General features: G+C 70.2%; 103 protein-coding genes, 1 tRNA gene and 1 pseudogene (2 of these 105 only partly in view). 50 read left to right on the top strand and 55 right to left on the bottom strand.

Features of this window, described 5'->3' with window-relative positions; genetic code table 11:
• The 4 genes from ASF65_RS17675 to ASF65_RS22170 form a co-directional block, all read right to left on the bottom strand.
• Positions 1-392: the 5' portion of a murein L,D-transpeptidase family protein gene (locus ASF65_RS17675; RefSeq protein WP_156369372.1), read on the bottom strand. 643 nt of this gene lie to the left of the window's left edge; the window shows 392 of its 1,035 coding nt (coding positions 1-392); the start codon lies at positions 390-392; its stop codon lies off the left edge, out of view.
• Between the two features lie 270 nt (positions 393-662).
• Positions 663-1,622 carry an acetyl-CoA carboxylase carboxyltransferase subunit alpha gene (locus ASF65_RS17670; RefSeq protein WP_055892106.1) on the bottom strand — a complete coding sequence of 320 codons (960 nt, stop codon included), beginning with the start codon at positions 1,620-1,622 and terminating at the stop codon, positions 663-665.
• Between the two features lie 162 nt (positions 1,623-1,784).
• The gene (locus tag ASF65_RS17665; RefSeq protein WP_280137647.1) at positions 1,785-2,723 is read right to left on the bottom strand and encodes a site-specific tyrosine recombinase XerD; all 939 of its coding nucleotides are present in this window, start codon (positions 2,721-2,723) and stop codon (positions 1,785-1,787) included.
• Entirely contained in the window at positions 2,720-2,902 is a 183-nt protein-coding gene (locus tag ASF65_RS22170; RefSeq protein WP_055892104.1) for a hypothetical protein, read from the bottom strand. The genes ASF65_RS17665 and ASF65_RS22170 overlap by 4 nt, the downstream gene beginning before the upstream one ends.
• A 203-nt stretch (positions 2,903-3,105) precedes the next feature.
• Here ASF65_RS22170 and ASF65_RS17655 point away from each other — a divergent pair, with 203 nt between their 5' ends.
• A complete protein-coding gene (locus tag ASF65_RS17655; protein ID WP_055892100.1) occupies positions 3,106-3,684 on the top strand; it encodes a shikimate kinase in 579 nt (192 codons plus the stop codon).
• 3 nt (positions 3,685-3,687) lie between these two features.
• Positions 3,688-4,812 (top strand): 3-dehydroquinate synthase, encoded by a 1,125-nt coding sequence (gene aroB / locus ASF65_RS17650; RefSeq protein WP_055892098.1) that lies wholly within the window; start codon positions 3,688-3,690, stop codon positions 4,810-4,812.
• 7 nt (positions 4,813-4,819) lie between these two features.
• On the opposite strand, the gene ASF65_RS17645 is transcribed toward aroB, so the two are convergent.
• The gene (locus ASF65_RS17645; protein WP_055892094.1) at positions 4,820-5,524 is read right to left on the bottom strand and encodes a YoaK family protein; all 705 of its coding nucleotides are present in this window, start codon (positions 5,522-5,524) and stop codon (positions 4,820-4,822) included.
• A gap of 5 nt (positions 5,525-5,529) precedes the next feature.
• On the bottom strand, positions 5,530-5,832 hold the full coding sequence (locus ASF65_RS17640) for a BolA family protein (RefSeq protein ID WP_055892346.1): 303 nt from the start codon (positions 5,830-5,832) through the stop codon (positions 5,530-5,532).
• Positions 5,833-5,967: 135 nt separating this feature from the next.
• Here ASF65_RS17640 and ASF65_RS17635 point away from each other — a divergent pair, with 135 nt between their 5' ends.
• From ASF65_RS17635 to ASF65_RS17620, 4 genes are all read left to right on the top strand, one after another.
• Positions 5,968-6,600 (top strand): DnaJ domain-containing protein, encoded by a 633-nt coding sequence (locus ASF65_RS17635; RefSeq protein ID WP_055892091.1) that lies wholly within the window; start codon positions 5,968-5,970, stop codon positions 6,598-6,600.
• Positions 6,601-6,695: 95 nt separating this feature from the next.
• Positions 6,696-7,682 carry a cobaltochelatase subunit CobS gene (gene cobS / locus ASF65_RS17630; protein ID WP_055892343.1) on the top strand — a complete coding sequence of 329 codons (987 nt, stop codon included), beginning with the start codon at positions 6,696-6,698 and terminating at the stop codon, positions 7,680-7,682.
• 5 nt (positions 7,683-7,687) lie between these two features.
• Positions 7,688-9,595, top strand: coding sequence for a cobaltochelatase subunit CobT (cobT, locus tag ASF65_RS17625; RefSeq protein WP_055892088.1), 1,908 nt, complete (start codon positions 7,688-7,690; stop codon positions 9,593-9,595).
• A 2-nt stretch (positions 9,596-9,597) separates the two neighbouring features.
• The gene (locus ASF65_RS17620) at positions 9,598-10,629 is read left to right on the top strand and encodes an esterase-like activity of phytase family protein (protein ID WP_244486810.1); all 1,032 of its coding nucleotides are present in this window, start codon (positions 9,598-9,600) and stop codon (positions 10,627-10,629) included.
• Positions 10,630-10,639: 10 nt separating this feature from the next.
• On the opposite strand, the gene ASF65_RS17615 is transcribed toward ASF65_RS17620, so the two are convergent.
• From ASF65_RS17615 to rpmB, 3 genes are all read right to left on the bottom strand, one after another.
• Positions 10,640-11,293, bottom strand: coding sequence for a queuosine precursor transporter (locus ASF65_RS17615; RefSeq protein WP_156369379.1), 654 nt, complete (start codon positions 11,291-11,293; stop codon positions 10,640-10,642).
• 94 nt (positions 11,294-11,387) lie between these two features.
• The gene (locus ASF65_RS17610) at positions 11,388-11,753 is read right to left on the bottom strand and encodes a hypothetical protein (protein ID WP_156369371.1); all 366 of its coding nucleotides are present in this window, start codon (positions 11,751-11,753) and stop codon (positions 11,388-11,390) included.
• 47 nt (positions 11,754-11,800) lie between these two features.
• Positions 11,801-12,100: a 50S ribosomal protein L28 gene (gene rpmB, locus ASF65_RS17605; protein ID WP_055892333.1), complete on the bottom strand. Its 300-nt coding sequence runs from the start codon at positions 12,098-12,100 to the stop codon at positions 11,801-11,803.
• A gap of 233 nt (positions 12,101-12,333) precedes the next feature.
• On the opposite strand from rpmB, the gene ASF65_RS17600 reads away from it, so the two are divergent.
• Positions 12,334-13,113, top strand: coding sequence for a DUF3108 domain-containing protein (locus ASF65_RS17600; RefSeq protein ID WP_055892083.1), 780 nt, complete (start codon positions 12,334-12,336; stop codon positions 13,111-13,113).
• Between the two features lie 3 nt (positions 13,114-13,116).
• Here the strand turns inward: ASF65_RS17600 and ASF65_RS17595 are convergent, their stop codons facing one another.
• Positions 13,117-13,419 carry a YggT family protein gene (locus ASF65_RS17595; RefSeq protein ID WP_055892080.1) on the bottom strand — a complete coding sequence of 101 codons (303 nt, stop codon included), beginning with the start codon at positions 13,417-13,419 and terminating at the stop codon, positions 13,117-13,119.
• A 188-nt stretch (positions 13,420-13,607) separates the two neighbouring features.
• Here ASF65_RS17595 and ASF65_RS17590 point away from each other — a divergent pair.
• Together ASF65_RS17590 and ASF65_RS17585 are read left to right on the top strand one after the other, a co-directional pair.
• Positions 13,608-13,683 (top strand) — tRNA-Ala (locus ASF65_RS17590).
• Between the two features lie 61 nt (positions 13,684-13,744).
• A complete protein-coding gene (locus ASF65_RS17585; protein ID WP_055892076.1) occupies positions 13,745-15,013 on the top strand; it encodes an MFS transporter in 1,269 nt (422 codons plus the stop codon).
• A gap of 3 nt (positions 15,014-15,016) precedes the next feature.
• Here ASF65_RS17585 and ASF65_RS17580 read toward each other — a convergent pair whose 3' ends face one another.
• From ASF65_RS17580 to hemC, 8 genes are all read right to left on the bottom strand, one after another.
• Positions 15,017-15,469: a hypothetical protein gene (locus ASF65_RS17580; protein ID WP_055892073.1), complete on the bottom strand. Its 453-nt coding sequence runs from the start codon at positions 15,467-15,469 to the stop codon at positions 15,017-15,019.
• A gap of 85 nt (positions 15,470-15,554) precedes the next feature.
• On the bottom strand, positions 15,555-17,003 hold the full coding sequence (sthA, locus tag ASF65_RS17575) for a Si-specific NAD(P)(+) transhydrogenase (RefSeq protein ID WP_055892070.1): 1,449 nt from the start codon (positions 17,001-17,003) through the stop codon (positions 15,555-15,557).
• Between the two features lie 103 nt (positions 17,004-17,106).
• Entirely contained in the window at positions 17,107-17,859 is a 753-nt protein-coding gene (locus ASF65_RS17570; protein ID WP_156369370.1) for a glutamine amidotransferase, read from the bottom strand.
• Positions 17,856-18,332 carry a TerB family tellurite resistance protein gene (locus tag ASF65_RS17565; RefSeq protein ID WP_055892067.1) on the bottom strand — a complete coding sequence of 159 codons (477 nt, stop codon included), beginning with the start codon at positions 18,330-18,332 and terminating at the stop codon, positions 17,856-17,858. The genes ASF65_RS17570 and ASF65_RS17565 overlap by 4 nt, the downstream gene beginning before the upstream one ends.
• Before the next feature lie 39 nt (positions 18,333-18,371).
• A complete protein-coding gene (locus ASF65_RS17560; RefSeq protein ID WP_082505806.1) occupies positions 18,372-19,787 on the bottom strand; it encodes a heme biosynthesis HemY N-terminal domain-containing protein in 1,416 nt (471 codons plus the stop codon).
• 1 nt (position 19,788) lies between these two features.
• Positions 19,789-21,453: a hypothetical protein gene (locus ASF65_RS17555; protein WP_156369369.1), complete on the bottom strand. Its 1,665-nt coding sequence runs from the start codon at positions 21,451-21,453 to the stop codon at positions 19,789-19,791.
• A gap of 196 nt (positions 21,454-21,649) precedes the next feature.
• Positions 21,650-22,336, bottom strand: a complete 687-nt coding sequence (locus tag ASF65_RS17550) for a uroporphyrinogen-III synthase (protein WP_055892061.1) — start codon at positions 22,334-22,336, stop codon at positions 21,650-21,652.
• A gap of 6 nt (positions 22,337-22,342) precedes the next feature.
• Positions 22,343-23,275: a hydroxymethylbilane synthase gene (gene hemC, locus ASF65_RS17545; protein WP_055892057.1), complete on the bottom strand. Its 933-nt coding sequence runs from the start codon at positions 23,273-23,275 to the stop codon at positions 22,343-22,345.
• Positions 23,276-23,425: 150 nt separating this feature from the next.
• Between hemC and tsaD the strand changes: the two genes are divergently transcribed.
• The 5 genes from tsaD (at position 23,426) to ASF65_RS17520 (ending at position 26,562) form a co-directional block, all read left to right on the top strand.
• Positions 23,426-24,535, top strand: a complete 1,110-nt coding sequence (tsaD, locus tag ASF65_RS17540) for a tRNA (adenosine(37)-N6)-threonylcarbamoyltransferase complex transferase subunit TsaD (protein WP_055892054.1) — start codon at positions 23,426-23,428, stop codon at positions 24,533-24,535.
• Positions 24,532-25,500 carry an NAD(P)H-dependent glycerol-3-phosphate dehydrogenase gene (locus ASF65_RS17535; protein WP_055892051.1) on the top strand — a complete coding sequence of 323 codons (969 nt, stop codon included), beginning with the start codon at positions 24,532-24,534 and terminating at the stop codon, positions 25,498-25,500. Before tsaD ends, ASF65_RS17535 begins: the two co-directional genes overlap by 4 nt.
• Positions 25,501-25,564: 64 nt before the next feature.
• Positions 25,565-25,855, top strand: coding sequence for a YciI family protein (locus ASF65_RS17530; protein WP_055892048.1), 291 nt, complete (start codon positions 25,565-25,567; stop codon positions 25,853-25,855).
• Positions 25,855-26,292: an EVE domain-containing protein gene (locus ASF65_RS17525; RefSeq protein ID WP_055892045.1), complete on the top strand. Its 438-nt coding sequence runs from the start codon at positions 25,855-25,857 to the stop codon at positions 26,290-26,292. The genes ASF65_RS17530 and ASF65_RS17525 overlap by 1 nt, the downstream gene beginning before the upstream one ends.
• Positions 26,293-26,337: 45 nt before the next feature.
• The gene (locus ASF65_RS17520; RefSeq protein ID WP_055892043.1) at positions 26,338-26,562 is read left to right on the top strand and encodes a DUF3072 domain-containing protein; all 225 of its coding nucleotides are present in this window, start codon (positions 26,338-26,340) and stop codon (positions 26,560-26,562) included.
• 84 nt (positions 26,563-26,646) lie between these two features.
• Here ASF65_RS17520 and ASF65_RS21715 read toward each other — a convergent pair whose 3' ends face one another.
• Positions 26,647-26,790, bottom strand: coding sequence for a hypothetical protein (locus ASF65_RS21715; RefSeq protein WP_162239506.1), 144 nt, complete (start codon positions 26,788-26,790; stop codon positions 26,647-26,649).
• 18 nt (positions 26,791-26,808) lie between these two features.
• On the opposite strand from ASF65_RS21715, the gene ASF65_RS17515 reads away from it, so the two are divergent.
• The 5 genes from ASF65_RS17515 (at position 26,809) to ASF65_RS17495 (ending at position 32,214) form a co-directional block, all read left to right on the top strand.
• Positions 26,809-27,468, top strand: a complete 660-nt coding sequence (locus ASF65_RS17515; protein WP_055892040.1) for a methyltransferase — start codon at positions 26,809-26,811, stop codon at positions 27,466-27,468.
• A 56-nt stretch (positions 27,469-27,524) separates the two neighbouring features.
• The gene (locus ASF65_RS17510) at positions 27,525-28,352 is read left to right on the top strand and encodes a TIM barrel protein (protein ID WP_055892036.1); all 828 of its coding nucleotides are present in this window, start codon (positions 27,525-27,527) and stop codon (positions 28,350-28,352) included.
• A gap of 28 nt (positions 28,353-28,380) precedes the next feature.
• On the top strand, positions 28,381-29,436 hold the full coding sequence (locus tag ASF65_RS17505) for an ABC transporter ATP-binding protein (protein ID WP_055892033.1): 1,056 nt from the start codon (positions 28,381-28,383) through the stop codon (positions 29,434-29,436).
• Positions 29,437-29,519: 83 nt separating this feature from the next.
• Positions 29,520-30,512 (top strand): ABC transporter substrate-binding protein, encoded by a 993-nt coding sequence (locus ASF65_RS17500; RefSeq protein ID WP_055892031.1) that lies wholly within the window; start codon positions 29,520-29,522, stop codon positions 30,510-30,512.
• Entirely contained in the window at positions 30,505-32,214 is a 1,710-nt protein-coding gene (locus ASF65_RS17495) for an ABC transporter permease subunit (RefSeq protein ID WP_055892028.1), read from the top strand. The genes ASF65_RS17500 and ASF65_RS17495 overlap by 8 nt, the downstream gene beginning before the upstream one ends.
• Positions 32,215-32,245: 31 nt before the next feature.
• Here the strand turns inward: ASF65_RS17495 and ASF65_RS17490 are convergent, their stop codons facing one another.
• A complete protein-coding gene (locus ASF65_RS17490; RefSeq protein WP_055892025.1) occupies positions 32,246-34,579 on the bottom strand; it encodes an FdhF/YdeP family oxidoreductase in 2,334 nt (777 codons plus the stop codon).
• A gap of 86 nt (positions 34,580-34,665) precedes the next feature.
• A complete protein-coding gene (locus ASF65_RS17485) occupies positions 34,666-35,181 on the bottom strand; it encodes a L,D-transpeptidase family protein (protein WP_244486809.1) in 516 nt (171 codons plus the stop codon).
• A gap of 124 nt (positions 35,182-35,305) precedes the next feature.
• Between ASF65_RS17485 and ASF65_RS17480 the strand changes: the two genes are divergently transcribed.
• Positions 35,306-35,989 carry a response regulator transcription factor gene (locus ASF65_RS17480; protein WP_055892020.1) on the top strand — a complete coding sequence of 228 codons (684 nt, stop codon included), beginning with the start codon at positions 35,306-35,308 and terminating at the stop codon, positions 35,987-35,989.
• A 106-nt stretch (positions 35,990-36,095) separates the two neighbouring features.
• Positions 36,096-36,665, top strand: a complete 570-nt coding sequence (locus ASF65_RS17475; protein WP_244486805.1) for a cyclic nucleotide-binding domain-containing protein — start codon at positions 36,096-36,098, stop codon at positions 36,663-36,665.
• 31 nt (positions 36,666-36,696) lie between these two features.
• Here the strand turns inward: ASF65_RS17475 and ASF65_RS17470 are convergent, their stop codons facing one another.
• From ASF65_RS17470 to ASF65_RS17440, 7 genes are all read right to left on the bottom strand, one after another.
• Entirely contained in the window at positions 36,697-38,310 is a 1,614-nt protein-coding gene (locus tag ASF65_RS17470) for an FGGY-family carbohydrate kinase (RefSeq protein ID WP_055892018.1), read from the bottom strand.
• A 16-nt stretch (positions 38,311-38,326) separates the two neighbouring features.
• Entirely contained in the window at positions 38,327-39,055 is a 729-nt protein-coding gene (locus ASF65_RS17465; protein WP_055892015.1) for an SDR family oxidoreductase, read from the bottom strand.
• 70 nt (positions 39,056-39,125) lie between these two features.
• On the bottom strand, positions 39,126-40,379 hold the full coding sequence (locus ASF65_RS17460) for an ABC transporter permease (protein WP_055892012.1): 1,254 nt from the start codon (positions 40,377-40,379) through the stop codon (positions 39,126-39,128).
• The gene (locus tag ASF65_RS17455; RefSeq protein ID WP_055892008.1) at positions 40,376-41,200 is read right to left on the bottom strand and encodes an ATP-binding cassette domain-containing protein; all 825 of its coding nucleotides are present in this window, start codon (positions 41,198-41,200) and stop codon (positions 40,376-40,378) included. Before ASF65_RS17455 ends, ASF65_RS17460 begins: the two co-directional genes overlap by 4 nt.
• Before the next feature lie 73 nt (positions 41,201-41,273).
• Positions 41,274-42,323, bottom strand: a complete 1,050-nt coding sequence (locus tag ASF65_RS17450; protein WP_055892005.1) for a sugar ABC transporter substrate-binding protein — start codon at positions 42,321-42,323, stop codon at positions 41,274-41,276.
• A 121-nt stretch (positions 42,324-42,444) separates the two neighbouring features.
• A complete protein-coding gene (locus ASF65_RS17445) occupies positions 42,445-43,329 on the bottom strand; it encodes an AraC family transcriptional regulator (protein WP_055892002.1) in 885 nt (294 codons plus the stop codon).
• 249 nt (positions 43,330-43,578) lie between these two features.
• Complete coding sequence (locus tag ASF65_RS17440) at positions 43,579-45,762, bottom strand: TonB-dependent siderophore receptor (RefSeq protein ID WP_055892000.1); 2,184 nt, start codon at positions 45,760-45,762, stop codon at positions 43,579-43,581.
• 559 nt (positions 45,763-46,321) lie between these two features.
• On the opposite strand from ASF65_RS17440, the gene ASF65_RS17435 reads away from it, so the two are divergent.
• On the top strand, positions 46,322-48,241 hold the full coding sequence (locus tag ASF65_RS17435) for a methyl-accepting chemotaxis protein (RefSeq protein WP_055891998.1): 1,920 nt from the start codon (positions 46,322-46,324) through the stop codon (positions 48,239-48,241).
• A gap of 44 nt (positions 48,242-48,285) precedes the next feature.
• On the opposite strand, the gene ASF65_RS17430 is transcribed toward ASF65_RS17435, so the two are convergent.
• On the bottom strand, positions 48,286-49,089 hold the full coding sequence (locus ASF65_RS17430) for an exodeoxyribonuclease III (RefSeq protein WP_055891995.1): 804 nt from the start codon (positions 49,087-49,089) through the stop codon (positions 48,286-48,288).
• 150 nt (positions 49,090-49,239) lie between these two features.
• Between ASF65_RS17430 and ASF65_RS17425 the strand changes: the two genes are divergently transcribed.
• A complete protein-coding gene (locus ASF65_RS17425) occupies positions 49,240-50,118 on the top strand; it encodes an alpha/beta hydrolase (protein ID WP_055891993.1) in 879 nt (292 codons plus the stop codon).
• A 7-nt stretch (positions 50,119-50,125) separates the two neighbouring features.
• Here ASF65_RS17425 and ASF65_RS17420 read toward each other — a convergent pair whose 3' ends face one another.
• From ASF65_RS17420 to ASF65_RS17405, 4 genes are all read right to left on the bottom strand, one after another.
• Positions 50,126-50,386: a hypothetical protein gene (locus ASF65_RS17420; protein ID WP_055891989.1), complete on the bottom strand. Its 261-nt coding sequence runs from the start codon at positions 50,384-50,386 to the stop codon at positions 50,126-50,128.
• A 76-nt stretch (positions 50,387-50,462) separates the two neighbouring features.
• On the bottom strand, positions 50,463-51,098 hold the full coding sequence (locus tag ASF65_RS17415; protein WP_055891987.1) for an outer-membrane lipoprotein carrier protein LolA: 636 nt from the start codon (positions 51,096-51,098) through the stop codon (positions 50,463-50,465).
• A gap of 154 nt (positions 51,099-51,252) precedes the next feature.
• Entirely contained in the window at positions 51,253-51,882 is a 630-nt protein-coding gene (locus ASF65_RS17410) for a hypothetical protein (RefSeq protein WP_156369368.1), read from the bottom strand.
• 10 nt (positions 51,883-51,892) lie between these two features.
• Positions 51,893-55,054: a DNA translocase FtsK gene (locus tag ASF65_RS17405; RefSeq protein ID WP_055891982.1), complete on the bottom strand. Its 3,162-nt coding sequence runs from the start codon at positions 55,052-55,054 to the stop codon at positions 51,893-51,895.
• A gap of 271 nt (positions 55,055-55,325) precedes the next feature.
• On the opposite strand from ASF65_RS17405, the gene ASF65_RS17400 reads away from it, so the two are divergent.
• Entirely contained in the window at positions 55,326-55,637 is a 312-nt protein-coding gene (locus tag ASF65_RS17400; RefSeq protein ID WP_082505803.1) for a GNAT family N-acetyltransferase, read from the top strand.
• Between the two features lie 7 nt (positions 55,638-55,644).
• Here the strand turns inward: ASF65_RS17400 and ASF65_RS17395 are convergent, their stop codons facing one another.
• Complete coding sequence (locus ASF65_RS17395; protein WP_055891979.1) at positions 55,645-56,895, bottom strand: D-amino acid dehydrogenase; 1,251 nt, start codon at positions 56,893-56,895, stop codon at positions 55,645-55,647.
• The gene (gene alr, locus ASF65_RS17390; protein WP_055892324.1) at positions 56,892-58,031 is read right to left on the bottom strand and encodes an alanine racemase; all 1,140 of its coding nucleotides are present in this window, start codon (positions 58,029-58,031) and stop codon (positions 56,892-56,894) included. The genes ASF65_RS17395 and alr overlap by 4 nt, the downstream gene beginning before the upstream one ends.
• Positions 58,032-58,172: 141 nt before the next feature.
• Between alr and ASF65_RS17385 the strand changes: the two genes are divergently transcribed.
• Positions 58,173-58,625 (top strand): Lrp/AsnC family transcriptional regulator, encoded by a 453-nt coding sequence (locus ASF65_RS17385; protein WP_055891976.1) that lies wholly within the window; start codon positions 58,173-58,175, stop codon positions 58,623-58,625.
• 109 nt (positions 58,626-58,734) lie between these two features.
• A complete protein-coding gene (gene treS / locus ASF65_RS17380) occupies positions 58,735-60,801 on the top strand; it encodes a maltose alpha-D-glucosyltransferase (RefSeq protein WP_055891973.1) in 2,067 nt (688 codons plus the stop codon).
• A gap of 35 nt (positions 60,802-60,836) precedes the next feature.
• Here the strand turns inward: treS and ASF65_RS17375 are convergent, their stop codons facing one another.
• The 4 genes and pseudogenes from ASF65_RS17375 to mdoH all read right to left on the bottom strand — a co-directional run.
• Positions 60,837-62,018: a histidine kinase dimerization/phosphoacceptor domain -containing protein gene (locus ASF65_RS17375; RefSeq protein ID WP_055891970.1), complete on the bottom strand. Its 1,182-nt coding sequence runs from the start codon at positions 62,016-62,018 to the stop codon at positions 60,837-60,839.
• A gap of 139 nt (positions 62,019-62,157) precedes the next feature.
• Positions 62,158-63,186, bottom strand: a complete 1,029-nt coding sequence (locus ASF65_RS17370) for an aldo/keto reductase (protein WP_055891967.1) — start codon at positions 63,184-63,186, stop codon at positions 62,158-62,160.
• A gap of 43 nt (positions 63,187-63,229) precedes the next feature.
• Positions 63,230-64,063 (bottom strand): bifunctional allantoicase/(S)-ureidoglycine aminohydrolase, encoded by an 834-nt coding sequence (locus tag ASF65_RS17365; RefSeq protein WP_055891963.1) that lies wholly within the window; start codon positions 64,061-64,063, stop codon positions 63,230-63,232.
• Between the two features lie 13 nt (positions 64,064-64,076).
• Positions 64,077-65,894, bottom strand: a pseudogene (gene mdoH, locus ASF65_RS17360) (glucans biosynthesis glucosyltransferase MdoH); the annotation flags it as partial.
• Positions 65,895-66,109: 215 nt separating this feature from the next.
• Here mdoH and ASF65_RS22310 point away from each other — a divergent pair.
• The 7 genes from ASF65_RS22310 to ASF65_RS17335 all read left to right on the top strand — a co-directional run bounded on the left by ASF65_RS22310 (position 66,110) and on the right by ASF65_RS17335 (position 71,036).
• Positions 66,110-66,232: a hypothetical protein gene (locus ASF65_RS22310; RefSeq protein ID WP_280137646.1), complete on the top strand. Its 123-nt coding sequence runs from the start codon at positions 66,110-66,112 to the stop codon at positions 66,230-66,232.
• Positions 66,229-66,993, top strand: coding sequence for an ABC transporter ATP-binding protein (locus ASF65_RS17355; RefSeq protein ID WP_055892321.1), 765 nt, complete (start codon positions 66,229-66,231; stop codon positions 66,991-66,993). The genes ASF65_RS22310 and ASF65_RS17355 overlap by 4 nt, the downstream gene beginning before the upstream one ends.
• Positions 66,990-67,862 carry a metal ABC transporter permease gene (locus ASF65_RS17350; protein ID WP_055891957.1) on the top strand — a complete coding sequence of 291 codons (873 nt, stop codon included), beginning with the start codon at positions 66,990-66,992 and terminating at the stop codon, positions 67,860-67,862. Before ASF65_RS17355 ends, ASF65_RS17350 begins: the two co-directional genes overlap by 4 nt.
• Before the next feature lie 24 nt (positions 67,863-67,886).
• Positions 67,887-68,834, top strand: a complete 948-nt coding sequence (locus ASF65_RS17345) for a metal ABC transporter substrate-binding protein (RefSeq protein WP_055891954.1) — start codon at positions 67,887-67,889, stop codon at positions 68,832-68,834.
• Positions 68,835-68,931: 97 nt separating this feature from the next.
• Positions 68,932-69,357, top strand: coding sequence for a Fur family transcriptional regulator (locus ASF65_RS17340; protein ID WP_055891952.1), 426 nt, complete (start codon positions 68,932-68,934; stop codon positions 69,355-69,357).
• A 62-nt stretch (positions 69,358-69,419) separates the two neighbouring features.
• The gene (locus ASF65_RS21540; protein ID WP_156369367.1) at positions 69,420-69,584 is read left to right on the top strand and encodes a hypothetical protein; all 165 of its coding nucleotides are present in this window, start codon (positions 69,420-69,422) and stop codon (positions 69,582-69,584) included.
• Between the two features lie 93 nt (positions 69,585-69,677).
• A complete protein-coding gene (locus tag ASF65_RS17335) occupies positions 69,678-71,036 on the top strand; it encodes an esterase-like activity of phytase family protein (RefSeq protein WP_055891949.1) in 1,359 nt (452 codons plus the stop codon).
• A 99-nt stretch (positions 71,037-71,135) separates the two neighbouring features.
• On the opposite strand, the gene ASF65_RS17330 is transcribed toward ASF65_RS17335, so the two are convergent.
• On the bottom strand, positions 71,136-73,646 hold the full coding sequence (locus ASF65_RS17330; RefSeq protein ID WP_055891946.1) for a flagellin: 2,511 nt from the start codon (positions 73,644-73,646) through the stop codon (positions 71,136-71,138).
• A gap of 421 nt (positions 73,647-74,067) precedes the next feature.
• On the opposite strand from ASF65_RS17330, the gene ASF65_RS17325 reads away from it, so the two are divergent.
• Together ASF65_RS17325 and ASF65_RS17320 are read left to right on the top strand one after the other, a co-directional pair.
• Positions 74,068-75,249 (top strand): fumarylacetoacetate hydrolase family protein, encoded by a 1,182-nt coding sequence (locus ASF65_RS17325; RefSeq protein WP_055891940.1) that lies wholly within the window; start codon positions 74,068-74,070, stop codon positions 75,247-75,249.
• Positions 75,250-75,360: 111 nt separating this feature from the next.
• On the top strand, positions 75,361-77,979 hold the full coding sequence (locus ASF65_RS17320; RefSeq protein WP_055891938.1) for a response regulator: 2,619 nt from the start codon (positions 75,361-75,363) through the stop codon (positions 77,977-77,979).
• 39 nt (positions 77,980-78,018) lie between these two features.
• On the opposite strand, the gene ASF65_RS17315 is transcribed toward ASF65_RS17320, so the two are convergent.
• Positions 78,019-78,795, bottom strand: a complete 777-nt coding sequence (locus tag ASF65_RS17315; protein WP_055891935.1) for a hypothetical protein — start codon at positions 78,793-78,795, stop codon at positions 78,019-78,021.
• 236 nt (positions 78,796-79,031) lie between these two features.
• Here ASF65_RS17315 and argB point away from each other — a divergent pair, with 236 nt between their 5' ends.
• The 3 genes from argB to ASF65_RS17300 all read left to right on the top strand — a co-directional run bounded on the left by argB (position 79,032) and on the right by ASF65_RS17300 (position 81,968).
• Positions 79,032-79,916, top strand: coding sequence for an acetylglutamate kinase (argB, locus tag ASF65_RS17310; protein ID WP_055891933.1), 885 nt, complete (start codon positions 79,032-79,034; stop codon positions 79,914-79,916).
• Between the two features lie 109 nt (positions 79,917-80,025).
• Positions 80,026-81,186: a porin gene (locus ASF65_RS17305; RefSeq protein ID WP_055891931.1), complete on the top strand. Its 1,161-nt coding sequence runs from the start codon at positions 80,026-80,028 to the stop codon at positions 81,184-81,186.
• 50 nt (positions 81,187-81,236) lie between these two features.
• Positions 81,237-81,968 (top strand): pyrimidine 5'-nucleotidase, encoded by a 732-nt coding sequence (locus tag ASF65_RS17300; protein WP_055891929.1) that lies wholly within the window; start codon positions 81,237-81,239, stop codon positions 81,966-81,968.
• A gap of 79 nt (positions 81,969-82,047) precedes the next feature.
• Here the strand turns inward: ASF65_RS17300 and ASF65_RS17295 are convergent, their stop codons facing one another.
• The 3 genes from ASF65_RS17295 to ASF65_RS17285 all read right to left on the bottom strand — a co-directional run bounded on the left by ASF65_RS17295 (position 82,048) and on the right by ASF65_RS17285 (position 84,340).
• On the bottom strand, positions 82,048-82,968 hold the full coding sequence (locus tag ASF65_RS17295; protein ID WP_055891926.1) for a BON domain-containing protein: 921 nt from the start codon (positions 82,966-82,968) through the stop codon (positions 82,048-82,050).
• 119 nt (positions 82,969-83,087) lie between these two features.
• Entirely contained in the window at positions 83,088-83,396 is a 309-nt protein-coding gene (locus ASF65_RS17290) for a hypothetical protein (protein ID WP_055891923.1), read from the bottom strand.
• Between the two features lie 68 nt (positions 83,397-83,464).
• Positions 83,465-84,340 (bottom strand): LOG family protein, encoded by an 876-nt coding sequence (locus tag ASF65_RS17285; RefSeq protein WP_055891920.1) that lies wholly within the window; start codon positions 84,338-84,340, stop codon positions 83,465-83,467.
• 158 nt (positions 84,341-84,498) lie between these two features.
• Between ASF65_RS17285 and dapD the strand changes: the two genes are divergently transcribed.
• Positions 84,499-85,353 (top strand): 2,3,4,5-tetrahydropyridine-2,6-dicarboxylate N-succinyltransferase, encoded by an 855-nt coding sequence (gene dapD / locus ASF65_RS17280; RefSeq protein WP_055891918.1) that lies wholly within the window; start codon positions 84,499-84,501, stop codon positions 85,351-85,353.
• An 83-nt stretch (positions 85,354-85,436) separates the two neighbouring features.
• Here the strand turns inward: dapD and ASF65_RS17275 are convergent, their stop codons facing one another.
• Positions 85,437-86,756, bottom strand: a complete 1,320-nt coding sequence (locus tag ASF65_RS17275; protein ID WP_055891915.1) for a transglycosylase SLT domain-containing protein — start codon at positions 86,754-86,756, stop codon at positions 85,437-85,439.
• Positions 86,757-87,117: 361 nt separating this feature from the next.
• On the opposite strand from ASF65_RS17275, the gene dapE reads away from it, so the two are divergent.
• A complete protein-coding gene (gene dapE, locus ASF65_RS17270; RefSeq protein ID WP_055891912.1) occupies positions 87,118-88,287 on the top strand; it encodes a succinyl-diaminopimelate desuccinylase in 1,170 nt (389 codons plus the stop codon).
• Complete coding sequence (locus tag ASF65_RS17265; RefSeq protein ID WP_244486804.1) at positions 88,259-88,876, top strand: hypothetical protein; 618 nt, start codon at positions 88,259-88,261, stop codon at positions 88,874-88,876. Before dapE ends, ASF65_RS17265 begins: the two co-directional genes overlap by 29 nt.
• On the opposite strand, the gene truA is transcribed toward ASF65_RS17265, so the two are convergent.
• From truA to def, 3 genes are read right to left on the bottom strand one after another with little or no spacing between them, the layout of a single operon-like run.
• Entirely contained in the window at positions 88,823-89,668 is an 846-nt protein-coding gene (gene truA / locus ASF65_RS17260; RefSeq protein WP_055891909.1) for a tRNA pseudouridine(38-40) synthase TruA, read from the bottom strand. The two genes, ASF65_RS17265 and truA, sit on opposite strands and share 54 nt — an antisense overlap.
• 4 nt (positions 89,669-89,672) lie before the next feature.
• Positions 89,673-90,617, bottom strand: a complete 945-nt coding sequence (gene fmt / locus ASF65_RS17255; protein ID WP_055891906.1) for a methionyl-tRNA formyltransferase — start codon at positions 90,615-90,617, stop codon at positions 89,673-89,675.
• A 7-nt stretch (positions 90,618-90,624) separates the two neighbouring features.
• Complete coding sequence (gene def, locus ASF65_RS17250; RefSeq protein ID WP_055891904.1) at positions 90,625-91,143, bottom strand: peptide deformylase; 519 nt, start codon at positions 91,141-91,143, stop codon at positions 90,625-90,627.
• 98 nt (positions 91,144-91,241) lie between these two features.
• Here def and rmuC point away from each other — a divergent pair, with 98 nt between their 5' ends.
• Positions 91,242-92,366, top strand: coding sequence for a DNA recombination protein RmuC (gene rmuC / locus ASF65_RS17245; RefSeq protein WP_055891901.1), 1,125 nt, complete (start codon positions 91,242-91,244; stop codon positions 92,364-92,366).
• Between the two features lie 171 nt (positions 92,367-92,537).
• A complete protein-coding gene (locus ASF65_RS17240) occupies positions 92,538-94,037 on the top strand; it encodes a serine protease (protein WP_244486803.1) in 1,500 nt (499 codons plus the stop codon).
• Between the two features lie 66 nt (positions 94,038-94,103).
• Here the strand turns inward: ASF65_RS17240 and ASF65_RS17235 are convergent, their stop codons facing one another.
• Complete coding sequence (locus ASF65_RS17235; RefSeq protein WP_055891898.1) at positions 94,104-94,472, bottom strand: hypothetical protein; 369 nt, start codon at positions 94,470-94,472, stop codon at positions 94,104-94,106.
• Positions 94,473-94,664: 192 nt separating this feature from the next.
• On the opposite strand from ASF65_RS17235, the gene ASF65_RS17230 reads away from it, so the two are divergent.
• Positions 94,665-96,689: a PhoX family phosphatase gene (locus ASF65_RS17230; RefSeq protein ID WP_055891895.1), complete on the top strand. Its 2,025-nt coding sequence runs from the start codon at positions 94,665-94,667 to the stop codon at positions 96,687-96,689.
• A gap of 73 nt (positions 96,690-96,762) precedes the next feature.
• Here ASF65_RS17230 and ASF65_RS17225 read toward each other — a convergent pair whose 3' ends face one another.
• Complete coding sequence (locus tag ASF65_RS17225) at positions 96,763-97,695, bottom strand: endonuclease/exonuclease/phosphatase family protein (protein WP_055891892.1); 933 nt, start codon at positions 97,693-97,695, stop codon at positions 96,763-96,765.
• Positions 97,696-97,840: 145 nt separating this feature from the next.
• Here ASF65_RS17225 and galE point away from each other — a divergent pair, with 145 nt between their 5' ends.
• Complete coding sequence (gene galE / locus ASF65_RS17220; RefSeq protein WP_055891888.1) at positions 97,841-98,830, top strand: UDP-glucose 4-epimerase GalE; 990 nt, start codon at positions 97,841-97,843, stop codon at positions 98,828-98,830.
• A gap of 41 nt (positions 98,831-98,871) precedes the next feature.
• Here the strand turns inward: galE and ASF65_RS21060 are convergent, their stop codons facing one another.
• The 4 genes from ASF65_RS21060 to ffh all read right to left on the bottom strand — a co-directional run bounded on the left by ASF65_RS21060 (position 98,872) and on the right by ffh (position 103,055).
• Positions 98,872-100,185, bottom strand: a complete 1,314-nt coding sequence (locus ASF65_RS21060) for a DUF6030 family protein (RefSeq protein ID WP_082505799.1) — start codon at positions 100,183-100,185, stop codon at positions 98,872-98,874.
• 84 nt (positions 100,186-100,269) lie between these two features.
• Positions 100,270-100,812 (bottom strand): ribosome maturation factor RimM, encoded by a 543-nt coding sequence (gene rimM, locus ASF65_RS17210; RefSeq protein ID WP_244486802.1) that lies wholly within the window; start codon positions 100,810-100,812, stop codon positions 100,270-100,272.
• A gap of 179 nt (positions 100,813-100,991) precedes the next feature.
• Positions 100,992-101,405 carry a 30S ribosomal protein S16 gene (rpsP, locus tag ASF65_RS17205; RefSeq protein WP_055891882.1) on the bottom strand — a complete coding sequence of 138 codons (414 nt, stop codon included), beginning with the start codon at positions 101,403-101,405 and terminating at the stop codon, positions 100,992-100,994.
• A 90-nt stretch (positions 101,406-101,495) separates the two neighbouring features.
• Positions 101,496-103,055, bottom strand: a complete 1,560-nt coding sequence (gene ffh, locus ASF65_RS17200; RefSeq protein ID WP_055891880.1) for a signal recognition particle protein — start codon at positions 103,053-103,055, stop codon at positions 101,496-101,498.
• A gap of 375 nt (positions 103,056-103,430) precedes the next feature.
• Here ffh and ASF65_RS17195 point away from each other — a divergent pair, with 375 nt between their 5' ends.
• The 5 genes from ASF65_RS17195 (at position 103,431) to pyrC (ending at position 110,393) form a co-directional block, all read left to right on the top strand.
• On the top strand, positions 103,431-103,706 hold the full coding sequence (locus ASF65_RS17195) for a hypothetical protein (RefSeq protein ID WP_156369366.1): 276 nt from the start codon (positions 103,431-103,433) through the stop codon (positions 103,704-103,706).
• 119 nt (positions 103,707-103,825) lie between these two features.
• Entirely contained in the window at positions 103,826-104,443 is a 618-nt protein-coding gene (locus ASF65_RS17190; protein ID WP_244486800.1) for a TetR/AcrR family transcriptional regulator, read from the top strand.
• A 61-nt stretch (positions 104,444-104,504) separates the two neighbouring features.
• A complete protein-coding gene (locus tag ASF65_RS17185) occupies positions 104,505-105,701 on the top strand; it encodes an efflux RND transporter periplasmic adaptor subunit (protein WP_082505798.1) in 1,197 nt (398 codons plus the stop codon).
• The gene (locus ASF65_RS17180) at positions 105,698-109,201 is read left to right on the top strand and encodes an efflux RND transporter permease subunit (protein ID WP_055891871.1); all 3,504 of its coding nucleotides are present in this window, start codon (positions 105,698-105,700) and stop codon (positions 109,199-109,201) included. The genes ASF65_RS17185 and ASF65_RS17180 overlap by 4 nt, the downstream gene beginning before the upstream one ends.
• A 103-nt stretch (positions 109,202-109,304) precedes the next feature.
• The gene (gene pyrC / locus ASF65_RS17175) at positions 109,305-110,393 is read left to right on the top strand and encodes a dihydroorotase (RefSeq protein ID WP_055891867.1); all 1,089 of its coding nucleotides are present in this window, start codon (positions 109,305-109,307) and stop codon (positions 110,391-110,393) included.
• A gap of 95 nt (positions 110,394-110,488) precedes the next feature.
• Here the strand turns inward: pyrC and ASF65_RS17170 are convergent, their stop codons facing one another.
• On the bottom strand, positions 110,489-111,680 hold the 3' portion of the coding sequence (locus tag ASF65_RS17170) for an ammonium transporter (protein WP_055891864.1). 197 nt of this gene lie beyond the right edge of the window; the window shows 1,192 of its 1,389 coding nt (coding positions 198-1,389); the start codon falls outside the window, past its right edge; the stop codon is at positions 110,489-110,491.

Genomic DNA, 111,680 nt, shown 5'->3' with positions numbered 1-111,680 from the left:
TAGCCCATGTCGAAGGCGAGATGGTAGTTCGAGTTCGGGTTCATCAGGCCCGGCGTCAGGTGGTAGAAGCCTTCCGGCGCCTGCCGGTCGCCCTCTTTCCGCTTGGGGCCGAGTTGGCCCGACCAGGCGCAGATCGGATAGGTCTTGAGGAGCGCGAACGTGCCGTCGGTCTTCTGCTTCCAGACCTCGAGCTCGGACTCTTCCTTGTAGAGGCGCACGAGAATGGGCGAGTTCTCGCCCATCTCCTTGGACTTGATGACCTTGACGAGCGCGGGCGGCAGCGGCGCGTTGGGGCCGACGAGATCGGCGAACACGTCGTCCTGCTGGCAGCCGGACAGGGCCATGAGACCGAGCGCCAGAAACGCCATCGCCCCAAGACGTCGTGCCGTCATTCCCGATCCCCACGATGCGGGCGAGCGGTGGCTGTTCCCCCCGCGCCCTCGAACCGATCCCCGTTCCGGCCGCGCGCATCGCGCGGCTCGGGACGCTGCCCTCTTTTCGGACCGGGACGGTTACCGGAAGCTTAACGACCGGGCGGGAAATGTCCGAAAATTCTTTCCCTCATGCGAAGCCCCCCTCCGGCGCCCCGCGACGGGCCTTCTAGCCCCGATCGAAGACCGTTTGAAGGCAACGATCGCGTGACGGCTGACGACCGCCCCGGATCAGACCTTCAGCTCGCGGCCGATGGCCAGGAACTTCTCGCGGCGCTGGCGCTTCAGCTCGTCGCCGGACAGGGCGGACAGCTCATTGAGCGCCGCCTCGATGCGCGCGCCGGCCGTCTCGATCGCGCGCTCGCGCGAGCGATGGGCGCCGCCCGTCGGCTCCGACACGATCTCGTCGATGACGCCGAAGCCTTTCAAGTCCTGCGCCGTGATCTTCATCGCCTGCGCGACGTCCTTGGCGCGGCTGGAGTCGCGCCACAGGATCGAGGCGCCGGCCTCCGGCGAGATCACCGAATAGATCGCGTGCTCCATCATCAGGACGCGGTTGGCCGCTGCGATCGCGATCGCGCCGCCCGAGCCGCCCTCGCCGATGATCAGGGAGACCAGCGGCACCGACAGGCCGAGGCAGACCTGCGTGGAGCGGGCGATGGCCTCGGCCTGACCACGCTCCTCCGCCCCGATGCCGGGATAGGCGCCGGCCGTGTCGACAAGCGTCACCACCGGCAGGCCGAAGCGCTCGGCCATCTCCATGATGCGCACGGCCTTGCGGTAGCCCTCGGGCCGGGCCATGCCGAAATTGTGCTTGAGGCGGGTCTGGGTGTCGGAGCCCTTCTCCTGCCCGATCACCGCGACCGGCCGCCCCTTCAGCCGCCCGAAGCCGGCGATGATCGCGTGGTCCTCGGCGAAGTAGCGGTCGCCGGCCAGCGGCGTGAACTCAGTCACGAGCTGGGCGAGATAGTCGGTGCAGTGGGGCCGGTCGGGATGGCGGGCGACCTGCGTCTTCTGCCAGGGCGTCAGCTTGCGGTAGAGATCGGCCAGCGCTTCGCCCGAGCGCGTCTCGAGACGCTGGATATCCTCCGAGACGTCGATCCGCCCCTCGGTATCGCCGATCTTCTTGAGTTCGATGATCTGGCTGTCGAGATCGGCGACGGGCTTTTCGAAGTCGAGATAATTGTGCATCCAGCCGGGCCTTGCGCCGTCCTGTCGGGGTTCGGGCGGCGGTTTCCGGAGCCTGCCGGCCGAGGGGCCGGCCGGCTGGCTCGGCCGCGCGCCGAACCATGGGGTTCGCGTCGGCGCGCAAACTGGCGATCCGACATGGGAATGTCAAGAAAGCGGGGCGTTTCAGTCCCCCGAGAGCTCCGACAGCGGGTGGTGGTCGGTGACGAGGCGCATCAGGCGCTCCTCCATCACATGGGTGTAGATCTGCGTGGTGCCGATATCGGCGTGGCCGAGAAGCTCCTGCACGACGCGAAGGTCGGCGCCGTTCTGCAGGAGATGGCTGGCGAAGGCGTGGCGCAGGACATGCGGGCTGACGCGGGACGGCTTGATGCCGGCGTGGATCGAAAGATCCTTCAGATCGCGCGCGAAGGCCTGGCGCGTCATGTGCCCGCTCTCCGACAGCGCCGGAAACAGCCACGCCTCGCCGGCGCCCGGGAGATCCTTGAGCGAGGCGGCGAAGGCGTCCATCGCGTCGCGCGCCCGCTCACCGATCGGCACGAGCCGCTCCTTGTTGCCCTTGCCACGCACGACGATGAGGCTGGCGCGCGAGCGCAGCACCGAGCGCGGCAGCGACACGAGTTCCGAGACGCGAAGCCCGGTGGCGTAGAGGATCTCGACCAGCGCGTGCATCCGGCGGGCCCTGGCGAGCGCCGTCCCGCGAAGCTCCGGGTTGCCGGCCTGCGCCTCCGCCTCGCCGATCAGCCGGTCGACCTCGTCTTCCGACAGGATCTTCGGGATCGACTTCTCCTTGCGCGACCCCTCGATCGGCGACGTCGGATCGTCGGCGCGGCGGCCCTCGGCATAAAGGAACTTGAAGAACTGGCGCAGCGAGGACAGGCGCCGCTGGCGCGAGGAGGCGGCGAAGCCGCCCGCGTCGAGCCCGGCCATGTAGGCGCGCACGGCCTCGGTCGTCGCCTCGCTCAAAGCGACGCCCTCCGCCTTCAGCGCCGCGCGGGCATGGTCGAGGTCCCGGCGATAGGCGTCGAGCGTGTTCTGCGACGCCCCGCGCTCCACCGCCATCATCTCCAGGAACGCGTCGAGATGGGCGGCGTCGTGGGTCACTTGGCCACCCCCGTCTGCGTGTTGGGCACGACGGGCGCCGGCTGCAGCGCGGGGATCGGCACCTTCACCGTGACCGGCACCGGCACCGGCTCCACGAAGGCCACCAGCGCCGCCATCGCCGCATAGACCGCGCCGACGAGGAGCGCGAGGAGGGTCAGAAGGCGCGTCAGGGTGGGCATCTGGCGGCAGGGCTTTCGAAACGACGGGGCGGGGCGGACACTAGAGGCTGCGCCGGCGAAGCGACAGGGCCAAGGTGCCTCCCGTGACGGGCGAAGACGGCAAGTCCGAGGCGGGGCCGCCCGATCCCGTTCGCTTGACGCCATGGGGCTTTTCTGGTCTCACGCGAAACTGATCCCGACCCTTTCCCGCGCCACCTGAACCGATGATCGAGACCGCCGGGGCTGCGCCCCTTCCCTCCCGCCAGGCCTCCGGCGTCATCCGGCGCCCCGTGGTGCTCGTCGGGCTGATGGGGGCGGGCAAGACCACGGTGGGTCGCAAGCTCGCGCAGATGCTCGACCTGCCGTTCGTCGACACCGACCACGAGATCGAGGACGCCTCGCGCATGACGATCGCCGAACTCTTCGCCGCCTATGGCGAGCCGGAGTTCCGGGCGCTCGAGGCGCGCGTCGTGGCCCGCCTCCTCGACGAGGGCCCGCGTGTCATCGCCACCGGGGGCGGCGCCTACATGAACGAGGGCACGCGCAAGCTTCTGTCCGAGCGCTCGGTCACCGTGTGGCTGAAGGCCGAGCTCGACGTCCTCATGGAGCGCGTGACCAAGAAGCCGACGCGCCCGCTTCTCCAGACGCCCGATCCGCGCGCGACGCTGAAGGCGCTGATGGACCAGCGCTATCCCGTCTATGCCCTGGCCGACCTCCACGTGCCGACGCGCAACGTGAAGCGCGAGGCGGTGGCGCGCGAGATCCTCGACCAGCTGGAACGCCATCCCCATTTCAAGGCCTGATCCATGACCGAGACGCCAGAGCCCGTCCGCGTGCGCGTCGAGCTGGGACCGCGCAGCTACGACATCCTGATCGGGCCGGGGCTCGTGGCGTCGGCCGGCCGGCACATCGCGGCCGCCCTGCCCCGCGCCCGCGCGCTGGTCGTCTCCGACGAGACGGTGGCCGCGCTCCACGCCGACCGGCTTCTCGCCGCGCTGCAGGGCGCCGGCATCGACGCCGCGCTCCTGACGCTGCCGCCCGGCGAGACCACGAAGTCCTTCGACCACCTGATCGCCGTCGTCGACCGCATCCTCGAAGAGCGGCTGGAGCGGGGCGACGCGGTGGTGGCGCTCGGCGGCGGCGTGATCGGCGACCTCTCGGGCTTTGCCGCCGGCATCGCGCGGCGCGGCATGCACCTCGTCCAGGTCCCGACCTCGCTGCTCGCGCAGGTCGACAGTTCCGTCGGCGGCAAGACCGGCATCAACAGCCCTCGCGGCAAGAACCTCGTCGGCGTCTTCCACCAGCCGGCGCTGGTGCTCGCCGACACCGACGTCCTCGACACGCTGTCGGAGCGCGAGTTCCGCGCCGGCTACGCCGAGGTCGTGAAATACGGCCTGATCGACCGACCGGACGTTTTCGAATGGCTCGAAGCCAACCGCGCTGCGATCTTCGCGGGCGGTGCGGCGCGCGTCGAGGCGGTGGCGACGAGCTGCCGCGCCAAGGCGGCGGTGGTCGCGGGCGACGAGCGCGAGGACGGCGACCGCGCGCTTCTCAACCTCGGCCACACGTTCGGCCACGCGCTGGAGTCGGCCGTGCGCTACGACCCCGCGCGCCTCGTCCACGGCGAGGGCGTCGCGATCGGCATGGCGCTGGCGCATCGGTTTTCGGTCCGGCTCGGCCTCTGCCCCGGCCAGGACGCCGGCCGCGCGGAAGCGCATCTCAAGGCCGCCGGCCTGCCGACCCGCATTCAGGAGATTCCCGGCGACGGCTTCACGGTGGACGCGCTGATGGACAAGATCGCGCAGGACAAGAAGGTCTCGCGCGGCGCCCTCACCTTCATCCTGACGCGCGGCATCGGCCGGGCCTTCGTCGCGCGCGACGTCGCGCCGGACGCGGTGCGGGACTTCCTGACGGCAGAACTTTCGGGCTGACGGCGCGTCAGGCCCCGGCCGGTGCCGTTCGGCGGAACGGCCGTCGCGCCAGATACGTGCGGCGCCAGCGACGCGGGATGCAGAGTGCGAGGACGGCGAGCCCCGCGCAGGCGAGCGTCGAGGCGAGGATCGCCGCATGGCCGAACGCGGCCTCGGCCGCCCCGCCGAATGCCGCGCCCGCCGCCATCCCCAGCCATGGCACGACCTGCACCCACCAGCCCGGCGAGGCGTGCCCAAGCAGCCGGCGCGCCAGCCCCCGGCCGAAGCGCGACAGCGCGCCCGTGACGTAGGTGAGCCCCAGCGACTGACCGCCGACCTCCTCCAGCGCGACGTTGATCGCGCCCATCGCCAGCACCAAGAGCACGATCGCCGGGCCGCCGGACCCGAGCGCGGCACTGAGCGCCGTCATCGCAGCGACGGTCATCAGAAGCACCGGCTGCGAGCCGCGCGCGGCGCGCATCACGAGGACGCCGAGCGCGTTGCCGGCGACGAAGGCCGCCAGAAGCGCGAGAAGGTGTCCGGCGCGGGCGAGATCGCCGGTGCCGACCGCAATGCCGAAGCGCGTCGTATTGCCGCTCATGAAGGAGACGAAGTCGCCGGCCAGAAGAAATCCGACGGCGTCCGTCAGCCCCGCCGCAAAGGACAGGAGCGAGGCGAAGAGGAGGCCGACGGCGATCCGCGCCCTGGCGCGGCGGCGGACCCGGCGGCGCACGGGTGTCAGAACCGCGTCGGCTCGCCGGGCGCCGCGGCCTCGATCGCCAGCGCGTGGACGCCGGTCGCCAGTTCCTCGGCCAGCAGCGCGTTCACCGCGCGGTGGCGCTCCAGCCGGCTCTTGCCGGCAAAGGCTTCCGCCACCAGCCGGACGCGGAAATGCGTCTCGCCAGTGCCGTCGAAGCCGCCGTGGTGGTCGCTGCCGGCATGGTGGTGTCCGGCATGGAGATGGCTCTCGTTGACCACCTCCAGGCGCTCTGGGCTCAAGCCCCGCGTCAGCTTCGCCTCGATCTCGGCCGCCTTGGTCATCATGTCGCCCCGTCCGTCTGTGATCGCCGTTGCCCCGCCGCCCGGCGGGCCTGTCGCCGGCTCTCCGTTTTGGGCGGGTTTTCCGTTCTGTCAATTCTTGTTCGCACGGGGGCAGGTCCCCATAATCGCGGTCTGATGAAGCTCGACTCCAAATACTTCGACAAGATCCGGGTCCGCCCGGCCCGGTCCGGGCCCGAACCCGAGCGTGCGCCCGTCTGCATGTGGGAGGGCTGCGAGGAGCCGGGCTCCCACAAGGCGCCGCGCGGGCGCGACCACGAGGGCCAGTACCTCCACTTCTGCGTCGACCACGTGCGCCAGTACAACAAGTCCTACAACTACTTCTCCGGGCTCGGCGACGACGACATCCAGAAGTACCTGAAGGACTCGCTGACCGGCCACCGCCCGACCTGGACGATGGGCTCCAACAATTCGGGCGGGGCGGCGAAGGTCTCGCCGACGCCCTCGACCAAGCCGAGCGGGCGCCCGCGCCGCTTCAACGGCGGACGCCCGCGCGATAGCTTCAACCTGTTCGGCGAGGGCGAGGCCACGGTGGCCGCGCCGCGCCGCAAGGCGCGCACCCTCGAGGTCAAGGCGCTGACGACGCTCGGCCTGCCCGAGAGCGCCGGCGGCGAGGCGATCCGCGTGCAGTACAAGGCGCTCGTCAAGCAGTACCATCCGGACGCCAACGGCGGCGACCGCGGCTCGGAGGACCGTCTTCGCGAGGTCATCCAGGCCTACAAGCTTTTGAAGGCGTCGGGCTTCTGTTAATCCCTGATTCCAGCCCTGTTCGAGACGCGCGGCCGCACGAGGCGACCCGCGAGATGTAAGGCCTGCCGAACGGCGGCAGCGCCCCTGGAGGTATGATGAGTGCAGCGGAACTGGAAGTGGCGAACCTGCCCGACGCCATGGTCTCCGTCCGCGAAACCTTCGGTTTCGACAGCGACCTGAAGGTTCCGGCCTTCTCGAAGGCCGACCCGCACGTTCCCGAGATCGACCCGGACTACCTGTTCGACCGGCAGACGACGCTCGCGATCCTCGCCGGCTTTGCCAAGAACCGCCGCGTCATGGTGTCGGGCTACCACGGCACCGGCAAGTCGACCCATATCGAGCAGGTCGCCGCCCGCCTCAACTGGCCCTGCGTGCGCATCAACCTCGACAGCCACGTCAGCCGTATCGACCTCGTTGGCAAGGACGCGATCACGGTGCGCGAGGGCATGCAGGTCACCGAGTTCCGCGACGGCGTCCTGCCCTGGGCCTACCAGAACAACGTGGCGCTGGTCTTCGACGAGTACGACGCGGGCCGGCCGGACGTGATGTTCGTGATCCAGCGTGTCCTCGAATCGTCGGGCCGTCTGACGCTCCTCGACCAGGCGCGCGTCATCCGCCCACACCCGGCCTTCCGCCTCTTCGCCACCGCCAACACGGTGGGCCTCGGCGACACGACGGGCCTCTATCACGGCACGCAGCAGATCAACCAGGCGCAGATGGACCGCTGGTCGATCGTCACCACGTTGAACTACCTGCCGCACGACAACGAGGTCGGCATCGTCCAGGCGAAGGCGAAGCACTTCCAGACCCGGGAAGGGCGCGCGCAGGTCTCCAAGATGGTGCGCGTCGCCGACCTCACGCGCTCGGCCTTCGTCAACGGCGACCTCTCGACCGTGATGAGCCCGCGCACGGTGATCACCTGGGCCGAGAACGCCGAGATCTTCGGCGACATCGGCTTCGCCTTCCGCCTGACCTTCCTCAACAAGTGCGACGACCTCGAGCGCCCGCTGGTCGCCGAGTTCTACCAGCGCGCCTTCGGCGAGGACCTGCCGGAGGCGGCGTCGAACCTCGTCCTCGACTGATCTCCATGGCATCGCGCATCGGCGACAACTCCACCAAGGCCCCGCGCGGCAAGGCGCCCGACCGCGAGCCGTTCCGGCGCGCGGTGGCCGGCTGCATGCGCGCCATCGCCGGGGACGCGGAGCTCGAGATCACCTACGGCAACGAGCGGCCGGGCCTGACGGGCAACCGCGCCCGCCTGCCGGAACTGCCCAAGCGCGCGGCCGCGACCGACGTCTCGGTGGTGCGCGGCCTGTCGGACGCCATGGCGTTGCGCAAGGCGCGCCACGACGCGCGCGTCCATGCGACCCTTTCGCCGGACGGGCGCGGCGCACGCGCCGTCTTCGACGCGCTGGAGCAGGCGCGCTGCGAGGCGATCGGCGCCAATGCGATGCCGGGCGTCGCCGACAATCTCGCCGCGATGCTGGAGGACAAATACCACCGCTCCAACCTGTCGGAGGTGACCGACCGGGCCGAGGCGCCGCTCGAAGACGCGCTGGCGCTGATGGTGCGCGAGAAGCTCACCGGCCGCCCCGTGCCGCCGAGCGGGCAGGCCGTGGTCGAGGTCTGGCGCGACTGGATCGAGGACAAGGCCGGCCAAAAGTTCGAGCGCCTGGGCGAGACCGTCGAGGACCAGCGCCTCTTCGCGCGCGCGATCCGCGACATGCTCGTCTCCATGGAGATGGCGGAGGAACTCGCCGACGACCAGCAGTCCGAGGACGAGGAAACGCCCGAGGAGGCCGGCGACAACCAGAGCCGCGACAACGAGGAGTCCGGCGCCGAAAAGGAGGCTGGCGAGGATCAGGCGGAGCCCGAGGAATCGGAGGGCGAGGCCGAGTCGGAGGACACGTCCGAGGCCGAGACCTCCGAGGTGACGGCCGAGGAGCCCTCCGACGACGAGGAGCCCGACTCGGAGACGCCCGGCGATTCGCGCCGCCCCAACCAGGCGATGCCGCGCGATCTCGGCGACACCGACTACCGCGTCTTTTCCGAGGCCTTCGACGAGACGGTGGGCGCCGAGGAGCTGTGCGACGAGGCCGAGCTCGACCGCCTGCGCGCCTTTCTCGACAAGCAGCTCGTCTCGCTGCAGGGCGCCGTCGGGCGCCTCGCCAACCGCCTGCAGCGCCGCCTGATGGCGCAGCAGAACCGCGCCTGGGACTTCGACCTCGAGGAAGGCTATCTCGACACGGCGCGCCTCACCCGCCTCGTCACTGACCCGATGCAGCCGCTCTCCTTCAAGATGGAGCGCGACACCCAGTTCCGCGACACGATCGTCACGCTCCTGATCGACAATTCCGGCTCGATGCGCGGTCGGCCGATCACGGTGGCGGCGACCTGCGCGGACATTCTCGCCCGCACGCTGGAGCGCTGCGGCGTCAAGGTCGAGGTGCTCGGCTTCACGACGCGCGCCTGGAAGGGCGGCCAGTCGCGCGAGGCCTGGCTCAAGGCCGGCAAGCCGCAGCGGCCGGGCCGCCTCAACGACATACGGCACATCGTCTACAAGGGCGCCGACGCGCCGTGGCGCCGCGCCCGGCGCAATCTCGGCCTGATGATGCGCGAGGGGCTGCTGAAGGAGAACATCGACGGCGAGGCGCTGATCTGGGCGCACAACCGCCTGCTCGCGCGGCCCGAGCAGCGGCGCATCCTGATGATGATCTCGGACGGCGCGCCGGTCGATGATTCGACGCTGTCGGTGAACCCCGGCAACTACCTGGAGCGGCACCTGCGCGCCGTGATCGAGGAAATCGAGACGCGCTCGCCGGTCGAGCTTCTCGCCATCGGCATCGGCCACGACGTGACGCGCTACTATCGCCGCGCCGTGACGATCTCCGACGCCGAGGAGCTGGCGGGCGCGATGACCGAGCAGCTGGCCGCCCTGTTCGAGGACGAGGGTGAGATGCCGGCCCGCCGTCGCCGCTCGGCCGGCCGCCGCTGACGGTGGCGCCGCGCCTGAAGCGGACGGGGCGCGCGGCGCTCCTTGCCGCCCTCCTCACGGCCGGCGCGACGCTGAGCCCCGCCCCGCGCGCGCTGTCGGCCGAGACCGAGGTCCGCGCCCAGCCGATCACCCGCTTCGGCATCGGGCGCGACACGGTGCGGTTCGGGGCGCTCGAATACGTCGGCGGCTTCGTCTATTCCTCGTCGGACGGGCGGCTGTCGGGCGTGTCCTCGATCCGCATGCGCCCGCGCGGCGCGGGCTTTCTCGCCGTGACCGACACCGGCTTCTGGTTTTCCGGCGTGATCCGGCGCGACGCCGAGGGCAGGCCCGTCGGCATCGCGGACGCCCGCATCGCGCCGATCCTCAACCCCGCCGGACGCGCCATGCCGAACAAGGGGCAGGCCGATGCCGAAGGGCTCGCGATCGCCGGCGGCGAGGCGCTGGTCAGCTTCGAGCGCGACCATCGGATCGAGGCCTTCCGTCCCGCATCCGCGCCCTTCGAGGCGAAGGGCCGGCGCCTGCCCCTCCCGATCCCGCGAGGGGAACTGCGCAGCAACGGCGGACTGGAGACGATTGCCGCCGCGCCGGAGGACTCGCCCCTCGAGGGCGCCGTCGTGGTCGTGGCGGAAACCTCGGTCGACGACGCCGGCAATCTCTTTGCCGCCGTGATGGGGCGCGGCGTCTTCAAGGTGAAGCGCGAGCGGCCCTGGGCGGTGACCGACGGCACCTTCCTGCCGGACGGCGATCTCCTGCTTCTGGAGCGGCGCTACGAGGGGCTCGGGCGCGTCGGCATGCGCATCCGCCGGATCGACGGCACCACGATCCGTCCCGGCGCGCTGGTCGACGGCCCGGTGCTGATGGAGGCCGATCTCGGCGAGGAGATCGACAACATGGAAGGGCTGGACGCCTGGGAGGGCACGGACGGCCGCACCCACTTGTCGCTCGTTTCCGATGACAACGGCTCCTTCTTCCAGCGCAACCTCTATCTGGAGTTCCGCCTCGCGGACGACCGCGAGGCGGCGCCGGGCCGGTGACCGGCGCCCCTCAGACCGCCGCCACCCGCGCGTCGCGATAGGGCAGAAAGGCGTTGATCACGACCCGGTAGGGCACGAGGCCGAACACTGCGATGATCAGCTTCACGCTGAAGTCGCCGAGGGCCCAGGAGACCCAGCGCGGCGCCTCGACGGCGAGCAGTCCGAACAGCGGCGCCGATTCCAGCGCGAAGGGCTCGTTCGGCCCGAGAAGCAGGAACATTGGCGCGAAGGCGAGCGAGAAGAACACGAGCGTGTCGAGGATCGTGCCGAGGATGCCGCTCGCGAGCGGCGCCTTCCACCACGAGAGGCGGCGCAGCCGGTTGAAGACGAGGATGTCGAGAAGCTGCGCGAACAGGAATGCGAAGCCGCTGGCGAGTGCGATGCGCAGCAGGCGCCCGGCCTCCGTCTCGAACGGCGTCAGGCCCAGCCGGTGGAGGATCGGCGGGAACACGATCGAGCTCACGACCGCCGCCGCAAAGCCCAGATACACGATGCGGCGCGCCACCGCCGGTCCGAACAGGCGGTTGTTCACGTCGGTGACGATGAAGGCGAAGGGATAGACGAAGGCACCCCAGGTCAGGAGGTCGGCCAGCGACAGGGGGCCGAGGGTTCCCTGGACGGGAAACTGCACGGCGATGTTGGAGGCGAGGACGATGATCGTCATGGCGATCACCGGCAGCACGGTGCGGCGGGACAGGGTCACGGCGGGCATCCATTTTTTTAGGCTGGGGTATGGCACCAGCGTCGGGTTGTCGGTGTCAGCGCGCCTGTGTCTGGCGCGCGGCGATCTCTGCGACCAGTTTGTCGCGTTCAGGCCCGGCGGGGCCTCGCAGGATCTTGCGCTCTTCGGAGGACACGCTGGTCGCGATATAGCCCCGATCACGCATGCATTGGGCGGTCAGCTGATACTTCTCGATCGAGCGCGCGACGCCGCGAGCCGCGCCTGCAGCCGCAGCTCCGCCGAGGCTTCCCGACGGATTGAGGACAGGAGAGACGTAGACGCCCTCCTCCACCTTCCCGCGGCAATCGCCATAGTCAGCTTCCCAGAGGTCGCCCGGTCGGTCGGCACGTACGAACTCGCTCGGCAGCGACGCGCATGCCGGCAAGAAAAAGAGCGCTGCCACGGTGACAGCGCTCCCCATCAGACTCGAAAAACGAGACAAACCCTGGCTCAGGCGGCTTCGGCCGTCGTGGCGGTCTTCTTGGCGATCTGGCGCTTCAGGAGACGGGCCTTCTGCGACAGGTCATGCTCGGCAGCCTTGGCGAGGAAGGCGTCGAGGCCACCGCGGTGCTCGACCGAGCGCAGCGCATGGGCCGAGACGCGCAGGCGGAAGCGCTGGCCGAGGGCGTCGGAGATCAGCGTCACCTGGCACAGGTTCGGCAAGAACCGGCGACGGGTCTTGTTGTTGGCGTGGCTGACGTTGTTGCCGGTCTGGACGGCCTTGCCGGTCAGTTCGCAAGCGCGTGACATGGGATCACCTTTCAAACGTTCGATACGGCCTTCCGGGGCGCGCCGCCGCCGGAACGGCAGCGCGATCATCGACCCCATGGCATGATCGGAAAATCGACTGTGCCTATAGTGGCGTGCGCGCGCGCCGTCAAGCCGCCGCAGCACCAGGGCCCGTACGGGGCCCGCGCGGGGCTTGATCCGGCCCGCATGCGCGCCCACAAAGAGGCACCTCGAGCCCAGCCGGAGAACCGCCCATGCTTCGCGCCGCGACCGGCCTTTTCGCATCGGCGCTTCTCGCCCTCGCCGCGCCGGCGGGCGCTGAGGCCGCACCCCTGCGCACGGTCTACACGATTTCTCTGATCGGGCTACCGGTCGGTCGCGCCGAGTTCCGCACCACGATCGATGCGCGGCGCTTCAAGGTGGAGGGGACGCTGTCCTCGGCAGGCCTGGCCGAACTCGTGTCCTCGACGCGCGGCACGAGTTCGGTGTCGGGGCGAATCGCGGGTCGCAGGCTTCTGGCCGACCGCTACGCGCTCGCCTACACGAGCGACGGCAAGTCGTGGGCGAGCGACCTGTCGCTGCGCTCGGGAAGCGTCGTGTCGGCGAAGGTCGCGCCACCGGCCCGCAACCCTGCGCCGGCCGATTTCGTGCCGGTGCGCCGGGCGCAGCTGACGAGCGTCGTCGACCCCTTGAGCGGCCTGATGATCGCGCCGGGAAAGCCGGGCGATCTCTGCCGGCGCACGCTCAACGTCTATGACGGCTGGAGCCGCATCGACCTGCCTCTCAGCCCCGCCGGCACGGAGCGGGTGCGCACCGACGGGTTCGATGGCGAGGCCGTGGTCTGCACCACGACGGTCCGCCCGGTCGGCGGCTACCGCACCTCGTCCAACGGACTGCGGTTCCTGCGCGGCAAGGTGATCCGGCTCTGGTTCGCCCCGATCGGCGACACCGGCGTCTATGCGCCGGTGCGCGTGTGTATTCCGACCGAGGTCGGCCCGCTCTCGCTGACCGCCTCGACCTTCGCGAAGCCGTAAGGCTCAGATGCCGGCGCGATACACCGCCGGGGCCACGTAGATGTAGATGATCTGCTGCAGGAAGAAGATGATCAGGAGCACCACCAGCGGCGACAGGTCGAGCCCGCCGAAGTTCGGCAGGACGCGACGGATCGGGCGGTAGAGCGGTTCGGTCATCCGGTACAGGAAGTCGCCGATCGTGGAGACGAACTGGTTGCGCGGATTGACGATGTTGAAGGCGAAGAGCCAGGACAGGATCGCCGACGCGATGATGATCCACCACAGGATGTTGAGGATCAGAAGGACGACTTGGATGACGGCGAGCATGTCGGGCGGCGGCCTTTCGGTTGCGGCTCTCGGGCCGGCGGTTTCATGGCGCGAGGCTCGCACGACGAAATGGGTATTTCCCTAACGAATACCAGCGCGACGGGCCCGCTTGCGCGATCGTGAACGCGGGGCGACATCCTGCTTGACAGGCCCCGCGCCGCTATCCTACAAGCCGCCCACTGGTGGACGGGGCTGTAGCTCAGTTGGGAGAGCGCGTCGTTCGCAATGACGAGGTCAGCGGTTCGATCCCGCTCAGCTCCACCATTCCTTCCCCTTGCGACCCATGGCAGACAAGCGGGCCCGACCGGCTCCGCGAGGCGCAGCCATGACCGACGACCTGCGGACCCCCGACATCGAGCCGCCGGTTGAGGCGCCGGCCGAGGATCGCTTCGCAGCCTTCCGCAACACCCGCTTCCTGCGCTACTGGCTCGCCCGGTTCCTGGCCGCCTTTTCCGTGCAGGTCGTCGCCGTCTCGGTCGGCTGGCAGATCTATGAGCTGACGCGCGATCCGCTCGATCTCGGCCTCATCGGCCTGTCGCAGTTCCTGCCCGCGCTGCTTCTCGTCTTCGTCACCGGCACGGTCGCCGACCGCTATTCGCGCCGCCACATCATGGCGCTGGCGATCGGCGTGCAGGCGCTGGGCGCCGCGGTCCTCCTTGCCCTCACCTACCAAGGCCTCGTCACGCCCGCGCCGGTCTTCGCGGTCCTCGTTCTCTTCGGCATCGCGCGTGCCTTCTTCGGCCCCGCCGCCTCCTCGCTCGTCGTCAACCTCGTCTCCAAGGACGAACTCGCCAACGCCATCGCCTGGAACTCCTCGTCCTGGCAGATCGCCTCGATCGTCGGGCCGGTGGCCGGCGGCCTCCTCTACGGGCTGTCCTCACACCTGTCCTACGCGGTCGCGCTCGCGCTCTTCGCCGTCGCCGGCCTCCTAATCCTCTCGGTGCCGGCCCCCGCCCAGCGGACCAGTCGTGAGCCGGCGACCCTCTCCACCGTCCTCGCGGGCTTCCGCTACATCTGGCGTGAGAAGGTGGTCCTGGGCGCGGTGTCGCTCGACCTCTTCGCCGTGCTCCTCGGCGGCGCGGTTGCGCTGATGCCTGTGTTCGCGCACGACATCCTCCAGGTCGACGAGTTCGGGCTGGGGCTCCTGCGCGCGGCGCCCGGCGTCGGCGCGATCCTGACGGCGATCTGGCTCGCCGCCCATCCGGTCAAGGACCATGCCGGCCTCGTGATGTTCGCCTTCGTCGCGCTGTTCGGCGCCTTCACGGTCCTGTTCGGCCTGTCGACCTCGCCCTGGCTGTCGATCGCGGCGCTGATGCTGATGGGCGCGGCCGACATGATCTCGGTCTATATCCGCGAGATCCTGCTCCAGCTCTGGACGCCGGACGACGTGCGCGGGCGCGTCAATGCGGTGAACGGCATCTTCGTCGGCGCGTCGAACGAACTCGGAGAATTCCGCGCGGGCGTCATGGCCTGGAGTATCGGCGCGGTCCCCGCCACCGTGATCGGCGGTGCCTGCACGGTTGCGATCGCCGGTATCTGGGCGTTCGCCTTCCCGCAGCTGCGCCGGGCGCGAAGTCTCGCCGCGCGCGAATAGCCCTCAGTCGAGGCTGCCGCGCAGCGCGAGGCCGAGCGGCGCGTAGGGCCGGGCGAGCGGCGCCGGGCCACTGGCGGGACCTAAGAGAAGCGAGGCGTCGATGGCGCCCGCGGAATCCGCCGGCGGCAGCGGCTCGGACGAGGCGCGCCGCAGGACGAAGCGCTGGAGATAGGCCTGACGCGCGGCTTCGCGGCTGGAACCGGGACGACGCAGATCCCAAGGGGCGAGTTCCGCCGAACGGCGCAGATGCGTGCCGCCGATGCTACGCGAGACCGAGACACGCGTCGCCGTCGGACCCGGACAGATGCGCCGCCAGGACGGCGTGTCGGCGTCGCGCCCGTCGAGGCAGACCGCGACGGGCATCGACGAGCGGACGATCGCCGCGCGCGACCCGCCGCTGTAGCAGGCGGCCAGCACCGCGGAACACATGCACAACAGGGCCGCGACGCGGATCATGCCCGAACTCCCGATCAACCGGGGCGAAGCATAGGGGCGTCCGGCTTAACGCCGCGTCATCGCAGCTTCCGACGCTCGCACATGGTCAGGCCAGCGCCTCGCCCGCCCCTTCCGGCGGCGCCACGGGCACGGCGCCCGGCAGCGGCGCGAAGGCGCGGTTCCAGGCGTCGAGCGAAGCGATCTTGTAGGCCTCGGCCAGCGTCGGGTAATTGAACGTGTTCTCCATGAAATAGTCGATCGTGCCCTTCAGATTGAGCACGGCCTGCCCGATGTGGATCAGCTCGGTCGCTCCCTCGCCCACGATGTGGACGCCGAGCAGCCGGCGCGTCTTCTTGGAGAAGATCATCTTCATCATGCCGCTCTGGAGGCCCATGATGTGGCCGCGCGAGGTTTCGCGGAAGCGCGCGATGCCGCATTCGTAGGGAATGCCGCGCTTGCGCACGTCCTCCTCGCTCATGCCGACGGTCGAGATTTCCGGTACGGAATAGATGCCGTAGGGAAAGAACTCCGGCGCCGGGGGCGTCGCGACGCCGAAGGCATGGCAGGCCGCGATGCGCCCCTGCTCCATCGAGGTGGAGGCAAGGCTCGGGAAGCCGATCACGTCGCCGGCGGCATAGATGTGCGGCACCGCGGTCTGGAGCGTCTTGCCGTCCACCGCGATGCGGCCGCGATGGTCGCAGGTGAGGCCCGCGGCGGAGAGGTTCAGCCCGTCGGTCGCGCCCATGCGGCCGGCCGCAAAGAGAAGCACATCGCCCGCGACGTCACGCCCGGTGGCCAAGCTGCAGACCGGGCGCCCGGCGCCGTCGAAATCGATCTTCGTCACCTCGGCGCCCAGCCGCAGCGCGACGTTGCGATCCCGCAGGTCGTGGACGAACTCCTCCATCAACTCCTTGTCGACGAAGTCGAGGAAGGTCGGGCGCGGCTCGATCAGCGTCACCTGCACTTCCAATGCCGAGAAGATCGTGGCGTACTCGACGCCGATGACGCCGGCACCGATCACGGTGAGCGAGCGCGGCAGCTTCGGCACCTCGACGATCTCGTCGGAATCGAAGACGTTGGTGCCGTTGAAGGGCACGTAGTCGGGGCGGAAGGGCCGCGTGCCGACCGCGATCAGGATCGTGTCGCCGTGGAGCGTGCGCACCTCGCCCGACGGCAGCGCGACGTCGATCTCGTGCGGCGAGCGAAAGGCGGCGCGCCCGTGCAGGATCTTCACGCCGTTGCGCGCGAACTGATGGTCGAGAACGTCGACCTCGTGTTCCAGCGTCTTGACCATGCGCGCCTGGATGTCGGCGCTGGTGATGTCCTGCTTGACCCGGTAGGCGCGCCCGTAGAAGCCGCGCTCGCGCCAGCCCGACAGGTTGAGCACCGTCTCGCGCATGGTCTTCGACGGGATCGTGCCGGTGTGGACCGACACCCCGCCGACGCGGCCTTGCGATTCGACGACCAGCACCTGCCGCCCGAGCTTGGCCGCCTGGATGGCGGCGCGCCGGCCCGACGGCCCGCTGCCGATCACGATCATGTCGTAGCGCTGCATGAGGGTCCCCGTCCGCGCGTCATCCGTCCCGTGCGGCCGCCCGGAATGCGAGGGCCACCCGATGCTGCATAGCGAAACGAGCTTATGCGAGGCGGGCTTCCGGCTAGACGGCGCGCCCGAAGATCAGAGCCAGGAAATCACCGAGCCAGCGCTTGACCGGGGCATCGTGGATGGCGCGGCCGGTGAAGTGCTCGCGCCTGGCTTGCGCGCCCGGCAGCGACAGGCGCGCGTGCCCGCGCGTCGTCCAGCGGTGCATCATCGCGAGCGTCAGTTCGGCATGGAACTGGACCCCGTAGGCGTTGTCGCCGTAGCGCATTGCCTGATTCTGGAAGCGCTCGCCCGTCGCCAGCAGCGTCGCGCCGGCCGGCAAGGTGAACCCTTCGCGATGCCATTGGTAGACCATCGGCGGCCAGTCGCCGAGAAGCGCACGCCCCTCGGCCGTCGCCTCCAGCGGATAGTATCCGACCTCGACGAGGCCCTCCGGGTGCGGCCCGACGGTGCCGCCGAGATGCTTCGACAGCATCTGGGCGCCGAGGCAGATACCGAGAAACGGGCGGTTCTCGCGCAGTGGCACGTCGAGCCAGTCGATCTCGTGGCGCAGATGCGGGTCGGGATCGTTGGCGCTCGGCGGCCCGCCGAAGAGGATCGCGCCGCGATGTTCGTCGAGGGTGGCGGGCAGGCGCTCGCCGAGCACCGGCCGCCGCACGTCGATGCGCACGCCCGCCGCCTCCAGCACCTGTCCGACGCGGCCCGGCGTCGAGGTTTCCTGGTGAAGGACGACGAGGATGGGCCGCTCGTCGTCGCGTCCCGACAGGCGGAAGCGGGACGGCGCGTCGCCAGGAAGGGATGCCTTCAAGCCTCGATGCTCCCGGCCCGTTCCACGGCACCGTGCATCGCATCGTGCTTACCGCGCATCCGGTCGCGGGTCGACACGCCCAGAAGCTCCGCAATGCGCCAGACCGTGTTGTCCTCCAGCTCGTGCACCGCTCCATCGACGAAGACGACGCGCCACAGGAGCTCGACGAAACGCACCCGCTCGGCTTCGCCGAGATGGCGCATCAGGACGCTGGTGAACCGGTAGAGATCGACGGCTTCCGCGTCGGCGGCCTCGCCCGCCGCTTCGATGCGCCGGGCCGCCTCGCCGTCGAGGCCGTATTCCTCCGCCAGGACCGCCCGCAGCGTCTCGATCTCCAGCGCGGAGGCCGAGCCGTCCGCCTCCGCGACATGGAAGAGAAGTGCGGCCGCCGCGACCCGGAGGTCGTCGGCGTCGTGCGGGCCGGGCCCGCCCCCGGTCAGCGCGGCGAAGAAGTCCTTCAATCCTTCGAGCATCGAATCGTCCGGGTCGGGCGGGGTGGAAGCGGGAGAGCGTCAGGCGTGTTCGGTGGGGCGCGGCGTGTCGGCCGCAGCGTCCGGGCTGCGCGGCTGGTCGGCGCTGCGGGGGTAGCTGTCGGCGATGGCGCGGATCGAGCCGGGCTCCGATAAGGTCGCGACCTGAGGTGTTGCGGGCGGCGACACCCAGCGGAAGGCGTCGAGCCGGCCTGTCACCGGCGACACCGGCGCCCACTCGCGACGCGTCACGCCGTCGGCCGTCCAGGCCGGGTCCTTCGGCGCATGGACGGCGCGCGCCATCCACTGGCGCACCAGCGCCTCGTTGCCGGACTCGGCATCCTCGATGTCGGCCAGAAGCAGGTAGGTCGATTCGCGCGGAGCGGCTTCGGCCGCAGCCGTCGCCTCGGCGCGGGCGGTCGCGAAATCGCGGGCGTCGAGGGCGGCGTGGGCCACCGCAAGGCGCGACTCGACATGGCCGGGATGCAGCGCCGCGAGCGCACGGGCGCGGCGCAGACGCTCCTCGACGCCGTCGCCGGAGCGCGCGTGGATGTAGAGCGCGGCGATTTCGGGATGCGGCTCGTGCTTCCACGAGGCTTCCAGCGCCTTGGTGGCGGCGCGTCCGTCGCCGAGGCGGATCGCGGCGCGACCGGCGATCGCGGCGGCGGGAACGAGATCGGGTGCGAGCTTCTGCGCCTCGCGGGCGAGCGCGCGGGCGGCGTTCGGGTCGGCGTCGGCGAGCGTCTGCGCCTTGCCGGCCAGCAGCACGGCGCGAAGGCGACGGCTTTCCGCCTTGTCGATCAGGCGCGAATCGCGCTGCGCCTCGAGAATCGCGAGAGCACCGTCGAAATCGCCCTGCGCCGCCTTCAGGTCGAGCACGGCGCCGCCGGCCCAGCCGACATGGGGCGCGATGCGCACGGCGCGCTCGGCGTAGTTGCGCGCGGCCCCCCGGTCACCGAGGCGCTCGGCCTCGAGGTAGAGGCCTCTGAGGCCGACGAGACGCGTCTCCGGCTGGGCTTCGAGTTCCTCGAAGATCGAGCGGGCGCGGGCGTTGTCGCCCTCGATCAGCGCGGTCTGCGCGTCGAGGAAGCGCAGCATCGGCTCGGAACGGCCCGGCAGGAGCTTGGCCGCCTGCTTGGTCATGCGCCGCGCGGTGACGGCATCGCCCGCACCGACCGCGATGATGCCGGCCGACAGCGCGCGATAGCCCTTGTCGCGGCGGCGCGTCGAGAAGAAGCGCGACACGCGGTCGGGCGCCTTGAAGAAGCCGCGCACGATCCAGAACAGGAGAACAGCCGCCACGACCAGCGCGATCTGCAGCACCACGAAGACGGTGAAGCTCGTGCCGACCTCCTGGCCCTGCCAGATCAGCGACACGGTTCCCGGGTGGTCGGCGAGCCAGGCGAAGCCGAGACCGGCGGCCAGGACGACGAGGAAGAAGGCGAGGATAGCCAGCATGTCAGCCCTGCGACGAGGCGCCGACGGCGCGGTTGATCGTGTCCTGGATAAGGCGGTCGGCCTCGACGCGCGCGCGAACGTCGGCGGCGAAACTCTCGGAGGCGGTCTTGGCCGCGTCCGGCAGCTTGTCCCATTCGGCAAGCCACGCGGCGTAGTCGCCGGAGGTGACGGCCGCGTCCATGCGCGCGACAGCCGCCTGCGGCCCCGGCGCATCGGGCGCGACGCTGGTGCCGGCCGGGCGGACCTGAACCAGCGAGCGCAGGCCCGAGAGGACCTGCGTGCCGACGTCCTCGGTGGAGACCTCCGGGCGCACGGCGGACAGGATCGCCGATTCGGCCTCCTGCCAGCGCGCGTTCAGCGCCGAGGCGGTGGGCACGCCCTTGGCCGCGAAATCGCGCAAGGGGGCGACGGCCTCAGTGTCGCCGGAGGCGGTCGCGAAAGTCTCCAGTTCCGACATGAAGGGCGTGCCGCGGTCGATCGCCGACTTCAGCCCGGCGGCCGACAGGGCGACCGCGGCGCGCTTGTTCGCCTCCTCGATCGCGGCGAGGCGCTGGCCGAAGCCATCGATCGCCGACCGGACTTCGTTGGCGGCGCTCTGGGCGTTCTGGGCGGCCTGCTGCGCGGCGGAGACGCCCTGGCGCGCCTCGTCGGCGGCCCCCTGCGCGGCGTTCGCGGTGTCGCGCGCGGCATTGGCGGCGGTCTCGGCCCGCGCCGCGGTGTCGCGCGCGGTGGTCGCCGCCTCGTTGGCGGTGGCGGCCGCAGCCGCGGCGTCGCCGGTCGAGGTGCCGCCGCTCTGGATGGCACGCTCGTTGGCGGTGACGCGATCGGTCAGCTGCGTGAACTCGGCGGTGGATACCGTACCCGAGCCCGCGCCGCCGGCGGCCTGCGCGGACTGGACCTGCTCGACCACACCGCGCACCTGATCGAGGTCGCTGCGAAGCTGCTGGACGTCGCCGGCCTGGGCGAACTGCTGGGTCTGCACCGGCTGCTGCTGGCCGGGCGGCGGGATGAGGCCGCCATAAAGGGCGGTGCCGCCGAGAAGAAGGGCGATCACGGCACCGAGCGCGCCCGCGCCCAATAGAGAGCCGAAGCCTGCGCCGCCGCGGGGCTCGCTGGAATGGCCGGCGAGATAGGGGCTGTTGTCGGGAACCGAGGTCTGCGTGCGCGCGGCCTCGGCCTGCGGATGTACGGTCTCGTCGTCCTCGAACTCGCCGAGATGCCGTCGCGCCGGCTCGGCGGCCACCGCATCCTCGGGCACGAAGCCCTCCTCGCGCGCAAACTCGATCGCCGGCGATTCGTCGGCCCGCTCCGACGCGGGCCGGTCGTCGCCGGCCGGCAGCGCCTCGCCCGTCGCCGGTTCGACGCGGTCGACGCCTTCGGGCGCGGGGCTCGCCACCGCATCGTGGACGCGCCCCGCGTCGCCCGTCTCGACCACCGTATCGGCCGGAGCCGGCGCCCGGTCGGTCGCCGCGCCCCCGCTCACCACCGCCTCGTCGGCGCCCGCCACCGTGTCCGTGGCGAAGTCCGGCTCGACGGCCGACCGTTCGGCGTCGGCAGACCGCGCCAGATCCTCCGGCCCGCCGGTCGCCCCGATCCGCTCGGCCTTGCCGTCGATGATGGTTTCCGGTCTGCCGCCGGTCGTGGGGCGGCGCGGGCGATTGGCCATCCGGGTCTCCTCGAGTCGCGTCGGCTCCGAACGAAGCCGCATCCTTTGGGTTCCGGCGCACGGCCGATCCGCCCGCCCGGTTTGCGCCGGGACGAGCCGTTGCTGATTTAGCGTGTCCGCGCCAAGCTGCAACGGAGTTTGTGGACACCAAGCGCGTTCGTGAACCGGCACGGTGAAGAAGCGCGTCGCCGCCGGCTTACGACAGACGCGCGAGAAGGTCCTCGAGCGTCGGGCGTGCGCCCCATTCCGGGCGGCGCGAGGGATCGAGGCGCGCGGCCACCGCCTCCGAGAGGCAGAGCGGGCGAAGGCCAAGGCTTCGGAGCGCGGGGCGGCTCGAGGACAGCGCCTCGAAGAGTTCGGCCTGCCGGCGCGACAGGAGGAGGACGGCGTCCGGCACGCCGCCCGAAAGAACCCGGTCGATCTCCTCGTCCGTCGGCCGGCGGTCCGCCATGTCGTAGACCTCGAGCGCGCGGACGGCGACGCCGCGCGCGGCCAGCCCCCGTTCGAGATCGGGCAGGCGCACGCGCCCGGCGGCGTAGACGAGCGGCGCTCGGCTCCGCAGCGCCTCGGCGAGCGGCACGAGATCCTCGGCCCGGCCCGGCCCTTCGATCACGTCGGGAATCCCTCGCGCGTGCAGCGCTTCGGCCGTGCGGGCGCCGACCGCCAGCACCGGCGCGCCCGCGCCCGTCGCATGGGCGGCGAGCCAGGGCGCGGCATGGGCGCTGGTCGCGAGGAACCCGCCCACCGGCTCGGGCCCGAGCGGCGGCACAAGCGGGCGCACCACCTGAAGGGGCAGCAGCAGCGGCTCGTGGCCCCGCGCGCGCAGGATCGCGGCGGTGCGCGCCCCGTCCTCGGGCTCGCGCAGGACGAGGACCCGCGCCACCGCGGCTCAGCCGGCCCAGCCGGCGAAGAACTCCGGCCCCGCCTCGGCGACGAGCGCGCGGGCCGCATCGCTCGCCGCTTCCACGGCATCCGTCTGGGGGATGTGAATCTCGGTCTCGTGCATGCGCGCGCCGTCCGGCGTCAGGATCATGCCGTGGAAGCGGAAGGCGTCGCCGCGCGGCTCGGCATAGGCGGCGATCGGTGTGCGGCAGGAGCCGTCGAGGACCGCGAGGAAGGCGCGTTCGGCGAGAAGCGCGCGGTGCGTCTCCGCGTGGTCGAGCGGCGCCACCATCTCGGCGGTCCGCTCGTCGGCCGCACGCTGCTCGACGCAGATCGCGCCCTGACCCGGCGCCGGCGGAAACGCCGCGACGTCGAGGATCTCGCCGGCGACGCCAGCCGCGTCCAGCCGGTTGAGGCCGGCGAGCGCCAGAAGCGTGCCCTCCACCTCACCGCGCTCCAGCTTCTGGAGACGGGTCTGGACGTTGCCGCGGAAGATCACGAGATCGAGATCGGGGCGCAGCCGGCGCAGAAGGGCCTGTCGCCGCAGCGAGGCGGAGCCGACGCGCGCGCCCTGCGGCAGGTCGGCGATCGCCCGAACGCGGCGGCCGATGAAGACGTCGCGCACGTCCTCGCGCGGCAGGAAGGCGGAGAGGCTGAGGCCGGCCGGCACCGCGGTCGCCATGTCCTTGGAGGAATGGACGGCGACGTCGATCTGGTTGCCGAGGAGCGCTTCCTCGATCTCCTTGGTGAAAAGCCCCTTGCCGCCGACCTCCGACAGGGCGCGATCCTGGATCCGGTCGCCGGCGGTCGAGATCACCATGACCTCGAACGCCTCCTCCGGCAGGCCGTGCGCGGCCATCAGGCGGGTGCGGACCTCGTGCGCCTGGGCGAGCGCGAGGCGGCTGCCGCGCGTGCCGATGCGGAAGGGTCGGGAGGTCATGAGGCTCAGCCTTTCGATCGCAGCACAAGCAGTGGGATGCGCCGCCGGTGCGCCCCCTCCCTACAACAGGCTGGCGGGCGGGTTCCACACCAAAGCCCCGGCGCGCGCCGACGGTGGCGAAAACCCCGTGGCGCGGCTATGTGCTCCTCCATGACGCCAACAGCCCCCTCCCCCACCGGCCCGCTCGTCCTTGGCATCGAGACGAGCTGCGACGAGACCGCGGCCGCCGTGGTCGGGCGCGACGCCGACGGCCGGGCGCGGATCCTCTCCAACGTCGTCCTCAGCCAGATCGACGAGCATGCCGCCTTCGGGGGCGTGGTGCCCGAAATCGCCGCGCGTGCCCATGCCGAGGCGATCGGCGGGATCGTCCGGGCCGCGCTCGACGAGGCGGGCGTGTCGCTGCGCGAGATCGGCGCGGTGGCGGCCACCGTCGGGCCCGGCCTCGTCGGCGGGCTGATCGTCGGCGCGACCGCAGCCAAGGCCATCGCGCTGCCGCTCGGCCTGCCCTTCATCGCCGTCAACCACCTGGAAGGCCACGCGCTGACGCCGCGCCTCACCGACGGCCTCGCCTATCCCTATCTCCTGCTTCTCGTCTCGGGCGGGCACACGCAGATCCTGCTGGTCGAGGGCCTCGGGGCCTACGAGCGCTGGGGCACGACGATCGACGACGCGCTGGGCGAGGCCTTCGACAAGACCGCCAAGCTCCTCGAACTGCCCCATCCCGGCGGCCCGAGCGTCGAGCACATGGCGGACGGCGGCGACCCGCACCGCTTTCCCCTGCCCCGCCCGCTGCGCGGCGAGAAGCGGCTCGACTTCTCGTTCTCAGGGCTCAAGACTGCGGTGCGGCAGACGGCCGAGGCCAACGCGCCGCTGGAGCCCCAGGACGTCGCCGACCTCTGCGCCGCCTTCCAGCGCGCGGCGAGCGAGAGCGTCGCCGACCGGCTGGCGCTGGCGCTGGCGCGCTTCCGCGACCGCTTTCCCGATCTCGCCGACCCTGCGCTCGCGGTGGCGGGCGGCGTCGCGGCCAACGGCGAGATCCGCCGGGCGCTCGCCGCGCTGTCGGAGCGCACCGGCGTGCGCCTCGTCTCGCCGCCCCATGCCCTGTGCACAGACAACGCCGCGATGATCGCCTATGCCGGGCTGGAGCGCATGGAGGCGGGCGAGCGCGACGCCTCCAGCGCCCCGGTGCGCCCGCGCTGGCCGCTCGACGAGACCGCCGCGCCGCTGATCGGCTTCGGCAAGCGCGGAGCCAAGGCATGAACGTCGCGGTGGTGGGCGGCGGCGCCTGGGGGACGGCGCTGGCGTCGATGGCCGCGCGCGAGGGGCCGGTGCGCCTTCTCCTGCGCGACGCGGCGGTGGCCGAGGCCATCAACGTGCGGCGCGAAAATCCGGCCTATCTCCCCGGCATCGCGCTGCCCCCCGGCATCGAGGCGGTGCTGGAGCCGGCGGCGATCGGAGGCGCCGGGATCGTCCTCCTGGTGACGCCCGCCCAGACGCTGCGCACCCTGTGCCGGACGCTGGCGCCGCATCTTTCGGCCGGCGCCGCGCTCGTCCTCTGCTCCAAGGGCATCGAGCGCGACACGGGGCTCTTCGCCTCCGCCGTGGTCGAGGCCGAACTGCCCGGCCATCCGGTCGCGGTCCTGTCCGGCCCGAGCTTTGCGAGCGATGTCGCGGCGGGCCTGCCGACGGCGGTGACGCTGGCCGCCCGCGACGCGGACCTCGCCGACGCGCTGGCGCACCGCCTCTCGGGCCCCGCCTTCCGCATCTATGCCGGCACCGACGTCCTAGGCGTCGAGGCGGGCGGGGCGCTGAAGAACGTTCTGGCCATCGCGGCTGGCGCCAGCGCCGGCCTCGGGCTCGGCGCCTCGGCGCAGGCCGCGCTTGTCACGCGCGGTTTCGTGGAACTGACGCGGCTCGGGGAAGCTCTCGGCGCCGATCCCCGCACGCTGATGGGCCTCTCGGGCCTCGGCGACCTCGTGCTCACCTGTTCGGGCACGCAGTCGCGCAACTTCGCCTACGGGCTGGCGCTGGGGCGCGGCGAGGACCTCTCGACCCTGAAGCTGGCCGAGGGCGTCTTCTCGGCAAGCGTCGCGGCGCGGCTCGCCACCGAGCGCGGGATCGAGGCGCCGATCATCCAGGCGGTCGCCGGCATCCTCGACGGGACGCTGCCGGTGGCCGACGCCGTGGCCGCGCTTCTGGCGCGACCGCTCAAGCGCGAGTTCTGAAAACCGCTTGATCGCCCGGCCCGATTTGCTACGGGGCGGTCAGCCAACCGATCGGGGACCGACGATGCTGTATGCCCTTCTCTGCGAAGACCGCGCGGATGCCGGAACCCTGCGCGCCGACAACCGCCCGGAGCATCTCGCCCACCTGACGTCGCTCGGCCCGACGCTGAAGTTCGCCGGCCCCTTCCTCGACGAGGACGGCAAGCCGACCGGCAGCCTGATCGTGGTCGAGGCGGACAGCGCCGAGGCCGCGCGGGCGCTCGGCGAACAGGACCCCTTCGCCAGGGCGGGCCTCTTCTCGTCGGTCACGGTGCGACGCTGGAACTGGTCGGTCAACAACCCCGAGACCGCCTGATGGCCTTCTGGCTGTTCAAGTCCGAACCGTTCAAGTGGTCCTTCCAGCAGCAGAAGGACTGCGGCGAGGCGGGCACCGAATGGACGGGCGTTCGCAACTACCAGGCGCGCAACTTCATGCGCACCATGCAGCTCGGCGAGCGCGGCTTCTTCTACCATTCCAACGAGGGCAAGGCCGTCGTCGGCGTGGTGGAAGTCTGTGCCCTTGCCCACCCGGACTCGACCGCGGACGATCCGCGCTGGGAATGCGTCGACGTGCGCGCCGTCGCCGACATGCCGAACCCGGTGACGCTCGATGCCGCCAAGGCCGAGCCGCGCCTCAAGGACATGGTCCTCGTCACCAATTCGCGCCTGTCGGTGCAGCCGGTGACGGAGGACGAGTTCCGCACGATCTGCGAGATGGGCGGGCTCGCTTGGACGGTGGCGACGGGAACCTGACGCGGGCCGGAACGTTTCGCGAACAGTAGACACGCGGAGCGTTTGATGACCGAAGCCAATCCCAAGGCGGACGCCGCCAATTCCAACACGGTGAAGGACCCGGACGACTGGACCACCGGCGACGAGCCGATGACGGGCGCGCAAGGATCCTACCTCAAGACCCTGTGCGAGGAGACGGACCATCCGTTCGACGACACGCTGACCAAGGGCGACGCGTCGAAGCTGATCGACGAGCTGCAGGCCAAGAGCAAGCGCCTGAAGGACGCCTGATCCGGACCATCGCCCAGTTCGAAAGAAGGCCGCGCCTTGCTGGGAGGCGCGGCCTTTTCATGGGTTGTCCCGGCGCTCTTGGACTCAGCTCAGAAAGCCGAGGAACCAGAGGATGAGGATGATCGGGATCGGAATGCCGATCAGCCAGAGAAGGCCGCCTTTGAGCATGACGCGTGTTCCTGTGCTGCTGTCGCGATTGCAACCCGCCGTTATGCCGGTCGGTTCCACCGATTGTGCGCTCGCGTGATGGACGATCGTTCGCGTCGGCGCGCCTTCATCCGCGCCAACACCGCTCCGCTCCGGCCGCCGCATGTCCCGGAGATCGTCCTCCATCTCGCCGACGAGGCGCACGAGCTCTGGCTGAAGACGGAAGAGGAACTCGAGGCGATCGGCCTGCCGCCGCCGTTCTGGGCCTTCGCCTGGGCGGGCGGACAAGGGCTGGCGCGCTACGTTCTCGACCATCCCGCGTGCGTTGCCGGGCGCCGGGTCGTGGACCTTGCCTCCGGCTCCGGCCTCGTCGCGATCGCGGCGGCACAGGCGGGCGCGGCCCGCGTGCTGGCGCTCGACATCGACCCGTTCGCGCGAGAAGCCGCCGAGCTCAACGCCGCGCTGAACGGCGTCACGCTCGCGATCGCCAGCGAGGACCGGATCGGCCGGCCGGTCGAGGCGGACGTGCTTCTCGCTGGCGACGTCTTCTACGACCAGGGGTTCGCCGCCCGCCTCGCGCCGTGGTTCGACGCTCTGGCCGCCGGGGGCGTCGAGGTGCTGGTCGGCGATCCCGGCCGCGCCTACCTGCCGGCGGCGCGGGTCGAGCGGCTGGCCGTCTACGAGGTCCCGGTGACGCGCGCGCTCGAGGATGCCGAGGTCAAGCGCACCACGGTCTGGCGCTGGAAGGTGGGCGCCTGACGCTCGACGCGGGACGCCTTCCCCCGTAAAGCTCGATGCGTTCCTGGGGAGGATCCATGAGTTCGACATCGACCACGCCGTTCCAGCTGGCCGTCTGCGCCGAGACCGTCTTTGCCGCGCTGCCCGTGGCCGAGCGCCTTGCACGCCTCTCCGCCGCCGGCTTCCTGGTCGAGATCTGGGACTGGACGAAGCACGACATCAAGGCGCTCGCCGCCTCGAACGCCCGCTTCTCGTCGATGACCGGCTACGTCACCGGCCGGCTTGCCGACCGCGAGGGCGCCGACGAGCTCCTGCGCACCGCCGCCCTGTCGATCCCGGTCGCCAAGGAGATCGGTTGCCCGCGGCTCAACCTTCACGGCACCGGCCTCGACGGGAAGGGGCAGGCCGTGGTGCCCGCCGAGACGGTGACCGGCCCGATGTGGATCGAGGCCGTCGACACGCTGCGCCGGATCGCCGACCTCGGCGAGCGCGAGGGCGTGACCTTCGTCCTGGAAAACCTCAACGAGGCGGTCGACCACCCGAAGGTGCCCTTCGCCAGGGCGGCGGACACGATCGCGCTGGTCGAGGCGGTCGACCGGCCGGGCCTTCGCCTCAATCTCGATCTCTACCATGCGCAGATCGGCGAGGGGAACCTGATCGAGCTCTGCTGCCGGGCGCTGCCGATGATCGGCGAGATCCAGGTGGCCGACGTTCCGGGCCGGCACGAGCCCGGCACCGGCGAGATCAACTATCCCGCGATCGCCCGCGCGCTCGATGCCATGGGCTATCGCGGCGTGATCGGCCTCGAGGCGTGGCCGGAAGGCGACGACGAGCTGGCGCTCCAGCGCTTCCGCTCGGCCTTCAGCCTCGAGCCGCGTCATCCCACCGTCATGGAGCCTGCCTAAAGCCCCGGGCTTTCGAGAGGAACGCGGCATGGTGGGATTTCGGCTGGACGGGCTGACCAAGAGCTTCGGCGGCGCGCGGGCGGTGGACGGCCTGTCGCTGGAGGTCGCGGACGGCGCGTTCCTGGCGCTTCTCGGGCCGTCCGGCTGCGGCAAGACCACGGTGCTGCGGCTTCTGGCGGGCCTCGAGCGGCCCGACGGCGGCACGATCACGATCGGCGATCGCGTGGTGGCCGGTCCCGGCACCTTCGTCGAACCCGAAGATCGGGGTCTCGGCATGGTGTTCCAGTCCTATGCGCTGTGGCCGCACATGAGCGTCGCCGGCAACGTGTCCTTCGCGCTCCACGGCAAGGGCCTTTCGGCCGCCGAGATCGCCACGCGGACGGGCGAGGCGCTGGCGCTGGTCGGCCTCGGGGACCGGGCGGCGGCGCGGCCGCACCAGCTGTCCGGCGGCCAGAGGCAGCGCGTCGCGCTGGCCCGCAGCCTCGCGCTGCGCCCCAAGCTCCTCCTCCTCGACGAGCCGCTCGCCAATCTCGACCCGGCGCTGCGCACGGGGCTCGCCGCGGAGTTCCGCCGCCTGCATGCCGAAACGCGCACCACCTTCGTCTTCGTCACCCACGACCAGGCGGAAGCGCTGGCGCTCGCCACGACGATCGCGGTGCTGGACGGCGGCCGGCTCCAGCAGTGCGCGGCGCCCGAGGAGTTGTGGCGCCGGCCGGCCTCGCCCGCGGTCGCCCGCTTCATCGGCGACGGGCGCCTCCTGCCGGTCGATGTCATCCGTCGCGCGAGCGGCGGCGTGGAGGTGGCGCTCGGTGCGGCGCGCCTCCTCATGCCCGGCGACGCGCCCGCGGGTCCCGGTTGGCTCTGCGTGCGCCGCCAGGGCCTCGTCCTGACGGATGCCGGATCGCCGGACGGTGCGCTGGCAGGCTCGGTGCGGGCTTCGCGTTTCGAGGGCGGCGCCTATCTCCACGACGTCGCGGTCGGGGACGACATTCCGGTCGAGGTGCATGGGCCGGTCTCGCTCCCCCCCGGCGCGCCGGTCCGGCTGCATGTCACCGACGGCTGGGTCATTCCGCGCGGGCCTTAAGCCGACCATAGAGTTTCACGCCCCTGTCATGTTGGGGCGATAGCGGGGGCCATCTCCCGACCGTCTCGAGAAGGATCAAGCTCATGTCGCGCCGCCTCACCGCCAGCCTCGCCGCCCTCGCCGGCATCCTTCTGTCGGGCTCCGCGCTCGCCGCCGACGCGTCCGGCGCGATCACGCTCTACACCTCGCAGCCGAACGACCAGATGACCGCCGTGGTCGAGGCGTTCCGCAAGGACAATCCGAACGTCACCGTCGAGATCTTCCGCGCCGGCACGACCGAACTGATGGCCAAGCTCCAGGCCGAGTTCGCGGCCGGCGGCTCGCCCGCCGACGTCGTCCTGATCGCCGACACGGTGGCGATGACGCAGCTGAAGGAGGCCGACCGCCTCCTGCCCTACGCCGAGGCGCCGGTCGAGGGCATCCCGGCCAATCTCGTCGATCCCGACCGCACCTATTTCGGCACCAAGCTGCTGACCACCGGCATCGTCTACAACACCGACAAGGTGAAGACCGCGCCGACCTCGTGGAACGACCTGAAAGCCGAGGACGCGGCCTCGCAGCTGATCATGCCGAGCCCGCTCTATTCCGGCGCGGCCGTGGTCCATGTCGGCACGATGACGCAGGCGCCGGCCTTCGGCTGGGACTACTACGAGGCGCTCGCCGACGGCGGCGCCGTGGCCGGACAGGGCAACGGCACGGTGCTGGAAGCCGTCGCGCGCGGCGAGAAGAGCTACGGCATGATCGTCGACTACATGGCGATGAACGCCAAGGCCAAGGGCTCGCCGGTCGCCTTCGTCTTCCCGTCGGAAGGCGTCTCGACCATCACCCAGCCGGTCGCGATCCTGAAGGGCACCGACAATCCCGACGCCGCGAAGGCCTTCGTCGACTGGCAGCTCGGCCGCGCCGCGCAGGAGCAGTCGGTGGCGCAGGGCTACTTCCCGGTGATCGAGGGCATGGCCCCGCCCGCCGGCTATCCCGATCCGAAGACGCTGACCGTGCTGGCGACCGATTCCGCCAAGCTGGTCCAGGACGAGGCCGACCTCAAGGCGCGCTTCTCCGACCTCTTCGGTGGCTGACAGCACCGCAACCCTCGAGGCCGCCGCACCGGAGCGGCGGCCCATCGCCCGCGCGGCACTGCGGCCGGAGACGGTACTGGCGGCCGCCCTTCTCCTCGTCGTTGCGCTGATCGGCACGTGGCCGCTCCTGCGCCTTCTGTCGCTCGGTCTTGCGGCCGGCGACGACGGCGCGGCCTTCGGCAATCTCGTGGAGGCCTGGGGCTCGCGGGCGATCCACCGCGCCTTCTGGAACACGCTCGCCGCCTCGCTCGGTGCGACCGCGATCGCGGTCGGGCTCGGCGCGGGCCTGGCGCTCTTGGTGGCGCGCCTGCCCGCCCGCCGCCGGGCGCTCCCGACCTTTCTCCTTCTGTCGCCGCTCCTCGTCCCGTCGCAGATCATGGCGCTGGCCTGGATCGAGCTCACCGGCCTCGTGCTGCCGCAGGCGGGCCGGATCCTCTACTCCGGCCCCGGCGTCGCGCTGCTGCTGGGCATCGAGGCGATGCCGCTCGTGTTTCTGGCCGTGCGCGCGGGGCTGGCGCTGGTGCCGGGCGATCTCGTCGATGCCGCGCGCATCGCCGGGGTTCCGCACGGCCGCACCCTGCGTCGCATCGTCCTGCCGCTGCTCGCGCCCGCGATCGCCGGCAGCGCGGCGCTGGCCTTCGCGGCCTCCGTCGGCAATTTCGGCATCCCGGCGCTTCTCGGCATCCCCGGTCGCTTCCCCATGCTCACCACCCTCGCCTACCAGCGGCTCAACGGCTTCGGCCCGTCGGTCCTGCCGCAGGTGGCGATGATCGCGCTGGTGCTGGTGGCGCTGGCGCTGGCGGCGCTGGCGCTGCGCAGTCTCGCCCTGCGCGCGCTCGCCGTGCCGGTGGAGCGCGTCGGCGGCCAGCCCGCCGCCCTCGACCGAACGGCTCCGAACGGCCTCGCGCCGGCACTGGTCTGGATCGGCGTCGCGGTGGTCGCCGTCCTGCCGATGCTCGCGCTCGTCGCCGGCGCCTTGACGCCCGCGCTCGGCGTCGCCCTGACGCCGGAGACCGCGACGCTCGCGCAGTTCCGATCGGTGCTGGCCAGCGACGCCATCCGACGCGCCCTCTTCAACTCGCTGGCGCTCTCGCTCGGCATGGCGGCGGTCGCCGGCGCCCTTGCCGTGCCGCTCGCCTATCTCGCGACGGTGCGGCGAAACCCCGTCGCGCGCATGGCGGGGATCGTGGCGGATGCCCCCTTCGTGGTGCCGGGCACCGTCCTCGCGCTCGCCTTTATCCTCGTGTTCCTGCCGCCGCTGCCCGGCGTCGGCGTGTCGCTCTACGCAACGCCCTGGATCCTGGCGCTCGCCTATCTCGCGCGCTTCCTGCCGCTGGTGACGGCGCCGGTCGCAGCCTCGTTCGCGAGCCTCGACCCAGCGCTCGACGACGCAGCACGCGTCTCGGGCGTCGGCCTCCGGCGGCGTATGGTGTTCCTCGCCCTGCCGCTCGCGGGCCGGGCGACGGCGGCCGGCATGCTGCTCGCGGCGCTGACCGCCTTCAACGAACTGACCGTCTCGGCGCTCCTGTGGTCCGCGGGCACGCAGACCGTTGGCGTCATGGTGTTCTCGCTGCAATACGAGGGCAACTCGGGCGAGGCGGCGGCGCTCTCCGTTCTCGCCACGCTCCTCGTCGCGGCCCTCGCCGTCCTCGCCGACCGGCTCGGACGCGGCGCGCCGGGCGCCCTGCCCTGGCGCGACTGACCCTCGCGGGCCGGCCGCGCCGCCGGCTCTGCTATTCGGCCGCGACCGCCGCGACGCGCGCCTTCGCCACGCGGATCGGCACGGATTTCGCCGCCGGCACATGGCTGTCCTTGGCGTGGTGCCAGAGCGGGATCAGGCGGTTGAGCTCGGGATAGTAGCCGCCGACATCCCCCTTCGGCAGCTTGAAGGCGTGCACCCGCAGGCCCTCGACGCGGCGCTCCACCCCGTCGTCGGCATGGGTTTCCACATCCACGAAGTCCTGATCCTCGAGCCCGAGGCGTGCCATGTCGTCGGCGTTCATCAGGAGGATCATCCGCGAGCCCGAGATGCCGCGCAGGCGGTCGTCGTAGCCGTAGACCGTGGTGTTGAACTGGTCGTTGGAGCGCAGCGTCATCAGCGTGAAGACGTCCGGCCCGCGCGTGTCGATGTCGGGATTGGTGTCGAACCCGTCCTCGGGCACGTGGAAGTTGGCCTTGCCGTTCTCGGTCTTCCATTCGCGCCGGCATGCGGGCAGGTCGCGGTGGAAGCCGCCCGGCTGCAGGAAGCGCTTGTTGAAGTCCTTGAAATACTGCGGGTAGGCGCGCTCGATCTCGTCGCGCACCAGCGCGTAGTTGCCGACCCACGCGTCCCACGGGATGCTGGATTTGCCCGGCACGGTCGCCTTCGCCATCTCCGCGACGATCTTCGGCTCGGACAGGAGTTCGGGCGAGGCCGGCGGGCGCCAGCCCTTGGAGCCGTGGATGCAGGCGGTCGAATCCTCGACCGAGACGGTCTGGTCGCCGCTCGCCTGCCGGTCGCGCTCGATGCGGCCGAGGCAGGGCAGGATGTAGGTGACCGCGCCCGGCAGGAGATGGTTGCGGTTGAGCTTGGTCGAGATCTGGACGTGGAGGCGGAGGTTCCGCCACGCCTTCTCGATCGCCTCGGTCTCGGGCACCGCGCGCGAGAAGTTGCCGCCGAGCCCGATGAAGGCCTTCACCGAGCCGTCGATGATGCCCTGGCAGGCCTCCACCGTCGCCATGCCCTTCTCGCGCGGCGGCTCGAAGTCGTAGAATTCCTTGAACTTGTCGAGCGGGGCGAGCTCCGGCTTTTCCGTGATGCCGACCGTGCGCTGGCCCTGCACGTTGGAATGGCCGCGGATCGGCGAGATGCCGGCGCCCCGCTTGCCGATATTGCCGCGCATGAGGAGGAGGTTCACCACCATGCGCACGTTGGCGACGCCGTGGCGGTGCTGCGTAAGGCCCATGCCGTAGTGCGCCATCACGGCGTTGGAGCGGGCGTAGGTGCGGCCGACCTCCTCGAGCTCGGCGCGCGTGAGCCCCGAGCAGCGCTCGATCTCCTCCCAGGTCGAATCGCGCACGAAGCGCTCGAACGCTTCGAAGCCGTGGCAATGCTCCTCAATGAAGGCGACGTCGAGGACACGCGGGGCGCCCTTTTCCTTCGCCTCGTCGTCGAGCTGGAACACGGTCTTGGCGATGCCGGTGATGGCGGCGATGTCGCCGCCGCACTTCAGCTGGAAGTACTCGCTCGACATCTTGGTGCCGGCGCCCGGCGACAGCATCTCGACGGGCGACTGCGGGTTCTTGAAGCGCATCTGCCCGCGCTCCTCCACCGGGTTGAAGGTGAAGACGGGCACGCCGCGCTTTCGCGCCTCCTGCAGCGGGTGGAGTAGGCGCGGCGCGTTGGTGCCGGTGTTGTGGCCGAAGAAGAGCATCATGTCGGAATGCTCGAAGTCTTCGTAGACGATGGTGCCGACGGGCGAGCCGATCGACAGCGGCAGGCCGACCGAGGTCGATTCGTGGCACATGTTGGACGAGTCGGGCAGGTTCTGCGATCCGTAGACCCGCGCGAAGAGCTGGTACATGTAGCTCGTCTCGAGCGAGGCGCGGCCCGAGGCGTAGAAGATCACCGATTTCGGGTCGAGCGCCTGCAGCTCCCGACCGATCTCGGCGAAGGCGCTCTCCCAGGACACCGGCACATACTGGTCGAGCGAGGCGTCGTAGCGCATCGGCGTCGTCAGGCGGCCGTTCTTCTCGAGGTCGTAGTCGGGCCAGTCGAGGAGTTCGGACACCTTGTGGCGGGCGAAGAAGTCGCGGTTGGTGCGGCGCTTGGTCTGCTCCCAGATCGTCGCCTTGGCGCCGTTCTCGCAGAACTCGAACGTGTTGGCGTCGGCGGGTTTGGCCCAGGAGCACGACACGCAGGCGAAGCCGTCCGGCTTGTTCTGCTTGTAGAGCGTGTTCCAGATGGTCGAGATCGCCAGCCCCTCGGCGAGGCTCTTCTTGGCCAGCGACTTCACCGAGCCCCAGCCGCCCGTCGGCTCGTCATAGGGTTCGACCGTGGGCTCGGACTGGATCTCGCTACGTTTCATGACGGCAGGCCTCGGTCGGAACGAAAAGGAAGGACCAGAACCTTGGACGCGCGAGGGGGCCTGCCGGTTCCCCCGCCGCGCGGATCCTATCGTCGCACCGCCATCCGCGCGCCCGGCCGAAGGAACGGCGCGAGGCGCCCCATGTCCCGGCGCGTGACCGCGACGCAGCCCTCGGTCGGTCGCAAGCCCGGCCGCGCGATGTGGAAAAAGATCGCGCTGCCGCGCCCGCGCGCGCGCGACCGGAGGTTCCAGTCGAGCACCACGACGACATCGTAGAGCGCGTCCTCGCGCTGCATCGTCTCGGCGCTGGCCGCGAGCGGCAGGCGCACCGCGCGATTGTAGGCGGCATGACCGGGCTCGTCGCACCAGCCGTCCTCGGCCCGAGCGCGGCGGAGCGGGAGGCCGGGCAGCCGGAACGGGCCCCCGCGCCGCCCGCCCCGCACGAAGGCCGCGACGACGGCCATCTCGGCGAGCGGCGTCGCCCCGTCGCCCTCGCGCTTGCCGCTGGTGATGCCGGAGCGGCCGAGAGCGCAGGGAATGCGCAGAGGACCCGCCGCCAGAATGCCGCGCCGCGGGTCGAGCGGCGAGGCGCGAACCGTCAAAAGCGGGCCCGAACGGGGTTTCCTTGGCCGAGGGGGTGGAAAAAGTCGCATGGCGCTCACAAATTATTACAGAGCCGGGCGCGAAGCAGTCGTCCGACCGGATCTTGCAAACGAAGGACCCTGGATGAGCGTACGTAGCATTCTCATTGTCGATGACGACGACGACCTTCGCACGACACTGGTGGATCAGCTCGCCCTCCACGAGGAGTTCCAGGTGCTCCAGGAGGCGAACGCCACCAAGGGCATCCAGACCGCGCGTGCCAACCTGATCGATCTCGTGATCATGGATGTCGGCCTGCCGGACATGGACGGCCGCGAGGCGGTGAAGACGCTGCGCAAGGGCGGCTTCAAGGCGCCCGTCATCATCCTGACGGCGCAGGACGGCGACGCCGACACGATCCTCGGCCTCGAATCGGGCGCCAACGACTATGTCGCCAAGCCCTTCCGCTTCGCGGTGCTGCTTGCGCGCATCCGCGCCCAGCTGCGCCAGCACGAACAGTCCGAGGACGCGACCTTCCAGGTCGGACCCTACGTGTTCAAGCCGAGCCAGAAGGTCCTCCTCGACGAGAAGGGCGGCAAGATCCGCCTGACCGAGAAGGAAACCGCGATCATCCGCTATCTCTACCGGGCCGACCGGCGCGTCGTGACGCGCGACGTCCTTCTGGAAGAGGTGTGGGGCTACAATTCGGGCGTCACCACCCACACGCTCGAGACCCACGTCTATCGCCTGCGCCAGAAGATCGAGCCCGAGCCCTCCAACGCCCGGCTGATCGTGACGGAGTCGGGCGGCTACAAGCTGATGCCCTGACCCGAACCGCCGGTTGTGTGGCCGGCTGGAAACGCCGCGGGGCGAAGGGGCCGCGCGGCGACGTCATTGTCCTGCTTTGGGCTTCACGCGGCGGCGATTTCCTGCGATGTCCGAAGCGGGCGCCCCGCGCCCGGCAGGGGGCGTGAAGGGTGTTTCGGTCGGCATGAGCCTGGAAAGCGACATGGAGCTTCTCGGCGGCGTCTCCCTGTTCCAGGACCTGACGCGCGACCAGCTGCGGCTTCTGGCCTTCGGCGCCGAGCATCGCCACCTGCGCTCGGGCGAGATCCTGTTCCGGGCCGAAGCGCGCGCGGACGCCGGCTTCATCGTGGCCTCCGGCACGGTCAACCTCGTCGACGGCGAGGGCGACGCGCGGCGCGTCGTCGAGACGGCAGGTCCGGGGTCGCTTCTCGGCGAGATGGCCCTCATGGCCGACACGCGCCGGCCGGCGACGGCGGTCACCGCCACCGACTGCGACTTCATCCGTATCTCGCGCCCGCTGTTTCGCCGGATGCTGCAGGAATATCCCGAGATCGCCGCGATGCTGCACGCCCGCATCGCCGGCGAGCTCGAGGCGATGACGGCCCGTATCCTCGCCCTGTCCGACGTCTTCGACTACGATGACGAAACGGACGCGCCGGACGCCCCGCCGGCCGGCGACGGCGAACCCCGCGCCTGACCGGGCGGCGACCCGGTGTGGTTTGGCCGGCCTAAACCGTTCCCATCACCTCGCGCACCCGCCGCTCGGCCGCCTGCAGGGTGCGATAGGCCTCGAACTTGGCGTCGTGGAAGGCGGCGACCGCACCGCCGGCGGGCTCGATCGTCTCGCCCGCGCGGCACATGCGCGTCGCCGCGGCGGCCAGATCCGGCGCCGCGCCGCTCGCGACGACGCCGAGCATCGCGCTGCCGAGAAGCACCGGCTCGGCCGTTTCGGGCAGTACCACCGTCGTGCGCGTCGCGTCCGCCAGGATGCGCCGCAGAAGGGGCGAGCGCGAGGCGCCGCCCGAGACCACGATCCGCTCCAGCGGCACGCCCTTCGCCCGCATCGCCTCGACGATGTCGCGCGTGCCGTAGCAGAGCCCGCAGAGCGCGGCGACGAAGAGGCGCACGATGGCGTCCTCGTCGGCGGCGAGCGTCAGGCCGCTGACCGTGCCGGTCGCATGCGGGTCGGCATGCGGCGAGCGATTGCCGAGATGGTCGGGCACGACGTGAAGGGTGGCGGCTAGCCGGGCCGCCGCCTCCACCGAGCCGGCGAGCGCGACGGCGCGCGCCTCGAGATGGTCGAGGACGCCCCGGCCCTCGCGCTCGGCGGCCTCGCGCGCGGCGGCAAAGCCCGGATGCGAGCCGACGAGGTGGTCGAGCGCCGCGCCGTAGCCGGACTGCCCGCCTTCGAGAAGCCACGCGCCCGGCAGCATCGCGCCGAAATAGGGGCCCCAGACGCCTTCCACGAAGGCGGCTTCCGCCGTCACCGCCATGGCGCAGGCCGACGTTCCCATGATCAGCGCGAGATCGCGCCCGACGCCCGACACCGTGCCGACGCCGCCGGCATGGGCGTCGATCAGGGCGGCGCCGACCGGCGTGCCTGATTTCAGCCCGAGGTCGGCGGCGGCCTCGGCCGTCAGGCCGGCGCCCACCGGCTCGCCGATGTCGAGGACTTGCCGCCCGATGCGCCGAAAGCCCTCGTCGGCGAACTCGCCGAGGCCGATCGTGCGGAAGTAGTCCTCGTCCCAGCGCCGCTCGTGGGCAAGGTAGGTCCACTTGCAGGTGATGGTGCAGACCGAGCGCGCGGCCGAGCCGGTGGCGCGCCATGTGAGATAGTCGGCAAGGTCGAAGAAGTGCTCGGCCCCGTGGAAGGTGTCCGGCTTGTTCTCCTTCAGCCAGAGGAGCTTCGGCGTCTCCATCTCGGGCGAGATGCGCCCGCCGACATAGGCGAGCACCGGGTGGCCGGTGGCGTTGATCCGCTCGGTCTGCACGAGCGCCCGGTGGTCCATCCAGACCACGATGTCGCGCTGCGGGTCGTTCGAGGGACCGACGGCGAGCGGCCGCGCGCCGGGGCCGACGGCGACCAGCGAGCAGGTGGCGTCGAAGCCGATGCCGCGAACGCGCGCCGGATCGCCCCCGGCCGCCCCCAGCGCCTCGCGCACGCTCTCGCAGATCGCGCGCCAGATGTCGGCCGAGGACTGCTCCACGATCTCGCCGGGCTCGCGCCACATCCGGATCGGGCGCTTGGCGGTGGCGACGAGACGCCCGGCCTCGTCGAAGAGACCCGCGCGCGCGCTGCCGGTTCCGACATCGATGCCGAGGAAGAGATCACTGGCGGTCATGGAAGGAGCCTTCGGACTAGAGGTCGACGCCGTGCGGCAGGATCACGAGGTCGCGGATCACGACGCCTTGCGGGCGTGTGACCATGAAGAGCACGGCGTCCGCAACCTCCTTGGCCTCCATCAGGCTCTTCGAGGCGCGCGCCTCCTCGAGCTTGGCGGCCGGCCAGTCGTCGATCAGCGGCGTGATCACCGGGCCCGGCGCGACGGCGCCAACGCGGATGCCGTGCTTGATGACCTGACGGCGCAGGGTGTGGACGAAGGCCTGGATGGCGAATTTCGAGGCCGTGTAGACCGGCTCCCAGACGACCGGCACGAGGCCGGCGACCGAACTCGTGACGATCACGTCGCCCGAGCCGCGTGTCGCCATATGCGGCAGGACGGCATGGATCGAGCGGAAGGCGGCGTTGATGTTGAGATTGAGCATCCGGTCCCAGCGGTCGGGGTCGCCCTCGATCACCTCGCCGCCGACATAGGCGCCGGCATTGGCGTGGAAGATGTCGAGGCGCCCGGCCTTTTCGAGGATCTGCGGCATCATCGTGTCGACGCTGGCGCCGTCGGTGAGATCGATGCGCACGGCGTGGGCGCCGGCCCCGAGCGCGGCGCAGGCGGCTTCCAGACGGTCGGCCGCGTGGTCGACGAGGACGACCTCGGCGCCTGCCGCCAGGAAGGTGCGGGCGCATTCGAGGCCGATGCCGGACGCCCCGCCCGTGACGGCGGCGACCTTGCCGGAGAGATCGAAGTTCATGGGTGCTGTTCCCGAATGGACGACGTTTTGGGGAAGAAGGCCCCGCCGCGGGACGGCGGGGCAGGATGCGTCAGCCGCGGCCGTGCGAGGCGCGCGAGCGGCGGGCGAGCGAATCGACGATGACAGCCAGCGCCAGCACCCCGCCGAGGATCATGTAGCGAAGGCTCGACGAGAGGTTGAGGAGCGTCAGCCCGTTCGAGATCGCCTGGATCACGATGATGCCGAGCAGTGCCGAATAGGCCGAGCCGCGCCCGCCGAAGAGGGAGGTGCCGCCGATCACCGCCGCCGCGATGGCGTTGAGGTTGACGTCGCCGGTGCCGGCCTGCTGCGAGGCCGAGCCGAGGCGCGCCGCCGACAGGAGACCGCCGAGCGCCGCCAGCGTCGAGCACAGGACGAAGGCGCTCATGTAGATGCGGCGCACGTTGATGCCGGCGCGCCGGGCCGCCTCGCGGTTGCCGCCGACCGCCATCATCGAGCGGCCCCACTTGGTGCGGGTGATGGCGTAGTCCATCGCCGCCACCAGGGCGACGAACATGCCGAACATCCACGGCACGCCGCGCCCCTGCGCCAGATAGAGGACCACCGCGACGAGCCCGACGGTCAGCACCACGGCCTTGGCGACGATGACGCTGAGCGCCGTGCCGGTGAGCCCCGCCGCCTGACGCCGCGTGCGCGCCTTGAGCCCGCCCCAGAGCACCACCGCGCCCGGCACGAGGGCCAGCGCCACCGACAGCCAGTTCGGCATGTAGGCGTTCTGGCCGAAGCGCACGAAGGCGAGGTTGAAGGGCAGGTTGATCGAGCCGGATGTGCCGAGGAGGTAGAGCTGGAGCCCGAGCAGCGCGAGGAGGCCGGCGAGCGTCGCCACGAAGGACGGCATGCCGACGCGGTTGTAGAGCGTGGCATAAAGCGCGCCGACGAGCGTCCCGAAGCCGAGCGCCACCGCGACGGCGCCGACCAGCGGCCAGCCGTTGTTGATCCACAGGACGCCGAGCATCGCCGAGGCGAGGCCCGACATCGAGCCGACCGACAGGTCGATCTCGCCGAGCAGGAGCACGCAGACGATGCCGAGCGAGATGATGCCCGTCGTCGCGCAGTCGTAGAGAAGGTTCGAGACGTTGCCCGGGCGCAGGAAGACCGGATTCAGCGTCGTGAACACGACGGCGATGAGCACGAGGCCGACCGCCACCGGGATCATCCCGAGATCGCCCGAACGCACCCGGTCGCCGAAGGCGCGCAGCGCGCCGCCGAGGCCCTCGTCCTGGCGCACGCGCGCATCCGCGCGGTCGAGCGCCTGGCCGGTGACGGAATTGGGATTCTGGCTCATGGATGCCCCCCTTCGGCGGCGCCCGCCAGACGTTCGGCGCGGCGCGACACGGCGTTCTCGGAGGCGCCGGTGATGGCCGAGATCAGGTCGTGGTGCGAATCGGCCGGCGTGAAGACGCCGTTGTTGCGACCGAGGCGCAGCACCACGATGCGGTCCGCCACCGCGCGCACGTCGTCCATGTTGTGCGAGATCACGATGACGCCGAGCCCGCGGTCGCGCACGCGCTCGATGAGGTTGAGGACCTCGGCGGTCTGGGCGACACCGAGCGCCGCGGTCGGCTCGTCGAGCATGATGAGCTTGGGCTCGAGGAGCAGCGAGCGGGCGATCGCGACCGTCTGGCGCTGGCCACCCGAAAGGGAGGCGACCGGCTCGCGCACGGAGGGAATGCGCGCCGCGAGCTCGTTGAGGAGCGTCCAGGCGCGGACCTCCATCGCGACCTCGTCGAGCTTCCAGGGGTTGTCCTCGCGCCCGAGATAGATGTTGGCGACGACATCGAGGTTCTCGCAAAGGGCGAGGTCCTGGAACACGGTCGCGATGCCGAGGTCGAGCGCCGAGGATGGGCTCGACAGGGCGACCTCCTTGCCGTCGAAGCGGATCGTGCCCGACGAAGGCTGGTGGACGCCGGCCAGGACCTTGACCAGCGTCGACTTGCCCGCGCCGTTGTCGCCGACCAGCGCCACGACCTCGCCGGGATAGACGTCGAGCTCGATGTCGGTCAGCGCCGAGACCGCGCCGAAGTTCTTGGATACGTTGCGAAGCGAGATGACCGGCTCGCGGCCGCCCGAACGGGCGGGCAGGGAGCGGTCGGCATGATCGGCCATGAGCCGGGCCTCCCTTGGAATGGAACAGGAGCCGGCCGCCCGGGAACGGGCGACCGGCGGGTTCGCATGGGGCTTACTGGATGCCCAGTTCCTTGCAGCCGGCGGCGTAGTCGCCGGTGCAGACGGTGGAGGCCGGCGTGATGTTCTTGTCGAAGATCTCGGCCTTGATGTTCTCGCGGGTGATGACGAGCGGCACGAAGAGCTCGGACGGCGTGTTGTAGAGCGTCGTCTTGGCTTCCGGCTTCTCGCCGGAGATGAACTTGAAGGCGATGTTGGCGGCGGCCGCGGCCACGATCTCGGAGGGCTTGGAGATCGTGTTGTACTGGTCGCCCGCGATGATCAGCTGGAGCGCGGCCGTGGTCGCGTCGTTGCCCGTCACCGGCGGAACCGGCTCGACGCCGGCCGCCTTGAAAGCCGCGATGGCGCCGCCGCCGGTGCCGTCGTTGGCCGCGACCACGCCCTTGATGTCGGCGCCGTAGCGGGTGATCTGGCCGCTCGTCCACTGCTGGGCCTCGGGCGGCGCCCATTCCGGCGTGTCGAACTCGGCGAGCGTCTTGTAGGGCGAGGCGTCGAGCGCGGCGTCGATGCCGTCGCGGATGAGGCCGGCCGCCGCGTCGGTCGGCGAGCCGTTGATCTGCAGGACGCCCGAGCCGTCCGGCACGCCCTTGGCCTTCAGGTGGTCGACCAGCGACTGCGCGATCGCCTGGCCGATCGCCTTGTTGTCGAAGGACACGTAGTAGTCGGCGGGCGTCGCTGGGATCGGGCGGTCGTAGGCGATGACCTTGACGTCCTGGGACTGGGCCTGCTGCACCAGCGAGGCGGCGGCGCTGGAATCGACGGGGTCGAGCACCACGACGGTCGCCCCTTGCGCGATCACCGAGTTGAACTGCTGCTGCTGAAGCGCGGCGTCGCCGTTGGCGTTCTGGTAGACCACGGTGCAATCCGGGCAGAGCTTCGCCATCTCGTTCTTGAAGCCGGGGAAGTCACGCTCCTCGTAGCGCGTCGAGCCCTGGTCGGGCATCAGGAAGGCGACGGTGGCGTCGGCCGCGCGGGCCGAAGCGGTGCCGGCCAGAAGGCCGAGGGCGAGGACGGCAAGGCCGCCATGGCGCATCGAAACAGTCATGATCGTCTCCCTTGGGTTTTGATGGTCTTCGAGTTCGGCGTTCGGGGCACGCGCGAAGGGCCCTGTGGCGGCGGGACCGGGACCGGAGCCCCGCCCGCCGATCGGCTCGTCCCGCGCCGCGTCAGGCGGCGTAGGACAGGGTCTGGTTTCGCTGCGACAGATTACGGAACCGCGTCGGCGTCATCCCCTTCTGCAGCAGGAACTGGCGGTTGAAGTTCGACACGTTGTTGTAGCCCGCGGCGAAGCAGATGTCGGTGATCGCGCGGGTCGGGTCGCTGGTGAGGAGCTGGCAGGCGAGGTTGATGCGCAGCCGGTTGACGTAGCTGACCAGCGTCATGCCGGTGTGCCGCCGGAAGGCGCGGCTGAAGGTCGAGGGGCTGCGCCCGGAGATGGCGGCGAGGTCGCGCTCCGAGAACTCCTCCGTCAGGTGCCGGTTGATGAAGGCCAGCGCCTCGTTGATGCCCCCGCTCATGAAGCCCGACGGGTCCGGCAGGTAGTCGGCGCTGGTGAGCGGGCGCGCGTCCTCGGCCGCCGTCAGGACGTCCATCAGCGCCATGAAGAGCGACAGGCGGCGGAAGCCGCTCGCCTCGACCATCTCGGCGAGGATCGGACCGGCGGCTGCGGCGGTGTCGGGCGAGAACAGGACGCCGCGCCGGCTGGAGGCCAGGAGCGGAGCGGCCGCCGCGAACTCCGGCAGCGCGCGCGTCGTCTCCTCGACGAAGCTCTCGGAGAACTGGACGATCCGGCAGCGCAGCGGAATCTCGGCATCCGGCGCGACGTCGCTCACCCAGTTGTGCGGGAGGTTCGGCCCGGTGAGCACGAGATTGCCCGGCTCGAACTCGCCGATGAAGTCGCCGACGAAATAGTTGCCCCGCGTCTCGACGACGTGGTGGATTTCGTATTCGGGGTGGAAGTGCCAGCGGACCGTGTGGAAGGGATAGCCGTGCGTCCAGGCCTTGAACGCCTCTCCCTGCCGGATCTGGACGAGTTCCAGGTCTGGATGCATGCCGTCTCCTCCCGGCCGTATCTCCCTTTGCAGGCGCGTGTTCCCCGCACTCTGCAGCTTCGGAGTTAAGACCGTCGGCGGATGCTTAGCTACCTCCGGCTTTCCGTAACGACGATATTTTTTTGTCGATCGTGACGGTCATGATGCCCGAACCTGTCGAAAACGCTTAAGCGGCAGGCAGAACGCCCGCCGCTGCGGCATCGTGGCAGTCCCGCAGAGGTCGCGGGACCGCCCGTCGTCGGAGAGGGTTCAGAACCGGTAGCGCACCGAGCCGATGACGTTGCGCTCGGGCTCCTTGTAGCAGAAGCCGGACGAGCAGATCTGCGCATCCTCGCCGAAGAGGTTGGTGGCGTTCACCTGGATGCGAAGACCCTCGACCGCGGGCACGTCGTAATGGGCGGTCGCGTCGATGAAGACGCGCGCGTCGTTTTTGAACGTGTTCTCGTCGTCGCCGAAGCTCGACGACAGGTAGCGCAGCCCCGCGCCGAACCCGAGCCCTTCGGCCGCGCCCGACGGCACGGTGTAGTCCGCCCAGAGCGAGACCGTGTGGCGCGGCGTCGAGGACAGGGTGTTGCCGGTGGTGGCCGCCGTCCCTTCGACGATCTCGAGGTCGGTATAGGCGTAGGCGAGCGTGGCGTTGAGGCCCGCCGCGAGCAAGGCCGTCGCCTCCAGCTCCACCCCGCGCGAGCGCAATTCGCCGCGCTGCACCTGCTCGTTGGTGCCGGTCAGCGGGTTCACGTCGAAGAAGACGCCGTTCTCCTGCGTGATGTCGAAGACGGCGGCCGTCAGGAGCGTGTTCCAGCCGGGGATCTGGTACTTCACGCCGGCTTCCCACTGCTCGGCCGTGGTCGGCACGAAGGCCTCGCCCGCCGTGTTCGTGCCGATGTTGGGTGCAAAGGCGGTGGCGTAGCTCACATACGGCGCGACGCCGCCGTCGAAGAGATAGGACAGGCCGACGCGGCCGGAGAACTCCGAATCCTTCTGCTCCGGCTGGTTGGCGAGCGCGTCGGGCGTGCCCGACGCGGTGTCCGTCCAGACCCAGTCGTGCCGTCCGCCGAGCGTCAGGGTGAAGCGGTCGTAGGCGATCTCGTCCTGGAGGTAGAGGCCGACCTGTGACTGGTCCTGCGAGGCCGCGACGGAGTAGGCGGGCGTCGCGATCGCCGTGTCGTAGCGCGGGGCGGCGAAGAGGAGCGAGGGCGCCGCGCCGTAGCCTTCGAGGTTGGTGTACTCGGCATAGGACGCATCGACGCCGCCCAGCAGCGTATGGCCGAGCGGCCCCGTGTCGAACCGCGCCTCGAGCTGCGTGTCGGACACGACGCCCTTCAACGTCTGGTCGACATTGCCCGCGCCGCGGTTGACGATGCCGTTCTGCGGGCCGCCGATCGCGTAGGCATATTCGCCGTAGACGTCGAGGCTCTGGACGCGCGCCTTCTGGCGGAAGGTGACGGTCTCGTCGAGGCGCTGTTCCAGTTCGAAGCCGAGGCGGCCCTGGCTCTGGTCGAGATCGTTGAAGGACGGATCGCCCGCCGCGACGTCGGTCACGCGCGTGCCGTCATTGACATAGGCGAAGGTGCCGCCGGAGCGCGAGCGCTGGAGTTCGCCGAGGATCGTCAGCGAGGTGTCGGCGTCGGGCGTCCAGGTGAAGGCCGGCGCCACCATCAGCCGGTCGTCGGAGGCGAAGGGATAGTCGGAGTCCGCGTTGCGCGCGACGCCGGTGACGCGGTAGAAGGCCGTCTCGGACGATCCGAGCGGTCCCGACGCGTCCATGTTGAGCTGGACGCGGCTGTTCGAGCCGACCTGCGCCTCCACCTCGCGCGCGGCGGCCCGCGTCGGGCGCTTGGAGCGCAGGTCGACGATGCCGCCGGCATTCGACGAGCCGTAGAGACCGGCCGCCGGGCCCTTCAGGATCGACAGGCCTTCGAGCCCGTAAGGTTCGATGTCGAAGGTCGAGAAGCCGATGTTGAACTCGCGCAACCCGTCGCGGAAGATGCCGGTATAGGTCGCGGGAAGGCCGCGGATGAAGAAGGCGTCGAAGCGCGGGTCGAGCCCGTAGGCGCCGATCCGCACGCCCGGCGTGTAGCCGACGGCGTCGCTGAGCGTCTGCGGGTTGCGGTCGTCGAGCTGCTCCTCCGTGACCACCGAGACCGACTGCGGCACGCGCACCAGCGGCGTGTCGGTCTTGGTGGCCGAGCGCGTCGTCTGCGTGACGTAGCCGTCCGTGCGGAACCCGTCCGCCGATGCTCCCGCGACGCCGCCGCCGGCCGCGCTCAGCGACCCGTCCGTCCTCGCGCCCTCGCCGCCGGTCTCGATCGTCACCGTATCGAGCACGATCTCCTGCGCCAGCGCCGGGGAACCGGACAGGACCACGAGGCCGGTGGTCGCCCGGAGAAGCGGACGGATCGAGCGGGAGCGGGCGGGATTCGAACGGACCATGGACACACGCGCAACGGTTGGGCCGGCACCCCTCGCGCCCGCCGATCCTCCTGCGCTACGAAAACATGACTAATTGAGTCAACATATAGCTGTGGGCTCTGTCGGGGCGATCCGAACGCGTTTCCCCGGATCCGCAGGCCCCGCGGCCGGGCGGACGATCGTCAACGCCTCCGCTTTCGCCCCGGGGTGATGCGGAAGGGCCACGCGTTTTCGATCGGTTCCAGACGAGACGCGTCACTCTGCACGGCCGGCCGGTTTCGGCGGCCGGCAGTCTTGACCCGCCCGGTCACCGCTTTATCTCGCGCCGCCGCCGGTCAAGTGATGTAGCTCCCGCAACAGAACGATCCGGCTACCTGTCAGCTACGGAGAGATGTTACGAGGGGTTGCAGATCATCCACCTGAGGGTATGCCGCATTATTACCGCCGCTCGAAGCGTCTTGTGCCGAACGCGGAAGAGCCCGCGCGTTTTACCATTCGTTACAGGAGCTCTGCCAGGTTTCCGCCCGAACATGGGACCGCAGGACCATCGGGCCTGCGTCGAGCATTCGGGTGCATCGAGATGACATTCCTTCAGAACACGACGGCGACCGCCAAGCTCGTCGTCTCGTCGGCCCTCGCGATCGCGGTGGTCGGCGCCATGGTCGCGAACCAGACGATGAGCGGCCTCGACATCCGCGAGGCGTCGCGATCGGCCGACAACGAGCGGGTGATTCTCGACGGCATCATCGCCGCCAAGTCGGCGATGACGGCCATGGCGATCGCGCGCGCCCGGGTCGCCGAGGTTCGTGCGGCCGGCGATCTCGCGCCGATCGTCTCGGACACGAAGTCGGTGAGCGATGCGGCGCGGGCCGCGCTGCAGGAGCCGATCCGGCTCGCCAAGCTCCCCGACGTCCTCGTCGAGATCGACCGCAATCTCGGCCGTCTCACGGACGATCTGGCGGCGAGCGCGGTGGCGCGCGGGGCCGCACTGTCGGCCGGCGCCGTGGACGCGCCGGCGGCGGCCGGCGCCGCGGGCGATCTGGCGGCGCAGACGCAGGGTGCCATCGACGAAGCGCTCGCCAACGCCCGTCGCTTCACCGCGAGCGCCAAGGCGGAACTGGAGCGTACCGTGGCGAGCGCCGGCCGGATCGGGCTCGTGATGGGCCTTGCGGCGATCGCCATCATGCTCGGCTCGGCGCTGTTCCTCTACACGAGCCTCGCCCGCCCCTTGCGCCGGATGACGGGCGTCGTCACCCGGCTCGCGGACGGCGACACCACGGTCGACATTCCCTTCGCCGACCGCCGGGAGGAGATCGGCAACCTCGCGGGCGCGATGGCCGTGTTCCGGGACGGCCTCGTCGAGCGCCGACGGCTGGAAGCGGAAGCGACGGCGGCCCGCGAGGCGCAGGCGGCGAGCCGCGACCGACAGGCCGCGATCGACAACGCCAAGGCGGAAGACCTGCGCGTCTTCGTGCACGGCGTCGAGGCGGCGCTCGACCGGCTGGCGGCCGCGGACCTGACGATGCGCATGAACGAGGCGGTCGCCGCCGAGTTCGAGCCGATCCGGCACCGGTTCAATGAGGCGGTCACCGCGCTCGACGAGGCCATCGGCAGCGTCGTCGGCACGGTCGGGTCGATCCGCATCGGGCTCGGGCAGATCACGGCGGCGGCGGGCGATCTCTCCCACCGCACCGAACAGCAGGCGGCCAACCTCGAGGAGACCGTCGCGGCGCTCGGTCAGGTGACGCGCGGCGTCGACGGGACGGCGCAGCGCGCCGTTCAGGCCCAGGAGACCGCCGGCACGGCGTTGAAGAGCGCCGAGAAGGGCGGCGCGATCGTCTCGCGCGCCGTCGAGGCGATGGGCGAGATCGAGCGCTCCTCGGCCCGCATCGGTAACATCATCGGCGTGATCGACGAGATCGCCTTCCAGACCAACCTCCTCGCCCTGAACGCGGGCGTGGAGGCGGCGCGCGCCGGCGAGGCGGGACGTGGCTTCGCCGTCGTCGCACAGGAGGTGCGCGGCCTCGCCCAGCGCTCGGCGGAAGCCGCCAAGGAGATCAAGGGCCTGATTTCCGCCTCCGGCACGCAGGTCGAGCGCGGCGTCGAGCTCGTGTCGGCGTCGGGCCGCTCGATCGAGGAGATCGTGGTCCAGGTCGACCAGATGAACCGCCTGGTCGGCGAGATCGCGACCGCGGCGCGCGAGCAGGCGATCAGCCTCAAGGAAGTGTCGGTGGCCGCCGACCAGATGGACAAGGTGACCCAGCAGAACGCGGCGATGGTCGAGGAGACGACGGCGGCCGCGCAGGGCCTGTCGGCCAAGACCGACGAACTCGCAGGCCTCACCGAGCGCTTCCGCACCGCGACCGGCCCCGCCGGCCAGGCCCCGGTCTTCGCCGCCCCCGCCCGCCGGTCCGCCCCGGTCGTGCAGATGCGCCCGATCGGACGCGGCGGCGCCGCCCCTGCCCACGCGGCACGCGAGGAGAGCTGGGACGAGTTCTGAAAGCTGTCGGAGGCCGGCCTCAGGCGAGCCCCCGGGGCCGGCTGTCAGAGGTCGAGCGTGACGATCACCGGCACGTGGTCGGACGGACGGTCCCAGCCGCGCGCCTCGCGAAGGACCCGCGCTTCGCGAAGGTGGGGTCCGAGGTCGGCCGAGCTCCAGATGTGGTCGAGCCGGCGCCCCTTGTCGGCCCCGTCCCAGTCCTTGGCGCGGTAGCTCCACCACGTGTAGAGCTTCTGCGGCAGGGGCACGTGCTGGCGCACGAGATCGGTCCATCCGCCTTCCGCCATCACACGCTTCATGCCCTCGGTCTCGACCGGCGTGTGCGAGACGATCTTGAGAAGCTGCTTGTGCGACCAGACGTCGTCCTCGAACGGCGCGATGTTGAGGTCGCCGACGAGGATCGCCGAGACGCCGGGTTCGGCCTCGGCCCGCATCAGACGCATCTCCTCGAGGAAATCGAGCTTGTGGCGGAACTTCGGGTTGATCTCCGGGTCCGGCTCGTCGCCGCCCGCCGGCACGTAGAGATTGTGGACGCGGATCTGCCGCTCGCCCGCTGCCACGCGCACCGACAGGTGCCGCGCGTCGCCGATGGCGCAGAAGTCCTGGCGCACGAGGTCGGCGAAGGGCAGGCGCGAGATCGTGGCGACGCCGTGATAGCCCTTCTGGCCGTGCAGCGCGATGTGCTCGTAGCCGAGCGCGCGGAACGCGTCCTCGGGGAAGAGCTCGTTCGGGCACTTGGTCTCCTGCAGGCAGAGAACATCGGGTGCTTCGGCCTTCAGGAACGCCTCCACGATCGGCAGGCGCAGGCGCACCGAGTTGATGTTCCAGGTGGCGAGCGTGAAGGGCATGGGGGCGTGTCCGATGGGCAGGGGCGTCGGCGCCTGTCTAGTCCATCACCGCCGCGGAAGGAAACGCCCTGCCTCCCTTCGCCGGAGGCAACGACAAGGCGGCCCCCGCGTTGTGGCCGGGCGCGTATGGGGCGGCGGGGAGTTCAGGTCATGTTCGAAGGCTTCGAGACGCGCAGGATCGAGGGCGACGGCGCCGAGATCTTCTGCCGCATCGCGGGCGAGGGCCCTCCCCTCCTGCTTCTCCACGGCTATCCGCAGACCGGCGCGATGTGGGCGGGCATCGCCCCGCGCCTCGCCGAGCGGTTTCGCGTGGTGGTGCCCGACCTTCGCGGCTACGGCCAGTCGTCGGCGCCGGAATCGAAGGGCGGCGAGGGTTACGCCAAGCGCGTCATGGCGGCCGACATGGTGCGCGTCATGGCGGCGCTCGGGTTCGAGCGCTTCCGCCTCGCCGGCCACGACCGCGGCGGGCGCGTCGCCTATCGCCTGGCCTTCGACCATCCGGACGCCGTCGAGCGGCTGGCGCTCCTCGACATCATCCCGACGGTGGAGATGTGGGAGCGGATGGACGCGGCTGGCGCCCTCTCCTCCTACCACTGGCAGTTCCTCGCCCAGCCGAACCCGATGCCGGAGCGCTTGATCGGCTCCGATCCGGTGTTCTACGTCGATCATACGCTGGCGAGCTGGACCGCCAACCAGTCCACCGCACCCTTCGCGCCGCAGGCGCTCGCCGAATATCGCCGCTCCTTCTCGCGCGTCGACACGATCCACGGCGTCTGCGAGGACTACCGCGCCGGCGCCACGATCGACCGGCGCCACGACGAGGAGGACCGGGCCGCCGGCCGGCGCATCGCCTGCCCCGTCCTGGCGCTCTGGGGTGCCAAGGGCACGCCGGCCAAGCACGGCGACCCGATCGAGATCTGGAAGGGCTATGCCGGCGACGTGTCGGGACAGGCGATCGACAGCGGTCACTTCCTGGTCGAGGAGGCGCCGGAGGAGACGCTGGCGGCGATGCTCGCCTTCTTCCGGTGAGCCGCCCCTACCAGCCGATCCGGCCGACACCGGCCCCGACACCGATGCCGCCGTTCCAGCCCGGCCCGCCGTAGACACGCGCCCGGCAGTCTTCGCTGCGGTCGAGATCGATGCGTTGCAGGCAGGCGGCGAAGGCGTCGGTGCGCGGCCGGAACCCGTAGTCGCGGCAGCGGGCCTCGTCCGCGGCGCGTCGTTCGGCCGGCGTCACCGTGGTGCAGCCGGAGAGGGCGAGAAGGCCGAGGGTGGCAAGGACCGGGATCGGGCGCATGGGCGGGTGTTCCGGGTGGCGGCGCGACGGGGCCGCGGGCTGGAGGCACAGCCCCGGCCCGCCGCGCCCGTTCCCGTCAGCGGTTGCCGGTCATGCCGCCGCGGATGTTGGCGTAGGGGATGTTGAACAGCTTGTCGTCCACCGCGCCGCCCTCCACGACGTTGTAGACCATGACGGTCGTGTCCTTCCCTTGCGCGTCGCGGATCGTCCACTGGCGCAGGTCCATGGTCGAGGGATCGAACATCATGGTGATGCGCGAATTGCCGAAGATCGACTTGTCGCCCATCACGATCGTCGTGAGGTCGGCCCCTTCCTTCACGCTCTGGATGTTGGCGGCCGACAGGTCGATCCGCTGGTCGAGAAGCAGCTTCAGCGGCGTCTTCGATAGGGGGTAGAGGTCCCAGGTGTTGAGCTTGCGGTTGTTCACCGCGACCTGGCTGCCGTCGGCGATGACGCGCACCGGCGAGCCCGAATAGTCGAAGCGGATCTTGCCGGGCCGCTCCATGAAGAACGTGCCCTCGGTCTGGTTTCCGGCCGCGTCGAACTGGACGAAGTTGCCCTTCATCGACTTCACGCCGGAAAAGTGGTCGGCCACGCGCTGCGCGGCGGCGGTCGCGGTCTGGGCGTGCGCGACGGTGTGTCCGGACAGCGAGGCGCCAGCGAGGAGGGCTGCGGTAAGGAAGGCGCCCGTGATGCGTCGGAAAGGGGTCATGGGTCGTAGCGTCCTTGGATCGTCGGGATGGACCGGCCAAACGGTCCGATGTCACTTTCGGCATATAGGAGCGCGCTTCGGCTCCATTGCGGCGATCGACATGAAATCCTCGTCAGGATCATGGTTCCCATCAACGCCGACGTGAACGAATGCCTCAGCGCGGACGGGAGGCCGGAGCCTCTTCCAGCGATCGGCGCAACCGCCTGCGATAGTCGACGGCCGCGAGGGCATAGAGACCGGCCATCAGGATGGCGGCAGCGATGGCGGTCGGGCTGCCGAACTGCGGCATGAACCAGAGAAGAAAGCCGACCGGCAACCCCAGCGCCGTCACGGACAACGGGCTTTCGCCGAGCGATGCCTCGTCCACGAAGCCGAACCTCAGCGTGATCAGGACGATGCCGCCCAGCCAGCCTGCCGGAAGCGGTGCCATGAACCCGAGGAAGGTGCCCTTGAAGGCCGCTCGCCGGATGGAGCGAAAACCCGGCACGGGTCGCTGGAACCGCCTCCAGCTGAGGAACCCATGCAGGAACAGGGGGAAGAGGTTGAAGGCAACGATGCCTGTAATGACCAGCGCGGCCTCGGCCGGAAACCAGAGGGCGATGAGGCCTGCGAGGAACGTCAGCACGATGAACGGTGCTGCCGCGAGGCGGCGCCGCAAACCGCGCGCCAGCATGGGATCGTGCGGCATGAGGCCGGAGAGGCGCGTCGAATAGACACTCCGGCGCTCGCCCCGAAAACGGGCGGGCGCCAGCAAGGGCCACGAGTGCCGGATGGAGTGCGGCACTCCCGTTCCCTCACGCATTATCCGTCGGCACTAGGATCTCGCGCTTGCCGGCGTGGTTGGCGGGGCCGACGATGCCCTCGCGCTCCATCCGCTCGATGATCGAGGCGGCGCGGTTGTAGCCGATCTGGAGGCGGCGCTGGACGTAGGAGGTGGACGCCTTGCCGTCGCGCAGGACCACGGCCACCGCCTGGTCGTAGAGATCGGCCGACTCTTCGCCGCCCGCCGAACCGCTGCCCGAGCCGCCCGCCGCCGCGCCGCCGTCCTCGTCCTCTTCCTCGAGGATCGCGTCAAGATATTCGGGCGTCCCTTGCGCTTTCAGGTGCTTCACGACCTCCTCGACCTCGGCGTCGTCGACGAAGGGGCCGTGGACGCGCTGGATGCGCCCGCCGCCGGCCATGAACAGCATGTCGCCCATGCCGAGCAGCTGCTCCGCCCCCTGCTCCTGAAGAATGGTGCGCGAGTCGATCTTTGACGTCACCTGAAAGGAGATGCGGGTCGGGAAGTTCGCCTTGATCGTGCCGGTGATGACGTCGACCGAGGGGCGCTGCGTCGCCATGATGACGTGGATGCCGGCGGCGCGCGCCATCTGCGCGAGGCGCTGGACGGTGCCTTCGATATCCTTGCCGGCGACCATCATCAGGTCGGCCATCTCGTCGATGATGACGACGATGTAGGGCAGCGGCTGGAGGTCGAACTCCTCCGACTCGAAGATCGGCTCGCCGGTCTCGCGGTCGAAGCCCGTCTGCACGGTGCGCGACATGGTCTCGCCGCGCTCGATCGCCGAGGACACCCGCGTGTTGAAGCCGTCGATGTTGCGAACGCCGACCTTCGACATCTTGCGGTAGCGGTCCTCCATCTCCTTGACCGTCCACTTCAGCGCGACGACGGCCTTCTTCGGGTCGGTGACGACGGGCGCCAGAAGGTGCGGGATGCCGTCGTAGATCGACAGTTCCAGCATCTTCGGATCGATCATGATCATGCGGCACTCGGCCGGGCTCATCCGGTAGAGGAGCGACAGGATCATCGTGTTGATCGAAACGGATTTGCCCGAGCCCGTGGTGCCGGCAACCAGCAGGTGCGGCATCTTGGCGAGGTCGGCGATCACCGCCTCGCCGCCGATCGTCTTGCCGAGCGCCAGCGCGAGCTTGGCCTTGGCGCCCGCGAAGGTCTCCGACTGGATCATCTCGCGGAAGTAGACGGTCTCGCGCTTGGCGTTGGGCAGCTCGATGCCGATCGCGTTCTTGCCGGGAATGACCGCGACGCGCGCGGCGATCGCCGACATCGAGCGGGCGATGTCGTCGGCAAGGCCGATGACGCGGCTCGACTTGATGCCGGGCGCGGGCTCCAGCTCATAGAGCGTGACGACCGGACCCGGCCGCACCTCGATGATCTCGCCCTTGACGCCGAAGTCGTCGAGGACGCCCTCGAGAAGGCGCGCGTTCTCCTGGAGGATCTCGGGCGTCAGCGTGTTGTCGCGGTTGCGGGGTTTGGGCGGCGACAGGAGCTCGATCGGCGGCAGTTCGAACTCAGCGTTGAGGGCCGCGTTGCCGAGTTCGGCGAGACGGGCACGCGAGGACTGGCGCGAGGTGGCGTCGGCTGCCGCCTGCGGCACGACGCGCGCCGGGCGCTCGAACATCGGCCCGCGCGGGGCCGGCGCGGCCGGTGCCGGGGCGGCGGGGGCCATGCGCGGCTCGACGGGCGCGGCGCGGGGCAGTTCGGCCTCGGGCTTGGGGGCGCGCTTCAGGCCGGGGAAGGCGACGATGTTGTTGGCGATGAAGTCGCGCCAGCCGCCGCCCTCTTCCGGCGCCGGAGCGCGCTCGGGCGCCTCGAGGCGCGCCTCGTCCTCCTCCATCGCGATCCGCTCCTCCAGCGACAGGCGGCCGTCGTCGCCGAGATATGGCGCGTCGTCCGGGTGCGTCTCGAACGGCGGCTCGTCGTCGTGGAAGACGGGCGCGTCGTGGCGGTGGATGTCGTCGTAGCCGACGACGCCGCGATCCTCCGGCGCGCCGGTCTCGAAGAGGTCCTCGTCGCCCGCCTCGTCCGCGGCGAAGGTCGGCGCGGCGCGGCCAGCGGCGGCCGCCGCATCGATCGCGGCCTGGCGCTGGGCAAGCTTGTAGGAACCGTTCCAGTCCGAGCGGCCGTGGCGCACCGTGGCGCGGCTCGTGTCGACCGTGCGGCGCGTGGGCGCGGCGGCCTCGAGTTCGGGGGCCGCGGCGGCAGGCGCGCGCGGGCTCGCCGGCACCGCGGGTTCGGGCGCATAGGGCACCTCGGCCCAGGCGCGCTCGTCGTGGTCGGCCACCGGCTCGTCGAAGGCGGGCTCGCGGAACTCGGGCGGCACCACGACGCGCACCTCGCGGCGTGCGGCGGGCGCGGCCGCACCGTCGCGGAAGCGGGCGGGCGGAGCCGGCGGCATCAGGGGCGCGTCGGCGTCCCAGTCGCGGTGCGAGAACGGATCCTCGCGGCGGCCGATGACCGGCACCGACTGCGTCACGCGCGCGGCGGCCGAGCGCATGCGGTAGGCCCAGTGGCTGGCGGCCCCGGCGAGAAGCGCAAGGCGCCCTTCGCCGTCGTCCTCCTCGACCTTCGACGCGCGGCGGGCGCTCAGCGCCACCGGTTCGTCCGGCGCGCCGACGAGACCGGCGCCGTGAAGGATGCACCAGAGCGCCGGGGCGGCGAAGAGGGCCGCGGCGGCAAAGCTCCAGACGCCGGTCGGATAGGCGCCGGTGGCGAGCGCCGGAATTTTCAGGAGAAGATCCCCGACGATGCCGCCGAGGCCGATCGGCAGCGGCCAGCCGGCCGGCGCCTCGAGCGAGCCGAGCGCGGCACTGGCGAGCGCGAGGCCCCCGAGCGCCACCCAGGCGCGCTGGCCGGCGCGGCCCGCGCGGCGGCCGACGAGGCACAGGATGCCGCGGATCGCCAGCACCAGCGGGACGAGGACGGCGCCGAGACCGAAGACCTGCATGGCGAGGTCGGCGACCACCGCGCCGCCGGCGCCCGCCATGTTGCGCACCGGATTGTCGTTGGAATAGCTGAGCGACGGGTCGTCCACCGCCCAGGTGGCGAAGGCGGTCGCCAGCCACAGCGCCAGGCCGACCAGCGCGACCCCGAGGCCCAAGCGTGCCGGTCGTGCCATCGATCCCGTCCCCTCGTCCCGCGCCTCGATCGATGCCATGTCGCTGCCCTTCGCCTGCTGCCTGCCCGGACGGCGCCTGCCGCACCGCCCGATTCGCCCGTCGCCGGACGGCGCCGCAGGGCGCGCGCGTCCCTCGACGGCGCGCCCCACGGGCTCCGGCTCTTTGCGGTCAAGGTAAACAAACGGGGTTAAGGGTCGTTTAACCCTGCGGATCCGATGGCGCGGCGATGCTCGCATCGGTTTGATGGAACGCGCGCCTCGACCGGGCGTCTATCCGGCTCAAGGCAACCGGACAACAGGAACCCATCCCATGCAGATCGTCCACGAGGACCAGGGCCGCACCGGCGTCTTCGCCTATGGCGAGGGCGACGACCGCGCCGAGCTGACCTATGCGCCGGCCGGCATCCAGAACTCGCTGATCTTCGATCACACCTACGTGCCGGAGCGCCTGCGCGGCCAGGGCATCGCCGAGAAGCTCGTCGACCACGCGGTCGCCTTCGCACGGAGCGAGGGCAAGACCGTGGTACCGGCCTGCTCCTACGTGCGCGCGCTGTTCGACCGGCATCCCGAGCGCTACGGCGACATCCGCACCGAGGAGGAGAAGCCGGTCGGCCGGATCTGAGCGCCGGTCATCCGTAGCGCGCGACGGAGAGGTCGCGCGCGTCGATGTCGGGCGTGGCGCCCGACACGAGGTCGGCCAAGAGCCGGCCCGAGCCCGAACTCATGGTCCAGCCGAGCGTGCCGTGGCCGGTGTTGAGGAAGAGCCCCTTCACCTTCGTCGGCCCGATCACCGGCGTTCCGTCCGGCGTCATCGGCCGGAGCCCCGACCAGAAGCTCGCCTGCCTAATGTCGCCGCCGGGAAAGAGGTCGGTGACCGAATGCTCCAGCGTGCGGCGCCGGCGCTCGGAGCGGTCGTTGGTGAAGCCGGAAATCTCGGCCATGCCGCCGACGCGGATGCGGGTCCCGAGCCGCGTGATCGCGATCTTGTAGGTCTCGTCCATCACGGTCGATTCGGGCGCGCGCGTCTCGTCGACGATCGGGATGGTGAGCGAATAGCCCTTCACCGGATAGACCGGCAGCTTGATCCCGAGCGGGCGCACCAGGACCGGCGAATAGGATCCCATCGCCACCACCACGGCGTCGGCCCGGATGTCGCCGGCATCCGTCGCGACGCCGACCGCCCGGCCGTTCTCGGCGAGAATGCGGCGCACGGTGCGGCCCCAGCGGAATTCGACGCCGCGCGAGGCGACGATCTCGGCCAAGGCGTTCGCGAACTTGAAGCAGTCGCCCGTCTCGTCCTGCGGGGTCTGGAGGCCGCCGACGATCTTGTCGCGCGCGTGGGCGAGCGCGGGCTCGGCGCGGATGCAGCCCTCGCGATCGAGCACCTCGAAGGGGATGCCGTCGGCGGCAAGCGCCTTCACGTCCTTGGCCGAGGCGTCGAGCTGCGCTTGCGTGCGAAAGAGCTGCAGCGTGCCCTGCATGCGCTGGTCGTAGGCGATGTTGGTGTCGCGGCGAAGCTCGGCGAGCGACACGCGGCTGTAGTCCGACAGGCGCAGCATCCGGCTCTTGTTGCGCGCATAGGCACCGGCCGTGCAGTTGGCGAGCATCTTGGTCAGCCAGGACAGCATGGCGCGGTCGAGCTTGGGGCGCAGGATGAGGGGCGCATGCTCCATCATCAGCCATTTGATGGCCTTCTGCGGGATGCCCGGCGCCGCCCAGGGGCTGCAATAGCCGAACGACACCTCGCCGGCATTGGCGAAGCTCGTCTCCAGCGCCGGGCCTTCCTGCCGGTCCACCACGATCACCTCGTGGCCCGCCTTCATCAGGTACCAAGCGGAGGTGACGCCGATGATGCCGGCTCCGAGGACGACGACCTTCATGCCCGCTCTCCCGAAGCGTTGGTGGTGACGTAGCGGCGCTCGTAGCGGCTCCCGAGCGAGGTCAGGATCTCGTAGGAGATCGTGCCCGCCGCCGTCGCCGCCGCGTCGAGGCCAACATGGGGGCCGATGAGCTCGACGAGGTCGCCGGCCCGGACCGGGGCCTCGCCCGCATCGACGATGATCGAATCCATCGACACGCGCCCGACGATCGGCAGCCGATGTCCCGCATGGAAGACGGCGCCGCGATTGGATGCCGCGCGCAGAAAGCCGTCGGCATAGCCGACCGAGAGCGTCGCCAGCCGCATCGCCCGCTCGGCGACCACGGTGAAGCCGTAGCCGATGCCCGCGCCCGCCGGCACCTCGCGCAGCTGGATCACCCGCGCGTCGAGCCGCACCACGGGCGCCATCGGATTGGGGCGCCCCCCGGTCGGCGCACCGCCGTAGAGCGCGATGCCCGGCCGGGCGAGGTCGAAGCGGAAGGCGTCGCCGAGAAAGAGGCCGGCGGAGTTGGCGAGCGAGCGCCGCACCCGCGGCAGCCGGGCCGACAGCGCCTGGAAGGCGGCCAGCTGCTCGGCGTTGGCCGGGTGGGCCGGCTCGTCGCCGCAGGCGAGATGGCTCATGACGAGGACGGTGTCGACGCCGCGCAGCCGCTCAGGGGAGGCGACGAGCGCCTCGACCTCGGCCGGTGCGAGACCGAGGCGCGACATGCCGCTGTCGACCTGGATCGCCGCCGGCAGCGGGCGGCCGAGGCCGACCCCGAGCGCACTCCAGGCTTCGACCTGATCGAGCGAATTGAGGACCGGCCGAATGCCGGTCTCGGCGCACAGACGCTCGTCGCCCGGCAGGAGACCGTTGAGGACGAAGATCTCGATGCCGTCGGGAAGGATCGGGCGCAACGCCAGCGCCTCGGAGAGATGCGCCACGAAGAAGGTCCGGCAGCCGGCCTCCAGAAGCACCGGGGCGATACGGGCCATGCCGAGCCCGTAGGCGTCCGCCTTGACCACGCCCGCGACGGCCGCGCCCCCGGCCTGCGCCACCAGCGCGCGGTAGTTGCGGGCGATCGCGCCGAGATCGACGGTCAGGACGCCGCCGGCGGAGCCTGCGGCCGGGGCGCGTTGGTCGGTCGAATGAGGCATGGCGTTCACGGCGAAGTCCCCCGAGCGATCCGGCATCCATGATGGTCGAAGGATCGTCGAAGGACATGCCGAACTGCCGCAGGATGTGCTAATTTGACGGCTGATCCGACATTTCCTTCGAACGGGCGCAACGATCTTCGCATGGACCGCATCGACCGCGCCCTGATCCGGGCGCTCCGCCGCAACGCCCGCGTCACCAACGTCGCGCTCGCTGCCGAGGTCGGCCTGTCGCCGTCGGCGTGCCTGCGCCGCGTCCAGATGCTGGAAGAGTCCGGTGCGATCCGAGGCTACACCGCGATCGTGGCGGGCCCGGGCGGCGACGACGCGCATGTCGTGATCGTGCGCATCACGCTGGAGCACCAGACCGAGGACGTCCTCCACCGCTTCGAGGCGGAGGTCCTGAAGCATCCCGAGATCCGCGAGTGCTACCTGATGACGGGCGCGGAGGACTATCTCCTGCGCGTCGAGGCGCAAGGGGCGGGCGACTACGAGCGCATCCACAAGGAGATCCTGTCGCGCCTTCCGGCCGTGTCGCGGATCAATTCCTCCTTCGCGATCCGCCGCGTCCTGTCCGACACCGGCGGCCGGCGATGATCCTTTGGGTCTGGCCGGCGGGCCGCTCGCCCTTAGATGGGGCCTCGCGAGGACGGCGCCGGTGAGGTTTCCGCCTTTCGACACGAGAGACCAGAAGGGCAGAGCCTCGATGAGCGCACCGGACACCGCAACGGTCGACCAGATGGTCGAAACCTCGATGCTGCACCAGGCGCGCCGCTTCGCGGAAAGCTACGGCGGCCAGGGGCGCTTCTGGCAGCGGCCCTATGCCGAGACGCGCCCGCGCATCGCCTCGGCCGTCGCGCCCGTCTGGTTCACCGCCTATCCCGCCTCGATCGTGACGCGGCCGGGCGAAACGGTGCTGGCGACGCTCGGCGACCAGCAACTCTGGTCGGCGCTCTCCTCGATCGGCGTGCGCGGCATCCACACCGGCCCGACCAAGCGCGCCGGCGGCTGGCGCGACGGGGCCTACACGCCGACGATCGACGGCAACTTCGACCGCATCAGCTTCGACATCGACCCGTCCTTCGGCACGGCCGAGGAATTCGTGGCGATCTCGCGCATGGCCGCCGCCCACAACGCGGTGGTGATCGACGACGTCATCCCGGCGCATACCGGCAAGGGCGTCGACTTCCGCCTCGCCGAGATGAACCATTCGTCCTATCCCGGCCTCTACCACATGGTGGCGATCCCCGAGGAGGACTGGGCGCTCCTCCCGGCCGTGCCCGAAGGGCGCGACGCGGTGAACCTCTCGCCGCCGACCGTCGATGCCCTGCGTGAGAAGGGCTACATCGTCGGCCAGCTGCAGCGCGTCATCTTCTTCGAGCCGGGCGTCAAGGAGACCGACTGGAGCGCCACCGGCCCCGTCACCGGCGTCGACGGGGTGACGCGGCGCTGGGTCTATCTCCACTACTTCAAGGAGGGGCAGCCGAGCCTCAACTGGCTGGACCCGACCTTCGCCGCCCAGCAGATGATCATCGGCGACGCGCTCCATTCGATCGACCAGATGGGCGCGCGGGGCCTGCGCCTCGACGCCAACGGCTTCCTCGGCGTCGAAAAGCGCATGGACGGTCCGGCCTGGTCGGAAAGCCATCCGCTGTCGGTCACCGGCAACGCGCTGCTCGCGGGCATGGTGCGCAAGGCCGGCGGCTTCTCGTTCCAGGAGCTGAACCTCACGGTCGACGACATCGCCTCGATGTCGAAGGGCGGGGCGGACCTTTCCTACGACTTCATCACGCGCCCGGCCTACCAGCACGCGCTTCTCACCGGCGACACCGAATTCCTGCGCATGATGCTGCGCATGGTCCACGAGTTCGGCATCGACCCGGCCTCCTTGATCCACGCCATGCAGAACCACGACGAGCTGACCACCGAGCTCGTCCACTTCTGGACCCTCCATTCGGAGGACATCTACACGTTCGGCGGCCAGACCTGGCAGGGTCGCACGCTGCGCACCCGCATCCGCGAGACGATGTACGAGAAGCTGTCGGGCACCAATGCGCCCTATAACCTCCGCTTCGTCACCAACGGCATCGCCTGCACCTCGGCCAGCGTCGTCACCGCCGCGCTCGGCATCACCGACCTGTCGGCGATCACCGACGAGGACAAGGCCGAGATCCAGCGCGGCCATCTCCTGATGGCCATGTACAACGCCTTCCAGCCCGGCATCTTCGCCCTGTCCGGCTGGGATCTCGTCGGCGCCCTGCCGCTGCCGCCGGAAGCCGTCGCCGAGCACATGCAGGACGGCGACACCCGCTGGATCGAGCGCGGCGCCTACGACCTCATCGGCCTCAACCCGGAAGCGGCGACCTCCGCCGAGGGCCTGCCGAGGGCGCGCGCGCTCTACGGCCCGATCAACGAGCAGCTCGGCCAGCCCGGCTCCTTCGCCTCGCAGCTGAAGCGGCTGCTCGCCGTTCGCGAGGCCTACGGCATCGCCGCCAGCCGGCAGACCATGATCCCCGATGTGACGACGCCGGGCCTTCTCCTGATGGTGCACGAGCTGCCGGACGGGCGCGGCACGCAGGTCACCGCCCTCAACTTCGGCCGCGATCCGGTGGACGAGACGGTGATCCTGCCGAACGTGCGCTCCGGCCCGGTGGTCGACATGATCAACGAGACGATCGAGGGCGACCTCACCGAGAACGGCGAGCTGCGCATCGTGCTCGACCCCTGGGAAGGCCTGTCGCTGCGCATCGTCGGCGCCCTGCCCGTCCTCTGACGATCCGGGCCCGCTCCGGCGGGCCCGTCGTCGCCTCAGGATCCGGTGACCGGATCGAAGGACAGGAGAAACGAGGCGCCGCGCGGCACGCTTTCGACCGTCAGCTCGGCGTCGAGCTGGCGCACGAGGCTGAGGATCACGCGGATGCCGAAGCTCTTGCGCGCGGCCTCGAGGTCGAAGCTGTCGGGCAGGCCCCGCCCCCGGTCGCGCACGCGCACCATGGCGCGGCTGCCCTTCTGCCAAAGCGAGACCTCGACGACGCCGGGCTGGCCCTCGTCGTAGGCGTATTTCACCGCGTTGGTGACGAGTTCGTTGACGATGAGGCCGACGGGGATCGCCTTGTCGGCGCTGACCACCACCGCGTCGGCGCGGCACTGGATCTCGAGCCCCGCGGTCGCAAAGCCGAGCTGCGAGCAGAGGTCGTCGAGAAAGGTCGACAGGTCGACCTCGGTGACGCTCGCCCCCTTCCACAAGTGGTCGTGGACGCGCGCTATCGTCATGATCCGCGCCTCGGCGTCCACCAGCGCGGCCTTCGCCTTGGGGTCGGCGACGACGTTGGAGTTGACGCGCAGGAGGCCGGCGACGACGCCGAGGCTGTTCTTGACGCGATGGTTCATCTCGCGCGTCAGCATCCCTTGCGTCTCGATCGCCTCCTTGAGGTGCCGGTCGGTCTCGACCCGCTCGATCGCGGCGCCGAGGATGCGCGCGCAGCCCGACAGGAAATCGACGTCCGAGGCGTCGAAGTCGCCGGCGTCGGGGCTGTCGACCTCGAGCACGCCGAACGCCTTCTGCTGGCGCCCGCCGCGATCGATGAGGACGTTCACCGCGCGCCGGATGCCGTAGTCGGCCAGAAGCTTGGGCGTGCGGAAGCGCGTCTCGTCGGTCAGGTGGTTCGAGAGGACGGATTCGCCGGTGTGGAAGGCGTAGCCGGCCGGCGATTCGAGATCGGCGCCGAGCGTCGCGACCCCCACCTCGCCCGGTCCCCAGCCCCAGCCGCCGCGCATCAGGAGGTCGTCCTCGGCGGGCCGATATTCGAGAATCTTGCAGTAGGGCGCTTCGAGACCGCGGGCGCAGAGTTCCGTCGCGCCCTGAAACAGGGTCGCCTGATCCTGCGCCTGGATGGTGAGCCGCGCGAACTCCGCTAGTAGTTTCTGCTGCTTCAGCCGATAGGCGAGCTCGTCGCGCCGCGCCGGGCCTGCCGCCTCTTCGATCTTCATGCGCGCTCCGTTCGGCCGGTTGTTCCCACGAGGGCGCCGGCTCCGCCCCCCCCCCCCGGTCGGCAGGAGCGATGTGAAGCCGGCTATCGGTCCCAAGGGTGGCGCGCCCGGCGCCAATGGCAACCGGGCGCCGCCGTGTTCAGCCTCGCGCGAGGAGGCCCTTGTCTTCGAGGCTCTGCCAGAGCTCGTCGGGGATCGCCTGCTCGAACCAGGCGACGTTCTGACGGACCTGATCGGCGGATTTCGCGCCGATCACGACGTTGCCGGTCGCCTTGTGGCGCATCGGGAACTGGATCGCGGCGGCTGGCAGGGGCACGCCGAACGCCTCGCACTCCGCCCGCAGCCGGTCGGCCTTCTCAATGATCTCGGCCGGCGCGTCGACGTAGTTGAACTTCTTGCGCCCCGACGAGGAGGCGAGGATGCCGGAGTTGAAGACGCCGCCGACCACCAGCGCGACCTCGCGCTCGACGCATTTGGGCAGGAGCTCGTCGGCCGCCGAGGTGTCGAGCAGCGTGTAGCGGCCGGCCAAGAGGCAGACGTCGAGATCGGTCTCCTCCATCGCGTCGAGGATCACCTCGTTCTCGTTCACGCCGAGGCCGAAGCCGGCGATGAGCTTGGCGGCCCGCAGTTCCTCCAGCGCCCGGAAGCCGCCGCCCTTGGTCAGCGCCCCCCAGTGGTGGTCGTGCTTCTCGCCATGCGTGACGCGGCCGATGTCGTGCACGAAGAGGATGTCGAGCTTCGGGCAGCCGGTGCGCTGGCGCGAGTCGTCGTAGGAGCGCAGGATCGCGTCGTAGGAGTAGTCGAAGACCTCACGGAACGAGAGGCCGCTGTTCCAGCCCGAATCGAACTCGTTCTTCGGCCCTTCGGGCGGCAGCTGGCGGCCCGGTCGGTCGAAGGTCATCAGGCGCCCGACCTTGGTGGAGAGGACGTAGGAATTCGGCGCTTCCTCGCGCAGGAGCTCGCCCGTCAGGTGCTCGCAGCGCGTCAGGCCGTACATCGGCGCGGTGTCGAAATGGCGGATGCCGGCGTCCCAGGCCGCCTGCAGGGCGGCGCGCGCGTCGGCGAGCGCGACCGGCGTGTAGAGCCCGCCGAGCGGCGCCGTGCCCATGCCGAGCGCCGTCACCTCGACCCCGGCCCGCTTCAGATGTCGCTTGTCAGATGCCTTCATGGTCCCCTCCCCTGGCGGCCTCCGCCGCCTCGATGCGGATTGTTCAGCGCCAGCGCAGCTTGGGATGCCGGTTGACGTCCTTGTAGAGCAGATACCGGAACGGACCCGGTCCGCCGGCGTAGCAGGCCTGCGGGCAGAAGGCGCGCAGCCACATGAAATCGCCCGCCTCGACCTCGACCCAGGTCTGGTTGAGGAGATAGACGCCCTTGCCCTGCAGCACGTAGAGCCCGTGCTCCATCACGTGCGTCTCGGGAAACGGGATGACGCCGCCGGGCTGCAGGGTGACGATCGTCACATGCATGTCGTGGCGAAGGTCGGCGGGGTCGACGAAGCGCGTCGTCGCCCACACGCCGCCGCAGTCCGGCATCACCGACGGGGCGACGCTCGCGTCGCTTGAGAACATCGGATCGGGCGCGCCGAGGCCGTCGACCGCCTCGTAGGCCTTGCGGATCCAATGGAAGCGCGCAGGCGCGCCACCCCGGTTGCGCAGGGTCCAGGCCCGGCCGGCCGGCAGGAAGGCGAAGCCGCCGGCGGCCAAGACATGCTCGGCGCCGTCGAGGGTCACCGTCGCCTCGCCCTCGGTGACGAAGAGCGCGCCTTCGGCCCCGGCATCCGGCTCCGGCCGGTCGCTGCCGCCGCCGGGCTGCACTTCCATCACGTATTGCGAGAAGGTCTCGGCAAAGCCCGACAAGGGTCGGGCGATGATCCAGGCGCGCGTGCCCTCCCAGAACGGCAGGGCGCTCGCCGTGATGTCGGCCATCGTGCCGCCGGGGATCACGGCATAGGCGTCGGTGAAGACGGCGCTCTGCCGGGTCAGCTGTGTCTGCGGCGGCAGTCCGCCGCGCACGGAATGATAGGTGCGGTTGTCGACGGTCATGACGGGCGTCTCCTCAGGCGGGCTGCGGCACGCCGGCCGTCTCGACCTTGTCCTTGCGCTCCTCCGGGCTCGCCGACAGGCGGGCGTGCCACACGGCGGCGGCGCGGATCACCGGCTCGGGGTCGGTCTCGAAGGGCGTGTCGAAGATCGACAATTTGTGCGCCTTTTCGCCGAGGCCCGGATCGCCCGTCAGCGAGATGAAGAAGGGGGCGAGGAAGAGCGGGATGGCGATCGGGCACACCCAGAGGAAGAGCTGCAGCGAATAGACGTAGGCGACGGTGCCAAGAACGGCGCCCGCGATCATCATCCACCAACTTGCCGCGAACGCCGCCGACAGGGGCAGGCCCTCGTCCTCGCGCTCGGTCGCCGGCCAGCCACTGTCGCGCGCCATCAGGATCTCGGCGACCGCCTTGGACTGGAACAGCATCATGATCGGGGCGAGCGCGCTGGTCAGGATCAGCTCGCAGGTGGCCCCGAGCAGCACCGCCCAGCCGCCGCCGAAGCGCGAGGCGCGCCGCGACATCGCCGTGTGGAAGGCGATGAGCGTCTTGGGCAGGAGGAGGAGCAGGAAGATGCCGAGGAGGAGAAGCAGCGCCTTGCCGGTCTCGGGCGTCGGGAAGACCGGAAACAGGCTGTCGGCGGGGAAGTAGTTCGGCGCGGGCGCCAGCACCGGATCGAGCATCGAGGCGATCAAGAACAGGAGCCAGATCGGCGAGGCCGCGTAGGCCATGATGCCGGAGATCATCGACACCTTGCTCCAGAGCTTCAGGTTCGGCGCGCCCAGAAGCCGCCCGTGCTGGAGGTTGCCCTGGCACCAGCGCCGGTCGCGCTTGGCGTATTCGATGATGTTGGCGGGCGCCTCCTCGAAGGAGCCCTCAAGGTCGGGGTCGAGCCGCACCTTCCAGCCCGATCGCGACAGGAGCGCGGCTTCCACGAAGTCGTGGGAGAGGATCAGGCCGCCGAAGGGCGGGGTGCCCGAAAGCTTCGGCATGCCGCAGCAGTCGGCGAAGGCGCGCGTACGGATGATGGTGTTGTGGCCCCAGAACGGACCCTCGCGCCCTTGGAGGGCGGCGATGCCACGCGAGAAGATCGGCGAGTAGAGCGCGGCCGAGAACTGCAGCGCGCGCCCGAACAGCGTCTTGCGGCCGATGATCAGCGGCTGGGTCTGGAGCAGCGCGAGTTCGGGGTCGGCGTCCATGCGCGCCACCATCTCGACCAGCGTCTCGGGCCGCATCAGGCTGTCGGCATCCAGCGCGATCATGTACTCGTAGGCGCCGCCGTAGTTGGTGACGTAGTCCTCGATGTTGCCGGCCTTGCGGTTCGTGTTCTTCACCCGGTTTCGGTAGAACAGGATCGAGCCGGTCTCGAGCTCGCCGGCCAGCTTCAGGATCGTGCGCTTCTCGTCCGCCACGCATTCCGGCTTGGTCGAATCCGACAGGACGAAGAACACGAAGTTGTCCATGCGCCGGATGAAGCGCAGCCCCTCGATCATCGCGGCGACCCGCGCCATCACAGCGCCGGCGTCCTCGTTGTAGACCGGCACGAGGATCGCGGTCTTGTGCGGCGAGGCGGGCGGCAGGCCGGTGCGGCGCTCGCGCTTGCGCGTCCGGCCGAACAGGATGCCGGTCACCGCCGTGTTGAAGCCCCAGGCGAGCCAGACGCAGCAGATCGCGAGCAGCACGATCTGGATGACGTGGAGCCACGTCGTGCCGTTGGCGGTGATGACCACCGCGAAGAGGACGCCGGCGAGCGCGGCCAGCACCAGGGCGGTGAGCGCGAAGAGGAGTCTGCCCAAAACCATCGTACGTTCCGATCCCGGCGCGCGAGTGCAGCCACGCTTCGTCGCAGCGCGTGCGCCGCGTCATAGCGCTTGCTGCCTCGCTTGTCATCGCGTCGTGAATGTGGCGCGGGCGCGGGCAAAGCCGAGTCCGGGTCTTGTGGCCGTCTTTCGGAAGACACCATCGGCGGGACGGGAGCGGAACCGGCTTGCCCACCGTCGATGTAATGTTATATCACTCGCATCGCCTCCAGCCGCCGCGGGACCCCATGCCGCCCATCGCCCCCCGTACCCCGTCCGTCCTGCGGCGCTCCGCGCTCGAGCGGCTCGCCGTCGCGTTCGTGGCGACGCTGGTCCTCTGGGGCGTCGTCGCTTGGGCGGTCTCGGCATGAAGGCGAACGTCCTGCCCGCCGCGCCCTCGGTGGAGCTCCGCGACCTGACGCTCGCCTACCGGCGGCGCCCGGCCGTGCGCGGCCTGTCGGGCCGCTTCGCGCCGGGCTCGATGACGGCTGTCGTCGGCCCGAACGGGGCGGGCAAGTCGACCCTTCTCAAGGGCATCATGGGCTCGGTTCGCGCCGCGGGCGGCAAGGTGCGGGTGGACGGCGTCCGCCGCCGCGACATCGGCTACCTCCCCCAGGTCGGCGATCTCGACCGGACCTTCCCGATCAGCGTCCTCGACCTCGTCTCGCTCGGCCTCTGGCGTCGCACCGGCCCGTTCGGGCGCGTCGGCCGCGACCTCACGGGCGAGGTCGAGGCGGCGATCGCCGCCGTCGGCCTCGAGGGGCTGGAGGGCCGGCTGATCGGCACCCTGTCGGGCGGCCAGCTGCAGCGCGCGCTGTTCGCGCGCCTGCTCCTCCAGAACGCCCGCCTCCTCCTTCTCGACGAGCCCTTCACCGCGATCGACGCGCGCACGACGCGCGACCTCATGGATCTCGTGAAGCGCTGGAACGGCGAGGGGCGGACCGTGATCGCCGTCCTCCACGACATGGACCTCGTGCGCGAATACTTTCCCGAGACGCTGCTGCTCGCGCGCGAGCGCGTCGCCTGGAGCGCGACCGGCGAAGCGCTGGCGGAGGCCAACCTCGTCCGCGCGCAGGCGCTCTCGGAGGGGCTGGACACGCAGGCCGACGCGCTCGGGAGCCGCGCGGCATGAGCCTCTACGACCTCGCGCTCGCCCCCTTCGCCGACTACGCCTTCATGCGCCGGGCGCTCGCCGGGTGCCTCGCGCTGTGCGTCGGCGCCTGCCCGCTCGGCGTGATCCTCGTGCTGCGGCGCATGAGCCTCGTCGGCGACGCGATGGCGCACGCGATCCTGCCGGGCGCGGCCGTCGGATTCCTGGTCGCCGGCTTCTCGCTCTTCGCCATGACGCTCGGCGGCATCCTGACAGGCCTCGCGGTCGCCTTCCTCGCCGGCCTCGTGTCGCGCTACACGACGCTTCGCGAGGACGCGAGCTTTGCCGCCTTCTACCTCTTCTCGCTGGGGCTCGGCGTGCTTCTGGTCTCGGTGCGCGGCTCCAACATCGATCTCCTCCACGTCCTCTTCGGCACCGTGCTCGGGCTCGACGACGCCGCGCTCTACCTGATGGCCTCGATCGCCTCGCTCACCATGCTGGCGCTCGCCGCGATCTACCGGCCGCTGGTCGTGGAATGCCTCGATCCCGGCTTCCTGCGCGCGGTCGGCGGCTGGGGGGGCGTCGTCCACATGGGCTTCGTGGCGCTCGTGGTGCTCAACCTCGTCGGCGGCTTCCAGGCGCTCGGCACGCTGATGGTGGTCGGCATCATGATGCTGCCGGCGACCGCCGCGCGGTTCTGGGCCGAATCGGTGCCGGGCCAGATGATGGTCGCGATCCTCGTCGGCCTTCTGTCCTCGCTCGCCGGGCTCCTCGCCTCCTACCACCTCAGCCTTCCCGCCTCGCCGGCGATCATCCTGTCGGCGAGCGCCCTCTACGCCCTGTCGGTTCTCGTCGGGCGCGTCGACAGCCTGGCCGCCCGCGCCCTCCGGGGCGGGCTGGCGGCGGGCTGACCCCCTCCAACCGGAGACCTCCCCATGATTCATCGCCGCCTGTTCCTCGGCCTTGCCGCCGGTGCCGCCGCGCTCCTGTCGCTCAGCACCGCCCATGCGCAGGAGCCGCTTCCCGTCGTCGCCTCGTTCTCGATCCTCGGCGACATGACGAGCCGCATCGGCGGCGACCACGTCGCCGTCACCACCCTCGTCGGCCCGGGCGGCGACGCGCACGTGTTCGAGCCGACGCCGGCAGACGCGCGCGCGCTCGGGAGCGCCAAGCTCCTCGTCACCAACGGCCTCCAGTTCGAGGGCTGGCTGCCGCGCCTCGTCGCGACGTCCGGCTTCACCGGCGAGACCGCCGTGGCCGCGACGGGCGTAACGCCGATCGCGTTTTCCGAGGAAGAGCACGAAGGTCACGACGACCACGAGGACCACGACCATGCCGGCCACGACCACGGCCCGAACGACCCGCACGCCTGGCAGGACCTTGCCAACGGCCAGATCTACGCCCGCAACATCGTCGAGGCCCTGAAGGCCGCCGACCCCGCCAATGCCGGCGACTACGAGGCGAACGGCGCGGCCTATATCGCCGAGATGAAGGCGCTCGATACAGAGATCCGCGCCGAGCTCGACGACGTGCCGGCCGAGGCGCGCAAGGTCGTCACCTCGCACGACGCCTTCGGCTACTTCGGCAAGGCCTACGGCATCGCCTTCATCGCGCCGAACGGCGTGTCGACCGAGGCCGAGGCCTCGGCGGCCGACGTTGCCCGCATCATCGACCAGATCCGCGACGAGAAGATCCGCGCCGTGTTCGTCGAGACCATTTCGGACCCGCGTCTCGTCGAACGGATCGCGGCCGAGACCGGCGCCGAGATCGGCGGCTCGCTGTTCTCCGACAGCCTGTCGGCACCGGACGGCCCGGCGCCGACCTATCTCGACATGTTCCGCCACAACGCCGGCGAACTCGCCAAGGCGCTGAAGACGAGCTGAGCCAAGACGATCGGCGCCCTTTCGGCGGGCGCCGGTCGCCGCCATATCAGGGACGGAACGCGCGGGTTGCGCACAGTCTTGCGGGAGACCATCGAGCGTGAACCACGACCACCATCACCACACCCCGACCGCGGGCGCCGAGAAGGCGCTGACGCGCAACCAGAAGCTCGTGTTCGACATCCTCGAGCAGGCCGACGGACCGCTCAGCGCCTACTCCATCCTCGACGCCCTGCGCGACGAGGGCCTGCGTGCACCGCCCCAGGTCTACCGGGCGCTGGAGAAGCTGCTCGAGACCGGTCTCGTGCACCGCTTGGAAAGCCTCAACGCCTTCGTCGCCTGCGCCCATCCCCACGCCTGCGCCCACGCCCTCACGGCCTTTGCGATCTGCGAGAAATGCGGCGCGGTGACCGAGTTCGCCGACGCCGCGGTCGAGGCGCGCCTCGCCGGCTGGGCCGGCGAGCGGGGCTTCGTTCCCAAGCGCACCACCGTCGAGATCAAGGGCCTGTGCTCGGCCTGCGCCTGACGCGGGAACCATGACGGCCGGGCGAGCCTTCGCCTCTTCGAACGTTTCGAGAGGAGCCCCGCATGAGCCGCATTCCCGGCGCGAGCCCCATCACACCCGACATCGAAGACATCCGCCGCCGCGGCGACGACGAGGATCGGCCGCTGCCCGGCGAGGACGCAGGCACGGTGCCCGAGCCGGCGCCGGGCGAGGCGCGCGATCGCGAGCCGGACACACGGCGCGACTGACGATCCGTCACCGACGCGTCATCGCGCCGTCGCGCGGCTGTTACGCTTTTCAGTTGGTTTCCAGGCCGTCCGGCCAACAGGAAACCGACACCCATGAAGACGCTTTTCACCGCCAGCCTCGCGCTCCTCGCCCTCGGCACGTCAGTCCATGCGCAGGACGCGGAGGGCCGGGCCTTTCCCGCGACGCTCGCCGCCCAGGCCGTCCTGCCTGCCGATACGCGGATCGCCGCGCCCGCCGATGCGCCGGCGCACCTGCGCCAGGCCGGCAAGTTCACGACGCCCGACCGCCGCCGCACGGACGCCCTCGGCACCGTGCCCGGCAAGGACGGGGTGCGCCCGACCGGCTTCTCGCTGCCGATCGACGGCCAGGCTATCCAAGGTTTCTCCGGCATTCGCCGTATGGACGACGGCACGTTCTGGACGCTCTCCGACAACGGGTTCGGCTCCAAGGCGAACTCGAGCGACGCCATGCTGATGCTGCACCACATCGCGATCGACTGGGACAAGGGGACCGTCGACCGCCGCGAGACGGTGTTCCTGTCCGATCCCGATCGCAAGGCGCCCTTGCCGATCGCGATGGAAGGATCCGACACGCGCTATCTGACGGGCACCGACTTCGACGTCGAATCGATCCAGCCGGTCGCGGACGGGTTCTATGTCGGCGAGGAGTTCGGCCCTTGGCTCCTGAAGTTCGACCGCGAAGGCCGGCTCCAGAGCGTCCACGAGACGCGTGTCGGCGAGACCAAGGTGATGTCGCCCGACAACCCGGTGCTGCAGTTGCCGGCCGATCCGGCCAAGCCCATGCCGGCTTTCAACCTCAAGCGCTCCGGCGGCTTCGAGGGCCTCGCCCGTTCGCCCGACGGCGCGCATCTCTACGCGCTTCTGGAAGGGCCGCTCTACACCGAGGGCAAGGCCGAGACGACGTCCGACGGGCGGACCGGCCTTCGCGTCATCGAGTTCGACACGGCAAAGGGCGACTGGACCGGCCGCTCCTGGATCTACCCGCTTGGTCGAGACGGCGTGGCGATCGGCGACTTCAACATGCTGGACGCCACCACCGCCCTCGTGATCGAGCGCGACAACGGGGCGGGCCGCGCCGCGCAAGGCTGCACGGGCGAGCCGAAGCCGGATTGCTTCGCGACGCCGGCCAAGTTCAAGCGCATCTATAAGATCGAGATGAGCGACGCGAATGTCGGCCAGCCGGTGCGAAAGATCGGCTATCTCGACCTGATGGACGTGAACGACCCGGACGGGAAGGCCCGCCAGGGCACGGCCGACGGCGTCTATGACATGCCCTTCGTGACGATCGAGAACGTCGACCGGGTGGACGACACGCATATCGTCGTCGCCAACGACAACAACTTCCCCTACTCCGCCGGCCGCGCGCTCGACCGCGCCGACGACAACGAGTTCGTGCTGATCGAGGCGGGCGAGTTTCTCAACGCCCGCTGACGCCAACGAAAAAGGCTCCCGGGCCCAAGGGTCCGGGAGCCTTCTGTCCCGTCCGGCGACCGCCGCCCGCAGGCGACGATCCCGTCAGGGTCCCCGTTCTTAGCCGCGGAAGAGCGACAGGACGTTCTGCGCCGACTGGTTGGCGATCGACAGAGCCTGCACGCCGAGCTGCTGCTTGACCTGCAGAGCCTGGAGCTTCGTGGACTCCTCGTTCATGTCGGCGTCGACGAGGCCGGAAACGCCCTTGTCGATCGTGTCCATGAGCGTCGAGACGAAGGTCTTCTGGCTCTCGATACGAGCCGCCACCGAACCCATGTTCGAAGCCGCCGAGGTCACAGCCTTCAGCTTGTCGCTGACGACGTTGATGTAGGCGTTGATCAGCTGAGTCTGCTGGTCGGTCGACAGGGCCTTGAAGCTCGCCGAGGTGATCGAGATCTCATCGACCGAGATCGAGTTCGCGCCGGACGAAGACTTCACATCGGTGATCGAAAGATCAGCCTTGCCGGCCGAGGTGGTTTCGAACTTGACCGTGCCGTTGTCGTTCATGGCCGTCACCGACGCAACACCGGCGTTTGCCAGAGCAGCGTTGACGACCGTCACGTAGTCGTTGGCCGAGGTGATCTTGCCCGACGTTCCACCGAGGGTGGAGTCGATCAGCGCCTTGTTGATCGTGACCGTCTTCGAGACGTCGTTCAGGTTGACGTTGAAGGTCAGGCTATCGCCAGCATCGAACGCCAGCTCACCGGCGAAGGCCGAGGAGGACGAAACCGTCGCCTTCGTGGCGGTAAGCGCTTCATCGCGGCCAACCGACGACATGGCGCCGCCCGACAGACCAAGCGTCGAACTCTTGACGCCGTTGCCATCCGCGATGGTGACATTGGCAATCAGGAAGCCGGCGTTCGGACCCTTCGCAGTCGTGGACACTTCACCGCTGGCGGCAACCGAGAAGACACCCGTACCGAACGCCTGATCCAAGGCAGCCTGCATGTTCGAACCCTGCGTCGCCGCATTGGTGTTCGAAGCAAACGAGATCGACTTCTTGGTAGCGGCAGAACCCGTCGCCGTTGCGTTGTCGGCGTACATGGTGATGTCGAGCGAGATCGTATCGCCGTTCGCCACCGCACCGCCGATAGCACCGCTGACTGCCGCAGCAAACGTCGGCACCGTACCGTTAGCAGCAATCAGACCGTTGGCGGTCTTGCCAGCGCCCGGAGCTGCACCGTTGATTTTGACGTCCGTCACGTTGACGTTCTGCGTCGGGCCGACGCCAACCGTCGAGATCTTGAGTGCGCCCGAAGCGTCAACACCGGTCACGCTGATCTTGCCGCTGCCGAGCGTCGTGCCATCGCTGACACGCGTCGCGTTGTTGATCATCGACTGCAGCTTGGTGGCGTACTCGCTCTCAGTGTCGGTACCACCGGCAGTGAGAGCGGTTTCCGTCGTCGTGTACAGGTCACCATTGAAGGTGAAGCTGAACTTCAGCTTGTCGCCATCGGCAATCGGGTCGGTCGCAGTGCTATAAGTAACTGCAACCGCGGTTGCACCACCCGTACCGAACTTCGGCACCCCATTAAGGGCTGAAAGAGCGGCCGAGGTCGTCACGGTACCGTCGCCATCAACCGTCTTAAGGTTAGAGACCGACAATGCCGAGGTGGAGCCGGTTGTAGCTGAGGTCAGGACGATCTTGCCATCAACCAGATCTGCCGTAGCAACAGCCGAGCCGAAACCGGACGGATCAGCAATGGCCGCATTGATCAGGCCCGCCAGACCGGTAGCCGTGTTGGTTCCGTCAGTGAGCGTGGAGAGCTTGACCGTGATCGTCTTCGTGGCGCTGCCGTCCACAGAAAGGTCAAAGCTTAGACGGTCGTTCTTGTCGACGCCGCCCATCGAGAACGTGCCGAGCGAGACCTTCGCCTTCTCTGCGGTACCGACATCGAGACCAGCCTTTGCCGTTGCGGTATCAAGGCCGTTCAGAGCGGGAGCGAGACCCGAAGCCGCGTTGCCGCCGAAGTCGAGTTCCTTGCCGCCAGCCGTGAGGACCGCCTGCGAGGAGATGATGCCGTTGCCGTTGGCATTGGCGTCGAACAGGGCGATCGTCGAGGTGTCGATGCCGATCGTGTCGATCGAGACCGTGCCGTCCGCAGCGCGGGCGTAGGACGCGACGACCTGCTTCTGGCTGGAGTAGCCATCGACGCCCGAGTTCACCGACAGCCAGTTCTCACCCGAAAAGACGGACGAGGAAGCGATCGACTTCAGCGACGAGAGGTAGGCGTCGATGTCGTTCTGGACGGCGGCGCGGTCGACGCTCGGGTTGAGGGCCGAGGTCAGCTTGGCCTTCATGTCGTCGAGCTGGGCGCGAGCGGCGTCGAGGCCCTGGTAGGCCGTGTCGACCGTGCCGGCACCGAGGCCGAGCGCGTCCTTGACGGTGCCGAGCGCCTTGTTGTCCGACTTCATCGTGGTCGAGATCGACCAGTAGGCGGCGTTGTCCTTGGCCTGACCGATCTTGAGGCCGGTCGAGATACGGTTCTGCGTGGCATCGAGGAGCGAGTTGGACTGCTGCAGCGTGCGGAGAGCCGAGGTCGCGGCAGCGTTGAAATTCACGGAGGTCATTGGTGATTGTCCCGGTAAACTGAACGTTGGGACATGACGGTCGGAACCGTCGGGCAACATCGGCATCATGCCTGGCGGGAGGGGCGCTGGGCCGGCTCGTTCGCTGCTGCAGGACCAGTTCTAGCCGTCGAGATTGAACAAAGGTCTAACGGAGGGGATTTTTGGACCGGGCCCTCGCACCAGCCTCGGCGCCCGCCGCGAGGGGCCGGCCGGCCGGGGCGCGAAGCCTTGGCCGACCGGGACGAGATCGCGCGGCTTCTATGCGGCCGAGAGACGTCGTCGGGTTCACGGACACGGGCGAACGACGCCGGTCCGCCATTTCGCACCGCACCATTTCCCGCGCTTGCGCCCGGGCGCGGTTCTGGCGTCCCCTGCCCGCCAACGGGCGCGATTCGCCCCTTTCAGCGACGGACCGACCCTCATGACCTCCTTGTCCCTTCTGCCCATCGATGCTGCCGACGCCACGCTGGTCGGGCGCCTGTTCGATCCCGAGACCGGCGGGCCCGTCTTGGTCGCGGTGCGAGGGCAGAGGCTGGTGGAGGCGAGCGCCGCCGCCCCGACCCTGTCGCAGCTTCTGGAGCTCTCCGACCCGGTCGGTGCGCTCCGCTCCCTCTCGGGTGGGCGCGAATGGGATCTCGCCGAGGTCGTCGAGGCGAGCCGCCGCAACGGGCCGGACCGCGAGGCGAGCGCCGTGCTTCTGGCGCCGTGCGACCTCCAGGCGGTGAAGGCCTGCGGCGTGACCTTCGCCCGCTCGATGATCGAGCGCGTGATCGAGGAGCGCGCCAAGGGCGACCTCAGCCTCGCGGCCGCGATCCGCGGCGAGATCGCCGAGGTGATCGGCGGGGCGCTGACCGACGTCGTGGCGGGCTCGCCCAAGGCCGCCGAGGTGAAGCGCATCCTGCAGGAGCGCGGATACTGGTCGCAGTATCTCGAGGTCGGCATCGGGCCGGACGCCGAGGTCTTCACCAAGGCGCCGGTCCTGTCGAGCGTCGGCTGGGGCTCGGAGATCGGCATCCTGCCGTCGTCGGAATGGAACAACCCGGAGCCCGAGGTGGTGCTGGCGGTGAACTCGAAGGGGCGGATCGTCGGCGCGACGCTCGGCAACGACGTGAACCTTCGCGACGTCGAGGGACGCTCGGCGCTGCTGCTCGGCAAGGCCAAGGACAACAACGCCTCGAGCGCCATCGGCCCCTTCGTGCGCCTCTTCGACGACGGCTTCACGCTGGACGACGTGCGCAGCGCCGAACTCACCCTGACGGTCGAGGGCGCGGAGGACGGCTACCGGCTCGAGGGTCATTCCTCGATGCGCGAGATCAGCCGCGATCCGGCCGACCTCGCGGGACAGGCGCTCGGACGCCACCACCAGTATCCCGACGGCATGATGCTCTACCTCGGCACCCTCTTCGCCCCCGTCGAGGACCGCGACGCGCCCGGCAAGGGCTTCACCCACAAGGTCGGCGACCGCGTCTCGATCGCCTCGCCGCGCCTCGGCCGGCTGGAGAACGTCGTCACCCACACCGACAAGGCGCAGCCCTGGCGCTATGGCATCACGGATCTGATGCACTATTTGGCGGCACGCGGACAGCTCGGCCGGGGGGCCTGAACCGCGGGGCCTGTTGCGCGAACGGCCTTGCGGGAGCCGCAATCGGACGGCATGTCAACGCGTTAGCTTTGGCGGCCACAAGGCCGCGCCAGGGACCGGGGGACCATCAGAATGAGCGCAGCGCTCGACCTTCAGCCGGCGGACCAGGTCTCGGCGCGCGCGCTTCTGGACCGCACCGACTGGCGGGCGACCTCGCTCGGCCCCCGGGCCGACTGGCCGGCCGCGCTGACCGCGGTGGTCGACATCGTCCTCGACTCGCAGATCCCGAAGGTCCTCATGTGGGGGCCCGACCACGTGATGGTCTACAATGACGGCTACCGCGAGATCGCCGGGGACAAGCACCCGGCGGCCTTCGGCGGCACCGTGCCGGACGTGTGGCCGGAAATCTGGGACTGGAACCGCAAGATCCTGGCGACGGGCCTTGCCGGACGCGCCGAGACCTATCGCGATCAGCCGATGCGCCTTTATCGCAACGGCGCCCTGCGCGACGTTGTGTTCGACCTCTTCTACACCCCGATCCGCGACGGAAAGAGCGGGATCGGCGGCGTCCTGTGCACCGTGATCGAGCGCACCGAGCGCGAGGGGCTGCGCCGGTCCAACGACCGGTTCCGGGCCGCCGTCGCCGCCATCCATTCGACGCTGTGGACCAACTCGGCGGACGGGCGCATGAGCGGCGAGCAGCCGGGCTGGTCCGCGCTCACCGGCCAGACGCCTTCGGAATACGAGGGATTCGGCTGGGCGGCCGCCGTGCATCCCGAGGATGCCGACGCGACGGTCGCCGCCTGGAACGAGGCGGTCGCCACGCGCTCGACCTTCGTCTTCGAGCACCGGGTGCGCGTCGCTTCCGGCGAATGGCGCCAGTTCGCGATCCGCGCGGTGCCGATCGTCGACGACAACGGGGCCTTGCGCGAATGGGTCGGCGTCCACACCGACGTCACCGAGGAACGCCTCGCGCAGGAGCAGCTGCGCGAACACGCGAGCGTGCTGGAGCGCCAGATCCGCCATCGCCAGCGCGCCGAGGAGCAGCTGCGCCAGCTGAACGAGACGCTGGAGCATCGCGTCGCGCAGGCCGTCGAGGAGCGCCGCGCGGCCGAGGCCGCACTGAACCGCTCGCAGCGCCTCGAGACGGTGGGCAAGCTGACCGGCGGCGTCGCGCACGACTTCAACAACCTCCTCCAGGTCGTCTCCGGCAACCTGCAGCTCCTTCTCAAGGACATCGCCGGCAACGAGCGGGCCGAGACGCGCGTGCGCAACGCGCTCGCCGGCGTCTCGCGCGGCGCCAAGCTCGCCGCGCAGCTTCTCGCCTTCGGCCGGCGCCAAGCGCTGGAGCCCAAGGTCGTCAATGTCACGCGCTTCGTGCGCGGCATGGACGACATGCTGCGGCGCGCGATCGGCGAGGGCATCGAGGTGGAAACCGTCTTCGGCGGCGGGCTCTGGAACACCTTCATCGACCCGACCCAGATCGAGAACGCGCTCCTGAACCTTGCCATCAACGCGCGCGACGCGATGGAGGGCCAGGGCAAGCTGACGATCGAGCTCGGCAACGCCCATCTCGACGACGACTATGCGCGCCGGCACGAGGTGGCGGCCGGGCAGTACGTGATGCTGGCAGTCAGTGACACGGGCTCCGGCATGAGCCCCGAAGTCATCGAGCGCGTGTTCGAGCCGTTCTTCACCACCAAGGCCGAGGGCAAGGGCTCCGGCCTCGGCCTGTCGATGGTCTACGGCTTCGTGAAGCAGTCCGGCGGCCACGTGAACATCTATTCCGAGATCGGGCAGGGCACGACGATCCGCCTCTACCTGCCGCGCTCGACGCAGAGCGAGGACCAGGAGATCGCAGTCGACACCGGCCCGGTCACCGGCGGCACCGAGACGGTGCTCGTGGTCGAGGACGACGAGGAGGTGCGCGCCACGGCGGTCGAGATGCTGACCGACCTCGGCTACCGCGTCCTCAAGGCGGTGGACGCGCAGTCGGCGCTGAACGTCGTGGAAAGCGGCATTCCGATTGATATCCTGTTCACCGACGTCGTGATGCCGGGCAAGCTGAAGAGTCCGGAGCTTGCCCGCAAGGCGAAGGAGCGCCTGCCGGGCCTCGCGGTGCTCTTCACCTCCGGCTACACCGAGAACTCGATCGTTCACGGCGGCCGGCTCGACGCCGGCGTGCAGCTCCTGTCGAAGCCCTACACGCGCGAGGCGCTGGCGCGAAAGTTCCGCCACGTCCTCGCCAACCAGGCGCAGGTGAACGGCGCGCGCCGCGCGGCCCTGAAGGGCCCCTCGCTCGCGCCCGCCGCCGCGGACGCGCCAACGGTGAAGACCGGCGGCCTCGGGGCTGCCGCCCCGAAGAGCGAGCCGGCCGGCAAGGGCACGGTGCTTCTGGTCGAGGATGACGGCCTGATCCGCATGAACACGGCCGACATGTTGAAGGACCTCGGCTATGTCGTGTTCGAGGCCGGGCGCGCCGAGGACGCGCTCACCGCGATCCAGACCGTGCCGTTCGACGTTCTCGTGAGCGACGTGAACCTGCCGGGCATGTCGGGCACGGAGCTCGCCGACGAGGCGCGCAAGGTGAAACCCGGCACCGGCATCGTGTTCGCGACCGGCGACCGCCATGTCGCGGGCGTGACGCCCGGCGAGGACCCGCGCGTGACGATCCTGCCCAAGCCCTACGACATGGAGGACCTCGAGGCGGCGATCGCGAGCGTCCTCGTGGCACAGCGCGAAATGGCCTGAAAGGCGCGGCCCGCTCGCATCGCGCGGCCGGGCGGCACCCTAGAATTTCAGCCAGAGCGCGGCGAGAAGGCCGTGCTCGTCGAGCGCGTTGCGACCCGCGACCGCGCTCCAGCCGCCGGCCTGCACCGAAATGGCGGGGGTCACGTCGTAGACGCCGGAGAGCTGCAGCTTGTGCTGATCGAAGCCCTCCAGCCCATCCTCCGGCAGGCCCACCACCGAAAAACTCTGCGCGAGAAGCAGGATGTCGGGCCGCGCCCGGATCCCGAGCGTGAGGTCGGCGCGCAGTTCGTCGGCGGTCAGCCCGCCGGCCGTCCGGTAGGCGCCCTGCGCTTCGGCGAAGGCGTCGCGCCCGGCGATCGTGAAGCCGTAGCCGGCGAGAAGCCGCGCCTCGACCTCGCCTGCGAGCAGCCCGGCGCCGCCGGGGTCCAGCGCCGGGTCGGCCTCGGCGATCCGAAGGTTGGCCTCCACCGAGGCGACGAAGCCGCCGCGCTGCACCAGGCGATATCGCCCGCCGATCTCCGACACGCCGAGGCCCGTCTCCGCTTCACGCTCCTCGAAGCTGAGATGGCGAAACTCCGTGCGGCCGCGCAGGGTGAACCGGTCGGTGATGCCGTACTCGGCCAGCACCTGGATCTCGGCCTTGCGAAAACCCGAGACGGGCGCGCTGCGCCGGTTGTCGCCGAAGGCGCCCCGCGCCTCGGCTCCGCCCACCGAGACGATCGCATGGCCCCGTCCCTTTTCGAGGGTCCAGGCACCGGCCTCGGCCTCCTCCACGCCTCCGAGTTGAAATCCGGACAGCGCGGCAAGGGCGACCAAGGCCCTCGATGGCCGACTGCGCATGCGTTTGGTCGGCATCGTCTTGGTTCCCGGACCCCTTCGGTCCGGTGCAGAATTGCAATTGGAAGTTTAATCCTTCGTTGATCGCAACGCGCCGGGCGCGTGGCGGGCGCGCGACGCCCTTCTTTTGCCGGTCGACCTGGTCTAGAGCCTGTCACGAATCGCGGTCAGGCCGAGCGCCGACCGAACCCACGACACCCGCCGGGAGCCGCTCCATGACCGACAGCGCCGCCATGCAGGCCAACCTTCTCGCCGAAGCCCTGCCCTACATGCAGGCCTACGAGAACAAGACGGTGGTGGTGAAGTACGGTGGCCACGCCATGGGCGACCAGACGCTCGGCCGGGCCTTCGCGCGCGACATCGCGCTTCTCAAGCAGTCGGGCATCAACCCGATTGTGGTGCATGGCGGCGGCCCGCAGATCGGCGCGATGCTCGCCAAGATGGGCATCGAGAGCCGCTTCGAGGGCGGCCTTCGCGTCACCGACCAGCGCACGGTCGAGATCGTCGAGATGGTCCTGGCCGGCTCGATCAACAAGGAGATCGTCGCGCTGATCAACGCCGAGGGCGAATGGGCGATCGGCCTGTGCGGCAAGGACGGCAACATGGTCTTCGCCGAGAAGGCCAAGAAGACCTATGTCGATCCCGATTCGCGCATCGAGCGCGTGCTCGACCTCGGCTTCGTCGGCGAGCCGGTCGAGGTGGACCGCACGCTCCTCGACCTTCTCGCGCGCTCCGAGATGATCCCGGTGATCGCGCCGGTCGCGCCGGGCCGCGACGGGGCGACCTACAACATCAACGCCGACACGTTCGCGGGCGCCATCGCCGGTGCCGTCCAGGCGGCGCGCTGCCTGTTTCTCACCGACGTGCCGGGCGTCCTCGACCGCGACGGTCAGCTGATCAAGGAACTGTCGGTGGCGCAGGCGCGCGCGCTGATCGCCGACGGCACGATCTCGGGCGGCATGATCCCGAAGGTCGAGACCTGCATCGAGGCGATCGAGCGCGGCGTCCAGGGCGTCGTGATCCTCAACGGCAAGGTGCTGCACGCGGTGCTCTTGGAGCTCCTCACCGAGCACGGCGCCGGCACGCTGATCGTTCCCTGACGGTTCGATGACGGGGCGGGGCGGCCCGGCTGTTGCTGCAGCGCACTCGCCCCGCGCGATTCCGTCGGCGATAACCGATCGCACCCTTGCGATTCGATGAGGTCCGCCGATGGTTTCGCGTTACGCCCTCAGCCTTGCGCCCGTTCTCGCGGCCATGCCCGCGACGGCCGAGGAGCGGCCCGATCCCCTGCGGTTCGGCAACAAGGACAGGTACGTCGCCGTCTCGCCCTTCCTGCAGCTCGACGGCGGCTGGGCGTCTTCGCACCCACGCGATCTCCTCGACGAGGACGAGCGCCGCGAGGGCTCGGTGCGCCGGGCGCGCATCTACACCGATTTCGGCTACGACGATGTCGGCGGCCGGCTCGTCCTCGACGTCGCGACGCCGGGCCGCATCGAGGTGCCCTACGCCTGGATCGACTACGAGCCGAGCGACACCGTGACGCTGCGTGCCGGCCAGCAGGACGTGACCTATTCGTTCCAGGAGATCCAGGGCAGCCGCTCGGCGCTGTTTGCCGAGGACGCGCTGGTCGAGGCCCTGTCGCCGGACGACGCGGTGGGCGCCGCCGCGCTCTACGGCACCGATCGCTGGAGCCTGTCGGGCGGTGTCTTCGGCTCGGACATCAACCGCCAGCCCTTCGACGACGGCATCGGCCTTGCCGCGCGTGCGACCTACGCGCCCTATCTCAAGGGCGACGACGCCGTGCATCTCGGCCTCGGCCTGACGGCCGGGTTCGACCGGCAGGAGGCCTTCTCGCTGTCGGGCGGCGCGGGGGTCGAATTCGTGTCCGCCTCGCTCGTCTCGACCGATGATTTCGAGGCGAAGGGTCGGACGCAAGGGGCCAACCTCGAGCTCGCCGCGACGCTCGGCCGCTTCACCCTGCAGAGCCAGTATATGGTGCTGCATGCCGAAGGGTTCGGGCGGCGCGGGACGACGGCCCACGGCGGCTATCTCGGAGCGCTGGTGTTCCTGACGCCCGACCATCGCGCCTACGACGCCCAGTCGGGCATCTTCGAGCAGGTGGAACCGAGCCGCGGGCTCGGCGAGGGCGGCTTCGGCGCACTGGAGATCGGCGGCCGGCTCGACTACCTCGACCTCACCGACGACGGGCCGGGGGCGGGCGCCGAGTTCGCGGCCACCGCCATCGCCAACTGGTACCCGACCGACCAGCTCCGCTTCACCGCGACGCACGTCCACAGCCGGACGGTCGACGGGCCGGACGGGGGCGAGCGGGTCAACGCCACCCTTCTTCGCGCCGCCTTCATCTACTGATCCCCGCGCTTTCGCGTTGACGGCGCGCCGCTCCCATGCCGAATGAGGCCATGACCAGCACCGACACCTCGATCGGCCGCACACGCGACGCCGAGCCCGCCGACTTCTCCCATGTCGACACATGGGTCTTCGACCTCGACAACACGCTCTATCCCCGCCGCACCGACCTGTTCTCGCAGATCGACGAGCGGATGACGGACTATGTGGCCGAACTCCTGTCGGTGCCGCGCGACGAGGCGAAGGGCGTCCAGAAGGACTTCTACCGCCAGTACGGCACCACGCTGCGCGGGCTGATGGAGGTGCACGGGATCGATCCCGATGCCTTCCTCGCCTATGTCCACAACATCGACTACTCATGGCTCGCGCCCAATCCCGAGCTCGGCGCCGAGATCGCGGCCCTGCCGGGCCGCAAGTTCATCTTCACCAACGGCGACCGCGGCCATGCCGAGCGCACGGCGCGCCAGCTCGGCATCTTCGAGCATTTCGAGGACGTCTTCGACATCGTCGCGGCCGGCCTCATCCCGAAGCCCGCCGCCGAGACCTACGACAAGTTCATGGGCCTCCACCGCATCGACACGGCACGCGCCGCGATGTTCGAGGATCTGGCGCGCAACCTCGAGGTGCCCAAGCGCCTCGGCATGCGCACCGTCCTGATCGTGCCGGAGAACTTCGAGACGACGCTCGGCGACGCCTGGGAGCACGAGGGCCGCGAGGGCGCCCATATCGACTTCGTGACCGACGACCTGACGGCGTTCCTGCGCCGCATCCGCGCCGCCGCCTGATCGACGAAAAGACCCCGGCGCGTCGCCGCACCGGGGTCCGTCGGTCGGGTCGCCGGGACGATAGCCCGGCGCGCCGTCGTTACGAGATGGTCTTCACCGTCGTGTCGGTGCTCCAGCCGCGCGGGCCGCCGACTTCGCCCGTCGTCGAGGTCGAACCGGTCGTCGAGGTCGCGGTGGCCGAGCTGGTGCCGAAGAGGCCGCCCGAGCCGGTCTCGACGCGCAGGTTGTTCTGGACGTAGCTGACGCCCGAGATGCGCTCGACGAGATCCTCGGCGCGGCGCTTCTGGTTGCGCGTCGGCACGTGGCCGGCCAGCGTGACCTCGCGATCCTTCACCGTCACCTCGATGTCGGACGCGTCGATGTAGTGGTCGTCAGTCAGGCGGTCGTTGACGTCGTCGCGGATGCGCTCATCCGAACGGGTGTAGCCCTTCGGGCCGCGGCCGCCGAACTGCTTGTCGGCCTCGCGGCGACGCTCGGCGTCGCGGTCGCCGAACCAGGAGGCGATCTCGTCGCCGGCACGCTCGAAGAAGCCTCGGTCCTCGTCGCGGGCGGCGTTGTAGGAGGACGAGCCGTAGCCGTAACCGCGGTCGCTCGAATAATCGCGGCCGTAGCCCGAGGACTGGCGGTAGCGGTCGCGGTTGCCATAGTCGTCATAGGACGAGGTCTGGCCGTAGTCGTTGCGGCCGGCATAGCGGCTGGGGCCGTAGCTCGAACGCTGGTCGCGGTAGCCGTCGTTGCGCTCGAAGCGATCGTCGTAGGCGCCGCCGAAGGACGACTGGCTGCTGTTGCGCGAATACGAGCCGTAGCGATCGGCGTTCGCGCGCTCGCGGCCGTAGCCGGTCTCGGTGTTCTGGCCGTAGTTGTCGCGGTCCCACTCGCCGTAGGCATCACGCTCGCCATAGGCGGCGCGGCGTCGCGCGTCGCGCTCGTTCAGGCTGCCGTAGCGCTCGTCGTCGTTGCGCGAACGGTTGCGATCGCCGAAGTTCCGATAGTCGCTCATGCGGGTCTCCCGTGAAGATCCGCCGCCGAGCCGAATGCTGCAGCGGCAGGTGTCAGGTCGGCTAACGACACGAATCGAGAGGCGTTCCATCGCTCGCGATCAATCCGACGCCATTGTGATCAATCGCCGAGCAGCGAGCGGCCGGGACTGGCGAGAGAACCGTCCGGAATGCCGCTGCTGCGGGCAGGCCGCTCGCCCACCGCCCCGGCCTGCGGCAGGCCTGCCTGATTCTGGCGCAGAACGGCGTTCTCCGCCCACTCGGCGGCCCCGGTGGTGCCGGCCTTCGCCGCGGCACGCGCTGCGGCGCTCGAGGGGTCGCTGTCTGAGGCGGGACGGCGCTCGCGCGTCTCGTCGACTGGGATCGTTTCCGCGACGTCCATCGCCTGCTGCCGGCGCATCATTTCCGAATCGGTGTCTTCGCCGCCCATCGTCGGTCTCCGCTCGTTCATATCGTCGGAGGCGAAACGGAAGCCGGGGATGCGGGTTCCTCCGGGCGTCAGAAGCTGTAGAAGCCGCGGATCGCCTCCCACCCCTCCTCGGCCGTATCCACCATGCGGAACAGATCGAGATCGGCCGGCGCGATCGTTCCCTCCTCGGCGAGAAACTCGAAGTCGACGAGCCGGCGCCAGAACTCGGCCCCGAAGAGAAGCACCGGGATGCGCGCCATGCGCCCGGTCTGGATCAAGGTCAGCGCCTCGAACAGCTCGTCGAGCGTGCCGAAGCCGCCGGGAAAGATCGCCATCGCCTTGGCGCGGAACAGGAAGTGCATCTTGCGCGTGGCGAAGTAGTGGAAGTTGAAGCAGAGCTCGGGCGTCGCATAGGGGTTGGGCGCCTGCTCGTGCGGCAGGGTGATATTGAGCGCGATCGACATGGCGCCGACATCCGCGGCGCCGCGGTTGCCGGCTTCCATCACCCCCGGCCCGCCGCCGGTCACGATCACGAACTCCTTGCCGCCCGAGGAGTTGGCCGAGTGCTGCGAGGCGAGGCGCGCAAAGCGGCGGGCCTCCTCGTAGTAGCGGCTGTTCGCCTCGAGGCGCGCCTTCTGGCCCTCGTTGCGCGCCGCCCAGGCCGCCTTGCCGGGCTCGGGGATGCGCGCGCCGCCGAACAGCACCACCGTGGACAGGATGCCCGCCTCGATCAGCGCGAGTTCGGGCTTCATCAGCTCGAGCTGCAGCCGGACGCCGCGCGTCGCCTCCGAGGTCAGGAAGTCCGGGTCGTCGTAGGCCAACCGGTAGGTCGGCGACAGCGTCTGCGGCGTCCTCGGCTTGGCCTCCTGGCGCTTCTTGTCGTCGCCGGACGAGGGAAAGGGCACCCAGGTCCCGGCCGGTGCCGCCGGTGCGGGTCCGGTGTTCGTCGTATCGTCGTCGACCATTCTCGCCCGCCTGTCGTGTGCCCTGCCGGAGGTCCCCGGGTTGGAGGTCATGGGTTTAGAGACTGTTGCGGGACGGGAGCAAGCCTTGTGCCCCTTCCGCGCTGCCTCTAGGAGAGGCGCGATCCCTCCCCTGCCCCCAAGACCGGAGACGAAGCCCCATGTCCGCTGCCGCCCACGCCGACCTCGAATCCACGATCGAAGCCGCGTTCGACGCGCGCGACGGCATCTCGCCCGATACGACGGGCGCGGTCCGCGAGGCGGTGGAGGCCGCGCTCGGCCTTCTCGACCGGGGCGAGGCGAAGGTCGCGACGCGCGGGGACGACGGCTCCTGGACCGTTCACCAGTGGCTGAAGAAGGCGGTCCTCCTGTCGTTCCGGCTCAACGACATGGAGCCCATCGCGGGCGGCCCCGGTGGCTCGACCTGGTGGGACAAGGTGCCCTCGAAGTTCGACGGCTGGGATGCGGCCCGCTTCCGCGAGGCGGGCTTTCGCGCGGTGCCGGGCGCCATCGTGCGCCGCTCCGCCCATATCGGCCGGAACGCCATCCTGATGCCGAGCTTCGTCAATCTCGGCGCCTCGGTCGGCGAAGGCACGATGGTCGACACCTGGGCGACGGTCGGCTCCTGCGCGCAGATCGGCGCGCATGTCCACCTGTCGGGCGGCGTCGGGATCGGCGGCGTCCTCGAGCCGCTGCAGGCCGGCCCGACGATCATCGAGGACAACTGCTTCATCGGCGCCCGCTCCGAGGTGGTCGAGGGCTGCATCGTGCGCGAGGGCTCGGTACTCGGCATGGGCGTCTTCATCGGCCAGTCGACCAAGATCGTCGACCGCGAGACGGGCTCGATCACCTACGGCGAGGTGCCGCCCTATTCCGTCGTCGTCGCCGGCTCGCTGCCGGGCAAGGCGATGGGCAACGGCGAGGCGGGCCCCGCGCTCTATTGCGCCGTGATCGTCAAGCGCGTCGACGAGCGCACCCGCTCCAAGACCTCGATCAACGATCTCCTGCGCGCCTGACGCGCAGCGCCAACCCTTCGCCCAACGAAAAAGGCCCGGAGCACAGCGCTCCGGGCCTTTTTCGTCGAAATCTCGTGGTCGGCTCAGTTGAAGCCGAGGCCGCCCGCGGGTGCCGCGCTGGCGGGCGCGCTGGAGTCGAACGCATCGCCGAACCGGCCGACGTCGGGCTGCTCGCGACGCGCGACGCGCCCGCCCACCATCGACCCGACCCCGATCGAGCCCTCCGACGCTTTCGGCTGCGCGGCGCGCGGCGCGTTCTCGGCGACGCGCACGGGACGCGCGACCGGGACCGGCGTGCTGGCGGCCGGAACGGTGAGGACGGCGGCGGCGGCGTTGGCGGTGGGCGCTGCGGTCTCCGGCGCCATGGCGGTGGCCACGGCCTTGCGCGCGGCGGCGGGTTGGGAGCCGACTTCGCGCGCGATCAGACCGGCGCGCACGGTGGGCTCGACGGCGGCGACCAGCGTCGGCGCCTCGCCGCCCATGGCGGGCGACTTGCGGGCGCGGATCGCGGCCATGTGGCGCTTGACGTTGGAGCAGTAGACGCTGGCGGACTTCGACATGACCGTGGTGCGGTGGCCGCCCTTGTACTTCATCGCGGTCTGGCAGACGTCGCCGTTGCCCTGCTCCCAGGCGCCCTTCAGGTAGCGCATGCCGTAGCGAAGGTTGGTCTCGGGGTCGAGGAGGGCTTCCGCCGGACCGTCGAAGCCGAGGCCGCGCGCGGTGGCCGGCTTGATCTGGGAGAGGCCGTAGACGCCGGAGCCGCGGGCGCGCGGATTGTAGTGGCTTTCCACCCGCACCACGGCATAGGCGAGTTCGCGGGGAATGTCGTTGTCGTCGGCGGCCTTCTCGATCATGCGGTCGATCTTCGGATCGCCGGTGATCGTGTCGCCGATCGCCTTGGCTGCGTCGCGCACGGTGCGCGCGCCGGCGGAAGCGACATAGACCGCGCCCGAGCCGACCGCCGAAGCGCCGGCGACCACGGTGTCCTTGGCGGCGACGACGCCGCCCTTCACGGTTTCATGCGCGGCGACGGCGGTGTCGATCGCCCGCGAGGCGATGCTGGCATCCTCGGTAGCGGGCGCGGCAGCTGCGGGCACGGTCGGCGCGGCTGCGGCAACATGGACGACGCGGCCGCCCTTCGCCTCGGCGACCTCGACCGCGCCCGTGTCCGGGCGGTCGGTCGGCAGGATGACGCGGCTCGGGCCGGCGTCGTTGGCTGCGATCTCGACCACGGAACGGGTCGGCGCGGCGGACGTTTGGGAGGTCGTGGACCCTGGGGCGGCCTCGGCCACCTTGGCGGACTTCGGGGTCATGTCGGCGGTGCCGGCCATCCGGTCGCCGTCCGACACGCAGGCCGACAGGATCAACGGTACGAGGAGCGCCAGTCCGGCGACAGAAACCATCCGGCCGGAACGCACACACGCGCTCCGGGCTCCCACAGCCCGCTGATCAATCATGCAAGGTCCCCACAGCCGTTTCCCTCGACCTCGTCCTTGCCCTCCGAAACCCGGCCGAAACGTGGCGGGAATGGGGGAAAGGTTACGAAGCGTTCACGAAGGTTAGCGCAACGTGACCGAAAAACACCACCCCACCGAAGTTGGATTCGCGCGCCTAGGGCAAGCTTGACAGATTCCAGACAGGATCGCGCCGCACTATCCGACTGAATCCGCGGCATGATTCGCCGACCCGCTCCTGCGACGAAAGGTTCCGCGATCCGTGGAAAAATCGTATCCGAGCCCGGTCGGGGACGCTAAACCGGACGCCATGACGACGCTCCCCATCGATCCCGCCGCGAATCTTCTGCGCCTCCTGCGCTGCCCGTCCGTGACGCCCGAGGAGGGCGGCGCGCTCGCGGAACTCTCCGCACTGCTGGAGCCCTTGGGCTTTTCGATCGAGCGCCCGGTGTTCGCACAAGACGGCACGCCCGACGTCGAGAATCTCTTCGCGCGGCGCGGCGAGACGGGGCCGCATCTCTGCTTTGCCGGCCACACGGACGTGGTGCCGCCGGGGCCCGAGGCGGACTGGCGGCACGGCCCGTTCTCCGGTGCGATCGAGAACGGCGAGATGTTCGGGCGCGGCGCGGTCGACATGAAGGGCGGCATCGCCTGCTTCGTCGCCGCGCTGGCGCGGCTCCAGGTACGCGGCGCGCTGGACACAGGGCGCGTCTCCCTCCTCATTACCGGCGACGAGGAAGGGCCGGCGATCAACGGCACGGTGAAGCTCCTCGAGTTCGCCGAAGCGCGGGGCGAGCGCTTCGACGCCTGCCTCGTCGGCGAGCCCACCAACCCGCGGGCGCTCGGCGACATGATCAAGATCGGGCGGCGCGGCTCGCTGTCAGGGCGCTTGGCGCTTCTCGGGCGGCAGGGCCATGTCGCCTATCCGCACCTTGCCGACAATCCGATGCGCCGCCTCGCCGCCGCGGTCGATGCGCTGAACGAGCCGCCGCTCGACGGGGGCAGCGAGGCGTTCCAGCCCTCGAACCTCGAGATCACCGCGGTCGACACCGGCAATGCGGCGACCAACGTCATCGCGGGCCGCGTCACCCTCGCCTTCAACGTGCGCTTCAACGACCGCTGGTCGCCGGAAACGCTGCGCGCCGAGCTCCTGCGGCGGATCGAAGCGGCACTCGGCGGCGCGCCGTACGAGATCTCCTGGCGCGAGCCGGTGTCGGACGTCTTCGTGACGGCGCCCGGCCCCCTGACGCACGCGCTCTCGGCGGCGGTGGAGGCGGTGACCGGGCGCCGGCCCGAACTCTCCACCTCCGGGGGCACCTCGGACGCGCGTTTCATCAAGAACCACTGCCCGGTGGTGGAATTCGGCCTTGTGGGCGCCACCATGCATATGGCCAATGAGAGGGTCGCCCTCTCGGACCTCGAAACGCTGACGGCCATCTATGAAACCTTCGTTGCCCGCTGGTTCGCCGCCCAGTCCTGACTTCCTGCCGACGCTGCCCGAGATCGGGCGCTATTTCACCGGGGCCTGGCGCCTGATGGCCGGGGACCGCCGCGGCCTCGACCGGTTCGATCTGTCGGCGGACGGGTTCTGGCGCTCCTTCGCGGCGCTGGTCGTGGCCCTGCCGCCGACCGCCCTGTCCTGGCTGGAGTTCGAGCGCGTCGAGCGCGGCGCCAGCGCGGCGAGCCCCCTCACGGCGCTGGCTGCCCATGCGCTGGCCGACCTCACGGCCTGGCTCCTGCCGCTCTTCCTGGTCGGCATCGCCGCCCGACACATCGGCTTCGAGCGGCGCATGGTGCCGTTCGTGGTCGCGGTGAACTGGGGCGGGGCGTTCCTGACCTGGGTCTTCTCGCCCTTCTTCCTCATCCTCCTCGTCGGAGGTCCGAGCGAACTCACGCAAATTCTCGGCCTTGTCATCGCGCTCCTGTCGATCGGGCTGACGGTGCGGCTGATCGCGGTGGCGACGAGCTGCGACATCCCGCTCGCGATCGCCATCGTGACGATGATGATCTTCGTCTCACTCCTCTCCTTCGCCGCCGTCTCCGATCTCTTCGGGGTGGCGGTCGGGTGAGGCCGGAGATCCCGGCGCCGGGCGCGGCACGCCCCAGGTGGCTTCGGGCGCGTAGTCGACGCGGGTGAGGTAGAGCCCGTCCGGCGGGGCGACCGGGCCGCAGCGCTTGCGGTCGCGCGATTCCAGCGCCGCCACGAGATCGTCCTCGCTCCAGCGCCCCTCGCCGACGAGTTTCAGCGAGCCCGCGAAGGAGCGGATCTGGTTGTGCAGGAAGGACTGCGCGGAGGCGTGGAGATGCACCTCGCCGCCCGGCGCCGCCACGACGTCGAGCCGCTCCAGCGTGCGCACCGGGTTCTTCGCCTGGCAGTTCACCGAGCGGAACGTGTTGAAGTCGTGGGTGCCCAGAAGCCGCTTGGCGGCCCGGTCCATCGCCTCGACGTCGAGCGGTCGCCAGACCCACCAGACCTGTCCCTTCAGGATCGAGGGCGGCGGGCGGCGGTTGAGGATGCGGTAGAGATAGTGCCGCTTGCTGGCCGAGAAACGCGCGTCGAACGTGTCCGGCATCTCCTCGGCGGCGAGGATGGCAACGCCCCCCTCCTCGCGAAGATACGCATTGAGGGCATCGCGCACCGTGTCGGTCTTCCAACGCCTGGCGATGTCGACATGGGCGACCTGCCCCGTCGCGTGGACGCCGGCATCCGTGCGCCCCGCGCCGAACAGGGTGACCTCGTCGCCGCAGAAGGCGAGAAGCGCCCGTTCCACGGTTTCCTGCACGGAGATGCCGTTCTTCTGGCGCTGCCAGCCGCAATAGGTCGAGCCGTCGTATTCGATGGTCAGCTTGTAGCGGGGCATCGCGTCAGGCGCCGAAGCGCGTGCCGGCCGGCACCTTCGCGCCGCGCAGGAAACCCGCCGCGTCGCTCCCCTTGCCACCGGCCTTCTGCACCTCGAGGAGCCGCACCGCCCCCTCGCCGGCCGCGACCAGCAGCGCGTCGTCAAGCGCCAAGCCCGGCTCGCCCCGGCCCTCCTCGGCCGCCGCGCGCAGGAGCTTCAGCCGCTCGCCGCCGAGCACCGTCCAGGCGCCCGGAAAGGGCGAGAAGGCGTTGATGCGCCGGGCGATCTCGGCGGCGGGCCGCGACCAGTCGACGGCGGCCTCGCCCTTCTCGATCTTGGCGGCGTATTTCACCTCGCGGCCTGTCCGCGCGGCGATCGCGTCCTGCGTCTCGAAGCGGAGCGAGCCGTCCTCGAGACGGGTCATCGCCTCGACCATCAGGGCGGCGGAGGCCGCCGACAGGCGGTCGTGCACCTCGCGCGCCGTATCCGTCGGCCCGATCGCGACCTCCTGCGTCAGCGCGACGGGGCCGGTGTCGAGGCCGGCCTCCATGCCCATCACCATCATGCCGGTCACCGTATCGCCCGCCTCGATCGCCCGCTGGATGGGCGCGGCGCCCCGCCAGCGCGGCAGGAGCGAGCCGTGGCCGTTCAGTGCCCCGAAGCGCGGCGCCTCGAGGATCGGCTTCGGCAGGAGAAGGCCGTAGGCGACGACCACGGCGACGTCGGCCCGGAGCGCGGCAAAGGCCGCCTGCTCCTCGGCCCCCTTCAACGAGACGGGGCTGCGGACGGAAAGACCCAGCCGGCGCGCTTCCTGCTCGACCGGCGAGGCCACCGTCTCGAGGCCGCGGCGACCGGCCGGACGGGGCGGCTGGGTGTAGACGGCGGCGATCTCGTGGCCGGCCTCGTGGAGCGCGCGAAGGGTGGGGACCGAGAAATCCGGCGTTCCCATGAAGACGAGGCGAAGGGTCATCGGCGGCTCACGCGCCGCCGCGCTTCGACGCCTTGGAGAACTTGCGGATCACCATGTCGCGCTTCAGCTTCGAGATGTAGTCGATGAAGAGGACGCCGTTGAGATGGTCGATCTCGTGCTGGAGGCAGGTGGCCAACAGGCCGTCCGCCTCGATCTCGTGCGTCTGTCCATCGAGGCCGAGATAGCGCACCGTGACCTTGGCCGGCCGCTCGACCTCGGCATAGTAGTCGGGGATCGAGAGGCACCCCTCCTCGTAGATCGAGCGCTCGTCGGACGAGGCGAGGATCTCCGGGTTCAGGAAGATCTGCGGCGCCTTTTCCGGATCGTCCTCCTTCGACAGGTCGATCGTGACGATGCGAAGCGGCTCGCCGACCTGGATGGCGGCCAGCCCGATGCCGGGGGCATCGTACATCGTCTCCAGCATGTCGTCGGTGAAACGCTTCAGCGTGTCGTCGACGCGGGACACGGGCTCGGACGCGCGGCGCAGGATCGGATCGGGCAGGATGACAAGGGGCTTGACGCTCATGGGCGTCAGGTAATCGCAAGCCGCGAAGCGGTCAACCGCGCCCGCATGTTCCCGTTTTGATCTGGCCCGCCATCGCAGAATCGGCTAGCCTCGGAACAATGGAATTCTCCGCCCTCGCCGCCTTTCTCGACCGCCCGCTGGCCGCCCCGTTCGGCATCGCGCTCTCATGGGGCGAGGCGCTGCTCCTCGTCGGCATCCTGGCGCTCCTCGTCCGGCTGGTCTGGCGTCGCCCGAGCCGTGAGGGCGAGAGCGCGCAGGACATTCTGCAGGCGCAGGCGGAGCTTGCCGGACGTGTCCAGTCGATGGGCGAGATGCTCGGCGCGCGGCAGGCCGACCTCGCTCGCGCCGTGTCGGAGCGGCTCGACGGCATGGGCCAGCGCGTCGGCCATTCCCTCACCGAGGCGCAGGCGCGCACCGGCGAGACGCTGTCGAAGCTCGCCGAGCGGCTCGCGGTGATCGACCGGGCGCAGGGGCAGATCCAGGGGCTCGCCGGCGAGGTCGTGCGGCTGCAGGACATCCTCGCCAACAAGCAGGCGCGCGGCGCCTTCGGGCAGGCGCGGATGGAGGCGATCGTCATGGACGCCCTGCCGCCGGGCGCCTACTCGTTCCAGGCGACGCTCTCGAACGGCAAGCGGCCGGACTGCCTGATCCCGATGCCGAACGGCGCGCCGGCGCTGGTGGTGGACGCCAAGTTCCCGCTCGAGGCCTGGACCGCGTTTCGCGAAGCGCCGAGCGACGAGGCGCGGGACGTCGCCGCCGCGCGCCTTCGCCGTGACATGGAGGCGCACGTGCGCGCCGTGTCGGAAAAGTACCTCCTGCCCGGCGAGACGCAGGACACTGCCTTCATCTTCGTGCCGTCGGAGTCGGTGTTCGCCGAGATCAACGAGCATTTCAGCGACATTATCCAGCGGGCACATCGCGCGCGCGTGGTGATCGTCTCGCCATCGCTCCTGATGCTGTCGATCGAGGTGGTGAAGGCGCTTCTGAAGGACCAGCGCATGCGGCGCGAGGCGGGGCTCATCCAGCGCGAGGTGGTTCTCCTGTCGGAGGACCTGCAGCGGCTCGACGCGCGGGTCGCGGCGTTGAAGACGCATCTCGGCCAGACCACGCGCGACGTCGACCAGATCCTGATCTCCACCGAGAAGCTGATCCGGCGCGGCGAAAAGATCGCGGGCGCCGAACTTGGACAAGACAAGGCGCCGGGACACCTGCCGCACACCTGAATCCATGGCCGTCCGGCCACGGCATTTGGCTTCGATTCGCCCGGTTTTCCACACGTTCCGGAAACCAACCGGAAAATCGTCCATTCCAAAGCTTGACAAATGTTTAATGCGTGGGATCGAAACGGGTTGTGCTGCGTTTCTTCTGCGAGTGATGGAACGGGGGCAACGGCAATGCGCGGCGTGACGACGGCGGTTCTGGCAGGCCTGCTTCTATGCGCGGCACCCGTGGCCGTGACCGTTCCGGCCATGGCCGCGAGCGGCGCCGAGGCCGACCTCGCGACCCTCTACAACCAGCACACCGATCTCGCCTTCCGCACGGGTCTTCAGCACCGCCTGACCTGGACCGGCGATTATGCCGGGCCGTTCGACGGGCGCATCGGACCGCAGACGCTGCGCGCCGTGCGCGACTTCCAGGCCCGCCATGGCCTCGCTGCCGACGGCGTGATGGACGACGCTTTCCTGAAGCTCGTGATCGAGAAGAGTGACGCCGCGCGCGACGCCGCCGGCTTCGTGCAGGTGACCGACGAGGCCACCGGCGTGCGCCTTGGCCTGCCCGGCAACGTGGTCGCCCCGGTCGGCGAGACCGAGGTCGGCAGCCTCTGGCGCTCGGACGACGGCGGCGTCGAGATCGAGACCGTGCGCTTCTCCAAGGAAGGCTACACGCTCGACGGCGTCTACGGCGTCCTGTCGCAGACCGGGCCGAACAAGACGGTGAGCGAGGCCTCGAAGGCCAACGACGGCTTCACCATCCGCGGCCACGAGGACGGCCGCGACTTCCTGATCCGCTTCTCCGGCCGCGGCAGCGACCTGCGCGGCTTCTCGGTCGCCTGGAACGCGGCGCATGCCTCGGTGATCGCCCCTTACGCCCAGGTCGCGGCCGGGTCCGTCGAGCCCTTTGCCGGCGAGCCGCGCTCGGGCGACGTCGGCCCGATGGCGCGCCTCTTCGAGAGCGGCCGGGCCGAGGGTGTTGCGTTCGGCGAGGGCGAGCACGCCAAGGCCTCGACGCCGAAGTCCGAATCGCCGTCGCTCGCCAACCCCTCGCCGGGCTTCGATTCCTCCGGCACCGGCTTCGTCGTGTCGAAGGACGGCTGGCTCCTGACGAACGCCCATGTCGCCAAGGCCTGCAAGACCGTGCTCGTCGGCGATCTCGGCGCAGCGTCCAAGGTGGTGGTCGACGAGGACCACGACCTCGCGCTCCTGAAGGTCGACGCCAAGGTCGGCAAGCCGCTCCCGATCGTCGCCGGCAAGCCGCGGCTCGGCGAGGACGTCCTGGCGCTCGGCTTCCCGCTGCGTTCGATCCTCGCCGACAGCCTGAACGTGACGCGCGGCAACGTCTCGTCGCTGATGGGGCTGATGAACGACGCGAACTACCTGCAGATCTCGGCGCCCGTGCAGCCCGGCAATTCCGGCGGCCCGCTGGTCGATCTCGCCGGCCGCGTTGTCGGCGTCGTCACCGCCAAGCTCAACGCCGTCGCGGTGGCCGATCTCACGGGCGACATTCCGCAGTCCATCAACTTCGCGATCCGCCCGGACGCCGCCGCCCGCTTCCTCCAGACGCACCACGTCGCCTTCGAGACCGCCGATGCCTCGGCAGCGCTCGAAAGCGTGCCGGATGCGACCGCCAAGGTGCAGGACTCGATCTACCCGGTGCTCTGCCTCGGCTCGAACTGAGGTCGACAAGCCTTCCGAAAAGGCCGGGCGCCCCGACGGGCGCCCGGCCTTTTTTTCATGACCCGCTCAGTTGGCAGCGATGGCGTCCGCCAGCGGCGTGACCACGACCGACGTTCCGTCGAAGGCCGCGCCCTGCATCGGCACCTCCACCGTCGCGCCGCCCTCGCGCTCAACCACGAGGATGCCGGCATCGGCGGTATCGCTCGCCGTGCGGACCTCGCGCAGCGTGCCGACGGGCTTCCGGTCCGAACTCATCACCGGCTTGCCGATCCATTCGGCGGTTTCCAGATCGCCAACCCCGGAATCCTGCGTTTCGGACCCACTCGTCACGGAGGGCACGGGCGGCTGAGGGGCGCCGGCGTCCTGCGCGTGGGCCGGCAGGGCGGCAAAGGCGAGAAGTGCCGCAACGAGCGCGGGGCGGACGGATGGCGTCATGAGCGTCGTATCCTGAAAGGAGCCGGGCCACGGGATCGCGGCCCTCCTGCGGACCGGACGCGGCATGCGCCGTCACAGTTCCCGCTTCACACCCCCGTGAACGCGCGCGCCCTGGTTCCGCATGTCATCGCTCTGTGACCTTGCCTCGCTAGGGCGGCCTGGAACCATTCCAAGGGACGAGGGACCGCTCCAATGAACGAACACGTCACGCCGCGCCACGCCGTGTTTCCGACCAGCCGCCTCGAGGAGGCCGAAGGCGAGGGCCTGAACCCGACCGCGAACCGCACGATGGGCGAGATCATCGCGGCGCGCTTCTCGCGCCGCGACTTCCTGCGCGGCTCGCTTGCGACCGCCGCGATCGCCGCGACGGTCAGCCCGATGGCGCTGATCTCGGCCGAACACGCCCGCGCGGCGACCGCGACCCGCTTCGACTTCCCGGAGGTCGAGGCCGGCATCGACCAGCATCACCATGTCGCCGAAGGCTACGACGCCGACGTGCTCCTGCGTTGGGGCGACGCCCTGTTCCCCGACAGCCCGGCCTTCGACCCGAACCGCCAGACGCCGGAAGCCCAGGCGCGCCAGTTCGGCTACAACAACGACTATGTCGGCTTCATTCCGATCGACGGCTCGTCCGAGCACGGCATTCTCGTGGTGAACCACGAGTACACCAACGAGCACCTGATGTTCCCGGGGATCGTGCAGGTCGTCGAGAAGGCCGACAAGAAGGACCCGGCCAAGATGGTCAAGGAGCTCGAGATCGCTCCGGCCGACAAGACCCGCGTCGACATCGAGATGGCCGCTCATGGCGGCACCGTGGTCGAGATCCGGAAAGAGAACGGCAAATGGCAGGTGGTGCGCGACGGTGCCAAGAACCGCCGCATCACGGCGATGACCGAGATGGCGCTGTCGGGTCCCGCGGCGGGCCATGACCGCCTGAAAACCAATGCCGACGCCACCGGCACCCGCGTCTTCGGCACGATCAACAACTGCGCCGGCGGCGTCACGCCCTGGGGGACCTACATCATGGCCGAGGAGAACATCCACGGCTACTTCATGGGCACGCTGCCCGAGGGCCACCCGGAGGCCGGCAACTACAAGCGTCTCGGCGTTCCCGAGGGCACCTATGCCTGGGGCCGCTTCCACGACCGCTTCGACCTGTCGAAGGAGCCGAACGAGCCGAACCGCTTCGGCTGGGTGGTCGAGGTCGACGTCGAGGACCCCAATTCGATGCCGAAGAAGCGCACTGCGCTCGGCCGCTTCAAGCACGAGGGCGCCGCCTCGACGGTGGCCAAGGACGGCCGCGTCGTCTTCTATCTCGGCGACGACGAGCGCTTCGACTACGTCTACAAGTTCGTCACCGCGGGCCGCTACAACCCGGACGACCGGGCGGCCAACATGGACCTCCTCGACGAGGGCACGCTCTATGTCGCCAAGTTCGGCGAGGACGGCGGCATGGTCTGGCTGCCGCTCGTCCACGGCCAGGGCCCGCTCACCGAGACCAACGGCTTCCGGTCCCAGGCCGATGTCCTGATCGAGACGCGCCGCGCCGCCGACCTTCTCGAGGCGACGCCGATGGACCGGCCCGAGGACATCGAGCCGAACGGCGCGAACGGCCGGGTCTACGTGATGCTGACCAACAACACGCGCCGCAAGGCCGACCAGGTCGATGCCGCCAACCCGCGCGCGGCCAACGCCTTCGGTCACATCATCGAGATCCATGAGGACGGCGACGACTTCACGGCCGAGACGGGCCGCTGGGAGGTGCTGCTCAAGTGCGGCGATCCGTCGGTGGCCGAGGTCGGCGCGACCTTCTCGACCGAGACCACGAAGAACGGCTGGTTCGGCATGCCCGACAACTGCGCGGTGGACGCCGACGGGCGCCTCTGGGTCTCGACCGACGGCAACTCGCCCAAAGCCACCGGGCGCACCGACGGGCTCTGGGCGGTGGAGACCGAGGGCGCCGGGCGCGGCACCTCGAAGCTCTTCTTCCGCGTGCCGGTCGGCGCCGAGATGTGCGGCCCCCTTCTCCTGCCCGACATGCAGACGGCCTTCGTCGCCGTGCAGCATCCGGCCGACGGCGGCGAGGACTGGGAGGGCTTCGGCCGCCTGTCCTACTACGAGGACCTCTCGACCCGCTGGCCGGACTTCGACGACGCCATGCCGACGCGCCCCTCCGTCGTCGCGATCACGCGGCAGGGCGGCGGGCGCATCGGCTGACCGAACGGGACGGACGACGATCGGCGGCGGCTTCGGGGCGACCCGGGGCCGCCGCCTTCGTTTCGGCCTCCGGTCAGGGAACGATGATCCGCGCCAGTAGACCGCGGTGGTTCGAGCCGAAGGCGCTCGGCAGCGCCTCCAGCGACGTGACCACGGCGCCGCGCGTGAGGACATGGTCGATCGGCAGGCCGAAGCGCCCGGCGCCGGCCGGCCAGGTCGGCACGTAGAAACCGGAAAAACGCATCTCGGCGCGTGTCGCGAGCTCGACGAGATCGGGCGACCAGGGCACGGCGTTGAAGTCGCCGGCGAGGATCACCGCCCCGCGCATCGCCCGCAGCCGGTTGCCGAGCACGAGGCGCTCGATCGCGGGCAGCTCGTCGAAATAGGGCTTCGTCAGGTGCGCGCCGACCAGCGTCACGCGGCGACCATCGAGATCGAACGCGAACTCCGCGTAGCGCTTGGCCGGCACCGCGCCGAGCCACGTCTGGCGCGTCGAGACCGGCGGACGCCGCGACAGGAGAAGCGTGTCGCAGGGCTCCGGCGCCGTGCAGCCGAGCCGATAGGGATAGGCCGCCTGGAGCCGGGGAAGCTCGGCCCGGAACTGCGCCGCCTCGAAGATGAGGATGGCGTCGGCCCCGGAGGCGAGAAGGAACGGGATCGCCGACACGCCCTCCCGGTTGGTCGACAGCGCGTTGAAGCTGACCAGCGTGAACGGCGTGCCCACGACGGGCTCCACCGCCCGGCCGGCCGACACGCTCTCGAAGCGCCACAGGGCCAGCGCGAGGATGGCGAGGGCGACGAGCGCCGTCCCGCCGGCCCGCCACGGGCGTCCGAGCAGGCCGAGGGCGAGCGCCGGCAGGCTGAGGGCGAGGCCTAGGATCGGCAGGAACTGCCCGATCATCGACACGAGAGGAACCTGCGGGAGGAGGAGGCCGATCCCGACCAGCAGGACGATCGCGGCCGCCACAGCCGTCAGCGCGCCGACCCATTCATCGCGTCGAAGCATCCGGCCCATCCGATCCCGTGGGTGGGAGCGAACCCGTGTCGGTCGCCCCGCGACCGGCGTTTTCGCACTTGCGAAACATCCTGCGCAAGATAGCATCCGGCGCGATTCAGACCGGGGTGGCCCGGCCCATCGAAGGATCCCGCGCATGAGCGTACTCGTCACCGGCGGCGCCGGCTATATCGGCAGCCACATGGTCTGGGATCTCGTGGATGCCGGCGAGCGCGTCGTGGTGCTCGACCGCCTGTCTACGGGTTTCGAATGGGCCGTGGCGCCGGAGGCCGAGCTCGTCGTCGGCGACATCGCCGACATGGCACTGGTCGAGCGGCTGATCGCCGAAAAGGACATCCAGGAGATCATCCACTTCGCCGGCTCGATCGTGGTGCCGGAATCGGTGGCCGATCCGCTCGGCTACTACCTCAACAACACGGTCGCCTCGCGCGCGCTGATCGAAGCGGCGGTGAAGGGCGGGGTGAAGCACTTCATCTTCTCGTCCACTGCGGCCGTCTACGGCTCGCCGAAGACGATGCCGGTGCCCGAGACGCAGCCGCCGGCGCCCGAATCCCCCTACGGCACGTCGAAGTGGATGACGGAGCTGATGCTGCGCGACACGGCGGCGGCCCATCCGATCACCTTCGCGGCGCTGCGATACTTCAACGTGGCGGGCGCCGACCCGAAGGGCCGTGCCGGCCAGTCCACCAAGGGCGCGACCCATCTCATCAAGGTCGCCAGCGAGACCGCGCTCGGCAAGCGGCCGTTCCTGCAGGTGTTCGGCAACGATTACGACACGCCGGACGGCACGTGCGTGCGCGACTACATTCATGTGTCGGATCTCGCCAGCGCCCACCGCCGGGCGCTCGACTACCTGCGGGGCGGCGGCGCCTCGATCATCGCCAACTGCGGCTACGGTCACGGCTATTCGGTGCTCGAAGTGCTCGACACGGTGCGGCAGGTGGTGGGGCGCGACTTCGACGTGCGGATGGCCGAGCGCCGGCCGGGCGACGCCAGCGCCATCGTGGCGGATGCCACCACCGCGCGGCAGGCCTTCGGCTGGGAACCGCGCTACGACGACCTGCCGTTGATCGTGCGCCATGCGCTGGACTGGGAAGAGGCGCTGGGGCGCCGCAACGCGCTCTGACCACGGACGCCGGCTGAAAGGTTAGCCGGCGTCACCCCTCGTCAAGGCGGATCGCGCCCCGCCGGAACGCTCTCCACCGGCACACCGGCCATAGCCGCGATGTCGGCCAGGGTCGACGCCTTCGGCTTCTCCTCGGGCGGCTTCGGCGGGCTCGGGAAGCGGAGCGACAGGTTCCAGCGCTCGACCTCGCCGCGTTCGCGCGACAGGACCACCCGCGTGCCGTGGGCGGCCTCCTCGAACGGATCGAGCGCGGCGATCCGCTGCCTCAAGGCGGCAGCGCCCTCCCAGTTCCAGCGATCGAAGAAGCCCGACACGAGGCTCGCGATCTCGCCCGCGGCCTCCGCGCGACGCGCCGCGTCGTAGAGGTTCAGCTTGATGCGAACCTCGAGCAGCGTCTCGCGCCCTCGCAGGACCGCGAACGCCTCCGCCTGTTTCCTGTCGCCGAAGACCTTCGAGGCGACGCATTCGTCGAGGTCGCCGAGCGGGCTCGGGCCCCAAGCCCCTGCATCCCATCCGGCCGTCCCGAACGCCGCGCAGACGTCGGCGGGGGGCTGCGGCACGAGGCGGACGAAGCGGAACGCGATTGTCTTCAGGTCGAGGTCGCGGGTCGCGGCGAAACGCTCGACCACGAGGGGCTTCGGCCGGGGGCCGGGCTGGGCCACCACCGATCGCTCGTCCTCCACCCGCGGCGCCCGCACCTCGACAGTGGCCCGCTCGTCGTCCGGCCGCACGGCCATCAGCGCGGCATAGAGCGCGCCGCCCGCCAGAAGCACCAGCGCGACGACGCGCGCGGCGCCGATCAGCGCGCCGCCGTCGCGGCCGCCGGCAGGCCGCACCGGTGAGACCGGAGGGGGATCGGAGGGCGCGTCCCAACGCGAGACCGGCCGCGCGACCACGGCTTCCGCTTCCGCTTCCGCTTCCGCTTCCGCTTCCGCTTCGGCTTCGGCTTCGGCTTCGGCTTCGGCTTCGGCTTCGGCTTCGGCTTCGGCTTCGGCTTCGGCTTCGGCTTCGGCTTCGGCTTCGGCTTCGGCTTCGAGGGATGTCCCGCCGTCTGCCGGCTTGTCCAGACCTTCTTCACCCGGCGGGGACGCCGGCGTGGTCACGGCGATGGTCGAAGACGGCTCGGCGCCCGCCTCCACGTCAGGAGCGGCGGGCGGCCCGAACGTCTCGGACGTCGTGCCGGCTACGTCCGCAGGCCTGGGATCGGGGGAGGCCTCGCGGTCGCCCGAGATTGCCCCGTTTTCGTCCCCTGCCGTCTCCGGCAAGGTCGCAGCCCCTTCGCGCTCCTCCGCGACCACGCCCGCGGCGGGTCCGTCGCCGGACGGCCGGGTCGAATCGTGAAGGCCGTGCGTCATGCGTCGTGCCGCTCCGCAGGTCGAAGGGGATCAGGGGTTCTTGATAGCTCTATCCTTCAAACGAGGCGAGAGTCGGTCGCGCCATCACGCTTCGCGCGGCGCATCCTCGTCGGGCGGGACAAGGCCGGCGGCGACGGGCTCGACCAGGATGAAGCCGAGGTCGAGGTCGATCTCCGGGACGGCGGCTTCGGTGAAGGGGATCATCACGCCCTTGCTCCCCTCCGGCACGATCTCCAGGATGTCGCCGGCGCCGAAGTCATGGAAGGCGACGACTTCGCCGATCACCGTGCCGTCGACGAGCCGGGCGACGAGGCCGACGAGATCGGCCTGGTAGAACTCGTCCTCGCCCTCTTCCGGCAGCGCCGCGCGGTCGACGAAGAGTTCGGTGCCGTTAAGCAGTTCGGCAGCGTTCCGATCGGCGACCTCCTTGAAGCGCACCACCACGACGTTCTTCTGAGCGCGCGCCGAGACGACCGTGTAGCGCCGGCCCTTGGCATCGGTGAGCGGTCCGTAGGCGCCGAGATCCTCGGGGTCCTCCGTAAAGGAGCGCACGCGCACCTCGCCCTTGATGCCGTGGGCGCCGCCGATCACGGCCAGGAGGATGCTGTCGCGGGGGGCGTCGTTCACGGCTGGAAGTCCCATCAGGAGGTCGGAAGGTGGCAGGGTTTCGTTTCGGGCGTCAGTCGCCCGTCCCGCCCGCCTCGTCAAGCTCGGGCTGGATGCGGGCGGCGGCGGAAACGAAAACGGCGCCCCGATCGAATCGGGGCGCCGCATCCGGTGTTTCACGTGAAACGTTAAGGAGTGCCTTACTCGGCAGAAGCCTCGGCGCCGCCGGCATCCGCCTCGGCCTTCTCGGCAGCGGCCTTCTCGGCGGCCTCGCGGGCGTCTTCCTCGCGCTGCTTGCGCTCGGCCTCGCGCTCCTGCGCCTTCTTGCCCGGCAGCGCCTTGGTCGGGTTGGCGCGGGTCGGACGGTTCACGATGCCGGCCTTGTCGAGGAAGCGCAGCACGCGGTCGGTCGGCTGGGCGCCTTCGCTCAGCCAATGCTTGATCCGGTCCTCCTTGAGGGTGACGCGCTCGGCGTCCTTCGGGAGCATCGGGTTCCACGAGCCGACGGTCTCGACGAAGCGACCGTCTCGGGGGCTGCGGGCGTCGGCGACGACGACGTGGTAGTACGGGCGCTTCTTGGAGCCGGCACGGGCAAGGCGCATCTTCAGGGGCATGAGGGTCTTCCTTCTGCTTCTTCTGTCTCGCGGCACCTTCTTGGGATGCGCCGTCGGGTTTCGTTCAAGGGGTGGTCCGGGCCGAAGCCCTTATTTCTTCCGGCCGAGGCCGGGAAGTCCGGGGAAGCCGCCGCCGGGAAGTCCCGGCAGGCCGCCGCTCCCGAGGCCGGGGGGAAGGCCGCCGGGCAGGCTGCCGAGCCCGCCCTTCTGCATGGCCTTCGCCATCTCCTCGAGCTGCTTGGGGTCCATCTTCGACAGGTCCGGCATGCCGCCGCCCATCCCGCCGGGCAGGCCCATCTTGGCGCCGAGGCCGCCCATGAGCTTGCCCATGATGCCGGCGCCCTTGCCGCCCTTGCCGCCCATCGCCTTCATCATGTCCGCCATCTGGCGGTGCATCTTGAGGAGCTTGTTGATGTCGGCGGCATCCGTCCCGGAACCGGCGGCGATCCGTTTTTTGCGCGAATGCTTCAGCTGGTCGGGGTTGGCGCGCTCCCACTTCGTCATCGACGAGATGATCGCGAGCTGCCGCTTCAGGAGCTTGTCGTCCATGCCGGCGGCGGCGATCTGGTCCTTCATCTTGGCCATGCCGGGCATCATGCCCATCACGCCGCCCATGCCGCCGAGCTTCTGCATCTGGCCGATCTGGGCTGCGAGATCGTCGAGGTCGAACTTGCCCGACTGCATCTTCTTGGCCATCGCCGCGGCCTGTTCCGCGTCGATGTTCTCGGCCGCCTTCTCGACGAGGCTGACGATGTCGCCCATACCGAGGATGCGGTCGGCGATGCGCCCGGGATGGAACTCCTCGAGCGCGTCCATCTTCTCGCCGGTGCCGATCAGCTTGATCGGCTTGCCGGTGACGGCGCGCATCGAGAGCGCCGCGCCGCCGCGGCCGTCGCCGTCGACGCGGGTGAGGACAAGACCGGAAATGCCGACGCGCTCGTCGAACGAGCGGGCGAGGTTCACCGCGTCCTGGCCGGTCAGGCTGTCGGCGACGAGCAGGATCTCGTGCGGGCGGGTGGCGGACTTGATCTCCGCCATCTCCTGCATCAGCGGCTCGTCGATATGCGTGCGGCCGGCGGTGTCGAGGATCAGGACGTCGTAGCCGCCGAGCTTGGCGGCCTGGGAGGCGCGGCTTGCGATCTCGACCGGGCCCTGGCCGGCGATGATCGGCAGCGTCGCGACGCCGGTCTGCTCGCCGAGCACCCGCAGCTGCTCCTGCGCGGCCGGGCGGCGCGTGTCGAGCGAGGCCATCAGGACGCGCTTCTTCTGGCGCTCCGTCAGGCGCTTGGCGATCTTGCCGGTCGTGGTCGTCTTGCCCGAGCCCTGCAGGCCGACCATCATGATGGTGACGGGCGCAGGCGCATTGAGGTCGATCGCGACCTGGTCGGAGCCGAGGGTGGCGACCAGCTCGTCGTGGACGATCTTGACGACCATCTGGCCGGGCTTGATCGATTTCACGATCTGGGCGCCGACGGCCTTCTCGCGCACGCGGTCGGCGAAGGAGCGCACCACCTCCAGCGAGACGTCCGCCTCCAGCAGCGCACGGCGCACCTCGCGCAGCGCCGCCGCGACGTCGCCGTCGGACAGGGCACCGCGGCCGGTGAGGCCGTTCAGGATGGACCCGAGGCGGTCCTGGAGGGATTCGAACATCCGCTGTCTTCCTTGTCTTCCGGCGGTGCCGGAAGAATGGGAACTCGTGGCGCCCGATCCAAGCCGAAACGAAGCGCCAAACGGAAACGCATCCGCGGGCGACACTCGCTGGCGGATGGTGACCTCCATGCGGCTTCGGAAGAAGGGACACGGTCGGCGGGTCGCGGACGGATGATCGAACGCTGAAATTCCCGTGCTTGAAACAAAGACGGACGCTCCTGTCAAGGCGCCGCCGGCACCCGAGCCTTTCGACGACCCATAAAAAGCAAAGCGTTAAGCACCTTTCCCAACACTCTTTTCAGCATCCGGGCGTTAAGTCGGAGACCGGAACCCGTGCCGTCCATGGTCACGGGTGGCAAGGCATTCGACGGCCCGATGAACATTCTTCGCTTTCCCGACCCGTCCCGGCCCGGAGACCGCACCAGCGGCCCCGCCGAGCCGTCGCGGGCGTCGGGCGAAGAGGGCGCGGGCAGCCGCGCGCCGTCGGACGCCCGCATCCTGCAGGCCCTATCGGTGCTGAACCGCCCGGTGCTCGACGCGGTGATGGGGCGTCGCCCCGGCGCGCAGCGCGTGCTGGCGGCCTTTCGTGCCGACTGGACCCCGCCGCGCCTTCGCGCACCACGGCCGGCCAACGACGCGCCGACAGTCTGAGCGCCACAGTCGGGCTTCCGAAGCATCCGCGACTCACGAATCCGGGCGCTGCGCTCTCGACAAGTTGATTCGGAGATCGTATGAGAACGATCGTTCGCTCTCGCACCACCCGGACCCCCGTGACCCCTCCTCCGATTGCTGCACAGGTACTTCAGCCGAGCGACGAGCGTCGCCGCCAGATCCTGGCGGCCGCGCGCATCTGCTTCGCGCGCGCCGGGTTCCATGGCGCGTCCATGGGGCAGATCTGCGCCGAAGCGCAGATGAGCCCCGGCGCGCTATACCGCTACTTTCCCTCCAAGGACGCGATCATCGAGGCGATCGCCGACGAGGAACGCGTCGGCGCCGTCGCCTGCATGGAACACCTGCGCGGTCCTGGTTCGATCGCCGACCGGCTGGTCGCCACCGCGATGGAATACCTCGCCTCGGCGCGCGACCCGGAAAGCGGCGGGCTGATGGTGGAGATCTGCTCCGAATCGCTGCGCAACACCGCGGTCGGCGCCCGCTTTTGCGAGCTCGAAGACATGGTCCGCACGACCATGCGCACCGCGATCGCCGAGGCGCGCGAGCGCGGCGAGGTGCCGGCCGATCTCGACCTCGACGTCGCCCTGACCATGATCTTCGCCTTCGGCGACGGCCTGATGATGCGCCTGCAGTTCGAGCGCGAGGTCGCGCTGGAAGCGATCGAGCCGCACCTCCTGCGCGTCGTGCGCGCGCTTCTTCGCATGGACGAGGCCTGATCCCGTGCGCCCGTCCCGCCGTCCCTCTTTCCGTTTCGACGCGTCTCACCGGAGGCAGCCCATGACCGCCCGCACCGCCCTTCTCGCCCTGTCGCTGCTTCTGGGCACCGCGCCCCTCGCCTGGGCGCAGGAGCCTGCCGCCGCTCAGGCGCCCGCGGTCGCCCCGCCCTCGATCAGCGTGGTGAAGGCCGAGCGCCGGCCCATCGTCGCCAGCGTGCCCGTCACCGGCACGTTCGTGCCGCGCGAGACCGTCAGCGTCGGGGCCGACGTCGAGGGCCTGCGCATCGAGGAACTCCTCGCCGACGAGGGCGACACGGTGAAGGCCGGGCAGGTCATCGCCCGGCTGGCGACCGATCTCGTGGACGCCGATCTCGCCCGCGCCACGGCCCAGATCGCCCGCGCCGATGCCGCGATCACGCAGGCCCGCGCTCAGGTCGAGGAGGCCGAATCCGCCAACACGGAAGCGGCAAGCGCCCTCCAGCGCACGCGCGCCCTGTCGGCCAAGGGCATCGTCGGTCAGGACATTCTCGACCAGCGCGTCTCGGCCGCCGCCGCCGCCGCCGCCCGCCTCGCCTCCGCGCGCCAGGGCATCGCGCTGGCCGAAGCCGACCGCGCGTCCGCCGAGGCCGATAAGCGTTCGCTGGAGCTGCGTCGCTCCAAGGCCGAGGTGAAGGCGCCGACCGACGGCCTCGTGCTCGCCCGTTCCGCGCGCCTCGGCGCGGTCGTTTCGGCGGCCGCGGGGCCCCTCTTCGAGATCGCCCGCGACGGGCTGATCGAGCTCGACGCCGAGGTCAGCGAGACGCAGCTCGGCGCGATCGAGAAGGGCCAGCCGGCGAGCGTGCGCCTGCCCGGCCGCGACGAGAGCGTGTCCGGCGAGGTCCGGCTCGTGTCGCCGAAGGTCGACCAGGCGACGCGCCTCGGCCGTGTCTTCATCGCGCTGCCGCCCTCCCCCGCGCTGCGCTCGGGCTCGTTTGCCCGCGGCAGCGTCGAGACGGCGCGCTCGGAGGGCGTCGTGATCGCGCGCACCGCCGTCCTCACCGACGAGGGCGTCGCCCGCGTCCAGGTGGTCAAGGACGGGCGGATCGAGACGCGTCAGGTCAAGACCGGCCTCGTCGCCGGCGACGAGGTCGAGATCACCGACAACCTCCAGCCCGGCGAGGACGTCGTGTCGCTCGCCGGCACCTTCGTGCGCGACGGCGATGCCGTCACGCCGATCGCGACGGACACCGAGACGCAGACCGCGGAGGCCGCCCGATGAACTGGAACATCTCGGCCTGGGCGATCCGCAACCCGGTTCCGCCCATCCTCCTCTTCGTGGTGCTCGTCGCGCTCGGGATCATCTCGTTCCTGACGCTGCCGATCACGCGCTTCCCCAACATCGACGTGCCGGTCGTCTCCGTCACCATCCTGGAGCAGGGCTCGGCCCCGTCCGAGATGGAGACGCAGATCACCAAGCGCGTCGAGGACGCGGTGGCGGGCGTCTCCGGCATCAAGCACATCACCTCCACCATCACCGACGGCCAGTCGGTGACGGCGGCCGAGTTCCGGTTGGAGATCAACACCGACCGCGCCGTCAACGACGTGAAGGACGCGATCGCCAAGATCCGCGGCGACCTGCCGCGCACGATCGAGGAGCCGATCATCCAGCGGGTCGAGGTCGAGAACCAGTCGATCGTCACCTACGCCGCCTCCTCGCCCGGCAAGACGCCCGAGCAGCTCTCGTGGTTCGTCGACGACACGGTGGTGCGCGCGCTGCAGGGCCTGAAGGGCGTCGGCCGCGTCGAGCGCATGGGCGGCGTCGAGCGCGAGGTGCAGGTGCGCCTCGATCCCGACCGCCTCGCCGCGCTCGGCATCACGGCCGCCGGCGTCAACGCGCAACTGCGTTCCACCAATGTCGACCTGTCGGGCGGGCGCGGCGAGTTCGGCGGCCAGGAGCAGGCGATCCGCACGCTCTCCTCGGCCGCGACCGTGTCGGGCCTCGCCTCGACGCGCATCGTCCTGCCGGGCGGGCGCGAGGTGCGCCTCGACGAGCTCGGTGCCGTTCTCGACCGCTGGGAGGAGCCGCGCTCGTTCGCGCGCCTCAACGGCGAGCCGGTCGTCGCCTTCTCGATCTACCGCGCCAAGGGGGCGAGCGACACGACCGTGGCGTCGGCCGTCGAGGCGCGCGTCGATGAGCTCGGCGCCCAGCATCCCGACGTGCGCTTCTCGCGCATCGACGACAGCGTGACCTACACCTACGGCAACTTCGAATCGGCGATGGAGACGCTCGGCGAAGGCGCCGCGCTCGCCGTCATCGTGGTGCTCCTGTTCCTGCGCGACTGGCGCGCGACCATGGTCGCCGCCATCACCCTGCCGCTCGCCGCCATCCCCACCTTCTGGGCGATGAGCATGCTCGGCTTCTCGCTGAACCTCGTCAGCCTCCTCGCGATCACCCTCGTCACCGGCATCCTCGTCGACGACGCGATCGTCGAGATCGAGAACATCGAGCGGCACATGCAGATGGGCAAGAAGCCCTATCGCGCCGCGATGGAGGCCGCCGACGAGATCGGCCTCGCCGTGATCGCGATCACCATGACGATCATCGCCGTCTTCGCGCCGGTCTCCTTCATGGGCGGCGTCGCGGGCCAGTACTTCAAGCAGTTCGGCCTGACGGTCGCCGTGGCGGTGTTCTTCTCGCTCCTCGTCGCCCGCCTCATCACGCCGATGCTCGCGGCCTACTTCTTCCGGGCGCCGCGTCACGAGGGGCCGGGCTTCGGCCGCCTCCTGAAGCGCTACCTCCTGCGCCTCCTGCCGCTCGCGGGCTTCGCCATCGGCGCGGTGTTCGGGCTTGCCGCCCTGCCGGAGGCCGTCAGCGCCGGCAACGGGCTCGCCCGCGCCGTCCAGCCCTATGCCGCCGCGCTGCCGCCCGTCTCGTGGGACGCGGCGGGCCGCATCGCGGTGGAGATCATGGCCGGCGCGCTCGTCCTCGCGACGCTTCTTGCCTACCTCAACCGGCCGCACGCCGCCGAGCAGCACGACGGGCCGCTGATGCGCGCCTATACCGGCTTCCTCGGCGTGACCGTGCGCTGGCGCTGGGTGACGCTCGCCGTCGGCATCGGCCTCTTCGCCCTGTCGATCCACTCGATCCAGTACCTGCCGACCGGCTTCATCCCGAAGGAAGACGCCTCGCGCATCGTGGTCTCCTTGGAGCTGCCGCCCGGCGCGACGCTCGAGACGACCCGCCGCATCACCGACCAGGCGGCGGCGAGCGTTCGCGAGCTGCCCGAGGTGCGCTCGGTCCTCGTGATCGGCGGCTCCTCGCCGACCGGCACGCTGGAGGTGCGCCGCGCCGCGATGACGGTGGCGCTGACGCGCAAGTTCGAGCGCACGCGCAGCCAGGCCGAGCTCGAGCCGGTGATCACCGCCAAGCTTCAGGCGATCCCGGATCTCCGCTCGTTCTTCGTCAACGATCGCGGCGAGCGCGAACTCTCGGTCGGCATCCTCGGGCAGAACGGCAAGGCCGTGTCGGAAGCCGCCTCGAAGCTCGAGGCGGAGATGCGGCGCGACCCGATCTTCGCCAATCCGAGCGCCATGGCCTCGTTCGATCGGCCGGAAATCCGCATCCGCCCGCGCCTCGACGAGGCCTCCGACCTCGGCATCGCGCCGGACGCGATCTCGCAGACCGTGCGCGTCGCGACCATCGGCGACCTCGGCGCCAATCTGGCCAAGTTCAACGCCGGCACGCGCCAGATCCCGATCCGCGTCCAGCTCTCGGAGGACGCGCGCAAGGATCTCTCGACGGTCAGCTCGCTGCGCGTCAACACGGGGACCGGCGGCTCGGTGCCGCTCGACGCCGTCGCCGACATCGGCTTCGGCCAGGGGCCCTCGACGATCGAGCGCTACGACCGCGAGCGCCTCGTCAAGGTCGGCACGTCCATGGCGCCCGGCCACGAGATCGGCGAGGGCTCCGAGCGCATCATGGCGTCGGATGCGGTGAAGACCATGCCGCCCGGCGTGCGCCTCCAGCAGGTCGGCGACGCCGAGATCCAGGGCGAGGTCTTCGCCGGCTTCGCCTCGGCCATGGGCGCCGGCATCATGATGGTGCTGGTGGTGCTGATCCTCCTGTTCGGCTCGGTCTTCCTGCCGCTCACCATCCTCGCCTCTCTGCCGCTCTCGGTCGGCGGCGTCGTGGGGGCCCTCCTCCTCACCCACAACGCGGTGTCGATGCCGGTGGTGATCGGCATCCTGATGCTGATGGGCATCGTCACCAAGAACTCGATCATGCTGGTCGACTTCGCGGTGGAGCAGGAGAAGCACGGGATGAGCCAGCGCGACGCGATCATCGACGCCGGCCGCAAGCGCGCCCGCCCGATCATCATGACGACGCTCGCCATGGCGGCGGGCATGGTGCCGGCGGCCATGGCCACCGGCGAGGGCGGCGAGTTCCGCGCGCCGATGGCGATCGCGGTGATCGGCGGCCTCCTCGTCTCGACCGTGCTGTCGCTGGTCTTCATTCCCTCGCTCTACACGCTGATGGACGATCTCAGCCACGTGACGGGCCGCGTCTTCCGCTGGGTGCTGCGGCCGAACCGCGGCGAGGAGGACGGCGAGACCGCCCATGCCGGTGCCCCGATCCAAGGCCCGCCGCTCGCCCCGGTCCAGCCGCAGGACCTCGGCCACGGGCCGACCTGGAAGCGGGTGACGGAGTTCGGCGGCCGCGAGGCGCGCGGCGGCGACGAGCGCCTGCCCCCGCCGCAGATGCAGCCGGCGGCCGAATAGGCCGGCGCAGCTTCTGGCCATCCACGGGCGGCGCGGCTATCCAAGAGCCGCGCCGCCCGCTTTCGTCTCAAGCCGTCTTTCGCCGCGCCCGGAGGCCCGCCCGATGTCCACCGACACCCTCTTCGCGTCCCGCGCCCCGGCCGACGCCGTCCCCTCGGTCACCATCCGCCGGCCGGACGACTGGCACGTCCACCTGCGCGACGGGGCGATGCTCGAGGCGGTGCTGCCCTTTACGGCGAACCAGTTCCGCCGCGCCATCGTGATGCCGAACCTCGTGCCGCCGGTGACGACGGTCGCGATGGCTCAAAGCTATCGGGCCCGCATCCTGGCGGCCCTGCCCGACGGCTCGGACTTCGAGCCGCTGATGACCTGTTATCTCACCGACCACACCGACCCCGACGAGATCGAGCGCGGCTACCGGGACGGCGTGTGGCTCGCCGCGAAGCTCTATCCCGCCGGCGCCACCACCAACTCGCATGCCGGCGTCACCAGTATCGCAAAGCTCGCGCCGGTCCTGGAGCGCATGGAGCGGATCGGCATGGCCGTCCTCGTCCACGGCGAGGCGACCGATCCGGCGATCGACATCTTCGACCGCGAGGCCGCCTTCATGGAGGCCGAGATGCTGCCGCTGCTCCAGCGCCACGAGGGGCTGAAGGTCGTGGTGGAGCACGCGACGACGGCCGAGACGGTCGATCTCGTGCGCGCGCATGCCGGCCGCGCCGCCTGCACGATCACGCCGCATCATCTCGTGATCAACCGCACCTCGATCTTCCAGGGGGGCCTGCGCCCGCACCTCTACTGCCTGCCGGTCGCCAAGCGCGAGCGCCACCGGCTGGCGCTGCGCGCGGCGGCGACGTCGGGCGAGGCCTGCTTCATGCTGGGCACCGACACCGCGCCCCACCGGCGCGGCGCCAAGGAGGCCGAATGCTGCTCGGCCGGCGTGTTCGGCGGCGCGACGGCGCTGCAGACCTACGTCCAGGTCTTCGACGAGGAGGGCGCACTGGATCGTTTCGAGGCCTTCGCCAGCCTCAACGGCGCCCGTTTCCACGGGCTGCCGGTCAACGAGGGCACGATCACGCTCCTGAAGAAGCCCGCCACCGCGCTCGCGGCCGTCTCGGTCGAGGACGAGGACGTCGTGGTGTTCCGGGGCGGCGAGCCGCTGCCCTGGTCGATCGGCGACGTGCGCGCCTGAGCGCCTGAGCGCCTGAGCGCGGATGTCTCGAAGCCCATGAAAACGGGCAGGCGGATCGCTCCGCCTGCCCTTTTTCGTTTCCGCCGTCGCGCCGATCAGGCGTGGTAGGCCGCCTCGCCATGCGAGGTGATGTCGAGACCCTCGCGCTCGGCTTCCACGGTCGGGCGCAGGCCGACGATCGCGTCGACGATCTTGTAGAGGATCGCCGAGACGATGCCGCTGTAGACCACGGTGATCAGCACCGCGACGACCTGGGAGTAAACCTGGGAGCCCATGGTGACGCCGTCGAGATAGCCGCCGCCGCCGAGCGCCGTCGAGGCGAAGATGCCGGTGCCGATGGCGCCGACCACGCCGCCGATGCCGTGAATGCCGAAGACGTCGAGCGAGTCGTCGTAGCCGAACTTCGGCTTCACCACCGCCACGAAGAAGTAGCAGGCGGCGGACGCGATGGCACCGAGCAGGATGCCGCCGATCGGGCCGACGGCGCCGGCGGCCGGCGTCACGGCGACGAGGCCGGCGATGATGCCGGAGACCGCGCCCAGCATCGAGGCCTTGCCGCGGGCGAAGGCTTCGATCAGCACCCAGGCGACGGTCGCGCCCGCGGTGGCGGTGAAGGTGTTGATCATGGCGAGCGCCGCGCCGCCGTTGGCCTCGAGGTTGGAGCCGGCGTTGAAGCCGAACCAGCCGACCCACAGGATCGAGGCGCCGACCATGGTCAGCGTCATCGAGTGCGGGGCCATGTTGTCACGCCCGAGACCCGTGCGCTTGCCGACGAGGAACGAGCCGACGAGCGCCGCGATGCCGGCGTTGATGTGGACGACCGTGCCGCCCGCGAAATCGAGCGCGGCGACGCCCCCGGCATGGGCGCCGGTGAAGATCAGGCCGTTCGCGTCCCACACCATGTGGGCAACCGGGAAGTAGACGATCGTCACCCAGAGGATGGTGAACAGCACGACCGCGCCGAACTTGATGCGCTCGGCGAAGGCGCCGACGATCAGCGCCGGCGTGATGCAGGCGAACGTCATCTGGAAGGCGATGAAGACGTATTCCGGGATCACCACGCCCTTGGTGAAGGTCGCGGACATCGTGTCCTTGGTGATGCCGGCGAGGAACAGCTTGCCCGTGCCGCCCCAGAAGGCGCTGGTCGAGCCGCCGAAGGCGAAGGAGTAGCCGTAGGTCACGTAGATGATCATGACGACCGCGGTGATCGTCACGCACTGCATCAGCACCGAGAGCATGTTCTTGGCGCGCACAAGGCCGCCGTAGAACAGGCCGAGGCCCGGCAGG

Source organism: Aureimonas sp. Leaf324 (assembly GCF_001423245.1).
In the GTDB taxonomy this organism is placed as follows: Bacteria; Pseudomonadota; Alphaproteobacteria; order Rhizobiales; family Rhizobiaceae; genus Aureimonas.
This window is presented reverse-complemented; position numbering and strand designations above follow the sequence as displayed.

Coding starts and splice junctions, on each gene's coding strand:
- rmuC (WP_055891901.1), top strand. CDS start 91,242: ATGGAATTCTCCGCCCTCGCCGCCTTTCTCGACCGCCCGCTGGCCGCC.
- ASF65_RS17580 (WP_055892073.1), bottom strand. CDS start 15,469: ATGATCCGCGTCGCGGCCCTGTTGTGCATGTGTTCCGCGGTGCTGGCC.
- ASF65_RS17225 (WP_055891892.1), bottom strand. CDS start 97,695: ATGCTTCGACGCGATGAATGGGTCGGCGCGCTGACGGCTGTGGCGGCC.
- ASF65_RS17470 (WP_055892018.1), bottom strand. CDS start 38,310: ATGACCGCCAGTGATCTCTTCCTCGGCATCGATGTCGGAACCGGCAGC.
- tsaD (WP_055892054.1), top strand. CDS start 23,426: ATGACGCCAACAGCCCCCTCCCCCACCGGCCCGCTCGTCCTTGGCATC.
- hemC (WP_055892057.1), bottom strand. CDS start 23,275: ATGACCTCCCGACCCTTCCGCATCGGCACGCGCGGCAGCCGCCTCGCG.
- ASF65_RS17180 (WP_055891871.1), top strand. CDS start 105,698: ATGAACTGGAACATCTCGGCCTGGGCGATCCGCAACCCGGTTCCGCCC.
- cobT (WP_055892088.1), top strand. CDS start 7,688: ATGGCATCGCGCATCGGCGACAACTCCACCAAGGCCCCGCGCGGCAAG.
- ASF65_RS17455 (WP_055892008.1), bottom strand. CDS start 41,200: ATGGCCGATCATGCCGACCGCTCCCTGCCCGCCCGTTCGGGCGGCCGC.
- ASF65_RS22310 (WP_280137646.1), top strand. CDS start 66,110: ATGCCGCCCATCGCCCCCCGTACCCCGTCCGTCCTGCGGCGCTCCGCG.
- treS (WP_055891973.1), top strand. CDS start 58,735: ATGAGCGCACCGGACACCGCAACGGTCGACCAGATGGTCGAAACCTCG.
- def (WP_055891904.1), bottom strand. CDS start 91,143: ATGAGCGTCAAGCCCCTTGTCATCCTGCCCGATCCGATCCTGCGCCGC.
- ASF65_RS17285 (WP_055891920.1), bottom strand. CDS start 84,340: ATGGTCGACGACGATACGACGAACACCGGACCCGCACCGGCGGCACCG.
- ASF65_RS17500 (WP_055892031.1), top strand. CDS start 29,520: ATGTCGCGCCGCCTCACCGCCAGCCTCGCCGCCCTCGCCGGCATCCTT.
- ASF65_RS17320 (WP_055891938.1), top strand. CDS start 75,361: ATGAGCGCAGCGCTCGACCTTCAGCCGGCGGACCAGGTCTCGGCGCGC.
- argB (WP_055891933.1), top strand. CDS start 79,032: ATGACCGACAGCGCCGCCATGCAGGCCAACCTTCTCGCCGAAGCCCTG.
- ASF65_RS17230 (WP_055891895.1), top strand. CDS start 94,665: ATGAACGAACACGTCACGCCGCGCCACGCCGTGTTTCCGACCAGCCGC.
- ASF65_RS17355 (WP_055892321.1), top strand. CDS start 66,229: ATGAAGGCGAACGTCCTGCCCGCCGCGCCCTCGGTGGAGCTCCGCGAC.
- cobS (WP_055892343.1), top strand. CDS start 6,696: ATGAGTGCAGCGGAACTGGAAGTGGCGAACCTGCCCGACGCCATGGTC.
- ASF65_RS17450 (WP_055892005.1), bottom strand. CDS start 42,323: ATGACTGTTTCGATGCGCCATGGCGGCCTTGCCGTCCTCGCCCTCGGC.
- rpsP (WP_055891882.1), bottom strand. CDS start 101,405: ATGCCCCTGAAGATGCGCCTTGCCCGTGCCGGCTCCAAGAAGCGCCCG.
- rpmB (WP_055892333.1), bottom strand. CDS start 12,100: ATGTCACGCGCTTGCGAACTGACCGGCAAGGCCGTCCAGACCGGCAAC.
- ASF65_RS17370 (WP_055891967.1), bottom strand. CDS start 63,186: ATGAAGGCATCTGACAAGCGACATCTGAAGCGGGCCGGGGTCGAGGTG.
- ASF65_RS17365 (WP_055891963.1), bottom strand. CDS start 64,063: ATGACCGTCGACAACCGCACCTATCATTCCGTGCGCGGCGGACTGCCG.
- ASF65_RS17195 (WP_156369366.1), top strand. CDS start 103,431: ATGAACATTCTTCGCTTTCCCGACCCGTCCCGGCCCGGAGACCGCACC.
- ASF65_RS17405 (WP_055891982.1), bottom strand. CDS start 55,054: ATGGCATCGATCGAGGCGCGGGACGAGGGGACGGGATCGATGGCACGA.
- ASF65_RS21060 (WP_082505799.1), bottom strand. CDS start 100,185: ATGACGCACGGCCTTCACGATTCGACCCGGCCGTCCGGCGACGGACCC.
- ASF65_RS17465 (WP_055892015.1), bottom strand. CDS start 39,055: ATGAACTTCGATCTCTCCGGCAAGGTCGCCGCCGTCACGGGCGGGGCG.
- ASF65_RS17525 (WP_055892045.1), top strand. CDS start 25,855: ATGGCCTTCTGGCTGTTCAAGTCCGAACCGTTCAAGTGGTCCTTCCAG.
- ASF65_RS17640 (WP_055892346.1), bottom strand. CDS start 5,832: ATGACCAAGGCGGCCGAGATCGAGGCGAAGCTGACGCGGGGCTTGAGC.
- ASF65_RS17670 (WP_055892106.1), bottom strand. CDS start 1,622: ATGCACAATTATCTCGACTTCGAAAAGCCCGTCGCCGATCTCGACAGC.
- truA (WP_055891909.1), bottom strand. CDS start 89,668: ATGCCCCGCTACAAGCTGACCATCGAATACGACGGCTCGACCTATTGC.
- ASF65_RS17335 (WP_055891949.1), top strand. CDS start 69,678: ATGAAGACGCTTTTCACCGCCAGCCTCGCGCTCCTCGCCCTCGGCACG.
- ASF65_RS17440 (WP_055892000.1), bottom strand. CDS start 45,762: ATGGTCCGTTCGAATCCCGCCCGCTCCCGCTCGATCCGTCCGCTTCTC.
- sthA (WP_055892070.1), bottom strand. CDS start 17,003: ATGCAGCGCTACGACATGATCGTGATCGGCAGCGGGCCGTCGGGCCGG.
- ASF65_RS22170 (WP_055892104.1), bottom strand. CDS start 2,902: ATGCCCACCCTGACGCGCCTTCTGACCCTCCTCGCGCTCCTCGTCGGC.
- ASF65_RS17565 (WP_055892067.1), bottom strand. CDS start 18,332: ATGCTCGAAGGATTGAAGGACTTCTTCGCCGCGCTGACCGGGGGCGGG.
- ASF65_RS17385 (WP_055891976.1), top strand. CDS start 58,173: ATGGACCGCATCGACCGCGCCCTGATCCGGGCGCTCCGCCGCAACGCC.
- ASF65_RS17290 (WP_055891923.1), bottom strand. CDS start 83,396: ATGGGCGGCGAAGACACCGATTCGGAAATGATGCGCCGGCAGCAGGCG.
- ASF65_RS17430 (WP_055891995.1), bottom strand. CDS start 49,089: ATGCCCTTCACGCTCGCCACCTGGAACATCAACTCGGTGCGCCTGCGC.
- ASF65_RS17595 (WP_055892080.1), bottom strand. CDS start 13,419: ATGCTCGCCGTCATCCAAGTCGTCCTTCTGATCCTCAACATCCTGTGG.
- ASF65_RS17350 (WP_055891957.1), top strand. CDS start 66,990: ATGAGCCTCTACGACCTCGCGCTCGCCCCCTTCGCCGACTACGCCTTC.
- ffh (WP_055891880.1), bottom strand. CDS start 103,055: ATGTTCGAATCCCTCCAGGACCGCCTCGGGTCCATCCTGAACGGCCTC.
- ASF65_RS17475 (WP_244486805.1), top strand. CDS start 36,096: ATGTCCGAAGCGGGCGCCCCGCGCCCGGCAGGGGGCGTGAAGGGTGTT.
- ASF65_RS17395 (WP_055891979.1), bottom strand. CDS start 56,895: ATGAAGGTCGTCGTCCTCGGAGCCGGCATCATCGGCGTCACCTCCGCT.
- ASF65_RS17420 (WP_055891989.1), bottom strand. CDS start 50,386: ATGCGCCCGATCCCGGTCCTTGCCACCCTCGGCCTTCTCGCCCTCTCC.
- ASF65_RS21540 (WP_156369367.1), top strand. CDS start 69,420: ATGAGCCGCATTCCCGGCGCGAGCCCCATCACACCCGACATCGAAGAC.
- dapE (WP_055891912.1), top strand. CDS start 87,118: ATGACGACGCTCCCCATCGATCCCGCCGCGAATCTTCTGCGCCTCCTG.
- ASF65_RS17555 (WP_156369369.1), bottom strand. CDS start 21,453: ATGGCCAATCGCCCGCGCCGCCCCACGACCGGCGGCAGACCGGAAACC.
- ASF65_RS17635 (WP_055892091.1), top strand. CDS start 5,968: ATGAAGCTCGACTCCAAATACTTCGACAAGATCCGGGTCCGCCCGGCC.
- ASF65_RS17560 (WP_082505806.1), bottom strand. CDS start 19,787: ATGCTGGCTATCCTCGCCTTCTTCCTCGTCGTCCTGGCCGCCGGTCTC.
- ASF65_RS17535 (WP_055892051.1), top strand. CDS start 24,532: ATGAACGTCGCGGTGGTGGGCGGCGGCGCCTGGGGGACGGCGCTGGCG.
- ASF65_RS17330 (WP_055891946.1), bottom strand. CDS start 73,646: ATGACCTCCGTGAATTTCAACGCTGCCGCGACCTCGGCTCTCCGCACG.
- ASF65_RS17435 (WP_055891998.1), top strand. CDS start 46,322: ATGACATTCCTTCAGAACACGACGGCGACCGCCAAGCTCGTCGTCTCG.
- galE (WP_055891888.1), top strand. CDS start 97,841: ATGAGCGTACTCGTCACCGGCGGCGCCGGCTATATCGGCAGCCACATG.
- fmt (WP_055891906.1), bottom strand. CDS start 90,617: ATGACCCTTCGCCTCGTCTTCATGGGAACGCCGGATTTCTCGGTCCCC.
- ASF65_RS17425 (WP_055891993.1), top strand. CDS start 49,240: ATGTTCGAAGGCTTCGAGACGCGCAGGATCGAGGGCGACGGCGCCGAG.
- ASF65_RS17615 (WP_156369379.1), bottom strand. CDS start 11,293: ATGACGATCATCGTCCTCGCCTCCAACATCGCCGTGCAGTTTCCCGTC.
- ASF65_RS17460 (WP_055892012.1), bottom strand. CDS start 40,379: ATGAGCCAGAATCCCAATTCCGTCACCGGCCAGGCGCTCGACCGCGCG.
- ASF65_RS17295 (WP_055891926.1), bottom strand. CDS start 82,968: ATGAGCGACTATCGGAACTTCGGCGATCGCAACCGTTCGCGCAACGAC.
- ASF65_RS17655 (WP_055892100.1), top strand. CDS start 3,106: ATGATCGAGACCGCCGGGGCTGCGCCCCTTCCCTCCCGCCAGGCCTCC.
- ASF65_RS17520 (WP_055892043.1), top strand. CDS start 26,338: ATGACCGAAGCCAATCCCAAGGCGGACGCCGCCAATTCCAACACGGTG.
- ASF65_RS17300 (WP_055891929.1), top strand. CDS start 81,237: ATGACCAGCACCGACACCTCGATCGGCCGCACACGCGACGCCGAGCCC.
- ASF65_RS17240 (WP_244486803.1), top strand. CDS start 92,538: ATGCGCGGCGTGACGACGGCGGTTCTGGCAGGCCTGCTTCTATGCGCG.
- alr (WP_055892324.1), bottom strand. CDS start 58,031: ATGCCTCATTCGACCGACCAACGCGCCCCGGCCGCAGGCTCCGCCGGC.
- ASF65_RS17185 (WP_082505798.1), top strand. CDS start 104,505: ATGACCGCCCGCACCGCCCTTCTCGCCCTGTCGCTGCTTCTGGGCACC.
- ASF65_RS17490 (WP_055892025.1), bottom strand. CDS start 34,579: ATGAAACGTAGCGAGATCCAGTCCGAGCCCACGGTCGAACCCTATGAC.
- dapD (WP_055891918.1), top strand. CDS start 84,499: ATGTCCGCTGCCGCCCACGCCGACCTCGAATCCACGATCGAAGCCGCG.
- ASF65_RS17345 (WP_055891954.1), top strand. CDS start 67,887: ATGATTCATCGCCGCCTGTTCCTCGGCCTTGCCGCCGGTGCCGCCGCG.
- ASF65_RS17415 (WP_055891987.1), bottom strand. CDS start 51,098: ATGACCCCTTTCCGACGCATCACGGGCGCCTTCCTTACCGCAGCCCTC.
- ASF65_RS17375 (WP_055891970.1), bottom strand. CDS start 62,018: ATGAAGATCGAAGAGGCGGCAGGCCCGGCGCGGCGCGACGAGCTCGCC.
- ASF65_RS17510 (WP_055892036.1), top strand. CDS start 27,525: ATGAGTTCGACATCGACCACGCCGTTCCAGCTGGCCGTCTGCGCCGAG.
- ASF65_RS17235 (WP_055891898.1), bottom strand. CDS start 94,472: ATGACGCCATCCGTCCGCCCCGCGCTCGTTGCGGCACTTCTCGCCTTT.
- ASF65_RS17325 (WP_055891940.1), top strand. CDS start 74,068: ATGACCTCCTTGTCCCTTCTGCCCATCGATGCTGCCGACGCCACGCTG.
- ASF65_RS17515 (WP_055892040.1), top strand. CDS start 26,809: ATGGACGATCGTTCGCGTCGGCGCGCCTTCATCCGCGCCAACACCGCT.
- ASF65_RS17600 (WP_055892083.1), top strand. CDS start 12,334: ATGCTTCGCGCCGCGACCGGCCTTTTCGCATCGGCGCTTCTCGCCCTC.
- ASF65_RS17480 (WP_055892020.1), top strand. CDS start 35,306: ATGAGCGTACGTAGCATTCTCATTGTCGATGACGACGACGACCTTCGC.
- ASF65_RS17530 (WP_055892048.1), top strand. CDS start 25,565: ATGCTGTATGCCCTTCTCTGCGAAGACCGCGCGGATGCCGGAACCCTG.
- ASF65_RS17305 (WP_055891931.1), top strand. CDS start 80,026: ATGGTTTCGCGTTACGCCCTCAGCCTTGCGCCCGTTCTCGCGGCCATG.
- pyrC (WP_055891867.1), top strand. CDS start 109,305: ATGTCCACCGACACCCTCTTCGCGTCCCGCGCCCCGGCCGACGCCGTC.
- ASF65_RS17505 (WP_055892033.1), top strand. CDS start 28,381: ATGGTGGGATTTCGGCTGGACGGGCTGACCAAGAGCTTCGGCGGCGCG.
- aroB (WP_055892098.1), top strand. CDS start 3,688: ATGACCGAGACGCCAGAGCCCGTCCGCGTGCGCGTCGAGCTGGGACCG.
- ASF65_RS17400 (WP_082505803.1), top strand. CDS start 55,326: ATGCAGATCGTCCACGAGGACCAGGGCCGCACCGGCGTCTTCGCCTAT.
- ASF65_RS17275 (WP_055891915.1), bottom strand. CDS start 86,756: ATGGTTTCTGTCGCCGGACTGGCGCTCCTCGTACCGTTGATCCTGTCG.
- ASF65_RS17585 (WP_055892076.1), top strand. CDS start 13,745: ATGACCGACGACCTGCGGACCCCCGACATCGAGCCGCCGGTTGAGGCG.
- ASF65_RS17445 (WP_055892002.1), bottom strand. CDS start 43,329: ATGCATCCAGACCTGGAACTCGTCCAGATCCGGCAGGGAGAGGCGTTC.